Below are 115,343 nucleotides of genomic sequence, written 5' to 3'. Positions count from 1 at the left end.
GCCGGGGAAGATCGCGGGCTGGACATCACCTATTGCGTGATCGACCGGGTCGGCAACAACTCCCGCTGGGCACCGACGCGAAGGTTGCGGGTCGGGACCTCGCGGCACTTTATCCGCACCGGCAAACCGCCATTCAAACTTGCCGCCCAACGCCGCCGGGAGTGAGGGGCGGACCTTCTATGCATATTCCTATAAGTTAGTTTATTTAATATTTATACGCGCTTAGGGTATATGAACCGGACCACCGGACCCGTTTGATTTCGCCTGCATCGCCGTTGCGATGCGTCCAGAGAGAGATGAGGTAGGTATGGTCAGGAACACAATCACCCTCGTGCAGATCGCCAGGGCATTGCGCGCGCCACGGAGTGGCGTTGATGTCTAACTTGAACGAGGCACAGGTCCAGAGCGACCAGGATATTGCCCCTTTGTTGTTGCCGGCCCGGGTGCTGCGCAATGATGCCGAAGCCCTGCAGGCGGCCCGCGAGCTGGCCGAGGTCGCCCGCCTGCAAGCGGCGCGGCGCGACCGCCAGCGCAAGTTGCCCTGGGCCGAGATCGAGCAGTTCACCCGCAGCGGCCTGGGCAGCATCGCCATTCCCCGCGAATACGGCGGCCCCCAGGTGTCCTTCGTGACCGTGGCCGAAGTCTTCGCGATCATTTCCGCCGCCGACCCGGCCCTGGGGCAGATCCCGCAGAACCAGTTCGGCATTCTCCAACTGCTGCTCGGCACGGCCACCGAACGGCAGAAAAAACACCTGTTCCAGAGCGTGCTCGATGGCTGGCGGATCGGCAATGCCGGGCCCGAGCGCGGCACCCGCAATACCCTGGAACTCAAGACCCGGATCAGCGCCGACGGTGACGGTTATGTCATCAGCGGCCAGAAGTTCTATTCCACCGGTGCGCTGTTCGCCCACTGGGTAGCGGTCAAGGCGATCAACGACGAAGGTCGCCAGGTCATGGCCTTTGTCCGCCGTGGCACGCCGGGGCTGCGAGTGGTGGATGACTGGTCCGGTTTCGGCCAGCGCACCACCGCCAGCGGTACGGTGCTGCTGAACAACGTGCGGGTCGAGGCGGAAAACGTCGTCGAGAACTGGCGCCAGGGCGATACCCCGAATATCCAGGGCGCCGTGTCGCAACTGATCCAGGCCGCCATCGACGCCGGGATCGCCCGCGCGGCCATCGACGACAGCATTGCCTTTGTCCGTGAGCGTTCGCGGCCCTGGATCGATGCCAAGGTCGAACGCGCCAGCGACGATCTCTATGTGATCGCCGATATCGGCAAGCTGAAAATCGAACTGCACGCCGCCGAGGCGCTGTTGCGCAAGGCCGCGCAGGTGCTGGACCAGGTCAACGCCGGGCCGGTGGATGTGGCCGCCGCCGCCCGGGCCTCGATTGCCGTGGCCGAGGCCAAGGTGCTCACCACCGAAATCTCCCTGCTGGCCAGCGAAAAGCTGTTCGAGCTGGCCGGCAGCCGCGCGACCCTGGCCGAGTTCAATCTCGACCGGCACTGGCGCAACGCCCGGGTGCATACCCTGCACGACCCGGTGCGCTGGAAGTACCACGCCGTTGGCGCCTATCACCTGAACGGCACCTTGCCGGCTCGCCATTCCTGGATCTGACCAGACCTCTGGAGACACCCATGTCACAGCTTTCCCAACACGTCGCGGTCATTTCCAGCGACGAGCAAGCCCTGATCGTGGCCAGCGACCTGGCCGAGGATTTCAAGCGCGACAGCCTGCTGCGCGACCGTGAACGGCGCCTGCCGCTGCCCGAGCTGGAAGTGTTTTCCCGCTCCGGCCTGTGGGGCATCAGCGTGCCGAAGGAGTACGGGGGGGCCGGTGTATCGAACGTCACCCTGGCCAGGGTCACGCAACTGATTTCCGAGGCCGATGCGTCCCTCGGGCAGATTCCGCAGAACCATTTCTATGCGCTGGAAGTCCTGCGGGTCAATGGCAGCGAGGCGCAGAAAAAACGCCTGTACGCCGAGGTCCTGGCCGGCCGCCGCTTCGGTAACGCGCTGGCCGAACTGGGTACGAAGACCGCCCACGACCGGGTCACCCACCTGCGTCGCGATGGCGAGGGCTATCGCATCAACGGCCGCAAGTTCTACTCGACGGGCTCGCTCTACGCCCAGCGGATTCCCACTTCGGTGGTGGACGAGCAGGGTGTCCAGCAACTGGCCTTCGTCCCCCGCGAGAGCGCCGGCCTGACGGTGATCGATGACTGGACCGGCTTCGGCCAGCGCACCACCGGCAGCGGCTCGGTGGTGTTCGAGGATGTGTTTGTCGCGGCCGAGGACGTGATCCCCTTTCAAAGCGCCTTCGAACGGCCGACCCCGGTCGGTCCGCTGGCGCAGATTCTCCATGCGGCCATCGACACCGGCATTGCCCGCGCCGCCTATGAAGACACCCTGCATTTCGTCCGTACCCGCACCCGGCCGTGGATCGATTCGGGCAATGACAAGGCCAGCGAAGATCCGCTGACCCTGAAAAGCGTCGGGCACCTGAGCATTCGCCTGCACGCCGCCGAAGCCCTGCTGGAGCGCGCCGGCGAATTCCTCGACCGGGCCCAGGCCGACACCACTGCCGACACAGTGGCGGCGGCCTCCATCGCCGTGGCCGAAGCCCGGGCGATCAGCACGGAAATCTCCCTGGCCGCCGGCAGCACGCTGTTCGAACTGGCCGGCAGCCAGGCAACCCTGGCCGAACACGGCCTGGATCGCCACTGGCGCAATGCGCGGGTGCACACCCTGCACGACCCGGTGCGCTGGAAGTATCACGCCGTGGGCAACTACTACCTCAATGCGGAAAATCCGCCGCTGCGGGGCACGATCTAATGGCCGGTTCTCCAGGAGCAAAGAAGAAGATCCTGCTCAATGCCTTCAATATGAACTGCATCGGGCATATCAACCACGGCCTGTGGACCCATCCGCGGGACAACTCGACCCAGTACAAGACCCTCGAATACTGGACCGAACTGGCACAGTTGCTGGAGCGCGGGCTGTTCGACGGTCTGTTTATCGCCGACATCGTCGGCGTCTACGACGTCTACCAGCAGTCGGTGGCGGTGCCTCTGCGGGAGTCGATCCAGTTGCCGGTCAACGACCCGCTGCTGCTGGTGTCGGCCATGGCCGCGGTGACGAAAAACCTCGGCTTCGGCCTGACCGCCAACCTGACCTACGAGGCGCCGTACCTGTTCGCCCGGCGCCTGTCGACCCTCGATCACCTGACTCGTGGTCGGGTCGGCTGGAACATCGTCACCGGCTACCTCGACAGCGCCGCCAAGGCCATGGGCCTCGATGCCCAGGCCGAGCATGACCGCCGCTACGACCAGGCCGATGAGTACCTGGAGGTGCTCTACAAACTCTGGGAAGGCAGCTGGGAAAACGACGCGGTGCTCAACGATCCGGCGCGGCGGATCTACGCCCAGCCGGACAAGGTCCACAAGGTGCGGCACAAGGGCGAGTTCTACCAGGTCGAGGGTTATCACCTCTGCGAGCCGTCGCCGCAACGCACCCCGGTGCTGTTCCAGGCCGGCAGTTCCGAGCGCGGCCTGGTGTTCGCCGGGCGGCATGCCGAGTGCGTGTTCATCAGCGGGCAGAACAAGGCCGCGACCAGGGCCCAGGTGGACAAGGTGCGTGCCAGCGCGGTGGCGGCAGGAAGGGATCCTGAAGGCATCAAGGTGTTCATGGGCCTGAACGTGATCGTCGGCGCGACCGAGGAGGAGGCCTGGGCCAAGCATGCCGAGTACCTCGGTTATGCCAGCGCCGAGGCCGGCGTGGCGCATTTCTCGGCCTCCACGGCCATCGATTTTTCCGAGTACGAACTGGACGAACCGATCCAGTACGTGAAGAGCAACGCGATCCAGTCGGCGACAAAGAATCTGCAGAACAACGATTGGACCCGGCGCAAGTTGCTCGACCAGCACGCGTTGGGCGGACGCTATTTCACCGTGGTCGGCTCGCCGGCGCAGGTGGCCGACGAGCTGGAGTCGTGGATCGCCGAGACCGGCCTGGACGGCTTCAACCTGACCCGTATTGTCACCCCGGAAAGCTATGTGGACTTTATCGAACTGGTGATCCCCGAGTTGCAGCGACGCGGTTCGTACAAGACCGCCTATGACCACGGGACCTTGCGCGAAAAGCTGTTCCACGATGCCGCGCATCTGCCCGGACAGCATGCCGGAGCGGCCTATCGCTCGCTCTGAAAGCTTCGCGGGCAAGCCCCTCTCACAGTCAAAAAGCGAATCCCACTGTGGGAGCGGGCTTGCCCGCGAAGAGACCAGACACCCCAACCCTCACGACTGGAAACCCATCATGAAAACAACACGCCTCACCCAACCAGTCAAAGCACTGGCCCTTGCCCTCGGACTCTTCGGCGCCGTGGCCCATGCCGCCGATGCCCCGCTCAAGGTCGGCACCACCGCCGCCTTCGCCATCCCGCTGGAGGCCGCCGTCGAAGAGGCCGGCAAACAGGGGCTCAAGGTCGAGCTGGTGGAGTTCACCGACTGGATCGCGCCCAATGTCAGCCTCGCCGCCGGCGATATCGACGTGAACTACTTCCAGCACATCCCCTTCCTGGAAAACGCCAAGGCCGCCGCCGGTTTCGACCTGGTGCCCTTCGCCCCGGGGATCATCAACAACGTCGGTCTCTACTCGAAGAAATACAAGAGCTTCGACGAGCTGCCGCAAGGCGCCACCGTGGCGATCGCCAACGACCCGATCAACAGCGGACGCGGCCTGCAACTGCTGGCCAAGGCCGGGCTGATCACCCTCAAGCCCGGCGTCGGCTACAAGGCCACCGAAGACGATATCGTCAGCAACCCGAAGAAGATCAAGATCCTCCAGGTCGAGGCCGTGCAACTGGTGCGTGCCTACGATGATGCCGACCTGGTCCAGGGCTACCCGGCCTATATCCGCCTGGCGAAGACTTTCGACGCCGGTTCCGCGTTGCTGTTCGACGGCCTCGATCACAAGGAATACGTGATCCAGTTCGTGATCCAGCCGAAGGAGAAAAACGATCCGCGGCTGATCAAGTTCGTCGATATCTACCAGCATTCGCCAGCCGTGCGCGCTGCCCTGGATAAAGCCCATGGCAAGCTGTACCAGGCCGGCTGGGAAGGCTGATATGAGTGTCGCCAATCTTCAGCGTCCGCCGCACGCGGCGCAACGCGAGGCCGAGCAGACCGAGCTGCACCCCGGACTCAATCGCGCCCATGTGCGTTTTATCGGCGTGGGCAAGACCTACGAAGGCAGCCAGGGGCCGGTGCACGCCTTGCAGGGCATCGACCTGGCGATCCAGCGTGGCGAAGTGTTCGGCATCATCGGTCGCAGCGGTGCCGGCAAGTCCTCGTTGATCCGTACCATCAACCGCCTGGAGCAACCGAGTTCCGGGCGGGTGCTGATCGACCAGGTGGATATCGGTGAGTTCGATGAAGACCGCCTGGTGGAGCTGCGCCGGCGCATCGGCATGATCTTCCAGCACTTCAACCTGATGTCGGCCAAGACCGTCTGGCAGAACGTCGAGCTGCCATTGAAAGTGGCCGGCGTGCCGAAGCTGCAACGCGAGCAGAAGGTCCGCGAACTGCTGGAACTGGTGGGCCTGCGGGACAAGCACAAGGCCTATCCGGCGCAGTTGTCCGGTGGCCAGAAACAGCGGGTCGGGATTGCCCGGGCGCTGGTTCACGATCCGGCGATCCTGCTGTGTGACGAAGCGACCTCGGCGCTGGACCCGGAGACCACGCAGTCGATCCTCGGCCTGCTGCGCGAGATCAACCGGCGGCTGGGCCTGACCATCGTCCTGATCACTCACGAGATGGCGGTGATCCGCGATATCTGCGACCGCGTGGTGGTGCTGGAGCATGGTCGGGTCGTCGAGCAGGGGCCGGTCTGGCAGGTGTTCGGCAATCCGCAGCATGAGGTCAGCCAGACCTTGCTCGCGCCCTTGCAACATGGGTTGCCCGAAGAGCTGCAAGGGCGCCTGCAGGCCGATCCGCCATCGCCCTCGGCGGCAGTGGTGCTGCGCCTGCGGTTCACCGGCAGCGCCACCGACGAACCGGACCTGGCGGCCCTGTTCAACGCCCTGGGCGGAAGGGTGCGCCTGCTGCAGGGCGGTGTCGAACGCATCCAGGGGCATGCCCTGGGTCAATTGCTGCTGGCGGTGACCGCATCCTCGCTGGGCGCCGAGGAACTGCGGCAACGCGCGGCCCGGTGGGCACAACAGGTGGAGGTACTGGGTTATGTGGCTTGATCGGTTGTGGCAGGGGGTGATCGACACGTTCCTGATGGTCGGCGTGTCCTCGCTGATCGCCTTGCTGCTGGGCATTCCGCTGGCGGTGATCCTGGTTACCAGCCACAAGGGCGGGATCTATGAAGCGCCGGCGCTGAACCGGACACTGGGGGCGTTCGTGAACCTGTTCCGTTCGATTCCGTTCCTGATCCTGATGGTGGCCCTGATTCCCTTTACCCGGTTGATCGTCGGTACCACCTACGGCGTCTGGGCCGCCGTGGTGCCGCTGACCATCGCCGCCACGCCGTTCTTCGCGCGGATCGCCGAGGTGAGCCTGCGCGAGGTCGATCACGGCCTGATCGAAGCGGCCCAGGCCATGGGTTGCCGGCGCTGGCATATCGTCTGGCATGTGCTGTTGCCCGAAGCGTTGCCGGGGATTGTCGGCGGCTTCACCATCACCCTGGTGACCATGATCAACTCCTCGGCCATGGCCGGTGCCATCGGCGCGGGCGGGTTGGGAGACATCGCCTATCGCTATGGCTACCAGCGCTTCGACAGCCAGGTGATGCTGACGGTGATCGTATTGCTGGTGATTCTGGTGGCGGTGATCCAGCTCGGTGGCGATCGCCTGGCGCGGGTGTTGAACAAGCGCTGAGAGTGGCGACCCCTTCGCGGGCAAGCCCGCTCCCACAGGTTTTGCGCTCACCCGGTGCCTTGTGGGAGTGGGCCGGCCCACGAAGAGGCGTTCCCACAGATTTTGGGTTCACCTCGGTCCCTTGTGGGAGCGGGCCTGCCTGCGAAGGGGCCGCTCCCACAGGTTTTGGGTTCACCCCGGTCTCTTGTGGGAGCGGGCTTGCCCGCGAAGGGGCCTTTGCAGCCACAGCAAAACCCGCCTGGTGATATATTCGCGTCATCCCCCCCCCAAACGCAGACCGGCGATGAAAACCCTCGGCCCCAACGACCTCGAACAGATCGCTTCCACCACCCTCGGTCACTACAACCGCAGTGCCGAGGGTTTCCGCGAAGGCACCCGCGACCACGATGTGAGCCAGAACATCGACGCGCTGCTGCGGCATATCCAGGGCACGGCGCCGTTTACCGTGCTGGACTTCGGCTGCGGTCCCGGGCGGGACCTGCAGGCATTTACCCGCATGGGCCATGTCGCCGTTGGTCTCGACGGCTCCGAGCGCTTTGCGCAGATGGCCCGCGACGACAGCGGGTGCGAAGTGCTGCAACAGAATTTCCTCGAACTCGAACTGCCGTCGGAACGCTTCGACGGGATCTTCGCCAACGCCGTGCTGTTCCATATCCCGCGCCAGGAACTACCGCGGGTGCTCGGGCAGCTGCATGCCACGCTGAAGCCGGGCGGCGTGCTGTTCAGCTCCAATCCGCGCGGGGACAACCAGGAGGGCTGGAACGGCGAGCGCTATGGTTCTTACCACGACCTGGAGGCCTGGCGCGAACTGCTGACGGCGGCGGGTTTTGTCGAACTGGAACACTACTATCGCCCCACCGGCCTGCCGCGCGAGCAGCAGCCGTGGTTGGCGAGCGTGTGGCGCAAGGCCTGACACCTTCCCTTGTAGGAGCCGGCTTGCCGGCGATGACGTTCGGCAGATCGATGCAAGACTCACTGGCCCCATCGCTGGCAAGCCAGCTCCCACAGGGGTTTGCGTCGCGCGCAGATCCTGTGTCCGACACCTTTCCTTGTAGGAGCCGGCTTGCCGGCGATGGCGTCCGTATGAGCAGCGCAAGACTGACGGGCCTCCCCGCCAGCAAGCCGGGCTGTTACAGGGTTTGTGCCGCCTCGTTTCCAGGCGCCGCCTCTGTGGGGCGGCCGCGAGTTGAGCGTACCGCCGTCACGATCGCCAGCAGCGGCGCCAGGGTGAACACGGCGAACAACCAGCGCGCCGCACTGGCGGTGCCTTCGGTGCCCGTCACCTCGTTGATACCGGCCATATTGGCGATCACCCCCGCCAGCGCCGCGCCGAGCGCCATGGCGAACAGTTGCACGGTGGTGATCGACGAGGCCGCGGCGTCCTGGTCCTGCGCCGAGGCCATCTGCAGCAGGCGGGTCAGCAGGTGTGGCCAACCCACGCCGATGCCGAAACCGACCAGGGTCAGTCCAAGGCAGATCGCCGCCAACAATGTCCAGCTGCCCAGGTCGCTCAGGGGGGTGGTCAATGCCAGGATCACCAGGCCGGAGAGGACAATCACCGGTCCGCTGATGATCGCCCGCTGCACATTGCGCCCGGTCCAGCCGGAACTGCCGATTTCCGCCACGGTCCAGCCCGCCGCCATCAGCGCGGTCATGTAGCCGGCAATCAAGGGCGACTGGCCGTGCAGGTGCTGCAGGAAGTAGGGCATGAAAATATCGCTGCTCATGCCGATCACCAGCAGGCTGGTGGTGGCGTAGAGCGCGCAGAGCGGTGTCCCGAGATGAAACGCCCCTTCGGGCAGCAGGCGGATCTCGGCGGTGGATTCAACGCGGATCAGCACGGCCACCAGGATCATGCAGGCGACGATACCCAGCAGGTTCCAACCCGGCAGCGTCGAGACGCTGCCGGCACAGACCGCCAGCACGGCGGCGGCCAGCAGGGTCAACTGCGGCATGGGCAGGCGCACGGGAGCCGGGCGGCTGGCCTCGCGCCGGGGCAGCACGTTGCTGGTGAGCACGATGTACGCCAGGCACACGGGCACCATCGAACCGAAGGCGAAACGCCAGGCGTCCATTTGCGCGAACACTCCGCCCACGGCCGGCCCGACCAGCGTCGCCACGCCCCACATCCCGGAGATCAGCGCCATTGCCCGGGGCCAGAGGCGTTCTTCGAAAATCAGCTGGATCATCGAGTAGCACAGGGCGAGCAGCAGGCCGCCGCCCAGGCCCTGTATCGCCCGGCCCGCGAGCATCACCGGCATGCTCGGCGCCAGGGCACAGATCAGCCCGCCGAGCATGAACACCAGCGCCGCCGTGGCGTAGGCCAGGCGCGGCCCGGTGCTGCGCAGGAGCTTGGCGGTCAGGGCCGAGCCGAGGATCGAGGCGACCACGTACAGCGTGGTGTTCCAGGCGTAGAGCCCCAGGCCACCGATTTCCGTGACCACCGACGGCAGGATGGTGGTGGCGATGTAAGTGTTGGTCGCATACAGCGCGATACCGCCGGAAAGGGCGATGGAGCGGGCGGCGTTCTTGCCGGAGAGGAGTTCTCCCCAACTGCTTTCCTGGGTGTGCATGGACGGTTCCCTGTGAATGCCGTCGCCGCACGGAAGTCGGCGAATTGCGTCGGCGTCACGCTTGAGTTAATTTGCCAAGTAGATGCTTTGAATATTGTGGCGAGGCGACTTGGTTTGTCAAGAAATGACTTGGAATACTCGGCGGCGTCTCCGGCGGACCGCCTGTTGCACCTGCTCAAGACCCGTGGGCCGCAGTTGGCCGGCGAGGCGGGGGCGATCCTCGGCACCACGGGCGAGGCGGTGCGGCAACAGTGTGTGAAGCTGGCGGCGAGCGGGTTGGTGGAAGCGCGTTCCGAAGCCCGTGGCGTGGGGCGGCCGACCCAGGTCTGGCAACTGACGGCGGCCGGCCATGCACGGTTTCCCGATACTCATTCGGAACTGACGGTGCAGTTGCTGCAGACCGTGCGCGAAACGTTCGGCGAGGAAGCCATCGAGCGCCTGATCGGAGTTCGCGAGCAGCAGACCCTGGCGCTGTACCAGCGCGAGATGGATGGCGCCCCGGACCTCAAGGCACGCGTCGAACGCCTGGTGGCGTTGCGGGTGCGCGAGGGCTACATGGCCGAGTACAGCGAGCAGCCCGACGGTGCCCTGGTGCTGGTGGAAAACCATTGCCCGATCTGCGCGGCAGCCACGGCCTGCCAGGGCTTCTGCCGGGCCGAATTGCAAGTGTTCGAGCAGGTGCTGCGGGCCAGGGTCGAGCGGGTCGAGCACATCCTGCTGGGGGCACGGCGCTGCGCTTATCGCGTTACTGCCGTTTGAGGCAGGGATTGATGAGGTGTTGGCCGGGACTCGATTGCTGCATGTTTTTGCGTGTCATCGTTCACGTCACGGTGAACACCGCACACTGTAGGAGCCGGCTTGCCGGCGATGGCGTCCGACAGGTCGATACAAGACTCACTGGCCCCATCGCTGGCAAGCCAGCTCCTACAGGGGGTTGCGTCGTGCGCAGATGTTGTGTCCGACGCCGTCCCTTGTGGGAGCCGGCTTGCCGGCGATGGCGTCCGGCAGATCGATGCAAGACTCACTGGCCCCATCGCTGGCAAGCCAGCTCCTACGGGGTTTTCGCCCTGCGCAGATAAGAAAACCCCGAAGGGCCAGGCCCTCCGGGGTCGTGTGTCGCCATCGCCTTACAGCTTGGCGATGGACACCTCGGTGGATTTCACGAAGGCGATCACTTCGCTGCCGATCTGCAGTTCCAGTTCCTTTACCGAACGGGTGGTGATCACCGAGGTGACGATCCCCGAAGCGGTCTGGACGTCGATTTCCGACAGCACGTCGCCGGTGACGATTTCCTTGATGGTGCCCTTGAACTGGTTGCGAACGTTGATGGCTTTGATGGTCATGGCGTTGATTCCTGTCATTGATTGAGTAGGCAAGGCATGGATTACAGCGCCCAACGCAACTGCGTGGGCAAGGGTGAAACAGGTTCCGGTTCGGGCGGCACGCCAGGCAGCGACAGCACCCGGTTCAACACTTCGGTCTCCAGCGCCGCCAGGCGATGGGAGCCCCGCACCCGAGGGCGCGGCAGTTCGACGTGGAGGTCGAGGCCGATCTCGCCGTCTTCGATCAGGATCACCCGATCGGCGATGGCCACGGCTTCGCTGACGTCGTGGGTCACCAGCAACACGGTGAAACCATGCTGCTGCCAGAGACGCTCGATCAGTTGCTGCATTTCGATCCGGGTCAGGGCATCCAGCGCCCCCAGCGGTTCGTCGAGCAGCAGCAGGCGAGGTTGGTGAATCAGGGCGCGGGCCAGGGCCACGCGCTGCTTCTGACCACCGGACAAGGCCGCCGGCCATTCATGGGCGCGGTCCGCCAGGCCGACCGCTTCGAGGGCTTGCAGGGCCTGTGGCCGCCAGTCGCCCTTGAGGCCGAGGCCGACGTTGTCGATGACTTTTTTCCAGGGCAGCAGGCGCGCCTCCTGGAACATCAGCCGGGTGTCCTCGCGGGCTTCGCTCAGCGCCGCGGAACCGGCGAGCAACTCGCCGCCGGTGGGTTGGTCGAGACCGGCCAGCAAGCGCAGCAGGGTGCTCTTGCCGCAGCCGCTGCGACCGACCACGGCGACAAACTGCCCGGCCGGAATATGCAGGTCGATCTCGCGCAGTACCTGGCGCTCACCGAAGGTCTTTTGCAGCTTGCGCACCGCCAGCGGAATACCGCGCAGCAGGCGTGGCGGTTGTTGAGCAGTCATGCCGCACCTCCCTTGGCCACCTGGTACGCCGGGTGCCAGCGCAACCAGACGCGTTCCAGGCCGCGCGCCGCCAGGTCGGCCAGCTTGCCGAGCACGGCGTAGAGCACGATGGCCAGGACCACCACGTCGGTTTGCAGGAACTCCCGGGCGTTCATCGCCAGGTAGCCGATACCGGAGCTGGCCGAGATGGTTTCGGCGACGATCAGCGTCAGCCACATGAAGCCCAGGGCGAAGCGCACGCCCACCAGGATCGACGGCAGCGCGCCCGGCAGGATCACCTGGCGGAACAGGCCGAAGCCGGACAGGCCGTAGCTGCGGGCCATTTCCACCAGGGCCGGATCGACGTTGCGGATGCCGTGGTAGGTGTTGAGGTAGATCGGGAACAGGGTGCCCAGGGCCACCAGGAAAATCTTCGCCGACTCGTCGATGCCGAACCACAGGATCACCAGCGGGATCAACGCCAGATGCGGCACGTTGCGGATCATCTGTACCGAGCTGTCGAGCAGGCGCTCACCCCATTTCGACAGGCCGGTGATAAAGCCCAGGGCCAGGCCGATGCCGCCACCGATGGCAAAGCCGATGCCGGCGCGCCAGCCACTGATGGCCAGGTGTTTCCAGATATCGCCGCTCTGCACCAGGGCAACGCCGGCTTCGATCACGGCGCTTGGCGCGGGCAGGATCCGGGTCGACAGCCAGCCGGCCGAGACCGACAGTTGCCACACTGCCAGCAACAGTACCGGCAGGGCCCAGGGCGCAAGTCTGTGGGTGATTTTGGTCAGGGTCGTCATGGCGCGGCCTCAGCTCTGGGACGCTGCTTTGGGCAGGATGTCGTTGGCGACCATCTCACCGAAAGGGCTGACGTAGCCGGCGCTTTTCGGCAGTTCCGGGCGTTCGATATCCAGGTGCGGGAACAGCAGCTCGGCAACCCGGTACGACTCTTCCAGGTGGGGATAACCGGAGAAGATGAAGGTGTCGATGCCCAGGTCCGCGTATTCCCTGACCCGTGCCGCCACGGTCGGACCGTCGCCGACCAGCGCGGTACCGGCACCGCCACGCACCAGGCCGACACCGGCCCAGAGGTTCGGGCTGACTTCCAGGTTGTCGCGGCTGCCACCGTGCAGCGCGGCCATGCGTTGCTGGCCGACGGAGTCGAAGCGCGCCAGGGATTTCTGCGCACGGGCGATGGTTTCGTCGTCCAGGTGCGAAATGAGTTTGTCGGCGGCCTGCCAGGCTTCGGCATTGGTTTCGCGAACGATCACATGCAGGCGGATGCCGAAGCGTACGGTGCGCCCGAGCTTGGCGGCCTTGGCCCGGACCTGTTCGATCTTCTCGGCGACGGCGGCCGGCGGTTCGCCCCAGGTCAGGACCATTTCCACCTGTTCGGCGGCGAGGTCCTGGGCGGCTTCCGAGGAGCCGCCGAAGTACAGCGGCGGGCGCGGTTGCTGGATCGGCGGATAGAGCAGCTTGGCGCCTTTGACGCTGATGTGCTGGCCATCGTAGTCGACGGTCTCGCCTTCCAGCACGCGACGCCAGATACGGGTGAACTCCACCGAGGCCTGATAACGCTCCTCGTGACTGAGGAACAGACCGTCACCGGCCAGTTCGTCCGGGTCGCCGCCGGTCACCAGGTTGAACAGTGCGCGGCCGCCGGACAGTCGATCCAGGGTCGCGGCCTGACGTGCCGCCACCGTCGGGGAAATGATCCCGGGGCGCAGGGCAACGAGGAATTTCAGGCGTTGGGTCACCGGGATCAGCGAAGCGGCCACCAGCCAGGAGTCCTCGCAGGAACGTCCGGTGGGGATCAGCACACCGCCGAAACCGAGGCGGTCGGCCGCCTGGGCCACTTGCTGCAGATAACCGTGGTCGACGGCGCGAGCGCCTTCGGCGGTGCCAAGGTAATGGCCGTCGCCGTGGGTAGGCAGGAACCAGAAAATGTTGAGGCTCATGGAGTTGTCTCCTAAGGAATACGGTTCAAGGTGCGGTGGCAACGGCGGCCGGTGGTGTCCAGATCACGTCCTTGATGCTCAGCGGCTTGGGAATCAGCTTGAGCTGGTAGAAGCTGTCGGCGATTTTCTGTTGGGCGGCGATCACTTCGGGCGTGAGGAACTGCGCGCCGTAGCCCTGGCGTTTCACCGAGATCAGGGTGATGTCGGCGGGCAGGCCGAGCAGCGGCGCCACCTGGGCGGTGACTTCCTCGGGATTGGCCTTGGACCAGTCGCCGACGGCGCGGACTTCCTCCACCAGGGTCTTGATCACTTGCGGGTGTTTTTCGGCGTAGGGCTTGGTCGCCAGGTAGAACTGGTTGTTGTCCACCAGGCCAGTGCCGTTACGCAGGGTGCGGGCCTTGAGCTGTTGTTCGGCGGCAGCCTGGTACGGGTCCCAGATCACCCAGGCGTCGACGCTGCCACGCTCGAAGGCGGCGCGGGCATCGGCCGGCGGCAGGTAGACGGTCTCGATATCGCTGTACTTGAGGCCGGCGTCTTCCAGGGCGCGGACCAGCAGGTAGTGGACGTTGGAGCCTTTGTTGAGGGCGACTTTCTTGCCCTTGAGCTCCTGCACCGATTTGATCGACGAGTCCTTGGGTACCAGGATCGCTTCGCTGGTCGGCGCCGGTGGCTCCGAGGCGACATAGAGCAGGTCGGCACCGGCGGCCTGGGCGAAGACCGGCGGGGTTTCGCCGGTGACGCCGAAGTCGATGGAACCGACGTTCAGCCCTTCGAGCAGTTGCGGGCCCCCGGGGAACTCGGTCCATTGCACCTGGACGCCCTGGGCGGCGAGGCGTTTTTCCAGGGTGCCCTTGGCCTTGAGCAGCACCAGGGTGCCGTATTTCTGATAACCGATCCGGATCGACTCGGCCTGAGCTTGAGTAATGGCGCCGAAGGTGACAGCCGCAGCAAACAGAGCGACCAGACCGCGACGCAAAATGACAGTGCGCATGGCGCTCTCCTTTTTGCAGTGAGGGTTTTGGCTGCACCTGCTTGCCCGTTGGCGGGCGAGTAAGGCCAGTAAATCAATGTCGGTGAAACGGCCTAGATGCTCCAGCGAGCACTCAGCAGGCGATCATTCAGCAGTGTCGGGTCCAGGGGCTTGGGACGGCGCGCCAGGGCGCTGTGGAACTGCTCCAGGGCCTCGCTCAGGCGTTGTTCCAGGACCGGCACCAGTTGCGCTTGGGCGCTGCCTTCGCCATAGGCGATCTGGCTGTCCTCGGCAAAAATGCCGTGGAGCATTTCCTGCGCCTTCAACGCCGCCAGGACCGGCTTGAGCGCATAGTCCACGGCGAGCATGTGGGCGATGCTGCCGCCGGTGGCCATGGGCAGCACCACCTTGTGGCTCAGGGCGCGCTCGGGCAGCAGGTCGAGCAGGGTCTTCAAGGCGCCGGAGAACGAGGCCTTGTACACCGGCGTGGCGATCACCAGGCCATCGGCGTTTTCAATCTGTTGCAGCAGGTCGACGATCTGCGGGCTGCCAAAGCGTGCATGGAGCAGGTCTTCGGCGTTGAAGTCGCGGATCTGGTAACTCACGACTTCGATGCCCTGCTGGTTGAGCCAGCGTTTGGCGTAGTCCAGCAATACCCCGGAGCGCGATCGCTGGCTGGGGCTTCCTCCGAGTGTCACGACCAGCATGAAGGTCTTTCCTCAAACGTATGGCGGCGATTCGCGGCGTGCGATCTCGCTGAAGTTGGACAGACCTTACCAGTCAATTTATATATCCATAAATCTTATTTATTCATTTGTTTATTCTTTAAAAGCATATGAGGGCAAGATTATCCCGGGCAAAAAAATAGGCCGTCGAAACGGCCTTAAAACCCCTGCTTTGTGATTCGGTGAGAGCTGCCAGAGCGGGACGCGGAGCGTCCAGGGAGGCATTCCCACGCGGAGCGTGGGAACGATCAAGCCCCTCGGCGGGCGTTTCAGCGGTTGGGCTGCGGCGTCAGGCGCAGGTAGGGTTTTACCGCGCGATAGCCTTTCGGGAAGCGTTTCTTGATTTCGTCTTCGTCCTTGAGGGACGGCACGATCACCACTTCGTCGCCGTCCTGCCAGTTGGCGGGCGTGGCGACCTTGTAGTTGTCGGTCAGCTGCAACGAGTCGATCACCCGCAGGATCTCGTGGAAATTGCGCCCGGTGCTCGCCGGGTAGGTGATGGTCAGCCGGATCTTCTTGTTCGGATCGATCACGAACAGCGAGCGGACGGTGAGGGTGTCGTTGGCATTCGGGTGGATCAGGTCATACAGGTCCGAAACCTTGCGGTCGGCATCGGCCAGGATCGGGAAGTTGACGATAGTGTTCTGGGTCTCGTTGATGTCTTCGATCCACTTGTGGTGCGAGTCCACCGGGTCCACGGACAGGGCGATGGCCTTGACCCCACGCTGGGCGAATTCGTCCTTGAGCTTGGCGGTGAAGCCCAGCTCGGTGGTGCACACCGGAGTGAAGTCCGCCGGGTGGGAAAACAGCACGCCCCAGCTGTCGCCGAGCCACTCGTGGAAACGAATCCTGCCGGCGCTGGAATCCTGTTCGAAGTCGGGGGCGATGTCGCCGAGTCTGAGGCTCATGTGCTGCTCCTTGGGTGAAGGTCTGATGGCCTTACTGTGCCTGCTGGTGAATTTATTTAAAAAGAATAAATATCGATTTGTTTAGAAGATTAGGAAATATTAAAAAGATCTTCATTGGACGCCGGGCACGCGCAGGAGCACTCTTGTCCACAGCTTGTGAGAGGGCTAAGGGGATGTAAATCAGTGGAGTGCCGAACGCCGGGATGTTGCTGGATGGCGTGAAGGCCGAAGCTGAAAAGGTAGTTGTATGCAAGACGTGAAGCACTCAGCCCGGCATTGCGCCGGGCTGAGTGTGGATCTTGGATCTAGACGATCACGCGCTTACAGCAGCGGGATCGAGTAGCTGACGATAAGGCGGTTTTCGTCCTGGTCGCGCTGACCTGGAATGTCGTTACGCCACATGGCGTTTTTCCAGGCGAAACCCAGGTTCTTGAAGGTGCCTTGCGGTACCACGTAAGCCAGGGTCAGGTCGCGTTCCCACTCGGTGCCACCGGTGCCCAGGGTACGGGTTTGAGCGGCGCCGACGTTACCAGCGGTGTCGATGTTGTTGCCGCGCAGGTAGATGATACCGGCGGTCAGGCCAGGTACACCGACCTTGGCGAAGTCATAAGCGTAGCGAGCTTGCCAGGTACGCTCGCCGGCACGGGCGAACTTCTGGATCTGCATGTCGGTGATGGTGCTGTTCGACGAACCGTCACCCTGGTTCAGCCAAGGGAAATCGCTGTCGCCCTTGCTGTACTGGTAACCGGCACCGAAGGTGTGGCCTTCAACCGAGTACAGGGCCAGGTAGCTGTACAGATCGTTGTCGACTTTGCCCTTGGTGTTAGTGGCAAAGCTCTTGTCGTCGTAGTAGCCGCTGGTGAAGTACGCCGAGGTGTCGCCGTTCGCGCCGTTGTCGCGGCTGCGGTAGTAGCGCAGGTCGCTTTTCAGCACGCCAGGACCGATGGACCAGTTGTGTACCAGGCCCAGGAAGTTCTGCGAGTAGAAATCTTTCAGCTCGCCGTAGTAGTACGAAGCGACCAGATCCTTGGTGATCTTGTAGTCGGCACCGCCGTAGTAGAACTTGTTGCTGCGGCGACCAGTTGCAGTCGGGCTGTTCGCACCGGCAATGGACAGGCCTTCGGTGTTGCTGGAGTTACGACCCTTGGCGTGCTCGATCTGACCGGCAGTCAGGGTCAGGTCCTTGATTTCGTTCGAGGTGATCTGGCCGCCCTGGAAGGTTTGTGGCAGCAGACGACCATCGTTGTACTTGATGACCGGGTTGTTGGGTTGCAGGGTACCGATCTTCAGTTCGGTCTGCGAAACCTTGACCTTGCCGGTCAGGCCCAGGCTGGAGAAGTCGTTGACGGCTTTGCCGTTCGACTCGCTCGGGAACACGGTGCCGCCGTAGGAAGTCGAGGTCGCGCCGTTGGTGCCGCGACCGGAGTCCAGGCGTACGCCCAACAGGCCGATGGCATCGATACCGAAGCCGACGGTACCTTGGGTGTAGCCGGAGATGAAGCGCAGGTCGAAGCCTTGGCCCCACTCTTCGTTCTTGCTCTGAACGCCGGTGGCCTTGACCTTGGCGGTGCCAGCGTCGGAGTCACGGTTGTCAGTGTTGATGTAGTAGTTACGCAGACCCAGAGTGGCCTTGCTGTCTTCGATAAAACCTGCGGCGCTTGCCTGCTGCGCCAGAACCCCTACGGCCACAGCCAGGGCCAAAGTGGACTTCTTCATTGGTCTTGCTCCTCTCATTTCTAATTTTTGTAGGTCTAGGCTCGGGATCTACGCCCCTTTTGCGCCACAGATTGCGCGATTAGCGCCAGATCGTGACTGGCAAGTCAATCGTAACAAGCCATGTCTACGACTTTGGTCTAACCGCTGTTGTTTGGTCCTTGCAGGGTAATGGCTTTGCCATAAACCCAAAAAGAATTGTTTCGTCCTTTTTCAGACGATTCAGGAATATCGTGTTTCATCGAACACTGTTGCCTGGGGTTCTTATCGACCACTGGGCTCATTCCTGAAAAGTATTTTCTGCCTCTTTTTTAGAACCCTTGACGTGAGGAAAGGCCTCCGTACGTCACTGGCGATCAAAAAGGCGACGCAATCATGGCTAAACGCTGCCACTCCCGTCAATTTATTACAGTGTTTGTCAGATGAAGATTGCCATGCGGCTGTCATATTCCGACGTTCGGTTCAACTCATGACCGATAAGACGAACCGATAACCCTAGACCATGAAATACACCATCGCCGATTCGATTGTGTCGGGGATCAGGCGCGGGCCCTCGTTTCGCGTGGATTTGCCCCTGTATTTCCCCTCATAAGCTAATGCAAATAAGTTATTTATTTTAAGATTCTTAGATCATTTAGTCTTCTCGACACGCCGACTCCCGGCCACTCGTTGAGGAGCTTCTCCCATGAAACTGCATTCCCCACTCCGCCTGCTGGCGGCGTTGTCCCTGGCCGGGGCGAGCTTGTTTGCGCAGGCTGCCGACGTCACCGTGGCCTACCAGACCACCGTTGACCCGGCGAAAGTCGCCCAGGCCGACGGCTCTTATGAAAAAGCCACCCACGCCAAGATCGACTGGCGCAAATTCGATAATGGTGCCGACATCATTGCCGCCATCGCCTCGGGCGACGTGCAGATCGGCTACCTCGGTTCCAGCCCGCTGACGGCGGCCATCACCCGCAAGGTGCCGGTCGAGACCTTCCTGATCGCCACCCAGATCGGCGCCGCCGAGGCCCTGGTGGCCCGTGACGGTTCCGGGATCAATTCGCCCCAGGACCTGATCGGCAAGAAAGTCGCCGTGCCTTTTGTCTCCACCGGACACTACAGCCTGCTGGCCGCGCTGAAGCACTGGAATATCGATCCGTCGAAAGTACAGATTCTCAACCTCGCGCCGCCGGCCATCATCGCGGCCTGGAAGCGCGGTGATATCGACGCCACCTACGTCTGGGACCCGGCCCTGGGTGTCGCCAAGGAAAACGGCAAGGTGCTGATCACTTCCGGTGAACTGGCCAAGTTCGGCGCGCCGACCTTCGACGCCTGGATCGTGCGCAAGGACTTCGCCGAGAAGCACCCGGAAATCGTCAAGGCGTTCGCCAAGGTGACGCTGGATGCCTATGCGCAATACCGCAAGGACCCGCAGGCCTGGCTGGCTGACAAGGGCAACGTCGACAAGCTGGTGAAACTCTCGGGCGCCAAGGCTTCGGATATTCCGCTGCTGTTGCAAGGCAACGTCTACCCGCTGGCGGCCGACCAGGTCACCGTGCTGGGCAAGCCGACCGCCCAGGCGATTACCGATACGGCGGCCTTCCTGAAAGAGCAGGGCAAGGTCGAGGCCGTGCTGCCGGACTACGCCCCGTATGTCAGCGCCAAGTTCATTACCAACTGATCGACCTGATTCTGAAGCAGCCCACGACCGAGGAGCCCATCGCCATGGCCTTGTTACAGCTGGAGCGCATCAGCGCACAGTATCCCGGTGCGGCCGAGCCGGTGCTGTCGGATATTTCCCTCAGCCTGGGACCGCAGCAACTGCTGGTGGCCCTCGGTCCGTCGGGTAGCGGCAAGACGTCTCTGCTGAACCTGATCGCCGGGTTCGTCGAACCCAGCGCGGGCCGCATCACCCTCGACGGTGTTGCCGTCAAGGGCCCGAGCGCCGAGCGCGGCGTGGTGTTCCAGGACGATGCGTTGCTGCCCTGGCAGGACGTGCTGGCCAACGTCGGTTTTGGCCTGGAACTGGCGGGTGTACCGCGGGCGCAGCGGGAAGTCCGGGCCCGGGAAATGCTCGCCCTGGTTGATCTGGCAGGCTTCGACAGCCGGCGGATCTGGCAGCTTTCCGGCGGCCAGAAACAGCGCGTCGGCCTTGCCCGAGCGCTGGCGGCGGACCCTCGGGTGTTGCTGATGGACGAGCCGTTCGGCGCCCTCGATGCCTTTACCCGCGAACAGATGCAGGAGCTGTTGCTGCAAGTCTGGCAGCGCACCGCCAAGCCGGTGTTCCTGATTACCCACGATATTGAAGAAGCGGTTTTTCTCGCCACCGACCTGATTCTGCTGGCGCCCAATCCGGGACAGATCGTCGAACGCCTGAGCCTGGATTTCGGCCGGCGCTACAGCGCCGGCGAGTCCGCCCGGGCGATCAAGTCCGATCCGCGTTTTATCGAAACCCGCGAGCATGTGCTGGCCCGTGTGTTCTCCCAACGCAGCGCCGCGTCGCGGCAGGAGTTCGTATGAGCAGCTATGAATTGCCGGTGGCCGTGACCGCCAAGCCGAACGCACCCGTGGTGCGGCGCAGCCTGAGCACCCGCTGGATCAGCGTGCTGACCCTGGTGACCCTGGTTGTGCTGTGGTGGGCCGTGACGGCGGCCGGTGTGATCGAGCCGCTGTTCCTGCCGCCGCCTTCGGCGGTGCTGGAAAAAGGCTGGTTGCTGGCGACCAAGGGCTATATGGATTCGACCCTGTGGCAGCACCTCGGTGCCAGCCTCGGGCGGATCGGCGTGGCCCTGGGGGTTGCCGTGCTGACGGCGATCCCGGTGGGTATCGCCATCGGCCACAACCGGATTGCCCGGGGCATTCTCGATCCGCTGATCGAGTTCTACCGACCGATCCCGCCACTGGCCTACCTGCCGTTGATCGTGATCTGGTGCGGCATCGGCGAGCTGTCGAAAGTGCTGCTGATCTACCTGGCGATCTTTGCCCCGATCGCCATCGCGACGGCCACCGGTGTGCGCACCGTGGATCCGGCCAAGCTCCGTGCAGCGCTGTCCCTGGGGGCGACCAGGGCCCAGCTGATCCGCCATGTGATCCTGCCCAGCGCCTTGCCGGACATTCTCACCGGTGTGCGCATCGGCCTGGGTGTCGGCTGGTCGACGCTGGTCGCCGCCGAGCTGATCGCCGCCACCAGCGGCCTGGGTTTCATGGTCCAGTCGGCGGCACAGTTCCTGGTGACCGATGTGGTGGTGCTGGGGATCCTGGTGATCGCCTTTATCGCCTTCGCCATGGAGATGGGCCTGCGCGCCCTGCAGCGCAAGCTGGTGCCGTGGCACGGCCAGGCGCACTGACAGACCGCGACGTATTGAGCGGCTTCCCGAGCTGCGTACTGAAACACGCCGACTGCCCGGCACGTATTTGAAGAGATCGACCATGAGCCTGACCATTACTCCCCTGAGTGCCGCCCTCGCTGCGCAGATCGACGGTGTCGAACTGAACCGGCCGTTGAGCATCGAGCAGCGCGACGCCATCGAACAGGCGTTGCTCAAGTACCAGGTGCTGTTCTTTCGCAACCAGCCGTTGAACCCACAATTGCAGGCGGCGTTCGCGGCGAACTTCGGTGACCTGCATGTGCATCCGATCTACCCGAATGTGCCGGAGCAGCCCGAGGTGATGGTCCTCGATACCGCGTTGACCGATGTGCGCGACAACGCGATCTGGCATACCGACGTGACTTTCCTGCCGACCCCGGCGCTGGGCGCGGTACTCAGTGCCAAGCAGTTGCCGGCTTATGGTGGCGATACGTTGTGGGCCAGCGGGATTGCCGCCTTCGAGGCCTTGTCGGCGCCTTTGCAGAAACTGTTGGACGGATTGACGGCGACCCACGATTTCACCAAGTCGTTCCCCCTGGAGCGCTTCGGCAGCACCGCTGAAGACCTGGCGCGCTGGGAGGAAACCCGCAGGAAGAACCCGCCGCTGTCCCACCCGGTGATTCGTACGCACCCGGTGAGCGGGCGCAAGGCGCTGTTCGTCAACGAAGGATTCACCACCCGGATCAACGAGCTGGAAGAAGCGGAAAGCGCGGCGATTCTCAAGCTGCTGTTCGCCCACGCTACTCGCCCGGAATTCACTATCCGTTGGCGCTGGCAGGAAAATGACGTGGCATTCTGGGATAACCGGGTGACCCAGCATTATGCCGTTGACGATTACCGGCCCAACCGGCGGGTGATGCACCGGGCGACGATTCTCGGTGATGCGCCGTTCTGAGTGCCGTGACCCGAGCCCTGTAGGAGCCGGCTTGCTGGCGATGAACGATGATGCGGTGTGCCTGAAACACCGCGTCGCCTGAATCGCCAGCAAGCCGGCTCCCACAAGGGGGGGGATTCGCAGGGCCGGATCCCGATCGTTCCTACGCTCCGCGTGGGCATGCAGCCGGTGACGCTCCGCGTCACAAGAGCGGACGCGGAGCGTCCAGTGAGGCATTCCCACGCAGGAGCGTGGGAACGATCAATGTCCGTCAGAGCGGGATTTCGCGCTTGGGCAGGTACGGCGGCAGGTAAAGTCCCAGATACGCATCGAACACCCGCATGCCTTCCTCGGCCATGCGCGGGGTGATCTGGTCGTGCAACTGCACCGACCGTGCATAGACCCGATCGCCCAACTCCATCGCCAGCGCAAACACATCGACATCGCCCGGCAAGGTCGGCAGCTCGAAGTGACGGATAAACAGCTTGTGCATCAGGTCCCCCAGCTCGATATCGTGCTGGCGGTCGGCCTGGGTGACTTCGGTCAGGCCGTGCTGGGCGAGGATCAACTGGCGTGCCGCGGCGTCCTCGCTGTAGATGCTCAACATCCGTTGTTCCACCAACCGTGACAGATCGCGCCAGCCGCCCAGGCCGGCGTGGTCGATCGGTGCTTCCAGGCAGGCGCGGAACGCCGCGTGGACATCGGCGGTGAGGGCTTCGAGCAGCGCCGGGACGCTGGCGAAGAAGTGATAGACCGAAGACGGTGGAATCTCCGCGCGCTCGGCCACGCTATAGATCGACAGGCTGGCCACGCCTTCGGCGGCAAGCAGGGTGCGGGCGGCGTCGAGGATCGAATCGATCCGCGCCTGGCTGCGAGCACGGGGTTTGCGAGCGGTGGCGGGGCGGGTCATGGAGTTCTCCGGCAGGGGCAGCGCGCATTGTACGCGAGGTTCTGCGGTGTCTGTGAGGACGCCATCGCCAGCAAGCCGGCTCCCACAGGGTTTGTGTCGTGCCGAATGTGGCGTGCACCGCTGTGTAGGCGCCGGCTTGCTGCTGATCCGCGCGCCGCCTCGCCACGGACCCTCGTCTGGCCTGGGATCTTGTGGGAGCCGGCTTGCTGGCGATTCGCCGACAGGCGCGCAAAAAAAACGCCGCGGGCCCAAAGGCCGGCGGCGTTCTTCTTTATTACCGCAACCGCTTACACGGTATGCAGGTACCAGTTGTACTCGAGGTCGGAGATGGAGTGTTCGAACTCCTCCAGCTCGCTCTCTTTACAGGCCACGAAGATATCGATGTATTTCGGATCGATGTACTTGGCCATGATCTCGCTGTCGTCCAGCTCGCGCAGGGCATCACGCAGGTTGTTCGGCAGGCTCTGCTCGTTCTGCTCGTAGCTGTTGCCTTCGACCGGGGCGCCTGGCTCGACCTTGTTGGTCAGGCCGTGGTGCACGCCTGCCAGGACCGAAGCCATCAGCAGGTACGGGTTGGCATCGGCACCGGCGACGCGGTGTTCGATACGCACGGCATCGGCCGAACCGGTCGGCACGCGAATCGCCACGGTACGGTTGTCCAGGCCCCAGCACGGCGAGTTCGGCACGTAGAACTGTGCGCCGAAACGGCGGTAGGAGTTGACGTTCGGGCAGAGGAAGGCCATCTGCGCCGGTAGGGTCTCGAGCACACCGCCGATCGCGTGACGCAGCGCGGCGTTCTGCTCGGGATCCTCACTGGCGAAGATGTTCTTGCCTTCCTTGTCGAGTACCGAGATATGGACGTGCAGCCCGTTGCCCGCCTGGCCCGGGTAAGGCTTGGCCATGAAGGTGGTGTCCATCTCATGGTCGTAGGCGATGTTCTTGATCAGGCGCTTGAGCAGGACCGCGTAGTCGCAGGCCTTGATCGGGTCGGCCACGTGGTGCAGGTTCACTTCGAACTGCGCCGGGGCACTTTCCTTGACGATGGCGTCGGCCGGGATGCCTTGCTCTTTCGCACCTTCCAGGATGTCCTGGAGGCAGTCGACGTATTCGTCGAGGTCGTCGATCAGGTAGACCTGTGTCGAATGCGGGCGTTTGCCGGAGATCGGCGAGCGGGGTGGTTGTGGGCGGCCGTTCACGTTCTCCTGGTCGATCAGGTAGAACTCGAGTTCGAAGGCGGCGCAGATGGTCAGACCGAGGTCGTCAAATTTGCTTACAACTTGGCGGAGCACTTCGCGAGGGTCGGCGAAGAATGGTTCACCTTCGAGTTCGTGCATGGTCATCAGCAGTTGCGCGGTAGGGCGCTTTTGCCAGGGCTCATTGCACAGGGTGTCAGGGATCGGATAACAGATTCGGTCAGCATCACCGATGTCCAGGCCCAGGCCGGTGCTTTCCACCGTAGAGCCATTGATATCCAAGGCAAATAATGAGGCCGGCAGGTTGATGCCTTTCTCGTAAACCTTGTGGAGGCTGGTGCGTTCGATGCGCTTGCCGCGCACCACACCATTCATATCCGCAATTAGAAGGTCTACGTACAGAACCTCAGGATGATCCTTAAGGAACGCGTTCGCTTCGTTAAGCTGAACGGCACGCGGGGGTACCGACATGATGCAACACCTTTGTTGTTAAAAATATCAATCATTGATCTTTTCTGGTTTCAGTCAACCCGAACGGCATGCCGAAGTCAAGCGAGGCATTTTTTGCCCTGAAAAAGCGCTCGAAGGCCTTTTTTGGGGCATTTTGGGGCGTTTTTTGCCCCTCTGTCCCCTTGGGCACCGCAGGCTTGAGCGGGCCGTGTTGTATTTTTTACGGGGGTGTTGTGTAAAAAAATGAACAAGGCTAAGCTCGATTAAAACCCATAACAGCAATAATACCGGGGTGCTTCATGTCTCGCCTGCCGTTAATCGGCGTCACCGCCTGCTCCAAACAGGTCGGTTTGCATGCTTATCACATCAGTGGCGATAAGTACGTCCGCGCAGTCGCTGTCGCTGCCAGGGGCTTGCCGCTGATCCTTCCGTCATTGGCGGATCTGTTCGAACCGTCCGATATTCTGGACGGTATCGACGGCCTTCTTTTTACCGGCTCTCCTTCCAACGTGGAACCCCATTTGTATGGCGGTCCGGCCAGCGCGCCAGGCACTGCTCATGATTCTGCACGGGACCGCGTCACCCTCCCGCTGATTCGCGCCGCCGTGGCGGCGGGCATCCCGGTGCTCGGCATCTGCCGCGGTTTCCAGGAAATGAATGTGGCGTTCGGTGGCAGCCTGCATCAGAAGGTTCATGAAGTGGGAACCTTCATGGATCATCGTGAGGACGAGAGTCAGCCGCTGGAGGTCCAGTACGGCCCCGCGCATTCGATGCAGGTCGAGCCCGGTGGTGTCCTGGCGGGCCTGGGTCTGCCGCCGGAGTTCCAGGTCAATTCGATCCACAGCCAGGGCGTCGACCGCCTGGCGCCGGGCCTGCGGGTCGAGGCACGGGCCCCGGACGGCCTGATCGAGGCGGTCTCGGTGACAGGAGGCAAGGCTTTTGCTTTAGGTGTGCAATGGCACCCGGAATGGCAGGTCCTGTCCAACCCGGTCTACCTGGCGATTTTCCAGGCATTTGGCGATGCCTGTCGAAAGCGGGCAATACAACGCGACGCGGATGCGTCAACGAACGCCTGACCTCTATTATGCAGGTCAGGAAACCCAGCCCAGAGGCATTTATGAGTAACAACCTCGACCAGCTCACCGATTGGTTGAAAGACCACAAGATCACAGAAGTCGAATGCATGATTGGCGATCTGACCGGGATCACCCGGGGCAAGATCTCGCCGACCAACAAGTTCATTGCCGAAAAAGGCATGCGCCTGCCCGAGAGCGTTCTGTTGCAGACCGTGACCGGCGACTATGTCGAAGACGACATCTATTACGAACTGCTCGACCCGGCGGACATCGACATGATCTGCCGCCCCGACAGCAACGCGGTGTACCTGGTGCCCTGGGCCATCGAACCCACCGCCCAGGTGATCCACGACACCTACGACAAGCAGGGCAACCCCATCGAGCTGTCGCCGCGCAACGTGCTCAAGAAGGTCCTGAAACTCTATGCCGACAAGGGCTGGCAGCCGATCGTGGCGCCGGAAATGGAGTTTTACCTGACCAAGCGCTGCGAAGACCCGGACTTCCCGCTGCAGCCGCCGATCGGCCGCTCCGGTCGCCCGGAAACCGGTCGCCAGTCCTTTTCCATCGAGGCGGCCAACGAATTCGACCCGCTGTTCGAAGACGTCTACGACTGGTGCGAACTGCAGGAACTGGATCTCGACACACTGATCCATGAAGACGGCACGGCGCAGATGGAAATCAACTTCCGTCACGGCGATGCCCTGTCCCTGGCCGACCAGATCCTGGTGTTCAAGCGGACCATGCGCGAGGCGGCGCTCAAGCACGACGTGGCCGCGACCTTCATGGCCAAGCCGATGACCGGTGAGCCGGGCAGTGCCATGCACCTGCACCAGAGCATCATCGACATCGAGACCGGCAAGAACATCTTCTCCAATGAAGACGGGACCAAGAGCGACCTGTTCCTCAATCATATCGGCGGCCTGCAGAAGCTGATCCCCGAGCTGTTGCCGCTGTTCGCGCCGAACGTCAACTCGTTCCGCCGCTTCCTGCCGGATACCTCGGCACCGGTGAACGTGGAGTGGGGCGAAGAGAACCGTACCGTGGGCCTGCGGGTCCCGGATGCCGGCCCGCAGAACCGTCGGGTGGAAAACCGCCTGCCGGGGGCCGACGCCAACCCGTACCTGGCCATCGCCGCCAGCCTGCTGTGTGGCTACATCGGCATGGTCGAAGGCATGACACCGAGCGCGCCGGTGGTCGGTCGCGGCTACGAGCGTCGCAACCTGCGCCTGCCGCTGACCATCGAAGACGCCCTGGAGCGGATGGAAAACAGCAAGACCATCGAGAAATATCTGGGCAAGAAATTCATCACGGGCTACGTCGCGGTCAAGCGGGCCGAGCATGAAAACTTCAAGCGCGTCATCAGTTCGTGGGAGCGGGAATTCCTGCTCTTTGCCGTCTGATGCGCCGGGCGCGGCGGTTCATAGCCGCGCCCTCACTGTTATCCAGGAGAACCGTATGACCAGCAACAACCCGCAAACCCGCGAGTGGCAAGCCCTCAGCAGCGATCACCACCTGGCCCCCTTCAGCGACTTCAAGCAGTTGAAAGAGAAAGGCCCGCGCATCATCACCAACGCCAAGGGCGTTTACCTCTGGGACAGCGAAGGCAACAAGATCCTCGACGGCATGGCCGGCCTCTGGTGCGTGGCCATCGGTTACGGGCGCGACGAGCTGGCCGACGCCGCCAGCAAGCAGATGCGCGAGCTGCCTTATTACAACCTGTTCTTCCAGACCGCCCACCCGCCGGTACTGGAACTGGCCAAGGCCATCGCCGATATCGCCCCCGAAGGCATGAACCACGTGTTCTTCACCGGTTCCGGCTCGGAAGGCAACGACACCATGCTGCGCATGGTCCGCCACTACTGGGCGATCAAGGGCCAGCCGAAAAAGAAAACCATCATCAGCCGCAAGAACGGTTATCACGGTTCCACCGTGGCCGGCGCGAGCCTGGGTGGCATGACCTACATGCACGAACAGGGCGATCTGCCGATTCCGGGCATCGTCCATATCCCGCAGCCCTACTGGTTCGGTGAGGGCGGCGACATGAGCCCGGAAGAGTTCGGCATCTGGGCGGCCAACCAGCTGGAAGAAAAGATTCTCGAACTCGGCGTGGACACCGTCGGGGCCTTTATCGCCGAGCCGATCCAGGGTGCCGGCGGTGTGATCGTGCCGCCGGACAGCTACTGGCCGCGGGTCAAGGAAATCCTTGCCAAGTACGACATCCTGTTTGTCGCCGACGAGGTGATTTGTGGCTTCGGGCGCACCGGTGAGTGGTTCGGTACCGATTTCTACGGCCTCAAGCCGCACATGATGACCATCGCCAAGGGCCTGACCTCCGGCTACATCCCCATGGGTGGCCTGATCGTGCGTGACGACGTGGTCGCGGTCCTCAACGAAGGCGGCGACTTCAACCACGGTTTCACCTACTCCGGTCACCCGGTGGCGGCGGCGGTGGCGCTGGAAAACATCCGCATCATGCGCGATGAAAAAATTATCGAGAACGTCCATGCCGAAACGGCACCCTATTTGCAGAAACGTCTGCGGGAACTGAACGATCACCCGCTGGTGGGTGAAGTTCGCGGTGTGGGTCTGCTGGGGGCCATCGAACTGGTCAAGGACAAGGCCACCCGTGCGCGGTACGAAGGGAAGGGCGTCGGCATGATCTGCCGGCAGTTCTGCTTCAACAATGGCCTGATCATGCGTGCCGTCGGCGACACCATGATCATTGCCCCGCCACTGGTGATCAGCAAGGCCGAGATCGACGAGCTGGTGGCCAAGGCGCGTCAGTGCCTGGATCTGACCCTGAGTGCGTTGCAGGGCTAAGTGCTAGGCTTTGAGCGCAAGTGCGTTGTGGGCACTTGCGCTCGGAGCGATCAGAAAGGCGGGTCTTTCCTTGAAAGCCCACCTGGGATCTTGCCAGACTACCCCACTGTTCCGAGTTGCCCGGGAATCGGCCGCCGAACAGCTGGTTAAAAAGAAAAATTGGAGCATGACGCATGAAGGCATTAGGTTTGAAGAACGCTGGCAAGACTCTCCTTGCCCTGTCTTTGCTGGGCGCGATGGGTGCCGCCCAGGCCGATGACAAGGTGCTGCACGTCTATAACTGGTCCGACTACATCGCCCCGGACACCATCGCGAACTTTGAAAAAGAGTCCGGGATCAAGGTGGTCTACGACGTATTCGACAGCAACGAAACCCTGGAAGCCAAGTTGCTGGCCGGCAAGTCCGGTTACGACATCGTGGTGCCGTCCAACAACTTCCTGGCCAAGCAGATCAAGGCGGGCGTCTATCAGGAGCTGGACCGGTCCAAGCTGTCCAACTACGACAACCTCAACAAGGATCTGCTGAAGGCGGTTTCGGTCAGCGACCCGGGCAACAAGCACGCATTCCCGTACATGTGGGGCTCGATCGGCATCGGCTACAACCCGGAGAAGGTCAAGGCCGCGCTGGGCGTGGACAAGATCGATTCGTGGGATGTCCTGCTCAAGCCGGAAAACATTGCCAAGCTCAAGAGCTGTGGCGTGAGCTTCCTCGATTCGCCGACCGAGATGTTGCCGGTAGCCCTGCACTACCTGGGCCTGCCGACCGACAGCCAGAAGAAGGAAGATATCAAGAAGGCCGAGGATCTGTTCCTGAAGATTCGTCCATCGATCACCTACTTCCACTCGTCCAAGTACATTTCCGACCTGGCCAACGGCAACATCTGCGTCGCCGTGGGTTACTCGGGTGATATCCAGCAGGCCAAGTCCCGTGCCGCCGAAGCCGGCGACAAGGTCAAGGTCGCCTACGACATTCCGAAGGAAGGCGCAGGCAGCTTCTACGACATGGTCGCGATTCCCAAGGACGCGGAAAACATCGACGGTGCCTACAAGTTCATGAACTACCTGCTCAAGCCGGAAGTCATGGCCGCGATCACCGACAGCGTGCGTTTCCCGAACGGTAACGCCAAGGCCACCGCCCTGGTCGACAAGAGCATCACCAGCGACCCGGGCATCTATCCGCCTGCGGACGTACAGGCCAAGCTCTACGCTATCGCCGACCTGCCGGCCGCGACCCAGCGTGAGCTGACCCGCAGCTGGACCAAGATCAAGTCGGGTAAATAATCCGCTTGATGTAACACCGCTCCAACCGTAGGAGCCGGGCTTGCCCGCGAATCGCAAGAGCGCTGTGGTGCCTCAGGCACAGCGCGTCACTGTTCTTCGCGGGCAGCCCGGCCCCGACAAGCTCCACGCCCATCGACAGAAAACTTTGCTGGATCGGTTTATCGAGGGTAAGTTGCGCGCCGGTTTTGTCACCGGGCGGTTTGACGCCATGTGACCCGGGCAACTCAGGCCCAACTATTGAGAGGACCTCCGAGTGTCTATTTCTTTGTTTCGCAAAGCCATGCTGGTCGGTGCCGGCCTGACGTTGACCGTCAGTATCCAGGCCGCCCCCACCGTGCATATTTATAACTGGTCCGATTATATCGGCGAGAGCACCCTGGCCGACTTCGAGAAGGCCACCGGTATCAAGCCGGTCTATGACGTCTTCGATTCCAATGAAACCCTGGAAGGCAAGTTGCTGGCCGGGCATACCGGCTATGACGTGGTCGTGCCGTCCAACCACTTCCTCGGCAAGCAGATCAAGGCCGGCGCCTTCCAGAAGCTCGACAAGTCGCAGTTGCCCAACTTCGCCAACCTCGACCCGCTGCTGATGAAGCGCCTGGAGAAGAACGATCCGGGCAACCAGTACGCCGTGCCGTACCTGTGGGGCACCAATGGCATCGGCTACAACGTCGAGAAGGTCAAGGCGGTGCTGGGCGTCGACAAGATCGACTCCTGGGCGGTGTTGTTCGAGCCGGAGAACATCAAGAAGCTTTCCAGCTGTGGCGTGGCGTTCCTCGATTCGGCCGATGAAATGCTGCCGGCGGTGCTGAACTACATGGGCCTGAGCCCCAACAGCACCAATGAAAAGGATTACAAGCTGGCTGAAGAGAAGTTGCTGAAGGTGCGTCCGTACATCACCTACTTCAACTCGTCCAAGTACATCTCGGATCTGGCCAACGGCGAGATCTGCGTGGCCGCCGGGTTCTCCGGCGACATCTTCCAGGCCCGCAAGCGCGCCGAAGAGGCGAAGAAAGGCGTGGACATCGCCTACGTGATTCCCAAGGAAGGCGGCAACCTCTGGTTCGACATGCTGGCGATTCCCAAGGACGCCGGCAACGTCAAGGAGGCCCACGCCTTCATCAATTATCTGCTGCAACCTGAAGCGATCGCCCAGGTCAGCGATTATGTCGGCTATGCCAACCCGAACCCAAAGGCTGGCGAACTGATGGATCAGTCTGTGCGCACCGACGAAGCGGTTTACCCACCGCAAGCTGTAGTGGACAAGCTTTATGTCAACTCTGAACTACCCCCGAAAATCCAACGTTTGATGACCCGCAGCTGGACCAAGGTGAAGTCGGGCAAGTAGCCCGAAGGGACCCTCGGGTCAAACTATCCAACGCCGGGCCGTCTTGGCCCCGCGGTTAAATTTTGTTGGGAGTTTTGCAAATGGCTGTTGCCTCCGGCGCCTATAAGAAAGCCCTCGAGGGCGACCAATCACCCAAGCAGGTGTTGGTCAAGATCGACCGGGTCACGAAGAAGTTCGACGAGACGATTGCCGTGGACGATGTGTCCCTGGAAATCAAGAAGGGCGAGATCTTCGCCCTGCTCGGCGGCTCGGGTTCGGGTAAATCCACCTTGCTGCGCATGCTCGCGGGTTTTGAACGGCCGACCGAAGGCCGGATCTACCTCGATGGCGTGGACATCACCGAGATGCCGCCCTATGAGCGGCCGATCAACATGATGTTCCAGTCCTATGCGTTGTTCCCGCACATGACCGTGGCCCAGAACATCGCCTTCGGCCTGCAGCAGGACAAGATCCCGAAAGCCGAGATCGATGCCCGCGTGGCCGAAATGCTCAAGCTGGTGCAGATGAGCCAGTACGCCAAGCGCAAGCCGCACCAGCTCTCCGGTGGCCAGCGCCAGCGCGTGGCCCTGGCCCGTTCCCTGGCCAAGCGGCCGAAGCTGTTGCTGCTCGACGAGCCCATGGGTGCTCTGGACAAGAAGCTGCGTTCGCAGATGCAGCTTGAGCTTGTCGAGATCATCGAGCGCGTCGGCGTGACCTGCGTCATGGTGACCCACGACCAGGAAGAGGCCATGACCATGGCCGAGCGGATCGCGATCATGCACCTGGGCTGGATCGCCCAGATCGGCAGCCCGATCGACATCTACGAAACCCCGACCAGCCGCCTGGTCTGTGAGTTCATCGGCAACGTCAATATCTTCGAAGGTTCGGTGGTCGAGGATGCCGAAGGTTATGCGCGGATCACCAGCCCCGAGCTGGAACGCAGCATCTACGTCGGCCACGGCGTGACCACGTCGGTCCAGGACAAGAGCGTGACCTACGCGATCCGTCCGGAGAAGCTGCTGGTCACCACGACCCAGCCGCAGTGCGAGTACAACTGGTCGCGCGGCAAGGTGCACGATATCGCCTACCTCGGTGGTCACTCGGTGTTCTACGTCGAGCTGCCGAGCGGCAAGCTGGTGCAGTCCTTCGTCGCCAACGCCGAGCGCCAGGGCGCGCGGCCGACCTGGGGTGACGAAGTGTACGTCTGGTGGGAAGACGACAGCGGCGTGGTACTGCGCTCATGAACATGCGAAAGCTCAAGCGCCAACTGCAGCGAATAACCCCCTCCGGCCGCCATGCGGTCATCGGGATCCCTTTCCTCTGGCTGTTCCTGTTCTTCATGCTGCCGTTCTTCATCGTCCTGAAGATCAGCTTTGCTGAAGCGGATGTGGCGATTCCGCCGTATACCGAGATCTACACCTTCGTCGAACAGAAGCTGCAACTGGTCCTCAACCTCGGCAACTATTCGATGCTGGGCGACGATGACCTGTACCTGGCGGCCTACCTCGGCTCGCTGAAGATGGCCTTCTTCAGCACGCTGCTGTGCCTGCTGATCGGCTACCCGATGGCCTATGCCATCGCCAGCGCGCGCAAGGAATTGCAGACCGTGCTGGTGCTGCTGATCATGATGCCGACCTGGACCGCGATCCTGATCCGCGTCTATGCCTGGATGGGCATCCTCAGCAACAACGGGCTGCTCAACGCGTTCCTGATGTGGACCGGGCTGATCAGCGAACCGCTGCAGATCCTCAATACCAACCTGGCGGTGTATATCGGCGTTGTGTATTCCTATCTGCCGTTCATGATCCTGCCGCTCTACGCCAACCTCGTGAAGCACGACAACAGCCTGCTGGAGGCCGCGTCCGACCTGGGTTCGAGCCGCTTCAACAGCTTCTGGAAGATCACCGTGCCGCTGTCGAAGAACGGCATCATCGCCGGCTGCATGCTGGTGTTCATCCCGGTGGTGGGCGAGTTCGTGATCCCCGAGCTGCTCGGCGGTCCGGAAACCCTGATGATCGGTAAAGTGCTGTGGCAAGAGTTCTTCAACAACCGTGACTGGCCGGTGGCGTCCGCGCTCGCCGTGGTGATGCTGGCGATCCTGATCGTGCCGATCATTCTGTTCAACCGCAGTCAGGCTAAAGAAATGGAGGGCAAGGAATGAAGCGCTTCAGTTTTTCAAACCTGATGCTGGTGCTGGGCCTGTTGTTCATCTACCTGCCGATGCTGATCCTGGTGATCTACTCGTTCAACGCCTCCAAGCTGGTGACGGTCTGGGGCGGCTGGTCGGTGAAGTGGTACGTCGGCCTGCTGGACAACACCCAACTGATGGGCTCGGTCGCCCGCTCGCTGGAAATCGCCTGCTACACCGCCGTCGCGGCGGTGGCGCTGGGCACCCTGGCGGCGTTCGTGCTGACCCGTATCACCCGCTTCAAGGGGCGTACCCTGTTCGGTGGCCTGGTCACGGCGCCACTGGTGATGCCGGAAGTGATCACCGGTCTGTCGCTGTTGCTGCTGTTCGTGGCCATGGCGCAGATGATCGGCTGGCCCCAGGAGCGTGGCATCGTCACCATCTGGATCGCCCACACGACGTTCTGTGCGGCCTATGTGGCAGTGGTGGTCTCGGCACGCCTGCGCGAGCTGGACCTGTCCATCGAAGAGGCGGCCATGGACCTCGGTGCGCGGCCGTGGAAGGTGTTCTTCCTGATCACCATCCCGATGATCGCGCCGTCGCTGGCGGCGGGCGGCATGATGTCGTTCGCCTTGTCCCTGGATGACCTGGTACTGGCCAGCTTCGTTTCGGGTCCGGGTTCCACCACCTTGCCGATGGAAGTGTTCTCGGCGGTGCGCCTGGGCGTGAAGCCGGAAATCAACGCGGTGGCGAGCCTGATCCTGCTGGCGGTGTCGCTGGTGACCTTCCTGGTCTGGTACTTCAGCCGCCAGGCCGAAGAGCGCCGCAAGAAAGCCATCCAGCAAGCCATCGAGGAAGGCGCGGCGGATTCGTGGAAGCAACCGGACGTGCGTCGCGCGCCGGCGGCCGAGACCGCGTAGCGTTCAAAAAGCTTCGCGGGCAAGCCCGCTCCCACAGGTTCTGGGCGTACATGGATTTTATGTACGACTGGAGCCCCTTGTGGGAGCTGGCTTGCCAGCGAAGAGGCCCTCGGAATGCCGCAATGCGGACAAGCCCGCTCCCACAGGTTCTGGTCGTACATGGATTTTGTGTGCGACTGGAGACCCCTGTGGGAGCTGGCTTGCCAGCGAAGAGGCCCTCGGAATGCCGCAATGCGGGCAAGCCCGCTCCCACAGGTCCTGGGCGTACATGGATTTTGTGTACGACTGGAGACCCCTGTGGGAGCTGGCTTGCCAGCGAAGAGGCCCTCAAGACCACCGACACATCCGCAGGTGAGTCACTCGGCCCACGGCGAACGCCGGATCACCTCGACGAAGTTCATCGGCTTGAAGCTCGGGTCCTTGTCCTTCAGCACGTCGGTCTTGACGTTGCCGAAGGTGGTCAGCGGACGATGGCGCAGCCCATCGGCAAACGCGCAGATGATGCACTCCTTGAACCCTTCCCCACGTGGATGCGCATGCACCACGGCTTCGCGCTGCGCGGCAGGGAACGCGGCGTAGTCCATCCCCAGCACATCCATCTCCACGCCCGCGGTCACCAGCGCCACCGTCGGGCGCAGGTACTGGGGCACGCCCGGCGTGGTGTGCAGGGCAATCGACAGCCAGACCTGCTCGATATCGTCATCCGACAGCCCGTAGGGCTTCATGAACGCCTTGGCGGCGTTGGCGCCGTCCACTTCGAAGCGATCGTCGTCGCTGCGATGGCCTTCCACCAGGCCGAGGTCGTGGAACATCGCGCCGACATAGAGCAGTTCGGGGTTGTAGGGCAGTTGCTTGCGTTCGCCGCTGAGGGCGCCGAACAGGAACACCCGGCGCGAGTGGTTGTACAGCAGGTCGCTTTCCACATCGCGGATGTATTCGGTGGTGGCCCTGGCCAGCGCGCTGTCGGGGATCCTGATACCGGCAATGGTGTTGCTCATGGTCATGACTCCTGGGGGGCGAGCGCCGGGTTGGCGCCGATGGAGTCAGTCTGGCGGGGTACAAGGTTGGCCGCTATCGACACAAGGTGGCGATTGCGGCCATTCGGGGCGGGTTTCGCGCCAGCGCCGATTCGCTGCAGAAGCCGAGTCGGCTCGCGATCAGCCGGCAGGCCGAACGTGCAGGCGCGGCCAGGGGCGGGCGGGTTCAAACGTAGTAGGCGTCATCCAGCAGCATGTCTTCGAAGAAGGCCCCGAAGCGTTTCTGCGGGTCACGGATATGGATCTCGAGGATCCAGCGCATGGCCGAAGGGCTCAGCTCGAACTCGGCCAGGGAGCCGGTGTGGATGGTCGCATGGGGGAAGTCCGAGACCCGGTGGCCCGGCAGGTCGAAGTTCAGTTCCCAGCCCATGGAGCGGGCGATACGGTCGGCATGATCGTACAGGGCCCGCCCGCTGAGCTTGTCGCGGGTCCAGATTTCCCGCACTTCATGGAACAGGTTCTCGGCGTCACGGGCGCAACGCTCGTATTCCTTGTGCTGGCCGACCACGAATGTCGCGCCGCCATCGCCTTCCCAGGCTTCGACGCGCGGTGCCAGGTCGATAAAGAAAATATCGTTGTCGCGCAGCACGATGCCGGGCTCCGACGACTGCTTCATCGCCTTGGTGGTGTTGCTGCCAAAGCGCACCCGGGTCGGGTGCCAGCTCAGTTGCAGGCCGCTGCCGACCAGGACCTGCTTGGCCATCTCGACCGCGTCTTCCTCGACCATGCCCGGCTCCACGCGCTCGGCGATACGGGCAATCACTTCACGGGTTTTCTGGCGGGCCAGCAGCATGCCGTCGACCGAGAAGGCCGGGCCGACTCGTTCGGCGTTTACAACAACGGGGGTACTCATGGTGCGTATCGCTCCGGTCAGCGACGTGGCGCAAGTGCCGCGTCAAGGCCGGCTATTATCAGGATCGGCCGGGAGGCTCCGTAGCCGCGCGAGGGGCGCAATCCGGACAGCCTGGCGGGTTTTCCGGCCGGGTTCGCGGCAGGCGTCGCAATCGTGCCAAGCAGCGGGCTTTTCCGGCCAGCGGCGAGGTCCGCCTCGCATCGCGACGGGGGTTTGGTTACCGTAGGGCTGATCTGAATGAGGCTTGTTCCATGACCCGCACCGTCGCCGTTGTCGTGTTCTCCGGCGTCCAGTCCCTGGATGTCACGGGGCCGATGGATGTCTTTGCCGAAGCCAACCGCTTCCTGCTGCCCGACGCCCAGTACCACCTTGAAGTGATCGGTGTCGAACGCGGCTGGGTGCCCTGTTCCAATGGCCTGGCGATCCAGGCGCATCGGCATTTCAGCGAAGCCCTGGCGAGCTACGACCTGTTGTTGTGTGCCGGCGGACCGAGCCTGCCGGGGCAGGATTTCGGCGAAGAATTCCATGCCTGGCTGCGGGCTGCCAGCGGCCGTGCCGGCTTCTTCGGTTCGATCTGCAACGGCGCGTTCATGCTTGCCCGGGCCGGCTTGCTGGAGGGGCGCACGGTGACCACCCACTGGAACGACTCGCAAGCCCTGGCGGCGCTGTGCCCGACCACCCGGGTCGAGGCCGATCGCCTGTATGTCCAGGACGAGAAGCTGTTCACTTCGGCGGGGGTGACGGCGGGCATCGATCTGTCGTTGTACCTGCTGTCCCGCGACCAGGGCGCGGAAGTGGCCCTCAACGTGGCCAAGCGGCTGGTGGTGTTCACCCAGCGTTCGGGCGGCCAGTCGCAGTTCAGTCCCTACCTGACACCCTATGCCGAGGCGTCCTCGCCGGTGGCCCAGGTCCAGCAGTATGTGCTGGCCCACCTGACCGGCGACCTGAGCATCGCCGAGCTGGCCAAGGCGACCAACATGAGCGCGCGTAATTTCTCCCGGGTGTTTGTCCGCGAGACCTGCGTGACCCCGGCGGAGTTTGTCGAGAGTGCACGGGTGGACGCGGCACGGGTGATGCTCGAAAGCGGCAACTCGCCATTGAAGACCGTTGCCTACGAATGCGGGTTTCGCGACGCGCACCATATGCGCAGTGTGTTCCAGCGACGCCTGGGAGTGACGCCACAGCAGTTTCGCCAGCATTTTGCCGGATTGGCTTGAGGCTTGGGGTGGCTGCGGTGACCCTTTCGTGGGCAAGCCCATCCCCACAAGGTTTCAGAACTGTGGGAGTGGGCTTGCCCACGAAGAGGCCATGGGCAACCGCGCAAGGCTCCGCTCGTGCTCAATTGCCAGAGCAGTTGCAGCCAGGGCGTGAAGGAAAACGGCAGGGTGTTTCTTTGAACTTCAGTGGTTAACAAGTCGGGTTTGTCCTGAAGTTTCGCAAGTTGCTGTTCCTGTTCGCTGTGCTCAACTTTTTACTCGTTCGTTTCAGCTGTTCCTGGCGAAATAATCGAATAAATAAAAAAGGGCCCGGGACAACAAAGTGTCCGGGCCCGAAAGGGGAGAGAGAAGCATAACCGCGTTGACGATCACTCAGGATTTCAGGCTGTCGTAAGCCTCCAGGGCATGCAGCGAGTAGATATAGGCGGCCCCGGCATTCAGCGAAATGGCGGTGGCCAGGGCGGCGGCGACTTCCTCGCGGGTCGCACCGGCCTTGATCGCGGCGTCGGTATGAGCACCGATACAGCCGTCGCAACGGGTGGAAATCGCCACGGCGATGGAAATCAGTTCACGGGTCTTGGCGTCCAGCACATTGTTTTCCGCCGCCGCCTCGCCCAACTTCATATAGGCCTGGACCATCTTCGGATTGGACTTGCTCAATGCACCGAATGCATTCTTGATGGTAGGCAGTAGTTCGGACCAGTTGAGAAACATGATGGTAACTCCTGAATAAGTAAGGGTAGACTGCTCAAGCAACGAGCCTAGTGTTCCCTATCTGGTGTAGACACTTTTGTCCGATTCACTCAACCCTTTGTCCGATATGCGCAAATGAACTCGATCGACAAGCTCATCGTGCTGGCCGGGGTCCGTGGCCGCCTGGACCTGCGCTGCCAGTTGCAGGGCGACTGGGCGCTGGATCATGAGCAGGAAAGCGTCGGTATCGCGCCGTATCACATCGTCCTGGACGGTGATTGCCAGGTCGAATTGCCGGGCGGTCGGACGGTGCGGTTGCAGACCGGGGATATCCTTGTGCTGCCGGGCGGCGGTACGCATCTGTTGCGCAGCCCCGGGCAGCGGGTGGCGCCGGCCACGCCACGGATCAGCCAGGACGGCCTGTTGCCGGTGCATCGGTTCGGCGGCGGGCGCGTCGAACTGGACCTGTTGTGCGGGCGTTTCCATTACCAGCGCGAGTCGATGCTGTTCGCGGCCCTGCCGGAATACCTGGTGGTGTCCAGCCGCGACCTGCCGGCCAGCGGGCAGCTGGCAGCGCTGGTGGGGTTGTTGCGGGTGGAGGCCGACGGTGACCAGGCCGGGGCGCGGTTCCTGGTGGATGCCTTGTCGTCGGCGTTGTTCACGCTGATCCTGCGGGTCTACCTGCAACAGCAGGCGCAGGCCAGCGGCACCCTCGCACTGCTGGCGGACAAGCGCCTGAGCCGGGCCTGGCAGGGCATGCTCGAAGACCCGGCCCACGAGTGGACCATCGACGGCCTGGCCGCGTTGGCGAACATGTCGCGGGCGAGCTTCATGCGCACGTTCGTGAAGGTCGCGGGGGAGTCGCCGTGGGTGTTGCTGACGCGGGTGCGGATGGAACTGGCTTATGGCCTGTTGAGCAATTCACACCTGGGCCTGAGCGATATCGCCGCCCAGGTCGGCTATCAGTCGCAGGCGGCCTTCAGCAAGAAATTCAAGGAGATCTATGGCGAGGCGCCAGGGCGTCTTCGCCGGGCGGGTGGCTAGAGCTGTGGGAGCCGGCTTGCTGGCGATTCAGGCGACGCGGTGTTTCAGACACGCCGCGTTATCGTTCATCGCCAGCAAGCCGGCTCCCACAGAGAAACCTGTGTTGATCGTTCCCACGCTCTGCGTGGGAATGCCTCTATGGACGCTCGGCGTCCGCTTTGTGACGCGCAGCGTCACGGGCTGCATTCCCACGCGGAGCGTGGGAACGATCGGGGGGGATGGGTCACTTGGCCGGCATCAGCTTGAGCACGCTGCGGGTGTTGGCCGAGACTTCGACCTCGTTCATATGCACCTGCTCGTACCCGCCTTCGATATAGGTTTCGGCCTGGTCGCTGTAGTGCTTGTCGAACAGCACGCCGCTCTGTCCCACCGGGTTGATGGTCAGGCCGTGGTCCGGGTCGGCGAAGTCGATCAGCCGCCGGGTCGACGGGCCATAGGTCACCGGCCAGGGCGCCGGGCCGATCTTCGCCGAGAGGTTGTTCGGCACTTCGTGGGTGCCCGGCGCATCGAAGGGCCCGACATTGAACAGCCGGTCCAGCGGCTTCTGCCGTCCCAGCGGATGGCCGTGGGTCAGGGTATGGGCCTTGCCCCACACCCAGGCACCCGGATCGTCGCCGTAGGTGGCCTTGAGATGGGCCAGCGTTGCCTGCCAGGCGCGTTTCACCGTGTCGGCGCGGTTGCCGTTCCACCAGGGTGAATGTTCATCGGCGGCCAGGCGCGGCAACGCGGCGTCCACCACCCGGGTGCTGAGCAGGGTGTTGAAGTAGTCGTCGCCGAGCTTGTCATGCATCGCCGCGCGGGCCAGTTCGTAGAGGAACTGGTTGAACAGCGTGGCGCTGGTGGAACTCATCGGATAATCGCCCTTCCACATCGCCAACTGCTCCACCAGCTTCAGCTCGGCCGGGTCCTTCGCCGCTTCGCGCAGGGCCGGCAGCAGCGGCCGGAGCAGTCGCGGCCCGTAGTCGGTGGTGGTGCCCAGTTGCAGTTTCTGGCTGTTCTCCAGGCTCCAGCGCACGCTGGTATCGGCCAGTTGCCGGTTCAGTTGCTGGCCGCGATCGGCGAGGTTGTAGTAGCCGGGAATGACCATGCCGGTGGGCGAGGCCGGCTGGGCGTTGGCCGAGACGATATAGCCCCGTGCCGGGTTCTCTTCCTGGGGATTGGCGCTGAAGGGGTAGAAGCCGTCCTTGTCCGCGTCGCCGGTGCTGCCGTCGAGAATGAACGCCGGGTTGACCCCCTCCGGACGCTTGGGCAGCAACGCCGCGGCCCACCAGCCGATATCCCCCTTGGCATTGGCCCACATCAGGTTGAGGCCGGGCGCCTGGATCTTTCCGGCGGCCTCGCGCACCTTGTCCAGGGTGTCGGCGCGGTTGAGTTCGTAGAAGCCCTGGAGAATCGGGTTCGGGGTTTCGAGAAAGGCCCACCACATGGCAATCGGCCTGGCCCCGGCATTGGCGCCGATCACATCGTTGACGATCGGCCCGTGGGGCGACTGGAGCAGGGTGAAGGTCACCGGCGGCTGGCCCTTGACCGCGATCTGCTGTTCGCTGCGGGTCATCTCGACCCACTGGCCGTGGTACCAGACCTGGTTGGGGTTCTCGGGGTTGGTCTTCTCGGCGATCAGGTCCAGGTCGTCGTTCTGGAACATGGTCAGGCTCCAGCCGAATGCCGTGTTGTTGCCGAGAAAGGCGAACGGCACCAGGGCCTGGTGATAACCGTACAACTCGAAATCCGGTGCCGACAACTGCGCCTCGTACCACACCGCCGGGGTCGAGAAGGCGATATGCGGGTCGCCCGCCAGCAGCGGCTTGCCGCTTTTGGTCCGGCTGCCGGACACCGCCCAGGCGTTGCTGCCCTCGAACTGCGGCACGCCGGCATCGCGCAGGGCTTCGTCGCTGAGCCGGGCCAGGGCGCCGAGGCCTTTCCAGTCGCTGTCGGCCAGTGGTATCGGCGAGCCGAGCATGCCCTGGGGGCGCCACTCCAGGTCGAACACCTTCAGGTAGTCGGCGCCGAGCTTGTCCCGCACATAGGTCAGCAGCGGCTCGGTGCGGAAGGCGGCGGCGAAGCTGTAGGCCATGTAGCCGGCGATGCTGATGGTGTCTTCGGCGGTAAAGGGCCTGCGCTCGATGCCCAGCACGTCGAACTCCACCGGCCTGGCGTGAGTGGCCTGGTACTGGTTGATGCCGTCCAGATAGGCTTGCAGGGCCTTCCAGGCGGGGGATTGCTTGTCCAGCTCGGCGACGTAACGGTCGGCGCGGTCACGAATGCGCAGGCTGCGGAACAGCTTGTCGGTTTCCAGGGTCTTGGGCCCGAGGATCTCGGACAGTTCGCCACGGGCCAGGCGCCGGACGATTTCCATCTGGAACAGGCGGTCCTGGGCATGCACGTAACCCAGGGCGCGATACAGGTCGGTGTCGTTCTCGGCACGGATATGCGGCACGCCACGCTCGTCGTAGCGCACGGTGACCGGTCCTTGCAGGTTGTCCAGCGTGACCTGGCCCTGGCGCGTCGGCAGTTTGCCCTGGACGTACCAGGTCCCCGCGCCGGCCAGGGCGACGATCAGGACGGCGAGAACGGTCATGCTGCGTTTCATGCGGGGTTCCTTGTTCGTGTCAGGGCTACCGGTGCCGAGCCGCTAAGGTTTAGCACAGGCGGGCAGGCGGATACATCGCACAAATAGTCTTTACCTCAAAAAGTCCGGTTCGCCTTGTTCATTTGCCAACCCCGTCCCACGGGCAGTAACAGCCCACCGCCATGTTGTGGGTGGCATTGACCGCGCGCCCTTCGCTCAGGGCCTGCAGGATCGGCTCGATAAAGCTGTTGCTGGAGTTGCAGGTGGCGCCCTGGCTGTAGGGACCGAAGTAGGCGAGCCGGCCGTCGCGGTCCCAGATCGCCACCGCCGGGCTGACCGTCAGGTGCTCGGCGCCGGGGAGGCTCTCCAACGGGCGGATGGCGCCCAGGGTGGCGGGGAGTTGGCCGTGGGTGCCGGGTTTCTGCACCGAGTAGAAGTCCACGCCCAGCGGCGCGAAATGCGCGATCAGTTCGCCCAGGTGCTGCTGGTTGCCGACATTGCACGGACAGGCTGGGTCCCAGAAATGCACCAGGCGGATCCGGCCGGGGCCGGCCAGGTCTGCCGGCAGGCTGAGGCGATCACCGGCGAACAACGCGGTCTGGTCGCTGAAGGCACGGATATAACGGCCCTGGAACCAATCGTAGGCCAGCCACAGGCCCGCCGCGCAAACCACGGCGAGCAGGCCGGCGAGTAATGTCTTGTGACGAGTCTGGGGCATGGCGATTCGGTCCTCGAAGGTCGGGTAGCTTGCCATGCCCGCCCTGACAGAAGAATATCGCAGATCAGTAAAACGCCTCGACGTTGCCGCACCCTTGCCTGGAAGCCCCTTATGCCTGCCACCTTCGACCCCGATTCCCTGCGCGCCAGCCTGCGACCCCTGGCCGCCGCGCAGCCCTTGTCGGCATCGGCGCAGGCCTATCAGCGCTTCTATGGCCTGGATCTGGCCCACCGCACCTCGCCCTTCAGCAGCCGCCTCGGTGGTTTCCGCAGCGGCGGCTTCGACCTGGTCAGCCAGCTCTGGCTGCCGCGGGACCCCGTGGCGACGCTGTTCCTGTTCCACGGTTTCTACGATCACATGGGGCTGTACCGCAATGTGATCGACTGGGCGCTGGACCGCGGCTTCGCGGTGATCGCCTGTGACCTGCCGGGCCATGGCCTGTCCAGTGGCGAGCGGGCCAGTATCGATGACTTCGCCGAGTATCAACGGGCGCTGGAGGGGTTGTTCGACGAGGCCCGGTCCCTTGACCTGCCACAGCCCTGGCACCTGTTCGGCCAGAGCACGGGGGGCGCCATCGTCGTCGACCACCTGCTCCGGCATGGTCTCGACAGCCCGGCCCAGGGCAAGGTGGTGCTGCTTTCGCCGCTGGTGCGGCCACGGGCCTGGGGCTGGTCGAAGCTCAGTTACTACCTGCTCAAGCCGTTCGTCAAAGGCATTGCCCGGCGTTTCAGCGAGAACACCCATGACCCGGCGTTCATGCCGTTCCTGCAGGCCGATCCGCTGCAACCGCAGCGCCTGCCGACCGCCTGGGTCGGCGCCCTGGCGCGCTGGATCCCGGGTATCGAAGGCGCGGCGAAAAGTCCGCGGCGGCCGTTGATCGTCCAGGGTGATGGCGACATGACCGTCGACTGGCAGCACAACCTGACGGTGCTGCGCAGCAAGTTCGACCAGCCCGAAGTGTTGATGCTGGCCGAGGCCCGGCATCACCTGGCGAACGAACTCCCGGAGTACCGCGAGCGCTATTTCAGCTTTCTCGGCGCCCATTTCTGACTGCTCGTTTCCGAGCCGAGGCCCCCATGACCGACCGCCTGCCACACCGTGCCGACTACCGGCATTTCCAGCCGATCATCACCCGCTGGCACGACAACGATGTCTACGGCCATGTGAACAACGTCACCTACTACAGCTTTTTCGACACGGCGGTGAACACCTACCTGATCGAGCAGGGCGGGCTGGATATCCACGACGGCGAAGTCGTCGGCTTCGTGGTCAGTTCCGCCTGCGATTACTTCGCTTCGGTGGCCTTCCCCGAACGCATCGAGATCGGCCTGCGGGTCGGCAAGCTCGGCAACAGCTCGGTGCAATACGAACTGGCGGTGTTCAAGGCCGGCGAAGACGAGGCCTGCGCCGCGGGGCGCTTCGTCCATGTGTTCGTCGATCGCGCGAGCAACCAGCCGGTGTCGATCCCCGGCGGCCTGCGCGACGCCCTTCAGTCGTTGATCTGAATGATCCCTTCGCGCACGGCGAACAGCACCAGGCCGGCGATGTCGTGAATCCGCAGGCGGTGCATGATCTGCGAGCGATGGGCTTCCACGGTCTTGACGCTGAGGCCGAGGCCGACGGCAATGGAGCGGGTCGACTCGCCGCGGGCGATCAGCCGGAGGATTTCCAGCTGGCGGGCGGTCAGCGCGACCTGGCTGGCCTTGATCGGCTGCTCATGGCTCTGGCGCACCGCCTGGTTGACCACCAGTGGCACCACCGCCGAGGACAGGTACTGGCCACCGTGGCGCAGGGCCTTGAGGGCCAGTTCCAGTTCCAGCACCGTCGCGGTCTTCAGCAGGTAGCCATGGGCGCCCAGTTGCAGGCACTTCATCACGAAGTGCGTGTCGGTGTGCATCGACAGCATCAGCACCTTGCTGCGCGGCGCCCGCAGTGACAGTTCCTTGAGCGCCGCGACGCTGTTCATGCGCTCCATCGACATATCCAGCAGGACGATGTCCGGCTTGAGACTGGAGGCCAGTTCGATCGCTGCCTGGCCATCGCCCGCTTCACCGACGATTTCGTATTCTTGTTGTTTTTCCAGCAATGCCCGCATACCCGCGCGAAACAGCGGGTAATCGTCGGCAAGCAGTATTCGACAAAGCATAAGCTCTAGCCCATGGCGCAAAGGGAAGGGCGCAGCCGCCGCGTGGACGTGCTGCGGTTTTTTGTGTCTGGATTCCAACCCAGGGTCTACACAGATTCAGGCACGGGCCCGCCCGCATGCCGGGCAGGAGCGGGCTCGCCACACGCTTATCGGGTTCAGGTCAACCGTGGCGGCCACTGTCGCCAAAGTGCTGGATCAGTTTAGGCAGCTTCGCCAGGGGCTCGACCGACTGCGCGGCGCCCAGGCGGATAGCCTCCTTGGGCATGCCGAACACCACGCAACTGGCCTCGTCCTGGGCAACGGTACTGGCGCCGTTTTCACGCATGGCGAGCAGCCCGCGGGCACCGTCGTCACCCATTCCGGTCATGATAATCCCCAATGTATTGGCTCCGGCCTGTCGAGCCACTGAACGGAACAACACGTCCACCGACGGCTTGTGCCGGTTGACCGGAGGGCCGTCGAGTACCTCTACCTGATAGTGCGCACCACTGCGTTTGAGCTGCATGTGCAAGCCTCCGGGAGCCAGCAACGCCAGGCCGCTGTGGACGCGATCCAGGTGTCTGGCCTCGCGAACTTCGATCTGGCAGAGCTTGTCCAGGCGCCGGGCAAAATCGGCGGTGAACTTCTCCGGCATGTGTTGAACGATGACAATCCCCGGGCAGTCACGCGGCAACTGCCGAAGGATGAATTCCAGCGCCTGGGTGCCGCCCGTGGAACAGCCCAGGGCAACCACCCGGTCCGTGGTCCTGAGCACACCGGCAACGGCTGGCGTCGTGGGACCGGATTCTGCGGCAGGGGGACTGTGGCGAAGGGCCATCGGCCGCGCCCGGGCGCTTTCCTCGACCTTGCGGATCAGTTCGGCGGAGAGCTGTTCCAGGCTCTGCCTGAGGCCCAGGCGGGCCTTGGTGAACACCCCGACCGCCCCGGCGGCGAGCGCCTCGACGCTGACCGCCGAGCCCTGTTCGGTAAGGGTCGAGCAGATCAGCGTGGGCGTCGGGCGCTCGGCCATGATCTGGCGCAGGAAGGTCAGGCCATCCATGCGCGGCATCTCGATATCGAGGATCAGCACGTCCGGCCAGTCCCGCCGCAGCTTGTCGATGGCATACAGCGGGTCGGCCGCCTGGCCGATCACCTTGATGTTCGGATGGCTTTCCAGGCATTGGGTCAGCACCTGGCGGACCAGGGCCGAGTCGTCGACGATAAACACCCGGATCATCGCGCCCGTTTCCCCAGCCGCAGCGGTTGCACGCTGTTGCGCTGGCAGTCGATCACGCCGCTGCTGCCGTCGATATGCAGCCGGCGGTAGTGCTGGCCGTTGAGGTCGCAGTGGTCCACCGCCCAGTTGCGCAGGCTGAACTGTTCGCGGGCAAAGGCGCTGTTGTTGTGGCCGATCTTGCGGGTCGGCGTGCCTTCGAAACGCACCAGGCTGCCACCGCCGAAAATGCCTTTGCGGTACTCGTTGGGATGGGTGCCGTGGCGGCGCATATCGGCCTGGATCCGCTGGAACACGCCTTCGCCGTAGCGGGTGTCGAGGCCGTTGCGTGCGCTCGGGTCGTTCGGCAGCAGGTAGTGCGAGACCGCCAGCAGGCGCCAGCGCGGGTGCCAGAGAATGATCGACACGCAACTGCCGAGCAGGGTGGTGACCGTGCCTTCGTGCTGGCCGAAGAAGTAGTCGCCGGGGCGCAGGAATAACGGCGGATTCATAGGCGTTCGTAGACCGACGGATTGAGCAGTCGCACCGGCAGGTCGAAGCCGTGGATGCTTTCCGCGTGACCGATGAAGAGCAGGCCGCCGGGGCGCAACTGGCTGACCAGGCGTTGGACGATGCGTTGCTTTTCTTCGTTGTTGAAATAGATCAGCACATTGCGCAGGAAGATCACGTCGAACAGGCCGAGCCCGTCGGGCAGCGGCTGGACGATATTGATCTCGCGCAGGCTGACCCGCTCGCGCAGGGCCGCCTGGACGCGGAAGCGCCCGCTCATGTCGCCGACGCCGCTCAGGCAATGGCGCTGCAGCCAGCCCTGGGGGAAATACTTGGCCTGGGCCATGTCGTAGATCCCTTCGGCGGCCTTTTCCAGCATGCTCAGGCTGAGGTCGCTGGCGAGGATCGACCAGTCGCCGCCGCGCAGGTGTTCCTGGATCACCATGGCCATGCTGTAGGGCTCTTCGCCGGAAGAGCAGGCGGCACTCCAGAATTTCAGCGGGCCTTTCTGGCGAGCCAGCCAGGTGCCGAGAAAGTCGAAGTGCGGGTGTTCGCGAAAGAAGTAGGTTTCGTTGGTGGTCAACAGGTCCACCACCAGCCGTCGCTCCTTGAGGTACGCCGGCTGGTCGAGCATCTGCAGGTATTCGGCGTAGTTGTCGAGCTGGTAATGACGCAGGCGTTTCATCAGCCGTCCGGCCACCAGCGGGCGCTTGTTCGGCGCCAGGACGATGCCCGAGGCTTCGGCCATCAGCGCCTGCAGGCGGCGGAATTCACTGTCGCCCAGGGTCGGCAGCTTGAGGTAGCTCGACATCTCAGCTTCCCTGGGTCGCGGCGAGGCTGAGCTGGCGGATGTCGTCGAGGGACAACACCTGCGGGATGTTCAGGATGATGGTGAAACCCTCTTCGCCGCGGGCCATGCCGGCGATGAAATCGGTGCGGATCCCGGCGCCGAACGTCGGCGCGGCGACCACCTGCTGCGGGTCGATATCGAGCACCGCATCCACCGCATCGACCACCAGGCCGATGCGCTGGCTGAAGTCATCCAGTTCCAGTTCGATGATCACGATGCAGGTGCGCTTGCCGGCGGCGGTCAGTTCGAAACCGAAGCGCGCGGCCAGGTCCAGCACCGGCACCACGTTGCCGCGCAGATTGATTACGCCATGGATGAACGCCGGCATCATCGGCACGGCGGTCACGTCGCCGTACTCGATGATCTCGCGCACCAGGTCGATGGGCACCGCATAGGCCGCCTGCCGCACGCGGAACGACAGGTGCTGGATGCTCAGCGCCACGGGCGCGTCGGGCAGGGCCTGGAGCTGGCGGCTGAGGTTCGCAGTCATGATCCGGCCCTCAATTGAAGCTCACGAATTGGCCTTCATCGACCGTCGCGCGGCTCTTGAAACCGTCACGCGGGCCGTTGAAGGCATAACTGTCCTGGCTGCGCGGTTGCGGCCGGTGGGTCGCTCCCGACTCTTCTTCGAAGCGGAAGAAACCGATCAGCTCCTGCAACTGCCCGGCCTGGGCGTTCATCTCCTCGGCGGTGGCGGCCAGTTCCTCGGAGGCCGAGGCGTTCTGCTGGGTGATCTGGTTCATCTGGCCCATGGCGATATTGATCTGCCCGGCGGCGCCGCTCTGCTCCTGGGACGCGGCGGTGATTTCCTGGACCAGGTCGGAGGTCTTCTGGATGTTCGGTACGATTTCGTTGAGCAGGCGTCCGGCCTGTTCGGCCAGTTGCACGCTGCTGGAGGCGACCTGGCCGATTTCCTGGGCGGCGACCTGGCTGCGTTCGGCGAGCTTGCGCACTTCGGCGGCGACCACCGCGAAGCCCTTGCCGTGGTCGCCGGCACGGGCGGCCTCGATGGCGGCGTTGAGGGCCAGCAGGTTGGTCTGGTAGGCGATGTCGTCGATGATGCTGATCTTGTCGGCGATCTGTTTCATCGCCAGTACCGTGTCGCCCACCGCGCCGCCGCCCTGCACGGCGTCATTGGCGGCCTTGCCGGCGATGCCGTCGGTGATCTTCGCGCTTTCGGTGTTCTGGGCGATGGAGGCTGACATCTGCTCCACCGAGGCGCTGGTCTGCTCGACGCTGGCGGCCTGTTCGTTGGCGGCCTGGCTCAGGGACTGGGAGGTCGAGCTGACCTGTTCCGAGGCCGAGGACAACGAGTCGGCGGCGCTGCGCACATCGCCGAGAATGCTGCGCAGGCGCACGGTCATGTTCTGCATGGCGGCCAGCAACTGGCCGGTTTCATCCTTGCTGATCACCGGCAGGTCCTGGCTCAGGTCGCCGGCGGCCATGCGGTTGGCGGCTTCCACGGCGCCGTTGAGCGGACGGGTGATGCTGCGCGTGACCAGCACGCCGATCAGCATGCCCATCAGGGTCGCGGCGATCACCAGGGCGATCATCTGGGTCTGCGAACTGGTGGCGATATCATTGATCTGCTGGTTGGCTTCGGCGGCCCGATCCTGCTTGCCACGGGTGACCTGGCCGATCAGTTTGTCGACCACGTCGCCGCTGGTCACGGCCTTGGGCAGCAGGTCGGTGACGTCGCTGGTTTCCTGCAACTGGTTGGATTGCTGGTGGGTGCTCAGCACCTGGTGGATCAGATTCTCGTAGTCCTTGAGCGGCGCGTCGATCTGGTCGATCTGGGCCTGGCCTTCCTTGGTGATAAAGGCCTTGCGCGCGTCGGCGATCAACTTGCGGGTCTGTTCCAGGGCCGCCCGCGCCTGGTTGGCGGCCTGTTCGCGACCGGCCTGGCTGGTGGCGAGCAGGCTGTGGCGCATCGAGCGCCCGGCGACGATCAGCTGGATATTGGCCTCCTGCATCAGGCTCATGCCGGTGACATCGAGGTCGTACATGCGGTCCGACAGGTCGTTGACCTGGGACAGGTTGCGGATGCCGATCACGCCGATGATGGCGGTCAGCACCACCACCAGCAGGAAGCCCGCGGTCAGCCGGATGCCTATCTTCATGTTCCTGATGAATTGCATGATTATTCTCCTGAAAGGCTGGGCAAGGGGGTATGGATCGGGTGTGCCACGGGTTCGGTGGTGGCCTGCAACTGGCGGAACAGACTGGCGATATCGAGGATCAGCGCCACCTGGCCGGAGCCGAGGATGGTCGAGCCGCTGATGCCGCGCAGGTGCTGGAACATCTGGCCGAGGGGCTTGATCACGGTCTGCAGTTCGCCAAGCAACTGGTCGACGATCAGCCCGGCCTGCTGCCGGCCCTGGCTGACCACGACTATGTTGCGCCGCCGGGCGCTGCTCGGTGTCAGGCCGAAATGCCGGTCGAGGGCGATGCACGGCAGGGGCTTGCCGCGCAGGTTGAGGTAGCCCTGGCCCTGGCTCAGCCACTCGGGTCCGGCCTCCATGCATTCGGTGACCATGTCCAGCGGGATGACGAAATTGTCCTGGCCGACGCCGACCTGGAAGCCGTCGATGATCGCCAGGGTCAACGGCAGGCGGATACGGAAGGTACAGCCCTGGCCGGCCACCGAGTCGATCTCGATCACCCCGCGCAACTGGTCGATGGCACTGCGCACCACATCCATGCCGACACCGCGGCCGGAGAGGTTGGAGACCTGTTCGGCGGTGGAGAACCCGGCTTCGAAAATCAGCAGGTGGATATCCGGATCGCTGAGCTGTGCGTCCGGGTCCACCAGGCCCTTGTCGATGGCCTTGGCCAGGATCCGCGCGGTGTTCAGGCCACGGCCGTCGTCGCTGACTTCGAGGACGATCATGCCGGAGTCGTGATAGGCATTGAGGCGCAGGTTGCCTTCGGCGGGCTTGCCGACGGCCATGCGCTCGGCGGCCGACTCGATGCCGTGGTCGATGGCGTTGCGCACCAGGTGGGTCAGCGGATCGGCGATCTTGTCGATCACCGACTTGTCCAGCTCGGTCTCGCCGCCGACCAGGCTCAGCTGGATATTCTTGTCCAGTTCCTGGCTGACATCACGGACCACCCGATGGAAGCGATTGAAAGTCTCGCCGACTTCCACCATGCGCAGTTTCAACGCCGCTTCGCGGATCTGCTCGACGTGCTGGTGCACGGCCTGGGTGGTTTCCATGCAACCGCTGTCGGCACTGCGCCGCGCCTGCATCTGCGCCCCGGCGGTACTGATCACCAGTTCGCCGACGAGGTTGATCAGTTCGTCGAGCTTGTGCGCGGCGACCTTGACCATCGTCGTGTCGAGGCTGCGGCGGTCACGGCTGGTCGTGGTCTTTGCCGGGGGCGTATCGAGGGCCGGCGACGGCTCGATGACGGGCGCCATCACGGCCATGGCGGGCGGTTTGACAGGGCTGAGGCGGAGCTCGCAGAAGTCCTGGATAAACTCGAAGACTTCCTCGATTTCCGTCTGGCTGGCGGCGGTCAGCAACTGGAATTCAAAGCCCAGGTGGCAGGTTTCCGGGTCCAGTTGATCGAGGGTCGGCAGGGCGTCGCTGCGGGTTCGCAGGGCGATGATTGCACCCAGGCGCTTGAGATAGCGCAGGAACGCCGCGGGGTCGAAGCCGTTGCGAAACAGCTCCTCGGAAAAGCTGATGGAAACCTGCCAGGTGATCGAGTCCGCCGCCCCTGGAGGGGCGTCTTGCGGCTCAACCGGAGCCGACTCCGCGGGCGCTTGCCCCTGGGCCTCGAACAGCGCCGCGAGCAGGGGCGCCTGGCGGGCCTCGTCGGCGTCCAGCAGGCCGCTGTCGGGGTCGACGCGCTCGATCATCGCGCTCAGCTCGTCCATGCAGTTGAGCATCAGCGAGGTCAGGGCCGGGGTCAGTGCGCGCTGGCCGTCGCGCACCGACATCAGCAGGCTTTCCAGGTGGTGGGTGAGGTTGACCAGTGGCGTCAGCGAGAAGATCCCGGCAGAGCCCTTGAGGGTATGCACGGCGCGGAACAGGCTGTTGACCGCGTCCTGGTCGGCGGGGCTGGTCTCAAGGCGTAGCAGGCTGTCCTCGGCGTCCTTGAGCAGGTCGCGACCTTCGCTGAGAAAGCCCAGCAACAGCTGGTTCCATTGTTCGCCACTGAGCATGGGTCAGTCCTCGGTCTGGACGGCGGGGTACAGGGATTCCAGGTTCAGGAGTGTCAGCAGTTCCCGGGCGGTGTCAGAGACCTGGCTCACGGTGGCGGGATGATCGATGGAGGACAGCGCCCGCTGGATCGCCAGGAGCAACTGGGCACCGGCGCTGTCGAGTTCGCTCAGGCCGCTCAGGTCCAGCTGCCAGGGGCCCGGTGGCAGCGGCAGCAGGCCGAGCAACTGTTCGCGGGCCATACTGACTTCGTAGAGGGTCAGGTCGCCCTTGAGGCGCAATTGCGCGGGCGTGCCATCGACAGCGGGTGTCAGCGAGAACATGGTGTGTTCACCCCAGGAGCTTTTCGACAGCTGCCAGCAGTTGCTGGGGCTGGAACGGCTTGACGATCCAGGCCTTGGCCCCGGCGGCCTGGCCCTCGGCTTTCTTCGACTGCTCGCTTTCGGTGGTGAGCATGATGATCGGTGTGAAGCGGTATTCGTTGCGGGCCTTGACCGCCTTCACCAGCCCGATGCCGTCGAGGTTGGGCATGTTCACGTCGCTGATGATCAGGTTGATCTTCTGCCCGGTCAGCTTGGTCAGTGCGTCGCGGCCGTCGCAGGCTTCGATGACCTGGTGACCGGCGGCGGTCAGGCTCATTTTCACCAGTTGGCGCATCGACAGGGAGTCGTCGACGATCAGGATGGTCTTGGCCATGTTCATCACTCTTGCAAAGGGAAAAGCGGGAGAAACTAGAAGAAGGTCACGTCGCTGCTGGCCGCCGCCTGGGGCCGACCCTGTCGCTCTTCGTCGGTGGTGAAGCGCTGGCGCAGGCGTTCGAGCCAGGCGGGCGGGTCATTGAGACTGCTGTCCTGGCTGGCAATGGCTTCGAGCAAGTGGGTGAGGTCGGCCTGGACATGGTCGAGCATCTGGTCGGTGCGGTCCTGGAACTGCAGGTTGACCATGATGGCCTGGATGTCGGCCTGGGTGTCCCGGGCGTCCTGTTGCAGGGCGCGGGAGGCATCGGTCAGCTCGTCGAGGTTGTCCCCCAGGCGTGCCATGACCTGGGTCACCGAGCGGTTGAGGAAATCCAGGTTGGCCTGTTCGCTGGTGCCCAGTTCGGCGGCGGCGCTGATGGTGGTCTGGATCGCATGGTTGATTTCGCCGACCTTGGCATCCATGCCCTGGCCGGTTTCGGCGGACAGGGTGGAGAGCTTGCGCACTTCGTCGGCGACCACCGAGAAGCCCCGGCCGTATTCGCCGGCGCGAGCCGCCTCGATGGCGGCGTTGAGCGCCAGCAGGTTGGTCTGGCTGGCGATTTCCTGCACCCGCTTGGCCATCTGCTGCAACTGGCTGGCGTAGTCGCCCAGGTGGCTGATGGTGCCGAGCAGTTCGTGCTGGCGCTGGCTGCTGGTTTCGAAGGACTGGGTCACTTCATGCAGGCGGTCGTTGGCATCGCGCAGGCTTTCGCCGACACCGCCGCTGCCGAGGATGCTTTCGGAGTTGTGCAGGCCGCCTTCCAGGCGTGTGGCGATATTGGCGAAACGCTGGAACAGCTCGCTGATATTGGACTGCAGCAGTTCGCGGCTCTGGCCGATGCTGTCGCTCCAGCTCGGCGCGACGGCCGGTAGCAGGACATGCAGTTCGGTGGCAGGAGGGGCGGTATCGGGGTGCGGCGTAAGGGTGGTGGCGAGCGCGGCGTTCGGCGCCTTGGTGACACGCAGGCCTATGACGGCGGCGGCGATAAGCACGAGGCCGGCACCATTGAGGAGGGGGTGGGCGAGAAACAGCCCGACAGCACTAAGCGCGATCCCTAACCAGACTCCAAGATAGATCCGCATCTCCTGCTTCCATTGCATAGCTCAAGGTCGGCGGATCATATCGGTAGCATATTGATATCAGTATCGGGATAACCCTTAATCCGACTGGCCGGACAGCTTGTGTTTTCGCGTGTGCAATTGGTTTTTAAATTGACCGGTCGGACAGATATTTCGACCATCATCCAGTAACGGCAAAGGCTCCTGGGAAGATGGTGCAAAGGCTCTAACGTGCGGCTTCTAGGAATTCGGCTTAAGGCATCGGCAAGCGAGAGATGTAATGGAATGTAACGCATCTCCCCTGACCATGGACTACGGGGCGGGGCGGATTAAGCGTAACGCTTACAAGCGCGGCGACCCTCGGGAGAGGGCCGCCGCCGGTACATCAGTGCACGAACAGCGCGATCAGGATAATGATCGGGATGGGTACACCCAGGAAGAACAGTAGAAGTGAGCGCATGTTGATTCTCCTATTAACGCAGGGTCACGGCTTCGGTGGTGTGGTATTCGCCGGCTTCCAGGTAGGTCACGCCATCGCGCTGGCGACCGCCGAACGTGGCGGCGAGGCTGGCGAAGAAGGCACCGATGAGCAGCGCGATAAACATCCACAGGGTTGACCAGGCGGCGGCCTTGGCAGCGCGATCGGCAGCCTGGCGAGCGTCGTCGACGGCCTGGCGGGCCTGGCCGTAGACCTGGTCCACGCGTGCTTCGGCCTGGGCCTGGCTGAGATTGGTACGCTGGCTGACCAACTGCGCCAGATAGGCGCGGTCGTCACTGCTCAACTGACCGTTGCCCAGGCTGCGGGCGAAGATCCGCGTGACCACGGCGTGGGCGGCGTCTTCGCTGACGGCCACCGGGCGGTTATCGCGAAACAGCAGGTCGATGAAGTAGTCGGAGTTGCCCGCGGTGTTCTGCGTGGCGGTGCTGGCGAGGCTGCTCGTGGCCCCGGAGGCGACCGTCGCTCCCGCCTTGACGCCGCCGCCGACCAGACCGCTGACGGAGCCGGCTACCACGGTGACGGTCAGCAGGGTTGCCACGGCCCAGGCCAGAAAACCATGGGCGGTATCGCGGAAGTAGACCTCATCGCTGTGCATGCGAGTCCACTTCACCCGCAGGCGTCCGGCGAGATAACCGCCCATGCCCGAGGCGAGGATCTGTGTCACGGCCAGCCAGACGATCGCCGAGATGCCAAGTCCCTTGGCACTGACGCCTTCGCCCGCCCAGGGCGATACGGCGGAAAAGCCCAGCCCGGCACCGAGCATGAGCAGCAGGAGAGAAAGTGCGGCCGCGGCGGCGGCTCCGGCAAAGATCGCCGCCCAGGAAACTCCTGAGTGATTCGACGAGTCGTGCACTGCGCCAGGGTAGGTTTCGGCGTTCCCGATCATTGTTGTTGTGCTCCATAAGTGAGAGACATGCAGCCTTCACTCAGGAGATAGCAGCGGACGTGCCAAACCCTCGATTGAAAAAATCACCATTTATTTCAGTGGGTTACAGGCAAGGCTGGGTCTGAGGCCCATGCAATCTGCATGGTCGATGGATTTGCCGACGGGCTTTATGCATGGGGAGCGAGGGATCGTGCCCAAGCCAAGGGAATGCCTGGGCGGCATTCCCTTGCGCTGACTCAGTCGCGCCAGTGACGACCGTGCTTGCGATGGCCATAGGCGTGACCACGGCCACGGTGGTCACCGCGATAGTCGCGACGGTCATCCCGGTAACGGCGATCTTCGCGATCGCTGGAGTTGCCCATGTAGTTACCCAATGCACCGCCGGCGCCACCGCCTGCCGCGGCGCCGATCAGGCTACCGGTGCTGCCGCCCATGCTGCGGCCGACCACGTTGCCACCGGCCGCGCCGAGGGCCCCGCCGATGGCGGCTTCGCCACGGCTGCGCCGGTCGGCACCCACCGCACTACCGCCCGCGCCGCCAAGGGCCGCGCCGATGGTCGAACCGGTGTTACCGCCCAGCGACTGGCCGACGGCGGAGCCGAGCACGCCGCCCAATGCGCCACCAATACCGGCTTCGGTGGTACCGCCAGCCGACGCGAGGCCACTGGCCAGGCTCAGGGACAACAAGAGAATCGACGAGAACTTCATGTGAGAGGAGCCTCAAAGGGATGACGGCGCGATCCTGAGGCTTGTGACGGAGTCGTTACAATGGAAATCCGACGAATAGCACGGGTTGTATACAAAATCATAACTTACTGTTTTTACTGGGGAACTTAGTCGAAAAAAGACAGTCCTAGATCACTTCAACCCTGCCGTTTCGCGCGTCCTGAGCATCGTCAACGCGCTTTTTCGACGCTAACGTCGACTCCAGAAAAGCGACTCGCTCCAGCGTTTTTCCATCCCGTAGAACTGCTTCCGGTTAACCAGGTAGGCGGCGTAGATCCGTGCCAGCAGATCGGCATAGGCCGGTAGCGCCTTGTCGTCGCCCTGCAGCGCGGCGTGCACGGCCTGGGCACAGTGAATGCCGCAGTAAAGCGCGGTGGCGATGCCTTGCGAGGACAGCGGGTCGAAGGATAGCGCCGCATCGCCGACGGCCGCCCAATGCTCGCCATGGAACACGGAAAGCCGCCCGCTGCCGGCATCCATGCCGTGGACCGAGGTGCCGGGCAGGTAGCCATGTTGCTGGCACAGGTCGCGGAGCAAGTGCGTCTGTTGCAGCAGTCGCCAGAGGCCCTGGCTGTTCAGCAACTGCTGGCGGTCGAGCAGGTCGAGATCGCTGAGGTAGGTCACCAGCCGCTCTCCCGAGGGCAGCAGTACGCTGTACCACCAGCCGTTCTCGACCGCCTCGACCAGGGTCCGGCCGTCCCGGTCGGTGCCCCGGGGGCTGTGCAGCAACAGGTAGAACGCCACCAGCCGATCATTTTCCAGGCGCTGTGCCCCTTGCTGGCGGGCGAACACGGCCGGGCGGCCACCGGCGTCGATCAGCCAGCGGCTGCGGACCCGGTGTTCATGACCGTCGCGGGCGAGGCGCAGGCAGAAACCGCCCTCGTCGGGTGTCTGGCTCAAGCGCGTGGATTCGTGAAGCGCCACCCCGGCCTGGCGGGCGGCGGCACGCAGGTGACGATCGAAAGCGGCACGGTCCAGTTGGAAGCCCTGGCCGTGGGTACGGAAGATGAAGTCATCGGTGTGTGGCTCATCCGAGCCCCACACCGAGACATTGCCGTAGCTGGGGCGATGCCCGGCGGCGAGAAAGCCGTCGAGCACCCCCAGGTCGGCGAGCAGCGAACGGGCCGAAGGCGGAAAACCCTCGCCCACCCGAAAACGTCCGGCAGGCGCCGAATCGGCCAGCAGCACCCGCCAGCCCTGGCGAGCCAGGGTGATGGCGGTCGCCGAACCGGCCGGACCGCCACCGACGATGGCGACGTCGTAGTCTTCCATCTAGGTCGGACGGTTTCCGGGGTTGACGGCGCGTGGTGCCTCCCGGGCCTCTTCCTGACTGCTGAAGTTGGCTCCCTTGGGCGGCCGTGGTCCCGCTGCGCCGGGACTGCCCGCCGCCGCAAAATCGGCCGCCAACTGCGCACTGGCAAAGGTCTGCGCCTGGGTAATGGCCGGGCCGTAGCTGGCGACCATCATCGTGTCCGGGTAGACGGCGCTGCCGGAGATGCCCTTGCGTACTTCCAGCAGGCCCATGGAGCCGAAGATATCGACCATGGTCTTCATCTGTACCGCGGTCGGGGTCTTTTCCGGATAGTTGATATCCAGCGGCGCGTTCCAGTTGCTGCGCTCGGCAAAGGCGACGAGCCGCTGCTCCGGCGGCACCGAAGGGTCGGTGACCAGGGCGTAATCGGCATCGCTGAGCACCTGGTTGGGGACGCGGGCGGGCCAGAATGTCGAGGTGAACGGGTTGTAGGCCGGGTCGTAGCCGCCACGGCAATAGGCCGTGTCCGCCTGCCAGGGCAGGCCCATCCAGCGGTTCAGGTCACCGGGCCCCTGGCCGTACAGCGGGCCGCCGACGGCCAGTGCCTGGGCCTGGTTCAGGGTTTTGCCGTAGTCGGGTTGCGAGCTGCCGGCCGGACGCTGGCGAATGCGCCAGGGCTTGGCATACAGCGGCAGGTGACGCATCGGCCAGGTCAGTTCGCAGCCGGGATGGAAGGCATCGGCCAGGCAGAAGTCCAGGGCTGCACGGTCGAGCATCGCCGGTTGCTCGGCCAGGGGGACCGAGTCGAGGTGCTCGGGCAGCGGATCGCCGGCCCAGTCGGATTCGAAGGTGCCAGCGGCCCAGAGGCTGAGCGCCTGGTACTGGGTCTGGGTAATCGCGGCGTTCTGCCGTGGGCTCGGGTTGGGTATCGAGGTCATGGCATCGCCATAGATCCATGGCCAGGGCAGGACGTTGCCATCGACCGGGTCGGGCTGGCGGAAACTGTTGAAGATCTGCCGGCGGGTTTCACCGAACACATCATAGTTGTCCGACGTCGGCTTGCTCGCCAGTTGGGCGATGAAGGCCGGGTCTTCGAAGTTGTAGCGGCCGTTATGGCCGAACTGGGTGGCGAAGCCCTGGTTGACCCATTGCAGGCCCGACAGGCGTTGCAGGATCGGATAGACATCATGCCGGAACGATACCGAGGTGCTCGGCTTCAGCCAGCCGGCCCCGATGAACAGGTCATAGGTCAGGTCGTACAGGGTGCGTATGGCTTTTACCTGCGGTGCGTAGTTCGGTGGCGCGGTGACGACCCAGGCCGGCTCCACCGGGATCGAGCGACCGCCGATACTGACCTGGGCGCTGACCGGGCCATCGCTGGTATCGTCGTACCAGCCGTCGGCGTTGATAAAGCTGTTGTCGTCTGCCGGATTGAAGATCGGTGTGCCCTTGGGCGAGGCAGAGACGCCGCGACCGCCGAGGAACAGCAACCGACCCTGGGCGTCCGTGCGCAATTCGCCGAGGTAGACCGGCGTGCCCTGGAACGTCCCGTTGAACTCGACTCCCGATGCCAGGGTGCCGCTGATATGTTGCAGGCCGCCGTCAATGGTCAGTTCGCCGCGGGCCTTGGCGTCGGTGACTGTCGCATTGCGCAGGGGCAGTACCACCTTGGCGGCTTCGGGGATGTCCATCGCCAGTTGCCACTGGTACCACTGTGCCTTGCTGTTGGCGACATGGGCCGACCAGGTGATATCGGCGTTTTCCGTGGTCAGCTCGGCGACCACTTCGCCGGCCAGGTTATAGCCGTAGATCCGGAATTCGGCGGCCTGGCGCTTCAGGGCGCCCTGGGCATCGCGATAAAACCCGAGGGGCTCGGGCCGGGGTTCCGTGACCTGGGGGCCGACAAAATATTCCGCCTCGCTGTTACCGACCCGCGCGACGCCGATGGCCGGGTGGATCGCGGCGCTGACGATGCGGTTGTCCTTGCTGGGGGAGGTTGGGGTGTCGCCTTGGTGGTGCGTGGTGTGACCGGGCGTGATCGACATGAGTACTCTCCGCAATCCGTGCTAAAGAGGAAGTTGCCCGACCTGCGGGCAGGATCCCTGGGCGGGTGCCGGCCATCACATTCGAATGGATGAAGAGCACCGCCCGGAGACTCTAGTAAAGGGCCATCAGTTTGTCGAATGGCCTTTTGCTATTACCTCGGCGGTGATCCTCGGCTGCGGTTATCAAGGCACCCGAAACGAGCGTCGATCAGCTTGCACGGATCATGCTGCCTGTTTAATTGCCTGGCCAGTTGATCTGCACTGTGTGGGCGGAGCGAGCAGAGCCAAAGGATTAGTGGCCATAGCTTTTCCTTGCGCGCCTTGGGTGAGAGCGTCTCGATGGCGGCAAGAAGTGTGGAGGGTAACTCCCTCGTATTCGAGATGAGGTCATCCGTATTTGGGACGAGGTCATCCGTATTTGGGATGAGGTCACCCGTATTCGGGACTTCAGTTACGCCGGATGCGATGATCGAGGGGGGCGCTGGCTGTCACCTCCGCCCTTTTGTACCTGCGCAGGTTGGCGGCGCTGAGGCATGGGCGTCAGAGGCTGATCATTGATCACCGGGGTCAAGAGGTGGGTGCTAAAAGATCTCTTTTACTTGACTGAATTTTCCTAAAGAGACCAAGACATTACGCCTTCTTGATGTTTGGCAGAGCGCCATTGCAGCGCCCTGCCATTTGTCGATCAGCTCGCCTTGGCCATGATCAGGCCGGTTTCGCTGGCCATTTCCAGGCGGATCGCGACGAACTTGGAGGTCGGTGTGTGGCTGCCGTCGCCGACGCTTTCCAGGGGCACCAGCGGGTTCACTTCCGGGTAGTAGGCGGCGGCCTGCCCGGCGGGAATGTCGAAGGCCAGCAGGGTGAAGCCCTTGACCCGGCGCTCGCGGCCGTCTTCCCAGAGCGACACGATATCGGCCTTCTGCCCCGGCTTGAAGCCCAGGCGGATGATGTCCGCTTCGTTGACGAACAACACGTCGCGCTGGCCCTTGACCCCACGGTAGCGGTCATCGAGGCCGTAGATGGTGGTGTTGTACTGGTCGTGGGAACGCATCGACTGCATGATCAGGTCCGGCACCTTGCCGGTGGCGTGGGTGCGTTCGTGGATCAGGTCGGCCGGCAGGATGTTCGAGCGGAAGTTCGCCCGGCCCGACGGGGTGTTCCAGCGCCGGGCGCCGGCGGCGTTGCCCAGGTAGAAACCGCCCGGGAGTTCGAGGCGCTGGTTGAAGTCCTTGAAGCCGGGAATGGTGTCGGCGATCAGGTCGCGGATGCGTCCGTAGTCGGCCACCAGCCAGTTCCAGTCCACCGGGTGGGTGCCGAGGGTCGCGGCGGCGATGCCGGCGATGATCGACGGTTCCGAGCGCATCTGCCTGGACAGCGGCTGCAACTGGCCGTTGGAGGCGTGGACCATGCTGAACGAGTCTTCCACGGTGACGGCCTGTGCGCCTTCGGTCTGCAGGTCGATATCGGTGCGGCCCAGGCACGGCAGGATCAGCGCTTCCTTGCCGTGGGTCAGGTGGCTGCGGTTGAGCTTGGTGCTGATCTGCACGGTCAGGTCGCAGTTGCGCAGCGCTTCGAAGGTGCGCGGGCTGTCCGGGGTGGCCTGAGCGAAGTTGCCGCCAAGGCCGATGAAGACCTTGGAGCGGCCGTCGAGCATCGCGTGGATGGCTTCGACCACGTTATGGCCGTTGCTGCGCGGTACCTTGAACTGGAAGCGGCGCTCCAGGGCATCGAGGAAGGCCACCGGTGGGCGTTCGTTGATGCCCATGGTGCGGTCGCCCTGCACGTTGCTGTGGCCGCGTACCGGGCACAGGCCCGCGCCCGGGCGGCCGATATTGCCGCGCAGCAGCATCAGGTTGGCGATTTCCTGGATGGTCGGCACCGAGTGCTTGTGCTGGGTGATACCCATGGCCCAGCACATGATGACGTTCTTGCCCTTGAGGTACATCCGCGCCGACTGCTCGATCTCCACCAGGGTCAGGCCCGACTGCGAGACGATCTGCTCCCAGGGGGTATCGTCGATGGCGGCCAGGTAGTCGAGGACATTGGCGGTGTGCTCGTTGAGGAAGTCGTGGTCGAACACCGACGGTTCGTTCGCCGCCTGGGCATCGCGTTCCCATTGCAGCAGGAACTTGGCCATGCCGCGCAGCAGGGCCATGTCGCCACCCAGCGCGGGGCGGAAATAGGCGGTGTTGGTCGGCTTGTCGCCGTTGGTGAGCATCTCGATCGGGTGCTGCGGATGCTGGAAGCGTTCCAGGCCGCGCTCCTTGAGCGGGTTGATGCAGACGACCTGGGCGCCGCGTTTCACCGCTTCACGCAGGGGTTCGAGCATCCGCGGGTGGTTGGTGCCGGGGTTCTGGCCCCAGACGAAAATCGCGTCGGCGTGTTCGAAGTCGTCGAAGGTCACGGTGCCCTTGCCGACCCCGACACTTTGCGCCAGGGCCACGCCGCTGGCTTCGTGGCACATGTTCGAGCAATCGGGAAAGTTGTTGGTGCCGAAGGCCCGGACAAACAGCTGGTACAGGTACGCCGCCTCGTTGCTGGCCCGGCCCGAGGTGTAGAACTCGGCCTGGTCGGGGCTGGACAGGTTCAGCAGGTGCTTGGCGATCAGCGCGTAGGCGGCTTCCCAGCTGATGGGCTTGTAGCGGTCGGTCGTCGGGTCGTAGCTCATCGGTTCGGTCAGGCGACCCTGGTATTCGAGCCAGTAGTCGGACTGTTCGAACAGGGCGCTGACGCTGTGCTTGGCAAAGAACGCGGCATCCACCCGGCGCTTGGTGGCTTCCCAGTTGACCGCCTTGGCGCCGTTTTCACAGAACTTGACCATGCCGCTTTCCGGCGAGTCGCCCCAGGCGCAACCCGGGCAGTCGAAGCCGCCGTTCTGGTTGGTCTTGAGCATCATGCGCAGGTTCTTCAAGGCGTTGTCGCTGGTCAGCCAGGCCTGTGCCACGCTGATCAGGGCACCCCAGCCGCCGGCCGCGCCCTTGTAGGGCTTGTAGCGTGGAGTCGGGATCTGGTCGGCTTGTTGATGATTGCTCACGCTTGTTTCTCCATCGCAGGGCTGTAGACCCGCGGCGCACTTTTCTGCGGCAGGTGGATGAGATTGAGGTTGTGCCGGCGGGCCCATTGCAGGGCCAGGCCGGTAGGGGACGACAGGCTGACCAGGGTCTGGATGCCGGCCCGCAGGACTTTCTGGATCAGTTCGAGGCTGCAACGGCTGGTGACGATGGCCAGGCCGCCGGCGGTCGGGATCTGCTGGCGGACCAGCGCGCCGATCAATTTGTCGAGGGCGTTGTGCCGGCCGATATCTTCGCGGCCCAGCAGCAGTTCGCCCTGGTCGTTCATGAACAGCGCCGCGTGCACCGCGCCGGAGTACTGGCCCAGGGGCTGGAAGGCGCTGATACGCTGGCGCAGGTTGTCCAACCAGGCGGCCGGCGGCAGGGGCGCGCCGGGCAGCACAGCCAGTTCGGGCAATGCCTGTTCCACCGCTTCCACGCCACACAGGCCGCAGCCGCTGGTTCCGGCCAGTTGGCGGCGTTGTTCCTTGAGGTTCCAGAACGCGCGGCTGGAGATCTCCACCTCGGCGTGTTGCGCCGAGCCGCTGCCGCTGAGCTTCAGGTCATAGAGTTCGGAGGCGTCATGGATAATCCCGCTGCCGATGCTGAAGCCGACGATAAAGTCTTCCAGGTCGGTGGGCGTGACCAGCATCACCGCCTGGCTGATGCCGTTGTAGGCAATGGCCAGCGCCACCTCTTCGGCCAGCGCGGTTTCGGCGGCCGCGCTGTGATCGAGGTTGCAGTACTGGTAACTCTGGCTGGCGGCGGGCGCGGGTGCTGCCGGGGCAGGGATCGCGCAGGCCTCTGGCTTGGCGTTCATGAGGGCATTACCGGTGGAATATCCAGTATCAAGACTAAGCGCGGCAAAAGGTCGCGTCTAATTGCTAGTACTGATCCTCCGATAGATGCCGTCGATCAAGATTCGCTCTGCAATTTCTGATAGAGCGCGAAACAGGCTTCCGCCAGGGCCGAGCGCGGGGCCCCGCGGCGCATGATCAGGCCCAGCCGGGCCAGGGTCTGGGCGTTTTCGATCGGTTGCAGGCGCAGGTGGTCGGTCAGGGCCTCGAAACCGCCATACAGCGGCATGATCGCGCAGCACAGGCCGCCGTGTACGGCTTGCAGCAACTGATGAACGGCATCGGTCTGCAGCAGCGGTTGCGGGCTCAGGCCGCGGCTGTGGAAGTTGTGGTCGATGGACTGGCGAAAGTGCATGCCGCTGGTGAGCATGCCCAGGGGCAGCTCGATCAGCGCCTCCCAGCTCAGGGGCTGCTCGCCGAAGTCGAAGAAACGCTGGTCGTAGAGCAGGCCCATGGCGGTTTCACTCAGCGCCAGGGCTTCGAAGCGGTCGGTGTCGAGGCGTTCGAGATAGGACACACCGAGGTCGAGGCGATTGCTCGCCAGCTGTTCGAGGATCTGCTCGGAACTGAGGGACGACAGCTCGAAGCGCAGGCTCGGGTGTTCGCCGTGCAGGCGCTGCATCAGGTGCAAGGGGTCGAAGCTCGACAACGGCACCACGCCCAGGCGCAGGGTCCCGACCAGGTTGCCGCGACAGGCGGCGGCTTCCGCCTGCAACCCGTCGTAGGCCGCCAGCACGGTACGGGCCCAGGCCAGCACCCGTTCGCCGGGGGCGGTGAAACCTTCGAAGCGCTGGCCGCGATTGACCAGTTGCAGCTCGAGTTCTTCTTCCAGGCTGCGCAGGCGCATGGACAGGGTCGGCTGGGTGATATGGCAGCGCGCCGCCGCCTGGCCGAAGTGGCGGGTCTCGTCCAGGGCAATCAGGAATTTCAGCTGTTTGATGTCCATCGTCGCTCCAGGCGCGGTCCAGGCCGGGATTCTAGCGCGGTTGGACTACGCTGAGTCATTGGTCGGTCCGGAACCTGTCGCAGACGTCGCCGGTCTAGTCTTTCGCGTCTGGACATCACTCTTGAGGAGAAAGAACCATGAGTATCTTGAGCTTTGTGAAAGAGGCGGGCGAGAAACTGATCGACCTGCTGACGCCGGGCAACGCCCATGCCGGCGAGCAACTCAAAGACCATATCGCCAAGGTCGGCCTCGGCAATCCCAATGTCCAGGCCACGGTGGACGGCGACAAGGTCACGGTGACGGGGCAAGTGGCGAGCCAGGAGGAGAAGGAAAAGGTCCTGCTGGCGCTGGGCAATATCGCCGGGGTCGGCAGCGTCGACGACCAGATCACCGTCAGCGGGCCGGTACTGAAGGCCGCGCGGTTTGTCGTGGTGAAGAAGGGCGACACGCTCAGCGCGATTTCCCTGGCGGTCTATGGCAGCGCCAATCAGTACAACAAGATATTCGAGGCGAACAAGCCGCTTTTGTCACATCCTGACAAGATTTATCCGGGGCAAACCCTGCGGATTCCTGACTGATTCATACGTAAACGGATCGTTCCCACGCCTGGCGTGGGAACGCCTCTCTGCACGCTGCGCGTTTGCCCTCCAGGTGACGCGGAGCGTGGGAACGATCAGGCACTCCGGATCAAAGGCCTTTGATCAACTCACGGTAGTCGCCGACCGCGGCAAACTCCTCGGTATCCTTGGGTCCCTTGCGGCTGTCCGGTTCGCTTACCGCCAGCAGGTGCGCGACGCCGAAACGCCCGGCACTGCGCAGGATCGGCAGGGTGTCGTCGATAAACAGGCTGCGCGCCGGATCAAAGCCGATATCGGCCTGCAGCGCATCCCAGAACTGCGGGTCTTCCTTGGCGAAGCCGTAGTCATGGGAACTGATCAGCCGTTCGAAATACGCCGCCAGTTCGATTCGCTCCAGCTTCAGCGACAACGAGTCGCGATGGGCATTGGTGATCAGGATTACCCGTTTGCCCGCCTGCCTGATCGCCGCCAGAAAGGTATCGGCATCCGGGCGCAGGGCGATCAGGTCGGCGGTCTCGCGCTTCAACTCACGCACCGGCAGCTTCAGTTCGGCGCTCCAGAAGTCCAGGCAGTACCATTTCAGCTGGCCGGCATGGTCCTTGAACAACGGCCCCAGTTCCGCTTCGGCCAGGGCCAGGCTGACGCCGTGCAGTTCGGCATAACGCCGGGGCAGGTGCTCCATCCAGAAGTGGTTGTCGTAATGCAGGTCGAGCAGGGTGCCGTCCATATCCAGCAGAACGGTATCGATGTCTCGCCAGGGTAATGAGGGCATGGAAAACTTCTCGAACGGTAAAGAGATATCCGACACAGACAATCGGAAAAGCCACGGTATACAGCCTCTTTGAAAGCGTCGCGAGCGAAGATGAGACAAGACGAAAACAGGCGAGGACGATGAGTTTACCGCTGTAAATGATCCGTCCAAGCCTGTTTTCAACGCAGTATCATCGAGCGCAGCAGCTTGCAAAGAGGCTGTATAGTAACGCGTTAATGTAAAGGAGCCCTCATGCGCCAGAAACCCACCGTACTCGCCCGCGAAATCGTCGCCAGCAGCCGCCTGTTCCGTGTCGAACAGGTGCAGTTGCGTTTTTCCAACGGTGTCGAGCGCACCTACGAACGGTTGGTGGGCAAGGGCGCGGGTTATGGGGCCGTGATGATCGTGGCGATGATCGATGCCGAACATGCGCTGCTGGTCGAGGAGTATTGCGGCGGCACCGACGAATACGAGCTGTCGTTGCCCAAGGGCTTGATCGAACCGGGCGAGGATGTACTGGCGGCGGCCGAGCGTGAGCTGAAGGAAGAGGCCGGTTATGGCGCCCGGCAACTGGAGCACTTGACCGAACTGTCCCTGTCGCCGGGTTACATGAGCCAGAAGATCCAGGTGGTCCTGGCCAGCGACCTTTATGAAGAACGCCTGGAGGGTGACGAGCCGGAGCCGATGCGGGTCGACCGGGTGAACCTGCGCGAGCTGTCCAGCCTGGTGCTGAACCCGCAGTTCAGCGAGGGGCGTGCCCTGGCGGCGTTGTACCTGGCCCGGGACCTGCTGACCCAGCGTGGAGTGTTTCAACCATGAGTGATCTGTTCGTGAATCTGCCACACCCGTACCTGGCCCCGGTGATCGAACTGGCGCGCCAGGCCGGTGAGGCGATCCTGCCGTTCTGGCGCGCCGATGTCGAAGTGATGGACAAGGCCGATGCCTCGCCGGTGACGGCGGCGGACCTGGCGGCCCATCACCTGATCCTGGCCGGCCTGACCGCGCTGGATCCGGGCATTCCGGTGTTGTCCGAAGAGGACGCCGATATCCCGCAGGCGGTGCGCGCCGGTTGGCAGCGCTGGTGGCTGGTGGACCCGTTGGACGGCACCAAGGAATTCATTTCCGGCAGTGAAGAGTTCACCGTGAATATCGCCCTGATCGAGCAGGGCCGGGTGGTGTTCGGCGTGGTGTCGATGCCGACCAATGGCCGCGTCTACTTCGGTGGCTCGGGCCTGGGCGCCTGGCGCGCGGATGCCGGGCTGGCGCCGGAGCTGATCCGGGTGCGCGAGCTGCCGCCGGCCGGTGCCGCGTTTACCGTGGTTGCCAGTCGTCGGCATTCGAGCCCCGAGCAGGAGCAGTTGCTGGCCGGATTGAGCGCCAGCCTGGGTGAACTGGAACTGGCGAATATCGGCAGCTCGCTGAAGTTCTGTCTGTTGGCCGAAGGGGCGGCGGACTTCTATCCGCGCCTGGCGCCGACGTCCCAGTGGGACACGGCGGCGGCACAAGGGGTGCTGGAGGGCGCCGGTGGCGAGGTGCTGGAGTTGAGCGGCGAGCGCTTCAGCTACCCGGCGCGGCCATCGTTGCTCAACGGGTTTTTCCTGGCCTTGCCGGCCAAGGCGCAGTGGCGCGGGCAGTTGCCGGACCTGCTGCGCGACTGAAAACGCCGTGCCCCTGCAGGCGCCAGCTCCCACAAAGATCAGCGGTGCAGCACGTACTGCCCGCTGAAACTCACCGCTTCGTCCTCGCTGCCGGCATTCATCACCTGGGTCTCCAGGGTCAGCCGCGCCCGCCCGTAGCGCTGGTAGGTCGCGAGGAATTTCTTCCAGGTCTTTTCATCCGGTGCCGCGCAGCGTGCCTCGGCATCGCCGGTGACCGGCAGCGGATAGCTGATCCGGCCTTCCTGGATGACGATATGCCCGTCGTCGATCCCCGCCTCGCGCAGGCTCAGGTGCAACCAGCCCCAGCCGGCCAGCACCGCGCCGCAGTACAGGCTGCCGCCGAACATGGTGCTCTTGTGGTTGACGTTCGGTTCCAGCGGCAATTGCAGGCGCAGCTGCCCGGCGTCCCAGCCACCGACCTTGAGACCCATCTCGCGGGTCAGGGGAATGTCGTGATGGAGGATGGACTCCAGGTAGCGACTGTCGCGGTTCATGCAGTGACCTCTGTGGCGTGATTCATTCGAGTTCGTCGCTGGCACTGTTGCTGCCGCTGTCGAAGCTCAGCCCGTGCTTGCGCAGCTTGTCGTGGAGGGTCTTGCGCGGGATGCCCAGGGCCTCGGCCAGGCTGCGCAAGGAGCTGTGGGAGCGTGCCAGCTCGGCGGCGATCAGGGATTTCTCGAAGTGCTCGACCTGCTCGCTGAGACCGCCCTCGATCACGCCGGCGATGCTGGCGTCGAGACTCGCCGACGCGCTGTTGTCCAGCGCCAGTTCCAGGCCGAGGGCAAAGCGTTCGGCGGCGTTCTGCAGTTCGCGCACATTGCCCGGCCAGGTGTGGCGCAGCAACAGCGCCCGCTGCGCCGGTTGCAGGCTGTGGGGCGGCAGGCCATGGCGAGCGCTGGCTTCGTCGGCGAAATGCTGAAACAGGATCAGCGCATCTTCGCCGCGTTCGCGCAGGGGCGGAATCCGCAGTGGCGCGACATTCAGCCGGTAGTACAGGTCGGCGCGGAAACGGCCCTGATCGGCGGATTGACGCAGGTCTTCCTTGGTCGCGGCGATGATGCGGATATCCAGCGGGATCAACTGGTTGCCGCCCAGGCGCTCGACCACCCGTTCCTGCAACAGGCGCAGCAGCTTGACCTGGACGTCCAGGCTCATGCTTTCGATTTCATCGAGGAACAGGGTGCCGCCATTGGCGAACTCGAACTTGCCGATACGGCGTTTCTGCGCGCCGGTGAAGGCGCCCGGCTCGTGGCCGAACAGTTCGCTTTCCACCACCGACTCGGCCAGCGCCCCGGCGTTGATCGCCACGAACGGGCCGTTGCGCCGGCTCGACAGGTCGTGCAGGGCGCGGGCGACCACTTCCTTGCCGGCCCCGGTTTCACCGAGGATCAGCACGTCGGCCTTGGTCGCCGCCAGGGCGCCGATCTGTTCACGCAGGCGCAGCATCTGCGGCGAGTGGCCGACCAGGCGCGCGCTGAGTTGCTGGCGATCGCTCAGGGCCAGGCGCAGGCTGCGGTTGTCCAGCACCAGGCGGCGCAGGGCCAGGGCCCGACGCACGCTGTCGAGCAGGGCGTCGCTGGCGAAGGGTTTCTCCAGGAAGTCATAGGCCCCGGCGCGCATCGCCTGGACGGCGAGGGGCACGTCGCCGTGACCGGTGATCAGCAACACCGGCAGTTCCGGGTCCTGGGCATGCAGTTCGTTCAGCAGGTCGAGGCCGTCCATGCCCGGCATGCGGATATCGCTGACGATCACCCCCGGCCAGTCGCGTTCGATGCGCCCGGCCAGGCCCTGGGCCTCGGCCAGCGGGAGGATCTTCAGGCCGGCGAGATCGAGTGTCTGGCTCAGGGCCTGGCGCAGGTGGGGATCGTCGTCGATCAGTACCACCTGGATGTGGTGGTCGATATTCATACAATCGAGTCCTCGGCAGGTTGCAGGCTGACCCCCGGCGCGCCGGCGCGCAGCCGCAGGGTAATCAGGGCGCCGCCTTCACGGTGGTTGGCGAACAGCAGTTCACCGCCGAAGGCGCGCATCAGGGAGTCACAGATCGCCAGGCCGAGGCCGAGGCCCTGGGTGCGCGTCTTGGTGGTGTAGAACGGCTCGCCGGCGCGGCCCAGGGCTTCGAGACAGAATCCCGGACCGTTGTCGCGAATGGTCAGGGTGACGCCTTCCGGCGACGACTGGGCGCTCAGCCAGAGTTTGCGCGGTGGGCCCTTTTCGGTCAGGGCATCGAGGGCGTTCGCCAGCAGGTTGCCGAGGACCTGGCGCAGGCGGGTTTCCCCGGCCTCGACCCACAAGGCGGCGGCCGGCAGGTCGCGGATCAACTCGACCTCCATGGCCCGGCGGCGCTTGGCCAGCAGCGCCAGGGCATCGTCGAGCGCCGGTTGCAGGGCGACGCTTTCCGGGGCATGCCGGTCGCGGCGGGCAAAGGCGCGCAAGTGGGCGATGATCGAGGCCATGCGCCCGGTCAGTTCGCTGATCAGCTTGAGGTTGCCGCGGGCATCGTCGGTGCGTTCGTGGTCGAGCAGGACCTCGGCGTTTTCCGCATAGCTGCGGATCGCCGCCAGCGGCTGGTTGAGTTCGTGGCTGATGCTCGCCGACATGGTGCCGAGGGCCGAAAGCTTGCCGGCCTGGACCAGGTCGTCCTGGGCGCGGACCAGTTCCTGCTGGGCGTGTTCGCGCTCCAGTACTTCCTGCTTGAGCCGGCGGTTGAGGCCTTCCAGGTCGCTGGTCCGTTCGGCCACGCGCATTTCCAGTTCGCGGCGGGCCTTGGCCTCGAAGGCGATCCGCTCCAGGTAGTGGCGCCGGCGCTGCATCATCAGGCCGAGCAGCAGCATCAGCACCAGCAGGGTGGCGCCACCGACCGCGACCACGGTGCGTACCGGGCGGTCGATCAGGGTGCGGGGGGCGAGGATGCTGACGCTCCAGCCGGTTTCTTCGATCTGCTGGGTCTGGGTCAGCCAGGCCTTGGGATTGATGTTCAGCGGCTGCGGATTGCGGGTCGGATAGGGCTGGATGGCGGTGATGGCATCGCGTTCCGTATCGCTCAGGGTGCGGGTGGCACGAAAGCGCCATTCCGGCCGCGAGGTGAGGATCACTACGCCGTTGTGGTCGGTCATCAGCAGCTGTTCGGGCGTTTTGCCCCAGAGGCTTTCGGTGTGGTCCAGGTCGACCTTGACCACCAGCACGCCGATGACTTTCTCGCCATCGCGAACGGCGGCGGCGAAGAAGTAGCCGCGTTTGCCCGAGGTGGTGCCGAGGCCGAAGAAGCGTCCCAGGCGCCCGGCCATGGCTTCGCTGAAGTAGGGGCGGAAGGCGAAATTACGCCCGACGAAGCTGTCGTGCTTGTCCCAGTTGGAGGCGGCCAGGGTCTTGCCGCTGGTGTCCATCAGGTACATGACTTCGGCACCGGTCTGGCTGCAGATGTCGCGCAGCAGGCTGTTGGCGCTTTCTATGCGCGGGTTCTGCTCCGGTTCGGCGAGGGCGGCGCGCAGGGCCGGCAGGTCGCCGAGGATCTGCGGCAGGACTTCGTAGCGATGCAGGGTGCCCAGCAGGTTGGCGACGTACAGGTCGAGGGTCTGGCGATTCTGGCCCACCAGCTCGCTGCGGTAGTAACGTTCGGCGAGGTGTTCCAGCGGCCACAGCAAGGGCGCCAGGCACAGGAACAGCAGGGCCAGGCTGCGCCAGCGGGGTCTGCGGGGAATGGGTGGGGTCGTGATCATCGAGAGCATGCGCCGGTGGAGTCCGACGCATTATGTCTCAGCCCTGCTCCGCAAGACACTCGCGTAATGCGGTATGCCAGTCTGGCTGGCTCACGTGCCATTCGCGCAACAGGCGGCTGCAGTCCAGGCGCGAGTTCAGCGGGCGGGTGGCGGGGGTCGGGTAGGCGCTCGACGGGATGGCTTCGAGGATCGCACAAGGCTTGTCCAGGGCCAGCAATTGCTCGCCGATGGCCTGGGCAAAGCCGAACCATGAGGTTTCGCCGCTGGCGGTCAGGTGGTAGGTGCCCCAGGCGCCGGCCTGGCCCGCCTGCCAGCGTTCGATCAGGGCGCGGGTGCTGTTGGCGATGGTCCCGGCCCAGGTCGGCGCGCCCACCTGGTCGGCGACGATGCGCAGTTCCGGTTTCTCCTGTAGCAGCCGCTGCATGGTCAGCAGGAAGTTGCGCCCGTGGCTGGAGTAGACCCAGCTGGTGCGCAGGATCAGGTGCTGGCCGTGGGCCGCGGCGATGGCCCGTTCGCCGGTCAGCTTGCTTTCGCCGTAGACGCTCAGCGGGTTGGTCGCGTCGTCTTCGTTGTAGGGTTCGGCCTTGCTGCCGTCGAACACGTAGTCGGTGGAGTAGTGAATCAACGGGACGCCCAGGTCGGCGGCTTCCTGGGCCAGGATGCCGGGCGCGGTGGCGTTGATCGCGAAGGCCAGTTCCGGCTCGGATTCGGCCTGGTCGACGGCGGTATGGGCGGCGGCGTTGATGATCAGGTCGGGGCGGTGGGCGCGGACCTGCTGGCGGATCTGCTCCGGGTGCGCCAGGTCGAGCTGGTCACGCCCCAGCACCAGCAGTTGGCCGAGGTCGCCCAGGCGCCTCTGCAACTCGCGGGAAACCTGGCCATGCTGGCCGCTGATCAGGATTTTCAGGGGAGATGGGCTCATTCGAACAGATCGGCCTCGTGCAGGGATTTACCGTTCTGATCCTTGGCCGAGAGTTGTGGAACCCCTTCGAATTCCCAATCGATGGCCAGGGTCGGGTCGTCCCAGCGGATGCTGCGCTCGGCGCTGGGGGTGTAGTAGTCGGTGGTCTTGTAGAGGAACTCGGCGTAGTCGCTGAGCACCACGAAGCCGTGGGCGAAGCCTTCGGGGATCCACAGCTGGCGATTGTTCTGGGCCGACAGGCGTACGCTGGCCCATTTGCCGAAGGTCGCAGAACTGCGCCGAATATCCACCGCGACGTCGAGCACCTCACCGGCGGTCACGCGAACCAGTTTGCCCTGCGTGTGCTCGAGTTGGTAATGCAAGCCACGCAGCACGCCATTCTGCGAGCGGGAGTGGTTGTCTTGCACGAAATTGACCGCAAGGCCTGTTGCCTCCGCGAAGACCCGGGCGTTGAAGCTTTCATAGAAAAACCCCCGGCTATCACCAAAGACCTTGGGCTCCAGTATCAGTACCCCTGGCAGATCGGTGGTGATCACATTCATGGGTGTTCTCCTGCAAGCGTAAACAGGTACTGGCCGTAACCGGTCTTGCCAAAGTACTTGGCGCGCTCCAGCAAATGCTCGCGGTCGATCCAGCCATTTTCGTAGGCAACTTCTTCCAGGCAGGCAACCTTCAGGCCCTGGCGGTGCTCGATGGTCTGTACGTACTGCGAAGCCTCCAGCAGGCTGTCATGTGTGCCGGTATCGAGCCAGGCAAAGCCGCGGCCGAAACGTTCGACCTGCAGGTCGCCGCGTTTGAGATAGGCATTGTTGACGTCGGTGATTTCCAGCTCGCCCCGAGGCGAGGGCTTGACCGCCTTGGCGATCTCGATCACATCGTTGTCATAGAAATACAGGCCGGTCACCGCATAGCTGGATTTCGGCTTGGCGGGTTTCTCTTCGATGGACAACGCACGACCTTCTTTGTCGAAGTCGATCACGCCGAAGCGCTCCGGGTCCTTGACCCAGTAACCGAAAACCGTTGCGCCCTTGGGCTGGCGGGCAGCGCGCTTCAGCTGCTCACCAAAATGCTGCCCGTGGAAGATATTGTCGCCGAGGATCAGGCACACCGGATCGTCGCCGATAAACGCTTCGCCGATCAGGAATGCCTGGGCCAGGCCATCGGGGGACGGCTGTTCTGCATAGCTGAAGTGCACGCCGAACTGGCTGCCGTCGCCCAGCAGGTTGCGGTACTGCGGCAGGTCCTGCGGCGTGGAGATCACCAGGATCTCGCGGATGCCGGCCAGCATCAGCACCGAGATCGGGTAGTAGATCATCGGCTTGTCGTAGATCGGCAACAGTTGCTTGGATACCCCGAGGGTGATCGGGTGAAGACGGGTGCCGGAACCACCGGCCAGGACGATACCTTTCATCATGCCAACAACTCCTTGTGATCGAGGGAGCCCAGGCGTTCGCCCTGATAGCTGCCGTCCTGGACCCGGCGGCACCATTCCAGGTTGGCCAGATACCACTGTACGGTCTTGCGCAGACCGCTTTCGAAGGTTTCTTCAGGTGTCCAGCCCAGCTCGCGCTCGATCTTGCCGGCGTCGATGGCGTAGCGCAGGTCGTGGCCCGGGCGATCCTTGACGAAGGTGATCAGGTCGCTGAACCGCTCGACGCCGGCCGGGCGTGCCGGAGCCAGCTCTTCCAGCAGGGCACAGATGCCACGGACCACATCGATGTTCTTCTGCTCGTTATGACCGCCGATATTGTAGGTCTCGCCCACCGCGCCGTCGGTCACCACCTTGAGCAGCGCGCGGGCATGGTCTTCGACAAACAGCCAGTCGCGCACCTGCAGGCCGTCGCCGTATACCGGCAGCGGCTTGCCGGCCAGGGCATTGAGGATCACCAGCGGGATCAGTTTTTCCGGGAAGTGGAACGGGCCGTAGTTGTTCGAGCAGTTGGTCAGCAGGACCGGCAGGCCGTAGGTACGGTGCCAGGCGCGGACGAGGTGGTCGGACGCGGCCTTGCTCGCGGAATATGGCGAACTGGGGGCATACGGTGTGGTTTCGGTGAACAGGTCGTCGACGCCATGCAGGTCGCCATACACTTCGTCGGTGGAGATATGGTGGAAGCGGAAGGCGCTTCTTGCCGGCTCGGCAAGCTTCGACCAGTAGCCGCGAGCGGCTTCCAGAAGGCTGTAGGTACCGACGATATTGGTCTGGATAAAATCCGACGGACCGTCGATGGAGCGGTCCACATGGGACTCGGCGGCCAGGTGCATGATCGCATCGGGCTCGAAGCGCGCCAGGACTGCGCTGACGGTCGCCTGGTCGACGATATCGGCCTGGACGAACTCATAGCGGGTATCGGTCGCGATGCTGGTCAGCGACTCGAGGTTACCGGCATAGGTCAGCTTGTCGAGGTTGAGGACTTCATGTTCAGTGTTGCGGATCAGGTGCCGAATCAGGGCGGAGCCGATAAAACCGGCGCCGCCGGTGACTAAAATACGCATGTCGGTGTGCCTTTTCCTTAGACAGACATTCAATTAATGCAGCATAGCTTGTGGGTAGGCGCAGAGCGGCGCAAGTACGATTGCTCCTGTATCGGTGCCGATTCTGCCTACTTTACTTCCTGCTTGCGTATTGACGGCACCAATGGCGATATAGACAGCCAATAAAAACTTCAGGGAGTCGTTACATGTTGCTCGCCACGTTGATCCGCCGCGCCAGTCTGCCAGGCCCGAATGTCTCGCCAGCGCAGGCGCTGCAACTGCTCGAGGAGCATTACGGACTCACTGGCACCTTGCAGGCGCTGGGCAGCCAGCAGGACCTCAACTATCGGGTCGATAGCGCCGCAGGCCGGTTCGTTCTGAAAATCTGCCACGGCGATTACGCCACCGTCGAATTGCAGGCCCAGCACGCGGGGCTGGCGCACCTGGCGGGTCGCGAGGGCCTGCGGGTGCCGCGGGTGATTGCCGCGAACAACGGCCAGGACCTGCTGTCCCTCGAACTCGGCGGGCAGCCGGTGCACGTGCGCCTGCTCGAATACATCGAAGGCCAGTCGCTGACCCACCTCAAGCACCTGGGCCGCGACCTGGTGGTCGGCCTGGGCCGGCTGTGCGGCGAAATGGACCTGGCCCTGGCGGACTTCCAGCACCCGGGCCTGGAGCGCACCCTGCAATGGGATGCCCGGCACGCCAGCGCGCTGATCAATCACCTGCTGCCGGTGATCAGGGACCCGCAGCAGCAGTCGGTCATTCGCGAAGCCGCCGCCCAGGCCGGGCGTCGCCTGCAACCGCTGGTGGAAAAACTGCCGGTACAGGCCATTCACCTCGATATCACCGACGACAATGTGGTCTGGCGCCGTGATGCACAGCGACACTGGCAACTGCAGGGCGTGATCGACTTCGGCGACCTGATCCGGACCTGGCGCATTGCCGACCTGTCGGTGACCTGCGCGGCCTTGCTGCACCACGCCGAGGACGACCCCTTTGTGATCCTGCCGGCGATCCAGGCCTATCACGCGGTCAACCCGTTGCAACGCGAAGAACTGCTGGCCCTGTGGCCGCTGATCGTCGCCCGCGCGGCGGTGCTGGTGCTCAGTGGCGAGCAGCAGGTCAGTATCGATCCGGACAACCACTACAGCCGCGACAACCTGGCCCATGAGTGGGAGATCTTCGAAGTGGCGACCTCGGTGCCCTTCGAACTGATGGAGGCGGCGATTCTCACCGCGCTCGACCAGCCCCTGGAGCCGATCGGCAGCGAAGGCTTTGCGCCGCTGCTGCCGGGCCTGGTGGGACGCGAGTTCGCGCTGATCGACCTGGGTGTGCTCAGCCCGCATTTCGAGGCCGGCAATTGGGAACAGCACGGCATCGACCAGCGCCTGTTGGCCGACGCGGCGGCGGTGCATGGCCTGGCGGCCAGCCGCTACGGCCAGTACCGCCTGTCCCGCACCCGGCCGGACAGCGCGGTGGAGCCTGACACTTGTCCCTTGCATGTCGACTTGCAAGTCCCGGCCGGCACCACCGTGGAGTCGCCTTTTGCCGGGACCCTGCACGCCCTGGCCGACGGCGGCGTGCAGTTGGTCGGGCATCCCTTGAGCCTGCGCCTGTGGGGCCTGCAGGCGTCTCTCAGATCCGGCGCCGCGGTGCTCAAGGGGCAAGTCCTGGGTGAGACGGGCGGCGCGCTGCGGGTCCAGCTGTGCCGGCATGCCGAACTCGATCCGCCGTTGTTCTGCACACCGTCGCGTACGGCCGCCTGGCAGGCCCTATGCCCGTCGCCGGCGGCGTTGCTGGGGCTGGCCTGCGACGCCGAGCCGGAGCTGGATGCGGCCGACCTGCTGGCCCGTCGCGCCGCCAGTTTTGCCCGTACGCAGAAGCACTACTACATCGACCCGCCGCGTATCGAGCGGGGCTGGCGCAATCACCTGATCGACATGCAGGGTCGTTCCTACCTGGACATGCTCAACAATGTCGCGGTGCTCGGCCATGGTCATCCGCGGATGGCCGCCGAGGCGGCGCGGCAGTGGTCGCTGCTCAATACCAACTCGCGGTTCCACTACGCCGCCGTCGCCGAGTTCTCCGAGCGTCTGCTGGCCCTGGCGCCGGACTCCATGGACCGGGTGTTCCTGGTCAACAGCGGCACCGAGGCCAACGACCTGGCGATCCGCCTGGCCTGGGCTTATAGCGGCGGGCGCGACATGCTCAGCGTCCTGGAGGCCTACCACGGCTGGTCGGTGGCGGCCGATGCGGTGTCCACCTCGATTGCCGACAACCCCAAGGCCCTCGACAGTCGCCCTGACTGGGTGCACCCGGTCACCGCGCCCAACACCTATCGCGGCGCTTTCCGCGGCAGCGCCAGTGCGCCGGACTACGTGCGCAGCGTCGAGCACAACCTGGCGAAGCTGGCCGAGGCAAACCGCCAGCTGGCCGGCTTTATCTGCGAGCCGGTGTATGGCAACGCCGGCGGGATTTCCTTGCCGCCCGGCTACCTGCAACAGGTGTATGCGCTGGTGCGGGCCCAGGGTGGCGTGTGTATCGCCGACGAGGTGCAGGTCGGCTACGGGCGCATGGGCAAGTTCTTCTGGGGCTTCGAGGAACAGGGCGTGGTGCCGGACATCATCACCATGGCCAAGGGCATGGGCAACGGCCAGCCGCTGGGCGCGGTGATCACCCGCCGGGAAATCGCCGAGGCGCTGGAAGCCGAGGGGTATTTCTTCTCGTCGTCGGGTGGCAGCCCGGTCAGTTGCCGCATCGGTATCGCGGTGCTGGATGTGATGGCCGAGGAAAAACTCTGGGAAAACGCCCAGGTGGTCGGCGGCTACTTCAAGCAGCGCCTGGAAGCCCTGATCGATCGACATCCGCTGATGGGCGCGGTGCACGGCTCCGGTTTCTACCTGGGCGCCGAACTGATCCGCAATCGCGAAACCCTGGAGCCGGCGACCGAGGAAACCGCGCTGCTGTGCGATCGGCTGCGGGAGCTGGGGATCTTCATGCAACCCACCGGCGATTACCTGAACATTCTCAAGATCAAGCCACCGATGTGCACCACGCGCCAGAGCGTGGATTTCTTTGTCGACATGCTGTCGAAGGTGTTGGACGAGGGGCTCTGAGATCGTTGAGTGCCTGGTGCTCTGAATATCGATTCTTATCGATAAAATAAACGCTGAAAATATCAATTTTCAGTTTTTATGCTTTTAAAGCCGATTTTTATCGGTTATAAAGTCGCCACTGCCTTCGCGTGGCGCTGTAGCGCCCGGCTGCTCTCAATCTGTCATCGGTCGACCCATAGAATCGACCCTCTGCAACCGTTCAGGAGATGATTCATGAGCCGTATCGTTACCGTCGCCGCCACCCAGATGGCCTGCTCCTGGGACCTCGAAGCCAATATCGAGACCGCCGAGAAGCTGGTGCGCGAGGCAGCCGCCAAGGGCGCGCAGATCATCCTGATCCAGGAGCTGTTCGAAACCCCGTACTTCTGCCAGAAGCCCAACCCGGACTACCTGCAGTTGGCCACCCCGGTGGAAGACAACGTCGCGATCAGGCATTTCCAGAAGGTTGCCCGCGAGTTGCAGGTGGTGCTGCCGATCAGCTTCTTCGAACTGGCCGGCCGTGCCCGCTTCAACAGCATCGCGATCATCGATGCCGACGGCGCCAACCTCGGGATTTATCGGAAAAGCCATATCCCGGACGGTCCCGGCTACCACGAGAAGTATTACTTCAACCCGGGCGACACCGGCTTCAAGGTCTGGAACACCCGCTACGCGAAGATCGGCGTGGGCATCTGCTGGGACCAGTGGTTCCCCGAGTGTGCCCGCAGCATGGCCCTGCAAGGCGCGGAGATCCTGTTCTACCCGACCGCCATCGGCAGCGAGCCGCATGACAAGACCATCTCCTCCCGCGATCACTGGCAGCGCGTGCAGCAGGGCCATGCCGGTGCCAACCTGATGCCGCTGGTTGCCAGCAACCGCATCGGCAACGAAGAGCAGGACGGTTACGACATCACCTTCTACGGCTCGTCATTCATCGCCAACCCGTTCGGCGAAAAAGTCGAAGAACTCGATGAGACCGGGGAAGGCATCCTGGTCCACAGCTTCGACCTCGATGAACTGGAACATATTCGCAGCGCCTGGGGTTCGTTCCGCGACCGCCGTCCGAACCTGTACAGCGCCCTGAAAACCCTCGACGGTTCCCTGGAGTCCTGATCCCCATGACTATCTTGCATAGCACCCCACGCGCCGACGGCTTCCATATGCCCGCCGAATGGGCGCCCCAGACCCAGGCCTGGATGATCTGGCCCGAGCGTCCGGACAACTGGCGCCTGGGCGGCAAGCCGGCGCAGGCGGCCCATGCCGCGGTGGCCAAGGCCATCGCCCGGTTCGAGCCGGTGACGGTCGCCGTCTCCGCCGGCCAGTATGAAAACGCCCGGGCCCGCCTGGACGTACCGAATATCCGCGTGGTGGAAATGTCCAGCGACGACGCCTGGGTGCGCGACAGCGGGCCGACCTTCGTCATCAACAACCAGGGCGAAGTCCGTGGCGTGCACTGGGGCTTCAATGCCTGGGGCGGCTTCGACGGCGGCCTCTACGCCCCGTGGAACCGCGACGAGCAGGTCGGCGGCAAGATCCTCGACATCGAGCGCTTCCAGGAATACCGCACCGAAGGTTTCGTGCTCGAAGGCGGCTCGATCCATGTCGATGGCGAAGGCACGGTGATCACCACCGAGGAATGCCTGCTCAATCGCAACCGCAACCCGCACCTGACCCGCGAGGAGATTGAAAAGGTGCTGTCCGAGCACCTGGCGGTGGACAAGGTCATCTGGCTGCCGGACGGTCTGTTCAACGACGAGACCGACGGCCATGTGGATAACTTCTGCTGCTACGTGCGTCCGGGCGAGGTGTTGCTGGCCTGGACCGACGATCCGCAGAACCCCAACTACAACCGTTGCCAGGCAGCCATGCAGGTCCTGGAAAACAGCCGGGATGCCAAGGGCCGCGCCTTCGTGGTGCACAAGATGCCGATTCCCGGCCCGCTGTACGCCACTGAAGAAGAGTGCGCTGGTGTCGATGCGGTCGCCGGCAGCCAGGAGCGCAACCCTTCGGTGCGCCTGGCCGGTTCCTATGTGAATTTCCTGATCGTCAACGGCGGGATTATCGCGCCGAGCTTCGATGATCCGATGGACGGCGTCGCCAAGGACATCCTGCAGAAGCTCTTCCCGCAGCATGAGGTGGTGATGGTGCCCGGTCGGGAGTTGTTACTGGGTGGGGGAAATATTCATTGCCTTACACAACAACAACCTGCGCCGCACCATGGTTGAGTGGGGCTGTAACAAATAGTGGCACGGCTCCAAATAGTGGCACTTTTACATCATGGTAAATATTTCTTCATCTAACCCGCGGCCCTGATGGGTCGCGGGTTTTTTTATGTGTCGTGGTCGACAAAACTGGCACTTTGGCATAGCTCTTGTATCAGCTTCCGCTATAGGCGAAGCGTCTTTTAGATTGCGACGTTCTGTCATAAACCTTGAGTAAGTTAGCCGCTCATGAACCAGGAGAGCGTCGAGATGAACGTAGCCAGCGAGCGAGTTTCGCATCCCCTGTCGGTGACGAGCGAGTCGCTTCAAGTTCTGGCCCAGTGGTTGAAAAGCAATGGAACGCGTACCACCCGAGGTCAGGATCCTCGTCGGATTATTATCGACCGCTATCCCGCGGGACTGTTCAGCGAAGCTGAACTGGAAGCCTTGCTAGGGGTTTTGCAGGGTTAAAAAGGACTGAAAAAAAACGCCGCTGCCCGGAGCGATTCGGACAGCGGCGTTTTTTATCGCCCTCAGAAACTGTAGGTGCCGGTGACCACCAGGTTGCGCGGGGCGCCCGGCTGGATCTGGAAGGCACTGGTGGCCGAGGTGTAGTAGGTGCGGTCGCTGATGTTGTTCAGGGCGGCGCGCACGTCCCAATCGCGGGTGCGCCAGCCTACCAGGGCATCCCAGCTACCGTAGCCCGGCAGGACCACGGTATTGGCGTTGTCGGCATAACGGTCGCCGACCAGGGTCAGGCCGGTCTCGGCGTACCAGCCCATTTCCGGCTTCCAGGTCAGGAACAGGCTGGCGTTGCGCTTGGCGACGTTGCTGACGCGCTTGCCCTCGAAGCCGTTGTTGTCCTTGACGATGGTTGCATCCTGAAGGCCGAGGCCACCGCGCAGGTACCAGTTGCCGACGATCTTGCCGGTGCCGGTCAACTCGACGCCCCGTGAGCGTTGCAGGCCGCTGAGCAGGGTGATTCCCGGGTTCAGCGGATCGCTGGTGCGGCGGTTGTAGAGTTCCAGCTCATACACCGCCAGGGTGGTGCTCAGGTGCTCGCCGAGCCAGTCGCTTTTCACCCCGACTTCTTTCTGGCGGGTCATCTCCGGGCTCAGGTCGTTGCCGTTGCCGGCGGCATTCGGGGTGATGCCGATCAGGCCGCCACCCACGGGCGAGAAGCTCTTGCTCCAGGAGGCATAGAAGGAGTGATCCTGCAGGGGCGTCCAGACCACCCCGACCCGCGGGCTGGTGCTGTGGCTGTCGCGGCTGTCCCTGACGCGGGTCAGGTTGTTGGTGGTCTCGACATCGAAGCTGTCGTAGCGCAGGCCGCCGAGCAACTGCCATTGATCATTGAGACGCAATTGATCCTGGACGTAGATCGCCCGGCTCTCGACTTCGGTGTGGTTGTCGCTGGACGGCACCATGGGGCCGGTGTGGCTCAGGTTGCGGTTGGGGTTGAACAGGTCCAGGGAGGGCACCGCCTGGCCGCCGCGGTTGGCGGCGAGGGACGTGTAGAGCCTCGGATCGCGGCGCTGGCTGCCCAGCTCCACGCCGGTCAGCAGACGGTGTTCGAGGCCGAAGGTATCGAAGCTGCCTTCGGCTTCCAGGTTGCTTTAGATATTGCGGGTGTTGAGGTCCTGCTGCCAGCGCTGACGCGTGACCTTGCGGGTCGCGGCGGTGTAGCCGGTCAGGTAGGTGTTGTCGAAATCGCTGTCGAGCTTGAACACGCCGAGGGTATGGCGCAGTTGCCAGTTGTCGTTGAGGGCGTAGGTCAGCTTCGAGCGCAGCGATTGCGCCTTGTCGTCGATGTAGTCCCGCGGATCGCCATAGCTGGTGCCGCGCCCGACATCGGCCGGGCGGCCGTTGATCCCCGGTACGCCGCGATCCGGCGTGCGGTTGTAGCGGCTGTATTCGTACTGCACCAGCCAGTTCAGGTCCGGGGTCAGTTGCCAGCTCATCGATGGCGCGAACAACTGGCGGTTGCCGCTGACGCCGTCGCGGAAGCTGTTGGCGTCCTCATTGCCCATGTTCAGGCGCAGGCTGAGGTTTTCCGTGGGATCGGCGCTGAGGTCGGTGTACAGGCTGCGCAGGTCTTCGCTGCCGCCCTGCACCTCGACCGTGGAGCGCCGGCCGAATTGCGGCAGCTTGCTCACCCGGTTGACGATCCCGCCCTGGCTGCCACGGCCGTAGAGCACCGCCGCCGGCCCCTTGAGCACATCGATGCGCTCGATATTGTGCAGGTCGCGCACGTACTGGCTGTCGTCGCGGATACCGTCTAGGTAGAAGTCGTTGCTGGCGTCGAAACCCCGGATCCGCAGGCTGTCGAAACGGGTGTCCGCGCCGCTGCTGACGTTGGGAATGCCACTCAGCGCCTTGCCCAGGTCATTGGTGCCGTAATCGAGCACATTCGCGGTTTTCAGCGAGTCGATCGCCTGGGGCACATAACGCACCGGCGTGGCGGTACGGGTCGCGGTGCTGACCTCCTTGATCCGCGGATCGTCCGGATCGGCATCGGCACTGATCGACAGTTCCGGCAGGGTGGTGGTCGCGGCGCAGGCAGATCCGGCGGACAGCAGAACGCAAAGCCCGAGGGTAACGGGCGTCAGGCGATAAGGGGCAGGCATGGAGAGGGTGTATCCGTCAGGGTGTGAGAGGGAGGGATATGGCGGCGTTAATAATAACGATTGTTATTAACTACTGATAATGATTGTCAGTAACGAGCATGCGGAGTTTGTGTCTAAATATGTCAACGTCGTTACAGAGGCGGCGCTCGTCACAAAAGTCGGGATGACGGGCATGCCTGCGAATCTGCCGCGTCGTTGGCTGATATGCCATTTTTGGAGGTTGACCGAGAAATCTTGTCTAATTGCCGAGGATTCACGAAATTGACACTTTAGTCGTGTCGCAGATACGATTCGCGTCACGCCTGTGGCTATAAGCCATATAACAAAATAAATAAAAGGCCCGCCGCAGACACCCGCGGCGGGCCTTTTTGTTTCTGCGTGAAACCGCCAACACACAGGTTCAGCTCGGAGCCGCAGGGCGTTTTATCCAGCAATAAGGAAAATAATATTATGTTGAACAAACGGATCGGTCTGCTCGCACTGGGCATCCTCAGCGCTACTCAGGCCATGGCAAGCGAACAATCGGACGCCAAGGGTTTTGTCGAAGACAGCCACCTGAACATTCTGCTGCGTAACGCCTACATCAACCGTGACTACAAAAGCGGCAACCCGGACAAGATCGAGTGGGGCCAGGCCGCTATCGGCACCTTCAAGTCCGGCTTCACCCAGGGCACCGTGGGCGTCGGCGTCGATGCCTTCGGCCTGTACGCCCTGCGCCTGGACGGCGGCCGTGGCGAAACCGGTGCACAAGGCATCGACTTCTTCGCCAAGGACAACAAGGGTGACCCAGCCCGTGATATCGCCAAGGCCGGCGCCGCGGTGAAATTCCGCCTGTCCAACACCGTGCTGACCTACGGCGACCAGATGCCGTCCCTGCCGGTACTGAACTACGACAACTCGCGCCTGCTGCCGGAAAGCTACACCGGTACCCTGATCACCTCCAAGGAGATCAAGGGCCTGCAACTGGACGCCGGTCACTTCACCGAAGAGTCGCGCAAGAGCGACGAAGGTCGTGACAGCGGTGGCCTGAAAAGCATCAACGTGCTGGGCGGCAGCTACCAGTTCACCGACAACTTCAAGGCCGCGCTGTACGGTTCCGACGTCGAAGACGTGCTGAAGAAGCAGTACGTGAACCTGAACTACGTGTTCCCGGTGACCAAGGATCAGTCCCTGACCCTGGACTTCAACGGCTACCGTACCAAGCTGGACAGTGACTACGCCGCCAAGGCCGGCGCCGGCGGCGAAGACAACAAGATCTGGAGCCTGGCGGCCACCTACGCCCTGGGTGCCCATTCCTTCACCATCGCCCACCAGCGCAGCACCGGCGACAGCCTGCTGGGCTACCCGTACGGCGGTTACCAGCGTGGTCAGGGTCGTGTCGGTGATGGCGGCAACACCATCTACCTGGCCAACTCCTACTGGTCCGACTTCAATGCCTCGGACGAGCGCTCCTGGCAGCTGGGCTACGGCCTGGACTTCGGCGCCTTCGGCGTACCGGGCCTGACCTACAACGTCGCCTATGTACGGGGTGACAACATCACCACCTCCACCAGCACCGGCGGTACCGAGCGGGAAATCTTCAACCAGGTCAAATACGTGGTCCAGAGCGGCCCGGCCAAGGACCTGAGCGTCAAGCTGCGTAGCTCGATCCTGCGTGTGTCGGAGAAATCCAGCGAGTACAACGTCAGCGGTAACGAAGTGCGCGTGTACGTCGACTACCCGATCAACGTGTTCTGATCGGCGCGACAAGGCAGTAGCAACCTGATGCCAGGTTGAACAAACGCCCCGACTGGTTCGGGGCGTTTTTGTTTGTGCCGGTTGCGAGTAATCTGTGGACCTTGTGAGCCGACGCTATCCCTGAAACCGAGACCCGGGCGCCATGACCGTCAGAACCTTTATCGCCCGTCGCCGCTGGTTGTCCCTGGGCTTGCTCGCGGTGTTCCTTGCCGTCGGCCTGCCCTATGGCTGTTCGCGACTGGCCTACAAGGAGCGCGAGCTGCTGTTCAATATCCAGCCGGGCACCGCGAGCTGGTTCAGCGGCATTCCGGCGGGGGTCAGGGAACTGCAGATCCCGGTCAGCGACGGGCTGGTCGGTTCCGACTACCTGCATGCCTGGTGGTGGCCGTCGAGCCGGGCCAACGCGCCGGCCATCCTCTACCTGCACGGCACCCGCTGGAACCTGACGGCGCAGGTCGGGCGCATCACCCAACTGCGCGACCTCGGCTTCTCGGTGCTGGCCATCGACTATCGCGGCTTCGGCGACAGCCCCGGCGACCTGCCTTCCGAACGCAGCGTGTACCAGGACGCCGGCAATGCCTGGAAACGCCTGGTGCAACTGCAACCCGACGCGCGCAAACGCTATATCTACGGCCACTCCCTGGGCGGCGCGGTGGCGGTGGACCTGGCCGAGCGCCTGGCCAGCGGCAAGGAGGCGCCGAAGGCGGCCGGCCTGATCGTCGAATCGACCTTTACCGACCTGGGTGATGCCGCCCGCGCGGCGATCCCGACGTCGCTGCCGGTCAGCTGGATCCTCTCGGAGAAATTCGACTCCATCGACAAGATCAACCAGATCGACATCCCGGTGCTGATCGTCCACGGCACCGACGACCCCTACGTACCATCGCGCTTCAGCAAGGCCCTGTATGAAGCCGCCGTGCAACCCAAGCAACTGCTGTTGATCAAGGGCGGCAACCATATCAACAGCATGACCCTCGGCAGCCGCGAATATGCCAAGGCCCTGCGCCAGGCCTTCGAAGGATTTGCCGCACCGGTGGCGCGCTGACTTTGCGAGCCAAAACATTGGCAAACCCCAATAAACATTGCACTGCGCCGATAACGAACTAGCTTTATGCCAGCACGGATGGCTGTGGTCGGAAACGGATGCTGCGTGTCTGCCTTTGCCTATCGCTACCGTGCCGACATCTCGATGTTCACGGTTGATTTGCAGGAGCAGTACCATGAAAGGATTGCACAAGGACAAAGCTCGCCATGCCCTGGGCCTGCTCGCCCTGGCAGTGATGGGCCACGGCGGCACGGCACTCGCGGTAGAACCTTCCCGGCTGTTCTACAACCCGCCGGGCCTGCAGCAGGAGGCGCCCAAGCCGAAGACCGGGACCCTGTTGCTCAAGTCCACCCAGGCCCCCGAGGCGGCGCCTGGTCACGCCGGCACCGAGCGGCGCCTGGACCTGACGATCAAATACACCCGAAATCATATCTACGACCCGGCTACCCGGCAGGATGTCCCGGTCTTGCTGCGCAGCTATGTCGGCACCGATGTCGACCCGGCGGCACCGTTCGTGGCGCCGACCATCAATGCCACCCCCGGCGACACGGTGCGCATCAGCCTCAACAACACGCTGCCGGCAGACCCCAGTTGCACCCAGCCGCAGACCAATCCGGATGCGCCGCACTGCTTCAACGGCACCAACCTGCACTCCCATGGCCTGTGGGTCAGCCCGTCGGGCAACAGCGACAACGTGCTGCTGTCGATCAACCCGGGCATCAGCTTCCAGTATGAATACAACATCCCCGCCGACCATCCGGCGGGCACCTTCTGGTATCACCCGCATCGCCATGGCTCGACTGCGATCCAGGTCGCCAGCGGCATGGCCGGCGCGCTGGTCATCCATGGCGATCGCCTGCCCGGCAAGGACGTCAACGGCGATATCGACACCTTGCTCAAGGATGAACAGGGCCAGGCGTTTCCCGAGCGCCTGCTGGTGTTCCAGCAGATCCCCTATGCGTGCAAGGGTGCGGATGGCAACTTCCGCTACAACATCGTCAAGGACAAGGACGGCAAGGACAAGAAAGTTCTCGACTGGACCTGCAAGGACGGCGAAACGGGGGTAGTCGAGTCGTTCGACCAGCTCCAGCCTTCCAGTTGGGGCGACTCGGGGCGCTACACCAGCGTCAACGGCCAGGTACAGCCGATCTTCGATGGCGCCAAGCCGGGGCAGGTCGAGCGCTGGCGGCTGGTGCACGCGGGGATTCGCGACACCATCAAGCTGAAGTTTGTCCGGCTGCAAGACAGCGCCAAGCCTGCCAGCAACCTGGGCATCGCGGCGTCGGAGTCGGCGCAGTTCATCGACAAGCAATGCACCGGCAAACCGGTGGAATATCACGTCATCGCAGCCGATGGCCTGACCATGAAAGAGGCGCAGAAGCGCGACATGGTGACCTTGCAGCCGGGTTATCGGAACGACCTGCTGCTGACCTTCCCCGAGTCCGGGCGCTACTGCGTGATCGACGAACAGGCCAGTGCGGCGGGCAACGTCGACCAGGCGGCCAGCAGCCGGCAATTGCTCGGCTTTGTCGATGTCGGCGCCGGCGAAAAGGTGCCGGACACCACCGCGCACCTGACCAAGGTACTGGTCGCGGCGGCCAGGCACTATATGCCCGATGATGTCCGCGACACCGTGGTCAAGGACCTGGAAAAAGGCCTGCACCTGGACAAGTTCATCCCGCACCCGGACATCGCCGAGAGCGAGCTCAAGGGCAAGGGCCAGACCCTGGTCTTCCTGATCGACACCAGCGATCCGGAGAACACCAAGTTCGCCGTGGGCAATACCTTGGCGGATGCCGTGCCCTACAAGCCGGGGACGATCAATCGCAAGCTGCAACTGGGCACGGCGGAGCAGTGGGTCCTGCAATCGGCGCGGGCGAGTCATCCGTTCCATATCCACGTCAACCCGTTCCAGATCGACAAGATCATCGGCCCGGACGGCACCGACCTGAGCGTGCCCGGATCGGTGGATAAAACCGACAAGGGCGACAACGAATACGCCGGCTTGAAAGGCGTGTGGAAAGACACCCTGTTCGTGAAAAGCCGCTCCAATCCGACAATATTCCCGAAGGGTGACGGGGTCTACACGCTGTACGTGCGCACCCGGTACGAGCGCTATATCGGCGAGTTCGTGCTGCACTGCCACATCCTCGATCACGAGGACCAGGGGATGATGCAGAACGTGAGCATTGGCCTGTCGGATGGCTCCGGGGGGATTTCGGAGGGGGCGCATCATTGAGACAGGTTTGAGGAAACCGGCAGAGGCTCGCCGTTGGGCGGGCCTTTGTTTTTTGGGAAGCTTGCCAGGGAGTGGGTGGAACTATGCGCAATTATGTTGAAAAACATAATTATGGAATTTTGCATAATTGGGCATAAACCAGGATCCCAACCCGTATTGAACAGGCGGGAGTTATTCCGTGAACGTGATGAATTACCAGGGTCAGGCTGCACGCATCTGGCCGTCAAGGCGCAGTTGGCTCACAAAAGTATCGATCAGTGGATTACGCTCCCAGAAGAGTTGGGACACCCGGATAACTGTGCGCTGTGCATTCAATCGGGTGACGTGGAACCGGATTCCCCAATGGGTGCCCAGGTCCATGCGCCACTTCAGAATCTTCCACTGATACCCAGCAAGGGCCCTTTCTGGACAATGTCGTAGACGAACCCATCGTGACGATAATTCACCCCCATGGCCCGGTAGCCGGCCACCGCCGAAAAGCCGGGCCAGAACTCCCAGCCCGCCAGCGCTGCCAGGTCCCAGTCTTCCCGGGACTGCCCGGCGCCCGCCATCCCCCAGGATGACAACCAGAACCGGTCATTCACGGCATAGTGCCCGCGCAGTCCCGCCATGGCGTCCGCCCAGGTCGCGTTGTCCGAGCCCGATAGGCCACCCGCGGGCCCACCGTGCAGGCTGATGGTGGTGCCGCTGTACCAGACACGCACGCCGCCCGCGACATCCAACCGATGGTTGTCATCACCCAGCACCGTGTAGCCGCCCCCGAGGAATCCGGAGGCGGTCTTGCTTTCCACCTCGAGCTTGGACGCCGGGGCGCCCGCCGGCAGACGGTTGCGGGTGTCGGTGTCGATATACATCAGGTCGGCGAGTACGCTGTATGGACCCCGCCGCGCCTCGCCCATGAGCATCACCGACATATCGACGGTACGCGCGATGTCGGAGAAGTCGGACTTTATAAACTGGGTGCCGGTGCTGCGGTGGCCCACATGTCCTCGGATACCGGCGCCCCACACGTAAGGGCCGCCGTTGAACTGCCACTCGTCGCTGTCTGCCGCCATGGCCACGGTTGGCAGGCTGGCGGCGGCAAGGGCACCCGCCAGCAGCGCCAGGCAGGTCGGCCTGCGCCGGTTGTCACTGTGCATCATGGTTTTTCTCCGGTCAGTGCTGGGTCAGCGAGAGCGCCACGCCTTCGGCCGCACAGTCCTCTGTGGGTTTCAAGCCTGCTTTTTGCGCCGCCTTGACCTCTTCCTTCGCGGCCGCGAGGTCCGCGAGGAACGCCGGGTTGTCATGCAGGCTCGCCACCGTGGCGGCCCCCATGATGCGACCGGCATCCACGTCGCTCTGCCAGTGTGCATCGCAGATGACCCGGCTCTGGCCGAATGACAAGCCGCGGGTCATCAGTTCAGTGGCGCGCGCCGGCTGAATCTCGGCCAGCACCAGCCCCCAGGCCCAGCCGGCCGCGGAGTGGCCGGACGGCCAGGAACCGTCCGTGCGCAGCAGCGGTTCCATGTCCTTGCGGCATGTCCCTTCGTCATGTGCCACGAAGGGGCGGGTTCGGTTGTAGGCATTCTTCCCGGCGTAGGTGGAGCCACCTGCGTCCGTCAGGGTGCGTTGCATCAACGTATAAAGGTGCGGCGTGTTTTTCTCGGTGATCGGCGTGCCCATCGCGCAGGAGAATGCTTGCGCCGGGCCTGGAAATGACAGCTCCGCATCCTTGGCCGCGAGTTTCTCCCGGGCCGTGCCCCGTAGCGACAGCGCCGCCCAGCGTGCTTCCTCATCCCGCGCAAAGGCAGCAGTGTCCGGCTTGGGTGGAGCGCCAAGCAAGGCCAGGCGCACTGGCAGGTCTGCCGGGTCAAGATAGCCTGGGGCCAGCTTGAAGTGAGGGTCCGTGACCTTGGTGGTCGCATCGTCGGCCAGCACCAGCCCTGACCAGAGCAGGCCAGCCAGCCCCAACTGCTTGTATAGGTTGTTCATCGATTGTTCCTTTATCCAGCCCGGTTGCCGGTCGATCAAAACCGGTACAGGGCATTCAGATAGGCGCCCGCGCCGACCTTCTCATCCGTCAGCGGGCTGTTGCGGGCATCGGAGACCAGGGCATAGGTCTTGATGCCGCCTTCCAGTGCCAGCTGTGGCTGCCATTGCCAGGTGAGGCCCAGTTTCAAGGTCACGTCGCGCATCCCGCCGCCTGGGTGGTATTCGTCGAACCGGGTGCGCGCGGCTTGCTGGGCCGTGACGCCGAAGCGGGCCATCATGTCGTTCTCGTTGCTCCAGGTGCCGTACAGCGTCGAGTCCAGGGTCAATGTCGACGACAGCGGATACGCCGTAGCGACCCCGGCTTCCAGGTACGCCGTACGGCCCAGGCTTTCGCCACCGTAATCGCGGCTCTGGCTCGATTGCAGGCCACGAACAAACAGGCGCCCGGCCGGCAGGATCCAGTACGCTTCCGCCCCGACCAGGGCCGTGCTGTCCAGGTTGCCCATGCCCCTCAGGTAATCGTCACGACCGCCCAGGGTCTGGATTCTTTCCTTGCGCCCCTGGTCGTAGCCGATCAGCAGGGCCACCCCGAAAGGAGCCAGCCCCGGCAAGTCCCAACGCAGCCCCTCCGGGAAGGCCGCGGTAAACGTGCCCCAGCTTTCGGTCGGCAGGACCGCCTTGAGTTTTAGTGACGGGAACGCGGCGTACCGTGAAGAGCCTTCGTACAAAGGACCCACGGCGACGCCGCCGCCTGCCGTCACGGAGGGCGTCCTGCTTGAATCGTCCGCATGGGCGGGCAGTGCCATCGCCAATGCGAGGGTCGCGCCTATAAAGGCCATCCCCTGATATCTGGAAAAGTTTGAATTAACCGGGCGTGTCATTGCTTCTTTCCCCTGATGTAAAACTCTGTAGTTCAGAGAAGTCCCTGACGTGTCAGCTCTTGCGCTTGTTTATAAGCGTCGAAACTTTTTAGTTGATGTACTTGATTAGAGTTTGACGGGCTGCGGCTGTGGAAAACGCCATTGGCCATTGAGTATCTGGTAACTTGGCTGATAGAGCCTGACCGTATAGTTCCAGCCGGGAGGGGTAGGCAGGCAGTTGGCAATCTTGCCGTCACAGCCGCCGAACTGGATGACGATCGAGCCATCGTCACTTTTCCTGGCCGTGAGGTTATTCAACGAGTAGGCGTCATACGGGTTTTTCTGGAAGTAGCCGTCTGCGTTGTAAACACTCACAGACCAGAAACTGTTGACCGGGACATCTCCTACTTTGAGCCGGTAAACGGTTTTCCCATCGTTCTTCGGTATGGCGCTGCCAAGGTAGATCGCGTCCCTGGCCGGGTTTCCGCCCCAACCCGTCGCGGTTCCGATCAGGTGATGGATCGGATTGACCTTGCCCTTGGGACCAAAGGATTGGTTGTAGTCGGGAATCGTCGAGCCCAGAACGGCCAGGGCATCGCGTATCTTTTTCTGGCTCGCCTGATCCCACTTCGGCACCACGAACTCCCCGCTTTGGGCCTGGCTGACCTTGATTGCATCCTGCAGCGCATGCACCTGCTCAAGGTCCTGGCGATCCGTGGGATCGAAGAACAGGCGGACAGCGACAAAGACATAGCGTGTGCCGACAGCCTCTTTCGTCAGCATATGGTCGCCGGCTTCGTAGAGGACGGCGGGTACGTATTGATCTTCGTTGACCACTTGCATCGACATGAAGCGCTTGCCGGCCTCGGGCAACGTGATCGTCACGGGGCCGGCATCGAGATCGAACACCGCCGAGGAGTAAAGCGTGTCCCGGTTCATGCGGATGACATTCTGAGCGTCGATGGGCACCGGTTCGCGGCTATGCACAAACTGACCAAAACCCCCACTCGCCACCATTTTTCCCATGTAGAGATCGGACTCGGCACGGACAAAGTTATCCACACCAACCGGTATCGCCGCATCTGAGGATGACTGGGCGTTCGCACCTGCAAAAGTTGCCAGCGTCAGGGCAAGGATGCAGGCCATGGATGAATGGGACATTGAAACCTCGTGGTCTTATAAGTTGGCGTTACCTTTTTGACTCTATAAGAACGTCCTGGTGGAAACTTGCCATTTGGTGCCAAAAGCGAAGCGGGCGCGTGCCGGTAGGGCAGCGCCTGAAGGAGGGGAATGCTCGGGAGGAGGGTGATGGGTCAGGCGAGGATGTCAGCGATCGTGTTGCAGGACCGCGCGATAGCGCGATGGCGGGCTCCCGGTCCAGCGCTTGAAGGCCCGAGTAAAGTGCGCCGGATCGCTGTAGCCGACCATATAGGCAATTTCCGTGGCGGTGTATTTACCGCTGGCGAGTAACTGAAAGGCCTCGTTGCGACGGGTTTCGTCACGTAAAGCGTCGAAGTCGATACCGCAATATTCGAGGCGACGCTGCAACGTTCGAGGCGACATTCCCATCTTTCTTGAAATGCTGGCGAGCCTGGACTGTTCCTGGTCGGATATCTGCCTGGCGAGCACATCGGCCGCCCGAGCGGTGGAGCTCAAGGCGCGGGTGGTCTTCCAGGCATCATCGCGGGTGTTTTGCAGGGGAATCTCGAGCAACTCACGATCGAATTCGATCATGTTGTACTCGGCGTTCATTTCGAGGTTCGCGCCCAGGTATTCTTCGAGCGCCTCGTCTCCTCGCTCCCTCGGGTTTTTCAGATGTATGCGTATGGCGCCAGGCTCGCCGGACATGAGAGGCACTTTTCTCAGCACCGCGAGGGTGCCGAGAATGACCTGCTTGGGATCGGCCCCGTGCTGCCCGGTAAATTGCTGGATCAGCCTCGTCGTACGGCCCTCGGTGATGATTTTTACTTCCCCGCCCTGATGCAGCAATTTCGTATGCACCGCCGCCGCCGCACAAGCCTGGGCGAGGTTGGTCGAGCCCAATATCAATTCGCCCCAGGCACCGAGGGAGCCCACTTCGATCAGGTGTCCCACGCAGGCCCCGGCGAAGGGATCCTGGGTGATCGCCGCCATTTCATTGGCGATATGAAAGCAGGCCGCTCGCGGTACCCAGGCATCAGGGTTCTGAAACACATGAGGGGAAATATCAAAACGCCGAAAGAACTCCAGCGGTGACACCCCCCGCATGCCCAGATAGGGAGCTATCGGCCGAAGGGTGCTGAGTTTGATGGAGGGCGTTGCATTCGTCATGGGCGTTCACACCGGTATCATCGCTTGTTCGACATTCGCACCGTACCGTCGCCAATGCATTTCAAGGCGCAAGCCGTTTCAAAAAGCATAAGGCAGCATAGGCGAGATTCGCCAGCGCTCACCGCAACCCATACGAGTAAACCCCCACATCATCGCTGTCATACCCGTTCCCCGTGGCGGCTGCAGCCGGTGCTGGCTGGGGGGATGCCGGAGAATGGCAGGTTGACCGGTTGAGCACTATCACTCAAGTAAAATGTTGCAGCGGTATCGCCGTCACTTATTGTTTGTTGAAGTTGTCGGTGTGACAAATTCTGCGTCATTACTCGTTTGGATGGTCGTTGAAGGGGTGAACCATTTTTTGTTTGATTCCAGTTTTGCAAAATCAATCCATCCATTAGATAGCTTTGGCATGTTTTTCTTGTTTTTCACCGCGCTCTCTATTTCTGAAAATTTGAGGTGTAGTATTTCGCTCTTCGCATCGCTGTCGCAGAACATGAAGGAGTGAAAGGATTCGGCGAACCAGATTTCATATTTTCCTGAGCTGGCGACACTGTAGAACTGCACGATGGGGTCTTCCTTGAAGCCAGTCAGGTTACAGATATCAAACATCAGGATCTGTAACACCCCTTGGGGCAGATGCTTCTTTCTATTATCGATTTCTGTTCTTATCGTCCTCTCGACATTTGTTTCCAGCTGATCTTGCATCTGGATCGGCTTGTCAAGTAGGTCAAGGAAATCTATCATTTTACTTTGCGGGGTTTTCAGTTCAATCGCAAAGATTTGTTGGTTTTTGCTTACGTAGTAGTCTGGAAATGTCCCGGCAAAACTACCCTTGTCGCTCCTCACGTCGTTAAGTCCAATCGCATAATGATTAAACAAAAAGCTCTTGGTTTTTGCCAGGCCATTCAAGAATCCGGGCTCTTCGACTACGCTGGTGCTGATGTTTTTACCGCGAAGCGCTTTGTTGTGTTTTACAAAAGTCATGGCTCTGGAGAAGAACAGGTAGCCTTTGGCATCCAGCATTTCATATATTTTTTCTTGTGATACAGACTCGCCAACCATGTATTTCGTTTTTTTATCCGTATGCTCAAGCTCTTCCTCCATTTTGGTTTTTATTTCGAATGGCTCTGCTATCAAGCTATGTTCGCGTTTGTTTTTCGCGATTTTTTCTTTTTTTTCTTCCTCGACTTGTATGAACGTGCTTGTTGCAATGTCAGTATTTGATGAGGGTACGGGTGAGGGAGTTGTGGGTTTCTTGGGGGGCAGGGCAAACGGATTGGGTTGCACCGCTTTTACCAGAAATATTCCCGGGTTCTGTATTGATTTGGATATGGGTTTCCCACATGTCCCACACTTGTATTTGTACCATAAGTCAGGGCTTATCTCTTTTTCCGATCTTGAGGGCTGTTTGCAGTTGATATTCGAGCACTCATAAAAATATGGCATGCATGCCCCCTGGGTTTGATGTCTGTAGCGGGTACGGTTCCACCAGACTGAAATACCCATCTGAAGCAGAAAGGATCATCAGCACATCGTTCAAGTAGAGTCAGGCTAGTGTAGAAGAGGATTTCCATTCGGCAAGGCCGAGACCAGGGCTCTAAATGGGCCCTCTGGACGGCCACCGTTTCCGAGTGCTCCTGGCCGTTTTCGTGACACGCAGGCGCCCCGAGAAAACCGGTCAGTAATCGTCCCAAAACACCGGCCTTGACTCAGCAGGAATTGAGCGCCCGCAGGGGGCGCAGCTCCAGCACCTGCCCGATCAGATTGCGCAGCGGCTGGAAGTACACCTCTCCGAACACCATGAACTCCAGTGCGGCACCATTCAGGGTCTGGCTGGTGTGGAAAGCGGTTCAGGTGGGCGGGCGCGGTAGTTGGGGGACTGCGGGCTGGAACGTCTAAGCAGCAGGCCTCGGCAACCGCCGAACCGGGCGGCTGCCGAAAGGCCGGGTTCAGCTCGACAGCTGCGGCTTGGCCCCTGCAAGCAGAGAGTCCACCACCGTCCGCGACAGCTCCAGCGCATGCATCACGCCCCTGAACAGATCGCGATCAACGCCGTGCAGATGAGGACCGATTTCATCGGCATTCAACTCGGCGACTTTGAGCAAATCCGAGACATGGGTCAACGCGACCGTGGCGGTGATTCCTGGTTGTACGGAAAACAGCGGTGACCTATGGGCGCAGTCGGGAGGGGCAGTGTTGAAAGCAGTGGTGGTGAGAGTATCGAGCAGCAGACACGGCGGTGGATCTGCATTGATCTGTTCTAAAGCGTCGTAGACGACATCGCATAGACAGTCGCTCTTTTCAGAAAGACTGGAAGTGCGGCAAGGAGGCGGATCGGGGGTGATTTTCTTAGCCATTGTGGAACTCCAACTTTTAGTAAGAAGGGTTCTCCACACTCGCTGCGAGACAAGGGTGGCGAACTGTACGCAGGTTCGCAGACCGGAAAGTTGGCAACCGGCAGGCATAAGCCTCCTACGCACAGCCCGCCATAACGCAGACATGAAAAAGCCGCTTACGCGGCGCTGTGCGCCAACCAACCGGGCTGCGAAACCCGCATCGCTGATTTTGCAGCGACCCTCGGAATGTAGACCCGGCAGTAAGCGCACACAACATTCTCCCACGTCCAAAATGCGTAGGAAATATGAGTTTTTTTGGAAAGCCATTTCTGCGCATTACAAGGCACCGGGGTGGAGCTCAACCAATCCCGTACCTGGAGTCGACCGATTTGCTCCCCGGTCTGCGTGCATCAGCGGCTACTGGCAGTGCTTTGACGTTGTGTGAACAGGTCGTTGGTCCGAGCGTGTAGCTCGGTCGTGCTCCACGGAAGCCCTACTCCGGCAATCTGAGCTTGCGACAGGTTCCGGCTCTTCATGCCACAGTGGTAGTCAAGGCGCAGTCGGCTCACAAGAGCATCAATCTGTGGGGGGCCGATGTCCTGGATCGCGAGGTTCACGCCTGATCCTTCTCAAGCCAGGCGGTCTCATCAGAGCGGGCTTTTGATTTTAAATGGAGGCACCAGGAGTCGAAAAAACAAGTATCTATATTATTTATAATGGCTTTTATTTTTCAGATACGAGCCTCTACCTCTAAAAGTATCCTTTAGCATTCGCTCGACCTTTTATAAATGCCGAACGGTTAATACATACTTGGCAAAACCTGCTGCGCAATGGCTGGCCGGCGCCACGCAGAGGTTACTAGAGAGCCTTGCACTTTTCTCTACGTGGTCAGGTACAGCGGGAGTCTGTGGTTGAAAAAAGCGCGGCGGCGGTAAGGTCTTGCGGCGAACCTTCGCCGTGACTACTTGCCCCCGCCAGAGATCTGCGAGCTTTCGTGGCTGCTCTGACCTCTCCTGTTTTTCATCGAAATTTTACAGTAATGTTGTTACCTTCAACTACCCCAAGGCTTAAGTCAACGTTCGTTCGTACATGTTCGCAGCCCGCGGTGGGATCTAACGGCGGAGCATGAACGTCTGTCATGATAGTTTCACCTCGGACTAATTGTCGTCTATCAGTGCGTTAAGCAATTATAAGAAAGATCTTCTCCGGAACTAATATGTTAGTCGCCAGTTTGCTAGTTTCATATTAACAATGGTCAAGGCAAGCGCCATAGGTAATCAAAAATTTGTCGAAAGCTGAAAGGGTTATTGTTCAGGCTAATGAAATTATGTATGATCTTCAGAATTTAGGTTTGGCTTGGTATCGGTTGGCATGAAAGAATCGCACTTAACTCGCTGTCAGGTCGAGACGCCTCATGATGTGGTTCAATTGGTATGGGATTTAATTTCCAATCAGCGTCCAGATCAAGTCTTTGACACGGTATTAGATCTTGGCGCTGGTGATGGTCGATTCAGTAAGGCTGTCGATCGATATAATAAATACGTGGGGATAGAAAGAGATAAAACCAAGGCGACCAAGGCCAGAATTCCCTCAAGTGCAAAGCTAATAGTTGCTGATGCTTTCGCTTGGAAAGGGAAAGACTTCGATTTGTGCATCGGCAACCCCCCATATATTCGTCATCACGGCTTAGAGCCAACATGGCGTGACTCAGCATTGCAAACCATCATCAAAAGCGGCGGGCCAGCGTTAAAAAAAACGGCTAATGCATTTATTATTTTTTTGGCTCAAGCCCTTATTCGTACCAATTCCAATGGATTGGTAGCCCAGGTAGTTCCTTATGAGTGGGTCAGCAGACCCAGTGCTAGTGAATTAAGAAACTTTATTGATGCTAATGGCTGGTCTGTTCACGTTTATCGATTTGATACTAATATTTTCCCTACTGTCCTGACCACTGCATCTATTACAATTATTGACAAAAGTATCCGGGACGGAAAATGGCACTTTGGTACAATTACTCGTGACGGTGTCGTGACGGCGGCAGACCATGCATCTGGAACCCCACTAAAAGTTATTTCCTACAAGCATGGAACCGAAAAATGCAGAGCGTTGCGCGGTCTAAGTCCAGGAGGGCAAGAGATTTTCGTTCTCACTGAAGAGGAACGCCTTTTTTACTCCTTGAAAAAGGGACGAGATGTTCGTCCCTGTGTGACCTCCCTTCGCTCTTTAGAGCAGGAAATGGCTCTGTTGGACAAGGAGTCTTTTGAACGCCGGTTTGTTCGTACTGGAACGCGCTGCTGGCTGATACGAAGCGATCTCGACAAGCACTCACCACAGCTCGTCCGCTACTTGGAGAGCGTACCGCCCGCTGCCTGGGAACGTTATTCCACCTGTAGAAATAGAGAAACATGGTGGCGTTATCGCCCCCACCCGGCTCCGGCGCTACTCGTAGCTTCTGGCTTTACCCAGAAGGCCCCAAAAATCCTCGTAAACGAGGTAGGTGCAGTGGCGGTAGGCTCTGTCTATGGCGTACTACTAGCTGACACGAGTACTACACCCGACATGATGGCAAATCGCCTAAGGACCTTTGATTTCCATGAGCGATTGGTGCACCATTCGAATGGCCTTAAAAAGCTTGAAGTCAAGCAACTCAATGCCGTCTTGAGCGAGCTCCTCCTCGATTGATTTTTTTGGGACAATTTACTAGGCGCAACCACATGGCTACGGATGACCAAACAGGCGTCAAGACTGCTCAATTTAATATCAGCGCAGCTCTGTTCGAGGAGCTTGGCGAGAGGCTGGTTAGCAAGCCTGAGATTGCGCTCGCAGAGCTGATCAAGAACAGCTATGACGCAGATGCTAAAACCTGCACAGTCAAAATAACCCATACTGAAATCGAGGTTTCTGACGACGGTCATGGTCTGACTGAGCATGAATTCTTGAATAACTGGATGGTCGTCAGCAGTTCTAAGAAAGCCATCGACAGACGTTCCCGAAAGTTCAAGCGAAGTATGGCCGGCTCCAAAGGAGTTGGGCGTTTCTCAGCGAGATTTCTGGGAACGATACTCATTGTCAATACTACAGCGAGCGATCCGAAAACCGGACGCTTATCAACACTGCGCGCCGAATTTGATTGGATTGCTATATCTCAGCAAAGCAAAGTTTCAGATATTAGGATTCGTTATAGGGTCACGCCTGCGTTGAGGAATGCCACAACTGGCATGACACTCACAATTAAAGCACTCAGAGAAAACATCGCAGATCTACCGATCGCCAAGGTTCGCAGCGACGTGCTTCGATTGGTTAATGCCGCCGAAGGTTTGGAAGCGCCCGATTTTAATTTGAGCGATTCCGAAACCGGTGATCCAGGGTTTGAAGTGCAATTCCCAGGTGACGAGAAGTATGGGGATGATCCCGAAAATCTTGCTAAGTCAATCCTAGATCGTTACGTTGCACGCGCGCGAGTCAGTGTGGACATCAATGGGACAGTAGATTTCAAAATCTTCTGGAAGGGTAAAGTTAAGGCTGTTGAAAAGAAGACATTTAAACTGAGCACTTTGGCTAGGCCTTATCTCGCGAAGACCTTTGTGGCGTACACAGGTAACAAAAACGCTAAGGGTCTCCCCGAAGAGCTTGAGGGAATCGATTATCTACCTCTGGCGGGTGCCATGAACAGTCCCATGTTCATAGACATACGATTCTTCCCCAATCGCCAAGGTACATTTGCTGGGCTGCCGGTGAATGGCAAGCGAGCTATGTCTTGGATGAGAGAAAACGCTGGTATCTCTGTGGTGGATAACGGCTTCGCGATGCCAGCATACGCTGCGGAGAGCAGTGACTGGCTAGGGATTGAAGCGTCGAAAGCCAAGAACGAGCGAAACTGGCAATCAGTGTTCACCCCCGCGTTCTATCCAATGGATCCGACCGTTAAGCGCAGCACCAGGCTCAACCCCATGCTTGCGCTTCCAAGGATGTCTCAGCTTGTCGGGCGGGTGCATGTAGCAACGCAAAAAGTTCCTCCAGGGATCAAGGATGATGACAACTGGCTTCATCCGAACATGGACCGCGAGCAACTTAGGGATAATGGTGCCTACAGATTGCTGTGGCATCTTGTGCGATTCACCATCGAAGCACTTGCACATTTCGACCGGACCTTCCGCATCGTCGAAGACCAAGCTAAGGAAGAACTTGCCCGAGAGAATGCACGAAAGGGGCTCTCGGCCACAATTGCACAGATTAGCGCATCATCAGAAATCAATGATGATCACAAGCAGGCAATACTACGACAGCTTTATGAAGTCGAGGAGCAGTACTCAGCCGCTGAAGAGCATGAAAAAAATGTTCGGATGTCTCTTGAGCTAATGTCTTTAATGGGCGTCATGGCTGGCTTCATGACACATGAATTCGACAAAACGTTGGAGAGCATCCATAGCGCTGGGCAGATTCTGAAGCTCCTTGCTCGTGATCACGACGAGCTCACGGACCATGCCGAAACTGTACTTCGAAACGAAAAGGCCTTAGCCCAACAGGCGGAGTACATGCGCTTGTATGTAGGTCATTCACGTAAAATTACCGTCACGCCTTTTCGGGCCAAAGCGCAGCTCAAGGCCGCAACCCGGACTTTGGAGTCGCTTGCTGAAGATCACGACATTGAGATCGAAATCGAGGTCGACTCTAAGTTGCCCGGTCCATCGGTGCCACTCGCGGCCTATCATGGTGTCGCCGTTAATCTGGTCTCCAATGCAATGAAAGCTTTGGTAGCGAAAGCCGGAGATGGCGTTCGCAAAATAAAGCTTTTCGCCGTCAACGATGATGACGAACACGTTTTAGTATGTGCTGACAACGGCATTGGTATTCCCCCATTCCTCAGAGACAGGATTTGGGACCCACTCTACACAACGACCGAAAACTCGGATGACAGAAATCCAATGACCTCAGGGCTTGGTTTGGGGCTACCTCTGGTTAAACGCGTTGTCGACAGCGTTGGCGGGAGGATTGAGCTCCTGAAATCAGCACCGCCTGAGTTTTCAACGGCCTTTAGAGTTACATTTCCGATCAGTTAATGGATTAAAAGAGCGGCTAGTATGTGCAAAGTACTTATAATTGAAGATCAAATCGAGACTATTGATAAGTTCAGAGCCCTAGCTGAAGGCAGTGAGCTTTCGTTCGTATCGCCTGCGGATATAGGTTTAGTAGATTTTAAACCGACAGAGAATGAAGCGGTAGAAGAGCAACTCGCAACATACCTGAAAGACCGCATCGGTGAGCATGGGATCGACCTAGTCCTTCTGGACACGGACTTGTCTCGTGGTCGAAAACTGCAAACACACTCTAGCTATAAAGCAGCGCTACGCGAATTGGGTATGCCCGTATGCCGCTATCAAAAAGGCGGTACGCCGTCCCAGTTTGAGCAGCTCCCTCAGCTACAGCGCACCATCAGAGATGGTGCTTCAGCAATTTGGATCCCCAGAGCTATCGTGAGTGGGGATCGGATGGATGAGCTTGTACCGCGCTTGATCGCTATAAGTCGAGGCTTTAAAGCTACTTACGAAGCCCTACAGGCTTCACCCGAGCTCTTGAAAGGCAGGCATAGTCCTACTGATGTCTTGGCAACAGTTTTGGGGAGCCCGGAACTTTCTTACGAATTTCTTGGGTATGCGGCTCAAAACCTGGTCTACTTCGCTAATCCTGAAGCGGACGTTGCGGAGCATCAGATTTCCGAGCAACGGCGCTTCGCTACCCAGCTGGGATATTGGTTGTTTAACTACATCATGATGTTCCCAGGCCCAATTCTGAGCGAGCCGTCAGCGGCTGCTTATCTTAACATTCAACCGGATGAACTGAGTAAACATCCGGAGTTAGGTGAGGCGCTAAAGGCAGCCCAGTATCAGGGACCATTTTCTGAAGTTGCTCCATACTTCTGGCGCTATGGCCTGATCGAGCTTCTAAATCTCTTCGATGGCGACATTGTGAGAAGCGAGGCGTTTCGCTCTCTGGAAATCGCCAGGGTTGACACACAATCACCGGACTCTGTCGCATACATATGCTTGGTATCTGGCAACGTGATAACTGAGGAGCAAGCCGCACCTACGCCGGACTGGGTACCTACCGGTGCCAGCGAAGCAAAAATTGATGATGAAGTGCTGTCTGAATTAGGACCGTTGGCAGGGATTTGAAATGGAAGCATTCACGGTTTTCAAGCGGCATGTGCAGCAAATACACGATGCGGCTGGTGTCATCATTGCGAAAAAACAGATGGGCACACCTAAATGGCCTGAATTAATTGCCAAGGAGGATGGCGAAGGATTCAAAGTGGAATTCTCACAGCCTGCAATACTTTGGAATACCCCTCTGAGAGGTTCGTCGCGCTCATCTGCAAGAAGAGCAATTCTGATGGACGGGAGTTTTAATTTTAAAGGCACAGTCTTTGAAAGCGGCAGCGCCTGCCTTGAGGTCTACGAGATAAAGACAGCTGGCGGAAAGTGCGAACTAAACCTGCTAGAGGCTATGCACTTTGATATTGAGCCCGATGCCGAATTTCAGTCTCCATTCCATCCCATGTTTCATGTGCAGTTCGGCAAGAATAACCGCTGGAAACTCCACGAACTTGTAGGGCGCGTGGCGGCCCTGAATCGAATGGACATAGAAAATGTCAGCATAAATCGCGATATTGCTATGCACATTCGTGATGTCCGTATACCGACGCCACAGATGGACTACCTATCAATGCTTGTTATGGTCGTGGCCGATTATTTCTGTGAGAAGAAAGATAGGCATGATGTTAAAGCTGGATTCAAAAATCTTATTCATAAGGTAATGGATCAAAATAACATTGCTAGAGTCGGTAGGCAATCGATAGAACTTGAGCAACGATGGGCTCGACCAGAAAAACCGTTTGCAGCTGGTCACTGGTATCAGGAAAGTTGTAAGTAAAGATAGGGCTTGTCCAAGCTGCGCCTTCTCTTTAGCCGTAAATGAGAGTGGGGATAGATGGTGTCCAACCATCACATCTCGCGTTGTTGTGCCCCTGTTGGTACGCCTCTGGGGCTCAGCACGCTCAGTACGACACTTGCTCACCCGTTACCTCTGGTGCGCTAAAGGAGAATAAGGTCTGAGCAAAAAACAGCGAACTGGGGAGTGCTGGTTGCCAGAGGCTGGTCCGAGATTTAGCGTACCTCCATTCGCACGGGCTGGGATATGGGTTAACAGCTGAGAGCTCAAGATGAGCTTGTAAGTAAGCCCTTTCAAGTCCGATCCACATCAGACTTACAATTATTTCAACCAGAGTTAAATTAAATACCCGTCTTCAATTAGGGAGCTACATACTCTGCCCCATTATTCCGTGTCTATCGCTGCAGTTTCTCAGTCGCTTGCTATTCAGGGCGAGATAGCTTAGCAGCGCGCACTCATTATCATTTAATGATTTACTGACGAATAAAGTTTCCCCTTTGCTCTAGGCTACCTCGGCTTGGCCGACAGCTGTCAGTCGTGACCTTCAATATCAAAGTCTCACTTAGAGATTGAAAATCCATGTCGCTCCTAGGCGTCGAGTGAGAAGCTTGACTGTCAGGGAAAAAAAGGAAAAAAGGGGACAGGAAAAAAAGGGGACAGATTTATTTTTAGGAAAATAAATCTGTCCCCTTTTTTTTGTCCCCTTTTTTTCCTGTCCCCTTTTTCGTCCTTTTTCACTCGAGCGCCCCATGTGTACCTGGTGTCGATTGAGGGGGACAGCATGCAGGGCGCTGGGATTTTCGATGGCGACTTGGCCGTGGTGGACCGGCCCATGGAGCCGCTGCACGGGCACATCGTCGTTGCACTGCTGAACAACGACCCGGTCTGCAAACGGCTGTGCAAACAGGGGCCCGAAGTCATCCTGAAATCGGAGAACCCCAGGTACCCGGCCCGTTACGTCATGGAAGGCGATGAGCTGTCGATCTGGGGGGGTAATTATCTTCAGTATGCCCATTAACCCCCCCTGAACCGGTCTTTGCGCTGATCGACTGCAACAGCTTCTATGCCAGATGCGAGCGGGTGTTCCGGCCTGACCTCGCGCATACCCCCTTCGTGGTGCTGAGCAACAACGATGGTTGTGTGATTGCCCGCTCCGCGGATGTCAAGCCGCACATCAAGATGGGCGAGCCGTATTTCCAGATCCGGGACAAGCTCCGTCAGCACGGCATCGTGCCGTTCTCCTCGAACTATGCGCTGTATGGGAACATGAGCCAGCGGGTCATGACTGTGATCGAGTCTATGGTGCCGGCGCTGGAGGTCTACAGCATCGATGAGGCCTTTGCCGAGCTCACCGGTATGACTGAGGACCTGGAGCTGCTGGGACGCCGTATACGCGCCCAGGTGCTCAGGAGTACCGGCATTCCGGTCGGGGTGGGCATTGCCGGTACCAAGACCCTCAGCAAACTGGCCAACCACGGTGCAAAGAAGTGGCAGGCGCAGTTGGGCGGTGTCCTGGATGTCCGGGCACCGGACCGCCGGGAGAAGTTGCTCAAGGCCTGAGACGTCTCGGACGTCTGAGGCATTGGCCGAAAGATGACGGCGCACCTGGAAGGGATGGGCATCAGAACCGCCTGGCAGCTCTCACAGGCTGATCCCTGGGTGCTGCGTAAGCACTTCAGCGTGGTGATCGAAAAGACCGCCCGTGAGCTGGCAGGAAGGCCGTGCTTGGAACTGGATGAGCCCGACGCCCCCAAACAGGAGATCTGCTGCAGCCGGATGTTCGGCAGGCGGCTGAAGGAGCTGCCACCGATCAAAGAGGCCGTGGCCACCTACATGATGCGGGCCTCAGAAAAGCTCAGGGCCCAACGGTCGCTGTGCAAGAAAATCCGGGTGAGCATTCGGACGGGAATGTTCAACCCAGAGGAGGCCAAGTACGCCAATGGGGCGGTGATCGATCTGCCGTACCCCACGGACGACGTGCGCCTGCTCACGAAAATGGCAGTGGACGCCCTCGACCAACTCTTTCGGCCCGGCTTCAAGTACAGCAAAGCCGAGGCCCTACTCCTCAACCTCTGCCAACGAGGTGAGTACACCGATGACCTGTTCGCCGCCTCTCAACCCGCCAACACCTCGAAAGTGATGACCGTCCTGGAGCAGATCAACGAACGATGGGGCAGGGGAACGCTACGTGCGGCCAGCGTCCCGCTGAACCCCGAGTGGGGCATACGACGAGAGATGATGAGCCAAAGCTATACGACGAAAATCGAGCAGCCATGGCAGGTCTCAAGCCATTAACGGAGGAGCCAACGGTGACGTCTTCGGCGATGTGTTGGGTGAAATATATTTCGCCTTTGGGGTTGCATATGTTATCAAAATTGATAACAATCTATTCGTCCTTGACAGAGCCGTCAAAGGCTTCGGCGGATCTTCGTTGATCCTATTCGCATCACAAGCAGAGAAAATCTACCTCCAAACCATTTTGGGAGGTTCCTAGCATGAATCAGAATCTATTCGCTCGTTTTACAGATGATCCGGTTGAGTACAACATGAAGCATCTGAAGACTCAGCTCTTCATGGTGCTGATCACCTTGATCCGGCAGGAAGGTTGGAGTCAGGCCGCTGCTGCACAGGCATTGAAGATTAGCGCCCCTCGCATGAGCAATCTGTTCAAGGGCCACTTGGAGAAATTCTCCATCGACACATTGTTGGAGATGTTAGTGCGTATCGGCTACAAGCTAGATGCTGACTTCAACCCAGCAAACCTGGACCAGCCTCTGGTCATGAACCTAAAAAAGGCGATGCTGTAAAAGCCATCGCCCAGTTCACCGCTTAACGTTACTTCTTGCGCTTTTCCTGCTGTAGTAGCCGGGTCAGGCGCGTCGTCACAACGTTGATGATTTGGCTATCACGACCTTCGGCGGTCTTTTCTGTTGCGTGTACTACAACGATTCTGCCATCCAGTTTCGTGTAGTAAACGCAACGGAAGGCAGGACTACCGTTGATGATCAGTTCGCTTACACCTTTTTCCATCCCTTTCAGGTTTTTGACTTTGCACGTGGGGGGAAGCCCTTTGGCAATCATCATCAGGTCCTGTAAGAAGCGGTCTCGCTGTTTCTCTGGCAGCTTTTTGAACTCTTTCTCCACAGCTGAATCAGGGAAGAATTCGATTTTCTTTTCGGGTTTAGCGGTGGTGTCGGTATCGGTGAAGCATTGGGTCATATGGACCTCCAGAATTGGGTGGGTGAAAGTCTTTCCATAGGATGAAATTCGACATTTCATGCATCTCATGAGTTAAAAGAAGGGAGGTCTTACGGCCTCCCGACTGGGGCTAGGCACGAATGTGGCTAGCTGAGAGGATGTTATAAGGATTTATAACTGTTATCCACTGGCCAACAAGCATCCTACGATGCTCACTGAACGCTTGATCGTGTTAAAAGGATTAAATGTGATTGGCATCAAGCAGAAGGGCGCGTCTAGAAATGCCAATGATTAGTGGCACATTGCTGGTTTTTTGCTAGCTTCAGACCATGTAAAAAACTTAGCGGTAGCCCGTTAACGTCGTATAGCTAAAATTGTTTCCAGAGGTTTCGGGGGGAGTGATACCCACCGATTGCGGCCGCTCTAGCCGCTAAAGGTGATAGTGCTTGGGCCCGTTCCCGGCGGATGCCAATCGGATAACCCAAGCGCTGGAGCTGAATGCTTGCGGCGATCCTAGGTGCGCCAATAGCAAGCGCCCGGCAAGGCGCTTTATAAATGCCAACCTTCAACAGTTGGCAGCGCTGCCAGCACGAAACAGGGCTATTGCCATGTTTAGGCTGCGTTTGAAAGCGGTACAGGTGGAAATTAATCTTTGGGTTATTGTGTGGTTTGCATGCTGGCTCATTGATCGATTCTCTTCCTAGGCTGTGAAAAAAGGGGACAGATTTATTTTCCTAAAAATAAATCTGTCCCCTTTTTCCGTCCTTGGTGCAGGCACTGTCGGCGGGAAAAGGCACCGATTCAGTTCAGCATCGGAAATCGACCATTCTCAAGGCGCGCACGATGTTCCTGGAAGCAGGTCGCAGTGGTGAGTCGAGGGCACTGCGTGGCGATCACTTCTTGGTGGCAGAGCCGAACACGAAGCCGAGGGCTGATGTTGTAAGTCCATACAGCCATTTTCTGGCTTCATTGAGCTCGGGAGATTCTTGCATGAAGAAGCTGCCAACGATCAGAAGGGCCGAAATGGCAATCACGAAACCGGCAATGTTGGTGGGGGCTGCGCGGTCAGTCGCTCCCCAGAATTTACCCAGCCAACCGAGGTTCTGTTGATTGTGCTGCAGGCGAAAATGCTGTTGGCCGTTGGCGAAAAATGCATTTTCATCGTTGCCTGAGCCGTTGAGCACCGGTGTAGCGGCTTCAGCGGCAGGATCAATAGGCAGTGAGCCCAGGCTTTTGGTCTGGTTCATCAGGCCTGGACCGCCGCCTGACCATTCTGAGCTTTCTGGGTCGCCTCCTTGAAGTGAGCCGCGATCATCGGGAACGGAATGTCTACACCGCGTACCCCTTTTGCCGCAGACCAGGTCATATCCCAGGGAGTGCCAGAGGCATGGGTCATTTCGGAGAGTCGAATGCCGGAGTAACGACCATAACTGTTATAGACGTTTTGCAGGAAGGTCCGAATCTCAGGGTCGGCCGGAACGGCCGCTTCTCTGACGCCCAGGGCGTCATACTCGAATGCCTTGCCGGCGATCTCGCCTGAGCCGAAGCGCTTGAATTCGTGATACAGCGAGGGAATTACGGGGCCGTACTGCCAGGCTTCGACTGCTTCGTTGATCAGCGGTTGGTCGGTGTAGCCGGCATACCAGCCATGGGCGTAATAAACGAGTTTCTGCAGTTTCATGGGGCTAATGGACTCGCCTCTGGCAGCAGCCAGTTCGAGAAAGTAATTAGCTATCGACTTTGCATCGAACACGTTTTCCCTCCTTCAGCAACCTCGGCAACCAGGCTACCGGAACGCCCAGGCCCCTCGCAGATCCAGCCAATGCAACTCCTTCGGAGGCTAGTATGGCACCGCAATTTCGGGTCCCATCATAAATAGCTATAGGCTAAACGCAAGGATAAAACTGTATCTATATACAGTTGTTTGTGACTGCCTGATAACAAGCCTTGTTACGTGTCTATTGCTCGTGCAGAAACAACAAAGCCCTCACATTTCTGCGAGGGCTTTGTTTTGTATGGTGCCGGCACCAGGAGTCGAACCCGGGACCTACTGATTACAAGTCAGTTGCTCTACCAACTGAGCTATACCGGCGTGTCAGGGCGACGATTATAGCGATTGGCGGGGTTCTGTAAACCCCTGATATCTGACTATTTTTGCCGGGCCGGCATTCTCTCTCACGGCTCCTGTCGGCAACCCCGGGCTTCGTCCCCATGGGACGAGCGTGTCGCATCGATCACCGCCAGCAGGCGGCGCGCCGTTGCCGTCGCCTGTTCGGCCGATATCACGTTGGTAAAACCCATCAACAAACCGCCTTCTTCCCCGGCGATCAATTGCCAGCGCGACAGAGGCTCGATGGCCAATCCCGCCGCCCGTGCCTGGTCGGCGATGCGGGTGTCCGGTACATCGATCAGCAGGCGCACCAGCAGGTTGATGCCGCCGGCCTGGGGGTCGACCTTCAGGATGCCGCCGCACACATTTTCCAGGGCGTCGACCAGCAAGGCCCGGCGCGCGCTGTACAGCTGGCGCATTTTCTTCAGGTGGCGGGTGAAGTGGCCCTGGCTCAGGAAGTCGCTGACGGTCGCCTGCAACAGTTCCGGGCAGCGGTTGCGCAGTAGGCGGGCAACACGTTCAAAGGGCTCGACCTGTCCTCGCGGCACCACCAGGTACGCCAGCCGCAGTCCAGGAAACAGCATCTTGCTGAAGGTCCCGGCATACAGCACGCGGTCATGCAGGTCCTGGCTCTTGAGGGCCGGCAGCGGGCGGCCGCGGTAGCGGAACTCGCTGTCGTAGTCGTCTTCCAGGACCCAGCTTGAGTGCCGCTGTGCCCAGTCGAGCAGCGCCCGCCGTCGCTGCGGGCTCAGGGCCACGCCCAGCGGGCTCTGGTGCGCCGGGGTGACCACCGCGAGCCGGGCCGTGGGGGTCAGGCTGATGGCGTGTTCCACCTGCAGGCCATCGCTGTCCACCGGCACCGGCAGCAGTTGTACCCCGCGATTGAGCAGGATCTGGCGCGCATGCAGGTAGCCGGGCTCTTCGAACCAGCAGGTCTGGCCGGCCATTTCCAGGCTTTCGCAGATCAGTTCGAGCACGGCGTTGTAGCCGGTGCAGATAAATACCTGGTCCGGTGTGCACTGCACGCCCCGGTACAGCCCCAGGTACGTGGCGATGGCCGAGCGCAGGGGCGCATAGCCGCGTGGATCGCTGAAACCCAGGCTGGCGATATCGGTTTGCCGGGCGCGCTGGGTGATGAGCCGCGCCCAGAGTTTGCGCGGAAAGGCATCCAGCGCCGGCATGCCCAGTTGCAGGGGCAACGGTTGATCCTGTGGGGTTGGCGCGTTGTCTTCCAGTGGGCTGGCGGGGGCCGCGGCGACGGGCAGATCGAGGGCGATGATGGTCCCGGCCTGGCCGCGTGCCGTCAGGTAGCCCTCGCTGATCAGCAGTTCATAGGCCGCTTCGACGGTGCCCCGTGCCAGGTTCAGTTCGGTTGCCAGGGCTCGGACCGAGGGCACGCGGTTGCCGGGGCGCAGTTGGCCATCGTCGATGGCGCCGCGAATGCGTCGATAGACCACCAGGTATTTGGGCAGGCCCGGTTCGGCGGCTGGGCTGGCAATGGGCATGGCAGTTTCCGTGGTCATGCGGGACGGTCGAGTTTAAACCCATGGGGCGCCGGATTCAGCAGGGTCATGTCTCAAGCGGCTTGCTCGATCTTGGCCCTGTCGAGCGGTTGGCGTGGGCAGCAGACTGGAGGCCGTTACTTCACCGACCTCATGGGAGAACCGGGCATGACCCAACGTCTCAACTATTTCGATGCCGCGCCCCAGGGCTACAAAGCGCTGGGCGGCGTAAAGAGCTATGTGCAGGGCTGCGGGCTGGCGCCGGAGCTGATCGACCTGGTGTACCTGCGGGTGTCGCAGATCAACGGCTGCGCCTACTGCATCAACCAGCACTCCCGCGACCTGATCAAGCTCGGTGTGAGCCAGGACAAGGTACAGCTGGTGCCCGTCTGGCGCGAAGCCGAAGCGCTGTTCGATGCCCGTGAACGTGCCGCCCTGGCCTGGGCCGAGACGGTCACCCTGGTGCATCAGACGCAGATTCCGGACGAGGACTACAAGGCCGTGGCTGCGGTCTTCGCTGACAAGGAACTGGCCGACCTGACCCTGGCCATCGGCCTGATGAATGCCCTGAACCGGGTCGGTGTCGGTTTTCGCCTGGTGCCGCCGGGTGTGCGCGAGCATGAGGAGGCGTGCCGTGGACAATAACCTCGTCTATACCCTGATCGAAACCGAAGCCGCGTGCCGCGAGTGTTTTGCGGTGATGCGCGAACTGCGTCCGCATCTGACCGACGAGCAGTTCTTTGTCGAGCAGGTCTTCCGTCAGGGTGAGCAGGGCTACCGCTTGCTGGCGTTGCGTGAGCGCGGGCAGGTGATCGGCCTGGCGGGGTTCCGGGTGACGGAGAACACCCTGTATGGACGCTTCATTTATGTCGATGACCTGGTGGTGACGGCCGCGCAGCAGCGTCGCGAGCTGGGGGCCGCGTTGCTGGAGGAGGTGCGTCGTCATACCCGGGCCCTGGGTTATCGCTACCTGGTGCTCGACACCGGTCTGCATATGCCCTTGGCGCAACGCTTCTATTTCCGCCAGGGAATGCTGGCCAAGGGCATGCACTTCGTCCAGGACCTGCGGTTGGGGCCAGCGACATGAGCCGCGCCCTGTTGCTGAATGTCAGCCTCCATGGCAAGGCGGTCCGGGGCCTCCAGGGCCGGGGAAAACACTGCGTTATGTCCATTGGCTAGAGCGCTTATGCACAAGTGGTTGGTCGCTGGCGGGCCGGGAAAGCGAATTTGTGGACTCGTTCTCATCACGGTGCAACTACCTGTTTTTTCGGTGCTTTATTTTATGAACAAAAAATGACCAGGCAGGCTTTGGCTCTACAGGCTTTGTTTTCCGCGGTTGTCTAGCAAAAGCATCAACAGAGTTATCCACAGGCTGGACATGGCAATGTGACAGTTAGCCGCGTTCCGCCAGGAGCATCAGGTTGCGCGGCGTCAGCGGGCTTTCGCAGAACTGGCCGAGGCGAACGCGGTAACCCTGTGCTTCGAGGAACAGCGCACGGTCGAGCACCAGCCAGAGTTCCAGCGGACGGCGGAACAGGCCGCGCAGCAGTTCCAGGTTGCGGACCTCGGCCAGTCGTCGCCAGCCTGCTGCTTCCAGCTGTGTCCAGTCCTGATTCCCCACTGTGGATAACTCCTTGAGCGCGGCCAGGTCGTGGCAATAGTCGGCGAACGGCTTGTCGAGCCAGGCGCTGGGCAGCGAGGGGGTCGGCAGGTAGTCGTCGCTCTGGCGCAGTCGGCGTTGCAACAGGTCGAAGGCCAGGCGGCGGGCCATGGAGGTGTCGCGCTGGCGCCGCACCCGGGCACCGGCGGTCACGGTTTCGCTCAGGGGCAGGGCCAGGTCGTCCAGCGACAGGTGCAGCTCCGAGGCCTGGGCGGCGACGGACAGGGCCTGGTAGTGGTCACTGCCGATGCGGTTGTAGCAGCACGGAGCGATCGCCAGTTGCCGACAGCCGGCGCGGCTGGCGAGCTGCATCAGGCGTACATGCAGGTCGCCGCAGGCGTGCAGGGCCACCGGCGTGTGCCCGGCGTTCAGGCGTGAACCGGCATCCGCCGCCATGACGTCTTGCTGGACGTGCTCGGCGGGCAGGTGATGATGCCGGCTCAGTTGCTCGCCGCTGGCGACCAGGGCCGGATCGTATTCCAGGCAGGTCAGTTGCTGGCCGGGTTGCAGCAGGCGGCGGCCGAGATGGCCCTTGCCGGAGCACCAGTCGAGCCAGTGCTCGGGCGAACGGGCGAAGTCGAGGCGGGCGGCGAAGGCTTCGATCTGCTGCCATTTGCGGCCGGGGACATCGACGTTCAGGCGGTGATTGGCGGGCGGCAGGGCGCTGGCGTGGAGGGTGCCGACAGCGGCCAGTGCGCCGGATTCGGCTGCCAAGGCCGGAAACGGCGCCGGGGCGGCAAGCTGCTCCGGATGGTTGTGGCTGGTTTCGGCGTCGTCGAGGCTGCGCTGGCGTAGCCAGGTGGCGAGTTGCGGGTGCTGGTTTGCCCACGGCAGGTGCAGGTGGGTGAAGGGCCGTGGGCGCCAGAGGTGCTGATGCGCCGAGAGAAATGTATCCAGGGCCTTGAAGCGGGTATGCAGGTCGGGGCCTTGGAGGATCAGGGGCATGTCGCGGGCTCCGGGTTGGCGTCTTCGCGGGTGAAAGCCAATTTAAAGCAACCGTGGGACCTGTAGGCGCCGGCTTGCTGGCGATGGCGGTGGTGAATCTTACATCGCCATCGCCAGCAAGCCGGCTTCTACGGGGGATCGCGTTCAGGCTATGGGGCGGCAGGGGAGGTCAAGTCCCCTGTGCAAACATCCCTAGCGCCCCTGGCAGGCGTCGACCCGCATCCAGCGTTCCAGCTGCTTGAATGCCTGTACCAGCAGGAACGAGATCACCAGGTAGAACACCCCGGCGGTGAAGAACATGTCCACCGTGAGGTAGTTGCGCGCAATGATGGTCCGGGTCATGCCGGTCAGTTCCAGCAGGGTCACGGTACTCGCCAGGGAACTGGCCTTGAGCATCAGGATCACTTCGTTGCTGTAGGCCGGCAGGCCGATCCGCGCCGCGCGCGGCAGCATGATGTAGAACAGTGCCTTGGGCCGCGACATGCCCAGCGCCCTGGCCGCTTCGATCTCGCCCGGCGGGATGGCCTGGATGGCCCCGCGCAGGATCTCGGCGATATAGGCGGTGGTATGCAGGGTCATGGTCGCCGCCGCGCACCAGAACGGATCGCGCAGGTAGGGCCACATGAAGCTGGCGCGGATCGAGTCGAACTGCGCCAGGCCGTAATACACCAGGAACAGCTGGACCAGCAGCGGCGTGCCACGAAAGAAGAAGATGTAGCCGTAGGGCAGCGCCCGCACGAACCACAGTCTGGAGGCCCGGGCGATGCCCAGTGGCACGGCCAGGATCAATCCCAGCACCACGGCGATGCCCACCAGTTCCAGGGTCAGCAGCGCCCCCTGGAAAAACTTCGGCAGCCATTTGATGATGACTTCCCATTCCATTATGTGGTCCTCACAAAACCGCGTGCGGCACGTTTTTCCAGGAAGTGCATGCCGATCATGGCGAGGATGGTCAGGCCCAGGTACATGAAGGCCGCCACCAGGTAGAAGGTGAAGGGCAGTCTGGTGAACTGCACGGCGTTCTGCGCCTGGCGCATGATTTCTTCCAGGCTGATGACCGAGACCAGCGCGGTGTCCTTCATCAGGATCATGAACAGATTGCCCAGCCCCGGCAGGGCGATACGCCACATCTGCGGCAGGATCAGCCGGCTGAAGATCCGCGCCTTGGACATGCCCAGCGCGACTCCCGCCTCACGGTGCCCCTTGGGGATCGCCAGGATCGCGCCCCGAAACACTTCCGTGGCGTAGGCGCCAAAGCACAACCCCAGGGCGATGACCCCGGCGGCGAACGGGTTCAGGGCCAGTTCGGGATTGCCGAAGGCATTGCCCAGGGCGCTCATCAGTCCGACGGTGCCGTAGTACATCAGCAGCACCCAGAGCAGTTCCGGCACGCCACGGACCAGGGTCGAATAAGTGCCCCCCAGCCATTGCAGCGGTTTGTACGGTGAAGTCTTGGCCAATGCGCCGAGCAGCCCGAGCACCAGTCCCAGACACAGGGCACAGAGCGCAAGCTTGACGGTCATCAGCGCGCCGGCGGCAAGCGCCGGGCCGAATCCGAAGAGATCAATATTCATGGGCAAGGCAGGCTTTGCTTGGGGACGACCGGCACCTTGCGTCGAGGTGCCGGCCATCGGGGCAGGTCAGAGGATGCTGAACGGGAAGTACTTGTCGTTGATCTTCTTGTAGGTGCCGTCGGCGATGATTTCCTTCAGCGCGGCGTTCAGCTTCTCGCGCAGCGGGTCTTTCTTGCGTACGGCGATACCGATCTTGTCGCTTTCTTCCACCGGGTCGCCCTTGAATTCATAAGCCTTGCCGGCGTCGCTTTTCAGCCATTCGTAGTTGACGTACTTGTCGGCGAGGATGCCGTCCAGGCGACCGGCCTGCAGGTCGAGATAGGCGTTTTCCTGGGTGTCGTACAGCTTGATGCTGATGTCGTCACCGAAGTGGTCTTCCAGGAAGGTGCCGGCCAGGGTCGCACGCTGGGCGCCGATCACTTTGCCTTTGAGCGAGGCCTTGTCAGTCTTGAAGTCGACGTTTTTCGGGGCGATGAATTGCAGCTTGTTGGAATAGTACGGGTCGGTGAAGTCCACGGCGTTCTTGCGATCGGCGGTGATCGACATCGAGGAGATCAGGAAGTCGAACTTATTGGTGTTCAGGGCCGGAATGATGCCGTCCCAGTCCGAGGTCACGACGGTGCATTCGACTTTCATCTTGGCGCACAGGGCGTCGCCGATGTCCTTGTCGAAGCCCACGACCTGGCCGCTGGCGTCCTTGTTGTTGAACGGCGGGTAAGCGGCCTCGATGCCCATTTTCAGGGTCTCGGCGAAGGCACTGGCGCTGAAGGCCATGGAGACGGCAGCGGCCAGGAGGATTTTCTTGTAGGTCTGCATTCGGGTTGCTCCGTTAGCGGTTGCTGGACATGAATTGTTTGCAGCGTGCCGAAAGCGGGTTCTCGAAAACCTGCTGTGGCGTTCCTTGCTCTTCGACCAGGCCCTGGTGCAGGAATACCACTTCACTGGAGACCTGGCGGGCGAAGCCCATTTCATGGGTGACCAGCAGCATGGTACGGCCTTCTTCGGCCAGGGCGCGGATCACGTTGAGGACTTCCTGGACCATCTCGGGGTCGAGGGCCGAGGTCGGCTCGTCGAACAGGATGACCTTGGGTTGCATGGCCAGCGTGCGGGCGATGGCCGCGCGTTGTTGCTGACCACCGGAAAGCTGGGCGGGGTAGCTGTGGCGCTTGTCGGCGATGCCGACCTTGGCCAGCAGGGCCTCGGCGACTTCGATGGCCTCGCGCTTGCTCTGGCCGAGGACGCGGCGCGGGGCCTCGATGATGTTGTCGAGGATGCTCATGTGCGGCCAGAGGTTGAAGTTCTGGAACACGAAGCCGATTTCGCTGCGCAGGCGGTTGATCTGCCGGCCGTCGGCGGCCACCAGTTCGCCGTTTTTCGCGGCCTTGAGCTTGAGTTCTTCACCGTTGACCAGGATCTGGCCCTGGTGCGGGTTTTCCAGCAGGTTGATGCAACGCAGGAACGTGGACTTGCCGGAACCGGAGGAACCGAGGATCGAGATCACATCACCGTCGCGGGCAGTCAGCGAGATACCCTTGAGTACCTCCAGCTCACCGTAGCGTTTGTGCAAGTTGCGGATTTCAAGCGCGGGCGTGGCCTCAGCCATGTGCGTTCCTCATTGTTCTGTTGCGCTCCTGCTGTTGGCGGCCTTCCTGGCGAGCGCCAAGCTAGCATAGGGTTCGGACGGGAGAGGGCGGTGCCGTGGCAGGTTGTCGCATCGGCACAGCTGACTGTCGCCCCATCAACAACCGAACACCCGTTTGACCCGCCTTCAGCGCGGCAGTCGCGTCAAAAAGGGCGCGATGTTGCCAGCTTTGGCCGAGGGTTGGAAGGGTAAACCGGCTCTACGGGCATTGGCTCGCCCTTAAATGGGGCGTAACGATTGTTTTTGCCTGTTTCCGGTGCGTCTGGGTGGGGATCGATCTGGGTGGCTCGGTAACGTTCTGGCGAATTGCCATTAATCTCAATGACTTGCGATTTCCCTTCGGTCGGATGTGTGGGCCCCGGCAGCCGGGAGCTTGTAACATTTTGGCGCAAATCTTGCGTAAAAAATAAAATACGCCCCCGTTGAGTTCCTTTTACAAGGTTGCCAGTGACGAGGGGCGGAATGAATAGCTCTTCATTGCATAGGTAGTCCTCAATGAGCGGTACGCATAATTCCAACAATCTGGAGCAAGGGCTCAAGCCTCGGCATGTGACAATGTTGTCGATTGCCGGGGTGATCGGTGCCGGGCTGTTCGTCGGCTCCGGGCACGCGATTGCCGAGGCCGGTCCCGCCGTGCTGCTGGCATACGCCGCGGCCGGTACGCTGGTGGTACTGGTGATGCGCATGCTGGCCGAAATGGCCGTGGCGTCGCCGGATACCGGTTCCTTCTCGACTTACGCCGACCGTGCCATCGGGCATTGGGCCGGTTTCACCATCGGCTGGCTGTACTGGTGGTTCTGGGTCCTGGTGATCCCGCTGGAGGCCAACGCCGCGGCGACCATCCTGCATGCCTGGTTCCCCGGCGTGGCGATCTGGGCCTTTACCCTGGTCATCACCCTGCTGCTGACCGCGACCAACCTGTTCAGCGTGAAGAACTACGGCGAGTTCGAGTTCTGGTTCGCGCTGATCAAGGTGATCGCGATCATCGGCTTCGTGGTCCTCGGCCTGCTGGCGATCTTCGGCCTGTTGCCGACCAGCCAGGTCAGCGGCGTGTCGCACCTGGTGGATACCGTGGGCTTCATGCCGAACGGCATGGGCGCGGTGCTGGCGGCGATGCTGACCACCATGTTCTCGTTCATGGGGACCGAGATCGTGACCATCGCCGCGGCCGAGTCGAAAGATCCGGGCAAGCAGATCTCCAAGGCCACCAACTCGGTGATCTGGCGGATCGGCCTGTTCTACCTGGTGTCGATCTTTATCGTGGTGTCGCTGGTGCCGTGGAATGATCCGACCCTGGCGGCTGTCGGTTCCTACCAGACCGTGCTGGACCGCATGGGCATTCCGAACGCCAAGCTGATCGTCGACCTGGTGGTGCTGGTGGCGGTGACCAGCTGCCTGAACTCGGCGCTGTATACCGCTTCGCGGATGCTCTTCTCCCTGGGCAAGCGCGGTGACGCGCCGGCGGTGTCCCGGCGCACCAACGCCAGCGGCACGCCTTACTGGGCGGTGATGCTGTCGACGGCGGCGGCATTCCTGGCGGTCTTCGCCAACTACGTCGCGCCGGCGGCGGTGTTCGAATTCCTGCTGGCCAGCTCTGGCGCCATTGCGTTGCTGGTGTACCTGGTGATCGCGGTATCGCAACTGCGCATGCGCCGTCAGCGCATGGCGAAAGGCGAGAAGATCGACTTCAAGATGTGGCTGTTCCCGGGCCTGACCTGGGCGGTGATCGGGTTTATCGTCGTGGTGCTGACGGTGATGCTGTTCCAGGAAGCCCACCGCGTCGAGATCCTCGCCACGGGCTTGCTCAGCGTGCTGGTGGTCGCGGCCGGCCTGCTGGTGGCGCGTCGTCGGCGGCTTGAGAAAGCCGGGCGGGTGGTGATGAGCTGATAGGGCTGGCGTGGTTTGTCAGTGGGGCTTTCGTGGGTCATGAAGGCCTCATCGCCAGCAAGCCGG

101 protein-coding genes, 1 tRNA gene and 3 pseudogenes (1 of these 105 cut by a window edge) are annotated in these 115,343 nt (G+C 61.9%); 46 read left to right on the top strand and 59 right to left on the bottom strand.

Features of this window, described 5'->3' with window-relative positions; all coding sequences use genetic code 11:
* From HX881_RS07260 to HX881_RS07225, 8 genes are all read left to right on the top strand, one after another.
* Positions 1-165 carry the final stretch of a hypothetical protein gene (locus HX881_RS07260; RefSeq protein ID WP_177083693.1) on the top strand. Its footprint begins 591 nt before the window's first position, so only the last 165 of its 756 coding nucleotides appear in the window; its start codon lies off the left edge, out of view; it ends in the stop codon at positions 163-165.
* Positions 166-374: 209 nt separating this feature from the next.
* Positions 375-1,616 (top strand): SfnB family sulfur acquisition oxidoreductase, encoded by a 1,242-nt coding sequence (locus HX881_RS07255; protein WP_177083691.1) that lies wholly within the window; start codon positions 375-377, stop codon positions 1,614-1,616.
* Positions 1,617-1,636: 20 nt separating this feature from the next.
* Positions 1,637-2,833 (top strand): SfnB family sulfur acquisition oxidoreductase, encoded by a 1,197-nt coding sequence (locus HX881_RS07250; RefSeq protein WP_103032816.1) that lies wholly within the window; start codon positions 1,637-1,639, stop codon positions 2,831-2,833.
* A complete protein-coding gene (locus HX881_RS07245; protein ID WP_017125354.1) occupies positions 2,833-4,203 on the top strand; it encodes an LLM class flavin-dependent oxidoreductase in 1,371 nt (456 codons plus the stop codon). The genes HX881_RS07250 and HX881_RS07245 overlap by 1 nt, the downstream gene beginning before the upstream one ends.
* 109 nt (positions 4,204-4,312) lie before the next feature.
* Positions 4,313-5,122 carry a MetQ/NlpA family ABC transporter substrate-binding protein gene (locus HX881_RS07240; protein ID WP_017125353.1) on the top strand — a complete coding sequence of 270 codons (810 nt, stop codon included), beginning with the start codon at positions 4,313-4,315 and terminating at the stop codon, positions 5,120-5,122.
* A gap of 1 nt (position 5,123) precedes the next feature.
* Complete coding sequence (locus tag HX881_RS07235; protein ID WP_177083689.1) at positions 5,124-6,245, top strand: methionine ABC transporter ATP-binding protein; 1,122 nt, start codon at positions 5,124-5,126, stop codon at positions 6,243-6,245.
* Entirely contained in the window at positions 6,235-6,879 is a 645-nt protein-coding gene (locus tag HX881_RS07230) for a methionine ABC transporter permease (RefSeq protein WP_177083680.1), read from the top strand. The genes HX881_RS07235 and HX881_RS07230 overlap by 11 nt, the downstream gene beginning before the upstream one ends.
* A gap of 283 nt (positions 6,880-7,162) precedes the next feature.
* Positions 7,163-7,792, top strand: coding sequence for a class I SAM-dependent methyltransferase (locus HX881_RS07225; RefSeq protein ID WP_177083678.1), 630 nt, complete (start codon positions 7,163-7,165; stop codon positions 7,790-7,792).
* Positions 7,793-8,009: 217 nt separating this feature from the next.
* Here the strand turns inward: HX881_RS07225 and HX881_RS07220 are convergent, their stop codons facing one another.
* Positions 8,010-9,452 (bottom strand): MFS transporter, encoded by a 1,443-nt coding sequence (locus HX881_RS07220; protein WP_177083676.1) that lies wholly within the window; start codon positions 9,450-9,452, stop codon positions 8,010-8,012.
* A 129-nt stretch (positions 9,453-9,581) separates the two neighbouring features.
* Between HX881_RS07220 and HX881_RS07215 the strand changes: the two genes are divergently transcribed.
* Positions 9,582-10,211, top strand: coding sequence for a helix-turn-helix transcriptional regulator (locus HX881_RS07215; RefSeq protein ID WP_017125348.1), 630 nt, complete (start codon positions 9,582-9,584; stop codon positions 10,209-10,211).
* A gap of 368 nt (positions 10,212-10,579) precedes the next feature.
* Here HX881_RS07215 and HX881_RS07210 read toward each other — a convergent pair whose 3' ends face one another.
* The 8 genes from HX881_RS07210 to HX881_RS07175 form a co-directional block, all read right to left on the bottom strand.
* Positions 10,580-10,795, bottom strand: a complete 216-nt coding sequence (locus tag HX881_RS07210; protein WP_017125347.1) for a TOBE domain-containing protein — start codon at positions 10,793-10,795, stop codon at positions 10,580-10,582.
* Positions 10,796-10,836: 41 nt separating this feature from the next.
* Positions 10,837-11,643, bottom strand: coding sequence for an aliphatic sulfonates ABC transporter ATP-binding protein (gene ssuB, locus HX881_RS07205; protein ID WP_177083674.1), 807 nt, complete (start codon positions 11,641-11,643; stop codon positions 10,837-10,839).
* Positions 11,640-12,431: an aliphatic sulfonate ABC transporter permease SsuC gene (ssuC, locus tag HX881_RS07200; protein ID WP_017125345.1), complete on the bottom strand. Its 792-nt coding sequence runs from the start codon at positions 12,429-12,431 to the stop codon at positions 11,640-11,642. The genes ssuB and ssuC overlap by 4 nt, the downstream gene beginning before the upstream one ends.
* A 9-nt stretch (positions 12,432-12,440) precedes the next feature.
* On the bottom strand, positions 12,441-13,589 hold the full coding sequence (ssuD, locus tag HX881_RS07195; protein ID WP_017125344.1) for an FMNH2-dependent alkanesulfonate monooxygenase: 1,149 nt from the start codon (positions 13,587-13,589) through the stop codon (positions 12,441-12,443).
* A gap of 25 nt (positions 13,590-13,614) precedes the next feature.
* Positions 13,615-14,580: a sulfonate ABC transporter substrate-binding protein gene (locus HX881_RS07190; protein ID WP_017125343.1), complete on the bottom strand. Its 966-nt coding sequence runs from the start codon at positions 14,578-14,580 to the stop codon at positions 13,615-13,617.
* A gap of 92 nt (positions 14,581-14,672) precedes the next feature.
* Positions 14,673-15,266, bottom strand: a complete 594-nt coding sequence (ssuE, locus tag HX881_RS07185) for an NADPH-dependent FMN reductase (RefSeq protein ID WP_042935066.1) — start codon at positions 15,264-15,266, stop codon at positions 14,673-14,675.
* 287 nt (positions 15,267-15,553) lie between these two features.
* Positions 15,554-16,192 carry a peroxiredoxin gene (locus HX881_RS07180; protein ID WP_177083672.1) on the bottom strand — a complete coding sequence of 213 codons (639 nt, stop codon included), beginning with the start codon at positions 16,190-16,192 and terminating at the stop codon, positions 15,554-15,556.
* A 321-nt stretch (positions 16,193-16,513) separates the two neighbouring features.
* Positions 16,514-17,908: an OprD family porin gene (locus HX881_RS07175; RefSeq protein ID WP_177083670.1), complete on the bottom strand. Its 1,395-nt coding sequence runs from the start codon at positions 17,906-17,908 to the stop codon at positions 16,514-16,516.
* Between the two features lie 682 nt (positions 17,909-18,590).
* Here HX881_RS07175 and tauA point away from each other — a divergent pair.
* The 4 genes from tauA to tauD all read left to right on the top strand — a co-directional run bounded on the left by tauA (position 18,591) and on the right by tauD (position 22,150).
* Positions 18,591-19,568, top strand: coding sequence for a taurine ABC transporter substrate-binding protein (tauA, locus tag HX881_RS07170; protein ID WP_017125340.1), 978 nt, complete (start codon positions 18,591-18,593; stop codon positions 19,566-19,568).
* A gap of 44 nt (positions 19,569-19,612) precedes the next feature.
* On the top strand, positions 19,613-20,407 hold the full coding sequence (gene tauB / locus HX881_RS07165) for a taurine ABC transporter ATP-binding subunit (protein WP_103032818.1): 795 nt from the start codon (positions 19,613-19,615) through the stop codon (positions 20,405-20,407).
* A complete protein-coding gene (gene tauC / locus HX881_RS07160; protein ID WP_177083668.1) occupies positions 20,404-21,234 on the top strand; it encodes a taurine ABC transporter permease TauC in 831 nt (276 codons plus the stop codon). Before tauB ends, tauC begins: the two co-directional genes overlap by 4 nt.
* Before the next feature lie 82 nt (positions 21,235-21,316).
* The gene (gene tauD, locus HX881_RS07155; protein ID WP_177083666.1) at positions 21,317-22,150 is read left to right on the top strand and encodes a taurine dioxygenase; all 834 of its coding nucleotides are present in this window, start codon (positions 21,317-21,319) and stop codon (positions 22,148-22,150) included.
* A gap of 250 nt (positions 22,151-22,400) precedes the next feature.
* Here the strand turns inward: tauD and HX881_RS07150 are convergent, their stop codons facing one another.
* The gene (locus HX881_RS07150; RefSeq protein ID WP_017125337.1) at positions 22,401-23,039 is read right to left on the bottom strand and encodes a TetR/AcrR family transcriptional regulator; all 639 of its coding nucleotides are present in this window, start codon (positions 23,037-23,039) and stop codon (positions 22,401-22,403) included.
* A 287-nt stretch (positions 23,040-23,326) separates the two neighbouring features.
* On the bottom strand, positions 23,327-24,703 hold the full coding sequence (locus HX881_RS07145; RefSeq protein ID WP_042935063.1) for a glutamine synthetase family protein: 1,377 nt from the start codon (positions 24,701-24,703) through the stop codon (positions 23,327-23,329).
* Positions 24,704-24,981: 278 nt separating this feature from the next.
* On the opposite strand from HX881_RS07145, the gene HX881_RS07140 reads away from it, so the two are divergent.
* From HX881_RS07140 to HX881_RS07105, 8 genes are all read left to right on the top strand, one after another.
* The gene (locus tag HX881_RS07140) at positions 24,982-25,758 is read left to right on the top strand and encodes a gamma-glutamyl-gamma-aminobutyrate hydrolase family protein (RefSeq protein ID WP_017125335.1); all 777 of its coding nucleotides are present in this window, start codon (positions 24,982-24,984) and stop codon (positions 25,756-25,758) included.
* Positions 25,759-25,799: 41 nt separating this feature from the next.
* A complete protein-coding gene (locus tag HX881_RS07135) occupies positions 25,800-27,158 on the top strand; it encodes a glutamine synthetase family protein (protein WP_103032819.1) in 1,359 nt (452 codons plus the stop codon).
* A 55-nt stretch (positions 27,159-27,213) separates the two neighbouring features.
* Complete coding sequence (locus HX881_RS07130; protein WP_017125334.1) at positions 27,214-28,578, top strand: aspartate aminotransferase family protein; 1,365 nt, start codon at positions 27,214-27,216, stop codon at positions 28,576-28,578.
* A 188-nt stretch (positions 28,579-28,766) separates the two neighbouring features.
* Positions 28,767-29,858: a polyamine ABC transporter substrate-binding protein gene (locus HX881_RS07125; protein WP_017125333.1), complete on the top strand. Its 1,092-nt coding sequence runs from the start codon at positions 28,767-28,769 to the stop codon at positions 29,856-29,858.
* Positions 29,859-30,111: 253 nt separating this feature from the next.
* Positions 30,112-31,206, top strand: a complete 1,095-nt coding sequence (locus tag HX881_RS07120; RefSeq protein ID WP_042935057.1) for a polyamine ABC transporter substrate-binding protein — start codon at positions 30,112-30,114, stop codon at positions 31,204-31,206.
* Between the two features lie 80 nt (positions 31,207-31,286).
* A complete protein-coding gene (locus HX881_RS07115; RefSeq protein ID WP_017125330.1) occupies positions 31,287-32,429 on the top strand; it encodes an ABC transporter ATP-binding protein in 1,143 nt (380 codons plus the stop codon).
* Positions 32,426-33,346 (top strand): ABC transporter permease subunit, encoded by a 921-nt coding sequence (locus HX881_RS07110; protein ID WP_017125329.1) that lies wholly within the window; start codon positions 32,426-32,428, stop codon positions 33,344-33,346. Before HX881_RS07115 ends, HX881_RS07110 begins: the two co-directional genes overlap by 4 nt.
* Positions 33,343-34,233: an ABC transporter permease subunit gene (locus tag HX881_RS07105; protein ID WP_017125328.1), complete on the top strand. Its 891-nt coding sequence runs from the start codon at positions 33,343-33,345 to the stop codon at positions 34,231-34,233. Before HX881_RS07110 ends, HX881_RS07105 begins: the two co-directional genes overlap by 4 nt.
* 356 nt (positions 34,234-34,589) lie before the next feature.
* Here the strand turns inward: HX881_RS07105 and HX881_RS07100 are convergent, their stop codons facing one another.
* Entirely contained in the window at positions 34,590-35,231 is a 642-nt protein-coding gene (locus tag HX881_RS07100) for an HD domain-containing protein (protein WP_177083664.1), read from the bottom strand.
* A gap of 205 nt (positions 35,232-35,436) precedes the next feature.
* A complete protein-coding gene (locus HX881_RS07095; RefSeq protein WP_177083662.1) occupies positions 35,437-36,123 on the bottom strand; it encodes a M24 family metallopeptidase in 687 nt (228 codons plus the stop codon).
* A gap of 251 nt (positions 36,124-36,374) precedes the next feature.
* Here HX881_RS07095 and HX881_RS07090 point away from each other — a divergent pair, with 251 nt between their 5' ends.
* Positions 36,375-37,340: a GlxA family transcriptional regulator gene (locus HX881_RS07090; RefSeq protein WP_177083660.1), complete on the top strand. Its 966-nt coding sequence runs from the start codon at positions 36,375-36,377 to the stop codon at positions 37,338-37,340.
* A gap of 372 nt (positions 37,341-37,712) precedes the next feature.
* On the opposite strand, the gene HX881_RS07085 is transcribed toward HX881_RS07090, so the two are convergent.
* On the bottom strand, positions 37,713-38,054 hold the full coding sequence (locus tag HX881_RS07085; protein WP_017127068.1) for a carboxymuconolactone decarboxylase family protein: 342 nt from the start codon (positions 38,052-38,054) through the stop codon (positions 37,713-37,715).
* A gap of 114 nt (positions 38,055-38,168) precedes the next feature.
* Between HX881_RS07085 and HX881_RS07080 the strand changes: the two genes are divergently transcribed.
* A complete protein-coding gene (locus HX881_RS07080; RefSeq protein ID WP_177083658.1) occupies positions 38,169-39,077 on the top strand; it encodes an AraC family transcriptional regulator in 909 nt (302 codons plus the stop codon).
* Between the two features lie 223 nt (positions 39,078-39,300).
* On the opposite strand, the gene HX881_RS07075 is transcribed toward HX881_RS07080, so the two are convergent.
* Both HX881_RS07075 and HX881_RS07070 read right to left on the bottom strand, forming a co-directional pair.
* Positions 39,301-41,667 carry a penicillin acylase family protein gene (locus HX881_RS07075; protein WP_177083656.1) on the bottom strand — a complete coding sequence of 789 codons (2,367 nt, stop codon included), beginning with the start codon at positions 41,665-41,667 and terminating at the stop codon, positions 39,301-39,303.
* A gap of 118 nt (positions 41,668-41,785) precedes the next feature.
* The gene (locus tag HX881_RS07070) at positions 41,786-42,364 is read right to left on the bottom strand and encodes a DUF6436 domain-containing protein (RefSeq protein ID WP_425503454.1); all 579 of its coding nucleotides are present in this window, start codon (positions 42,362-42,364) and stop codon (positions 41,786-41,788) included.
* A 111-nt stretch (positions 42,365-42,475) separates the two neighbouring features.
* Between HX881_RS07070 and bipL the strand changes: the two genes are divergently transcribed.
* Together bipL and HX881_RS07060 are read left to right on the top strand one after the other, a co-directional pair.
* Positions 42,476-43,414 (top strand): phospholipase BipL, encoded by a 939-nt coding sequence (bipL, locus tag HX881_RS07065; RefSeq protein WP_177083652.1) that lies wholly within the window; start codon positions 42,476-42,478, stop codon positions 43,412-43,414.
* 26 nt (positions 43,415-43,440) lie between these two features.
* Positions 43,441-43,869 (top strand): acyl-CoA thioesterase, encoded by a 429-nt coding sequence (locus HX881_RS07060; protein WP_017127063.1) that lies wholly within the window; start codon positions 43,441-43,443, stop codon positions 43,867-43,869.
* Here HX881_RS07060 and HX881_RS07055 read toward each other — a convergent pair.
* The 17 genes from HX881_RS07055 to HX881_RS06975 all read right to left on the bottom strand — a co-directional run bounded on the left by HX881_RS07055 (position 43,854) and on the right by HX881_RS06975 (position 63,287).
* Entirely contained in the window at positions 43,854-44,510 is a 657-nt protein-coding gene (locus HX881_RS07055; RefSeq protein WP_042935672.1) for a response regulator transcription factor, read from the bottom strand. The genes HX881_RS07060 and HX881_RS07055 overlap by 16 nt on opposite strands.
* Positions 44,511-44,670: 160 nt before the next feature.
* A complete protein-coding gene (locus tag HX881_RS07050; RefSeq protein WP_017127061.1) occupies positions 44,671-45,726 on the bottom strand; it encodes a protein-glutamate methylesterase/protein-glutamine glutaminase in 1,056 nt (351 codons plus the stop codon).
* On the bottom strand, positions 45,723-46,214 hold the full coding sequence (locus tag HX881_RS07045; RefSeq protein WP_177083650.1) for a chemotaxis protein CheD: 492 nt from the start codon (positions 46,212-46,214) through the stop codon (positions 45,723-45,725). The genes HX881_RS07050 and HX881_RS07045 overlap by 4 nt, the downstream gene beginning before the upstream one ends.
* The gene (locus HX881_RS07040; RefSeq protein WP_017127059.1) at positions 46,211-47,023 is read right to left on the bottom strand and encodes a CheR family methyltransferase; all 813 of its coding nucleotides are present in this window, start codon (positions 47,021-47,023) and stop codon (positions 46,211-46,213) included. Before HX881_RS07040 ends, HX881_RS07045 begins: the two co-directional genes overlap by 4 nt.
* Position 47,024: 1 nt before the next feature.
* Complete coding sequence (locus tag HX881_RS07035) at positions 47,025-47,552, bottom strand: chemotaxis protein CheW (protein WP_177083648.1); 528 nt, start codon at positions 47,550-47,552, stop codon at positions 47,025-47,027.
* Positions 47,553-47,562: 10 nt separating this feature from the next.
* Positions 47,563-49,200, bottom strand: coding sequence for a methyl-accepting chemotaxis protein (locus HX881_RS07030; protein WP_177083646.1), 1,638 nt, complete (start codon positions 49,198-49,200; stop codon positions 47,563-47,565).
* Positions 49,201-49,202: 2 nt separating this feature from the next.
* Complete coding sequence (locus HX881_RS07025; protein WP_177083644.1) at positions 49,203-51,233, bottom strand: chemotaxis protein CheA; 2,031 nt, start codon at positions 51,231-51,233, stop codon at positions 49,203-49,205.
* A 3-nt stretch (positions 51,234-51,236) separates the two neighbouring features.
* Positions 51,237-51,554: an STAS domain-containing protein gene (locus HX881_RS07020; RefSeq protein WP_017127055.1), complete on the bottom strand. Its 318-nt coding sequence runs from the start codon at positions 51,552-51,554 to the stop codon at positions 51,237-51,239.
* Positions 51,555-51,561: 7 nt separating this feature from the next.
* Positions 51,562-51,927, bottom strand: coding sequence for a response regulator (locus HX881_RS07015; RefSeq protein WP_017127054.1), 366 nt, complete (start codon positions 51,925-51,927; stop codon positions 51,562-51,564).
* Positions 51,928-51,962: 35 nt separating this feature from the next.
* The gene (locus tag HX881_RS07010) at positions 51,963-53,051 is read right to left on the bottom strand and encodes a methyl-accepting chemotaxis protein (protein WP_177083642.1); all 1,089 of its coding nucleotides are present in this window, start codon (positions 53,049-53,051) and stop codon (positions 51,963-51,965) included.
* A 449-nt stretch (positions 53,052-53,500) separates the two neighbouring features.
* A complete protein-coding gene (locus tag HX881_RS07005) occupies positions 53,501-54,412 on the bottom strand; it encodes a hypothetical protein (protein ID WP_177083640.1) in 912 nt (303 codons plus the stop codon).
* 236 nt (positions 54,413-54,648) lie between these two features.
* Positions 54,649-55,119 (bottom strand): glycine zipper domain-containing protein, encoded by a 471-nt coding sequence (locus tag HX881_RS07000; RefSeq protein ID WP_103032674.1) that lies wholly within the window; start codon positions 55,117-55,119, stop codon positions 54,649-54,651.
* Positions 55,120-55,326: 207 nt separating this feature from the next.
* Positions 55,327-56,409, bottom strand: coding sequence for an NAD(P)/FAD-dependent oxidoreductase (locus HX881_RS06995; RefSeq protein WP_177083638.1), 1,083 nt, complete (start codon positions 56,407-56,409; stop codon positions 55,327-55,329).
* Positions 56,410-58,434, bottom strand: coding sequence for a LodA/GoxA family CTQ-dependent oxidase (locus tag HX881_RS06990; RefSeq protein ID WP_177083635.1), 2,025 nt, complete (start codon positions 58,432-58,434; stop codon positions 56,410-56,412). It lies immediately after the preceding gene.
* A gap of 685 nt (positions 58,435-59,119) precedes the next feature.
* The gene (locus HX881_RS06985; RefSeq protein ID WP_017127046.1) at positions 59,120-61,468 is read right to left on the bottom strand and encodes an FdhF/YdeP family oxidoreductase; all 2,349 of its coding nucleotides are present in this window, start codon (positions 61,466-61,468) and stop codon (positions 59,120-59,122) included.
* Positions 61,465-62,304 (bottom strand): formate dehydrogenase accessory sulfurtransferase FdhD, encoded by an 840-nt coding sequence (fdhD, locus tag HX881_RS06980; RefSeq protein ID WP_177083633.1) that lies wholly within the window; start codon positions 62,302-62,304, stop codon positions 61,465-61,467. The genes HX881_RS06985 and fdhD overlap by 4 nt, the downstream gene beginning before the upstream one ends.
* Before the next feature lie 95 nt (positions 62,305-62,399).
* Positions 62,400-63,287, bottom strand: a complete 888-nt coding sequence (locus HX881_RS06975; RefSeq protein WP_177083632.1) for a LysR family transcriptional regulator — start codon at positions 63,285-63,287, stop codon at positions 62,400-62,402.
* A 137-nt stretch (positions 63,288-63,424) separates the two neighbouring features.
* On the opposite strand from HX881_RS06975, the gene lysM reads away from it, so the two are divergent.
* Positions 63,425-63,865, top strand: coding sequence for a peptidoglycan-binding protein LysM (gene lysM / locus HX881_RS06970; protein WP_177083631.1), 441 nt, complete (start codon positions 63,425-63,427; stop codon positions 63,863-63,865).
* 109 nt (positions 63,866-63,974) lie between these two features.
* Here the strand turns inward: lysM and yrfG are convergent, their stop codons facing one another.
* Complete coding sequence (gene yrfG / locus HX881_RS06965) at positions 63,975-64,637, bottom strand: GMP/IMP nucleotidase (protein ID WP_103032670.1); 663 nt, start codon at positions 64,635-64,637, stop codon at positions 63,975-63,977.
* A gap of 231 nt (positions 64,638-64,868) precedes the next feature.
* On the opposite strand from yrfG, the gene nudE reads away from it, so the two are divergent.
* A complete protein-coding gene (gene nudE / locus HX881_RS06960; RefSeq protein WP_017127042.1) occupies positions 64,869-65,435 on the top strand; it encodes an ADP compounds hydrolase NudE in 567 nt (188 codons plus the stop codon).
* A gap of 11 nt (positions 65,436-65,446) precedes the next feature.
* Positions 65,447-66,274 carry a 3'(2'),5'-bisphosphate nucleotidase CysQ gene (cysQ, locus tag HX881_RS06955; RefSeq protein ID WP_177083829.1) on the top strand — a complete coding sequence of 276 codons (828 nt, stop codon included), beginning with the start codon at positions 65,447-65,449 and terminating at the stop codon, positions 66,272-66,274.
* Between the two features lie 38 nt (positions 66,275-66,312).
* Here the strand turns inward: cysQ and HX881_RS06950 are convergent, their stop codons facing one another.
* The 7 genes from HX881_RS06950 to rfbB are packed head-to-tail and all read right to left on the bottom strand — an operon-like array spanning position 66,313 to position 73,408.
* On the bottom strand, positions 66,313-66,768 hold the full coding sequence (locus tag HX881_RS06950; protein ID WP_017127040.1) for a YiiD C-terminal domain-containing protein: 456 nt from the start codon (positions 66,766-66,768) through the stop codon (positions 66,313-66,315).
* A 22-nt stretch (positions 66,769-66,790) separates the two neighbouring features.
* Positions 66,791-68,182, bottom strand: coding sequence for a sigma-54-dependent transcriptional regulator (locus tag HX881_RS06945; RefSeq protein WP_017127039.1), 1,392 nt, complete (start codon positions 68,180-68,182; stop codon positions 66,791-66,793).
* Positions 68,179-69,993 (bottom strand): sensor histidine kinase, encoded by a 1,815-nt coding sequence (locus HX881_RS06940; RefSeq protein ID WP_177083629.1) that lies wholly within the window; start codon positions 69,991-69,993, stop codon positions 68,179-68,181. The genes HX881_RS06945 and HX881_RS06940 overlap by 4 nt, the downstream gene beginning before the upstream one ends.
* Positions 69,994-70,030: 37 nt before the next feature.
* Positions 70,031-70,915: a dTDP-4-dehydrorhamnose reductase gene (gene rfbD, locus HX881_RS06935; protein ID WP_177083627.1), complete on the bottom strand. Its 885-nt coding sequence runs from the start codon at positions 70,913-70,915 to the stop codon at positions 70,031-70,033.
* The gene (rfbC, locus tag HX881_RS06930; RefSeq protein WP_177083625.1) at positions 70,912-71,457 is read right to left on the bottom strand and encodes a dTDP-4-dehydrorhamnose 3,5-epimerase; all 546 of its coding nucleotides are present in this window, start codon (positions 71,455-71,457) and stop codon (positions 70,912-70,914) included. The genes rfbD and rfbC overlap by 4 nt, the downstream gene beginning before the upstream one ends.
* Positions 71,454-72,329, bottom strand: coding sequence for a glucose-1-phosphate thymidylyltransferase RfbA (gene rfbA / locus HX881_RS06925; RefSeq protein WP_177083623.1), 876 nt, complete (start codon positions 72,327-72,329; stop codon positions 71,454-71,456). The genes rfbC and rfbA overlap by 4 nt, the downstream gene beginning before the upstream one ends.
* Complete coding sequence (gene rfbB, locus HX881_RS06920) at positions 72,326-73,408, bottom strand: dTDP-glucose 4,6-dehydratase (RefSeq protein WP_177083621.1); 1,083 nt, start codon at positions 73,406-73,408, stop codon at positions 72,326-72,328. Before rfbB ends, rfbA begins: the two co-directional genes overlap by 4 nt.
* A gap of 185 nt (positions 73,409-73,593) precedes the next feature.
* On the opposite strand from rfbB, the gene HX881_RS06915 reads away from it, so the two are divergent.
* The 4 genes from HX881_RS06915 (at position 73,594) to HX881_RS06900 (ending at position 79,157) form a co-directional block, all read left to right on the top strand.
* Positions 73,594-76,506, top strand: a complete 2,913-nt coding sequence (locus HX881_RS06915; protein WP_177083619.1) for an aminotransferase — start codon at positions 73,594-73,596, stop codon at positions 76,504-76,506.
* Between the two features lie 213 nt (positions 76,507-76,719).
* Positions 76,720-77,598, top strand: a complete 879-nt coding sequence (gene aguB / locus HX881_RS06910; protein ID WP_017127031.1) for an N-carbamoylputrescine amidase — start codon at positions 76,720-76,722, stop codon at positions 77,596-77,598.
* A gap of 5 nt (positions 77,599-77,603) precedes the next feature.
* Entirely contained in the window at positions 77,604-78,710 is a 1,107-nt protein-coding gene (gene aguA / locus HX881_RS06905) for an agmatine deiminase (protein WP_177083617.1), read from the top strand.
* A gap of 246 nt (positions 78,711-78,956) precedes the next feature.
* Positions 78,957-79,157 (top strand): hypothetical protein, encoded by a 201-nt coding sequence (locus HX881_RS06900; protein ID WP_042935701.1) that lies wholly within the window; start codon positions 78,957-78,959, stop codon positions 79,155-79,157.
* 62 nt (positions 79,158-79,219) lie between these two features.
* Here HX881_RS06900 and HX881_RS06895 read toward each other — a convergent pair.
* Positions 79,220-81,313 (bottom strand): annotated as a pseudogene (locus tag HX881_RS06895) (TonB-dependent receptor).
* A 450-nt stretch (positions 81,314-81,763) separates the two neighbouring features.
* Here HX881_RS06895 and HX881_RS06890 point away from each other — a divergent pair.
* The 3 genes from HX881_RS06890 to HX881_RS06880 all read left to right on the top strand — a co-directional run bounded on the left by HX881_RS06890 (position 81,764) and on the right by HX881_RS06880 (position 86,334).
* A complete protein-coding gene (locus tag HX881_RS06890; protein ID WP_177083615.1) occupies positions 81,764-83,050 on the top strand; it encodes an OprD family porin in 1,287 nt (428 codons plus the stop codon).
* 142 nt (positions 83,051-83,192) lie between these two features.
* Positions 83,193-84,095, top strand: a complete 903-nt coding sequence (locus tag HX881_RS06885; protein WP_017127026.1) for an alpha/beta hydrolase — start codon at positions 83,193-83,195, stop codon at positions 84,093-84,095.
* 175 nt (positions 84,096-84,270) lie between these two features.
* The gene (locus HX881_RS06880) at positions 84,271-86,334 is read left to right on the top strand and encodes a multicopper oxidase family protein (RefSeq protein WP_177083613.1); all 2,064 of its coding nucleotides are present in this window, start codon (positions 84,271-84,273) and stop codon (positions 86,332-86,334) included.
* A gap of 368 nt (positions 86,335-86,702) precedes the next feature.
* Here HX881_RS06880 and HX881_RS06875 read toward each other — a convergent pair whose 3' ends face one another.
* From HX881_RS06875 to HX881_RS06845, 7 genes are all read right to left on the bottom strand, one after another.
* Complete coding sequence (locus HX881_RS06875) at positions 86,703-87,476, bottom strand: hypothetical protein (protein ID WP_177083603.1); 774 nt, start codon at positions 87,474-87,476, stop codon at positions 86,703-86,705.
* Between the two features lie 13 nt (positions 87,477-87,489).
* A complete protein-coding gene (locus tag HX881_RS06870) occupies positions 87,490-88,305 on the bottom strand; it encodes an acid phosphatase (protein WP_177065134.1) in 816 nt (271 codons plus the stop codon).
* Between the two features lie 35 nt (positions 88,306-88,340).
* On the bottom strand, positions 88,341-89,186 hold the full coding sequence (locus tag HX881_RS06865; RefSeq protein WP_177083601.1) for a MipA/OmpV family protein: 846 nt from the start codon (positions 89,184-89,186) through the stop codon (positions 88,341-88,343).
* 105 nt (positions 89,187-89,291) lie between these two features.
* Positions 89,292-90,326, bottom strand: a complete 1,035-nt coding sequence (locus HX881_RS06860) for a DUF1254 domain-containing protein (RefSeq protein WP_177083598.1) — start codon at positions 90,324-90,326, stop codon at positions 89,292-89,294.
* A 165-nt stretch (positions 90,327-90,491) separates the two neighbouring features.
* Positions 90,492-91,475, bottom strand: a complete 984-nt coding sequence (locus HX881_RS06855) for an AraC family transcriptional regulator (protein WP_177065140.1) — start codon at positions 91,473-91,475, stop codon at positions 90,492-90,494.
* 273 nt (positions 91,476-91,748) lie between these two features.
* Entirely contained in the window at positions 91,749-92,762 is a 1,014-nt protein-coding gene (locus tag HX881_RS06850; protein ID WP_177083596.1) for a hypothetical protein, read from the bottom strand.
* Between the two features lie 662 nt (positions 92,763-93,424).
* The gene (locus tag HX881_RS06845; RefSeq protein ID WP_177083594.1) at positions 93,425-93,832 is read right to left on the bottom strand and encodes a hypothetical protein; all 408 of its coding nucleotides are present in this window, start codon (positions 93,830-93,832) and stop codon (positions 93,425-93,427) included.
* Between the two features lie 464 nt (positions 93,833-94,296).
* Here HX881_RS06845 and HX881_RS06840 point away from each other — a divergent pair.
* The 8 genes and pseudogenes from HX881_RS06840 to HX881_RS06805 all read left to right on the top strand — a co-directional run.
* Positions 94,297-94,434: pseudogene (locus HX881_RS06840) on the top strand (toxin-antitoxin system HicB family antitoxin); the annotation flags it as partial.
* Positions 94,435-95,182: 748 nt separating this feature from the next.
* The gene (locus HX881_RS06835) at positions 95,183-96,493 is read left to right on the top strand and encodes an Eco57I restriction-modification methylase domain-containing protein (RefSeq protein WP_177083592.1); all 1,311 of its coding nucleotides are present in this window, start codon (positions 95,183-95,185) and stop codon (positions 96,491-96,493) included.
* Positions 96,494-96,525: 32 nt separating this feature from the next.
* A complete protein-coding gene (locus tag HX881_RS06830) occupies positions 96,526-98,871 on the top strand; it encodes a sensor histidine kinase (protein ID WP_177083590.1) in 2,346 nt (781 codons plus the stop codon).
* A 21-nt stretch (positions 98,872-98,892) separates the two neighbouring features.
* Positions 98,893-99,984: a hypothetical protein gene (locus HX881_RS06825; RefSeq protein WP_177083588.1), complete on the top strand. Its 1,092-nt coding sequence runs from the start codon at positions 98,893-98,895 to the stop codon at positions 99,982-99,984.
* 1 nt (position 99,985) lies between these two features.
* Positions 99,986-100,741 (top strand): hypothetical protein, encoded by a 756-nt coding sequence (locus tag HX881_RS06820; RefSeq protein ID WP_177083586.1) that lies wholly within the window; start codon positions 99,986-99,988, stop codon positions 100,739-100,741.
* Positions 100,742-101,441: 700 nt separating this feature from the next.
* Positions 101,442-101,777 carry a LexA family protein gene (locus HX881_RS06815; protein WP_425503462.1) on the top strand — a complete coding sequence of 112 codons (336 nt, stop codon included), beginning with the start codon at positions 101,442-101,444 and terminating at the stop codon, positions 101,775-101,777.
* A gap of 23 nt (positions 101,778-101,800) precedes the next feature.
* Positions 101,801-103,054, top strand: a pseudogene (gene umuC / locus HX881_RS06810) (translesion error-prone DNA polymerase V subunit UmuC).
* A 200-nt stretch (positions 103,055-103,254) separates the two neighbouring features.
* Positions 103,255-103,566 (top strand): helix-turn-helix domain-containing protein, encoded by a 312-nt coding sequence (locus tag HX881_RS06805; RefSeq protein ID WP_177083584.1) that lies wholly within the window; start codon positions 103,255-103,257, stop codon positions 103,564-103,566.
* 28 nt (positions 103,567-103,594) lie between these two features.
* On the opposite strand, the gene HX881_RS06800 is transcribed toward HX881_RS06805, so the two are convergent.
* From HX881_RS06800 to pdxR, 5 genes are all read right to left on the bottom strand, one after another.
* Entirely contained in the window at positions 103,595-103,978 is a 384-nt protein-coding gene (locus HX881_RS06800) for a type II toxin-antitoxin system RelE/ParE family toxin (RefSeq protein WP_177083582.1), read from the bottom strand.
* A gap of 872 nt (positions 103,979-104,850) precedes the next feature.
* Positions 104,851-105,204 (bottom strand): hypothetical protein, encoded by a 354-nt coding sequence (locus HX881_RS06795; RefSeq protein WP_177083580.1) that lies wholly within the window; start codon positions 105,202-105,204, stop codon positions 104,851-104,853.
* Positions 105,204-105,710 (bottom strand): type II toxin-antitoxin system antitoxin SocA domain-containing protein, encoded by a 507-nt coding sequence (locus HX881_RS06790; RefSeq protein WP_177083578.1) that lies wholly within the window; start codon positions 105,708-105,710, stop codon positions 105,204-105,206. Before HX881_RS06790 ends, HX881_RS06795 begins: the two co-directional genes overlap by 1 nt.
* A gap of 263 nt (positions 105,711-105,973) precedes the next feature.
* Positions 105,974-106,049 (bottom strand) — tRNA-Thr (locus HX881_RS06785).
* 83 nt (positions 106,050-106,132) lie between these two features.
* Entirely contained in the window at positions 106,133-107,572 is a 1,440-nt protein-coding gene (gene pdxR, locus HX881_RS06780) for a MocR-like pyridoxine biosynthesis transcription factor PdxR (RefSeq protein WP_177083576.1), read from the bottom strand.
* 165 nt (positions 107,573-107,737) lie between these two features.
* Between pdxR and HX881_RS06775 the strand changes: the two genes are divergently transcribed.
* Together HX881_RS06775 and HX881_RS06770 are read left to right on the top strand one after the other, a co-directional pair.
* Complete coding sequence (locus HX881_RS06775; RefSeq protein WP_177083574.1) at positions 107,738-108,214, top strand: carboxymuconolactone decarboxylase family protein; 477 nt, start codon at positions 107,738-107,740, stop codon at positions 108,212-108,214.
* On the top strand, positions 108,204-108,656 hold the full coding sequence (locus tag HX881_RS06770; protein ID WP_177083572.1) for a GNAT family N-acetyltransferase: 453 nt from the start codon (positions 108,204-108,206) through the stop codon (positions 108,654-108,656). The genes HX881_RS06775 and HX881_RS06770 overlap by 11 nt, the downstream gene beginning before the upstream one ends.
* A 306-nt stretch (positions 108,657-108,962) precedes the next feature.
* Here the strand turns inward: HX881_RS06770 and HX881_RS06765 are convergent, their stop codons facing one another.
* From HX881_RS06765 to HX881_RS06745, 5 genes are all read right to left on the bottom strand, one after another.
* Positions 108,963-110,174 (bottom strand): methyltransferase, encoded by a 1,212-nt coding sequence (locus HX881_RS06765; RefSeq protein ID WP_177083570.1) that lies wholly within the window; start codon positions 110,172-110,174, stop codon positions 108,963-108,965.
* 192 nt (positions 110,175-110,366) lie between these two features.
* Complete coding sequence (locus tag HX881_RS06760; protein WP_177083568.1) at positions 110,367-111,056, bottom strand: ABC transporter permease; 690 nt, start codon at positions 111,054-111,056, stop codon at positions 110,367-110,369.
* Positions 111,056-111,748, bottom strand: a complete 693-nt coding sequence (locus HX881_RS06755; protein WP_177083566.1) for an ABC transporter permease — start codon at positions 111,746-111,748, stop codon at positions 111,056-111,058. Before HX881_RS06755 ends, HX881_RS06760 begins: the two co-directional genes overlap by 1 nt.
* Before the next feature lie 66 nt (positions 111,749-111,814).
* Positions 111,815-112,564: an ABC transporter substrate-binding protein gene (locus HX881_RS06750; protein WP_017126999.1), complete on the bottom strand. Its 750-nt coding sequence runs from the start codon at positions 112,562-112,564 to the stop codon at positions 111,815-111,817.
* A gap of 13 nt (positions 112,565-112,577) precedes the next feature.
* A complete protein-coding gene (locus HX881_RS06745) occupies positions 112,578-113,351 on the bottom strand; it encodes an ABC transporter ATP-binding protein (protein ID WP_177083564.1) in 774 nt (257 codons plus the stop codon).
* Between the two features lie 534 nt (positions 113,352-113,885).
* Between HX881_RS06745 and gabP the strand changes: the two genes are divergently transcribed.
* Complete coding sequence (gene gabP / locus HX881_RS06740; RefSeq protein WP_177083562.1) at positions 113,886-115,277, top strand: GABA permease; 1,392 nt, start codon at positions 113,886-113,888, stop codon at positions 115,275-115,277.
* The last annotated feature ends 66 nt before the right edge of the window (positions 115,278-115,343 follow it).

It is taken from the genome of Pseudomonas gingeri, assembly GCF_013386115.1.
Classification (GTDB): Bacteria; Pseudomonadota; Gammaproteobacteria; order Pseudomonadales; family Pseudomonadaceae; genus Aquipseudomonas; species Aquipseudomonas gingeri.
This window is presented reverse-complemented; position numbering and strand designations above follow the sequence as displayed.

Bases quoted from the DNA above. Each gene is read 5' to 3' on its own strand.
- HX881_RS06975 (WP_177083632.1), bottom strand. From the start codon at position 63,287: ATGGACATCAAACAGCTGAAATTCCTGATTGCCCTGGACGAGACCCGC.
- HX881_RS07020 (WP_017127055.1), bottom strand. From the start codon at position 51,554: ATGTTCTCGCTGACACCCGCTGTCGATGGCACGCCCGCGCAATTGCGC.
- HX881_RS07220 (WP_177083676.1), bottom strand. From the start codon at position 9,452: ATGCACACCCAGGAAAGCAGTTGGGGAGAACTCCTCTCCGGCAAGAAC.
- HX881_RS06940 (WP_177083629.1), bottom strand. From the start codon at position 69,993: ATGATCACGACCCCACCCATTCCCCGCAGACCCCGCTGGCGCAGCCTG.
- ssuD (WP_017125344.1), bottom strand. From the start codon at position 13,589: ATGAGCCTCAACATTTTCTGGTTCCTGCCTACCCACGGCGACGGCCAT.
- rfbD (WP_177083627.1), bottom strand. From the start codon at position 70,915: ATGAGCCCATCTCCCCTGAAAATCCTGATCAGCGGCCAGCATGGCCAG.
- HX881_RS06835 (WP_177083592.1), top strand. From the start codon at position 95,183: ATGAAAGAATCGCACTTAACTCGCTGTCAGGTCGAGACGCCTCATGAT.
- ssuE (WP_042935066.1), bottom strand. From the start codon at position 15,266: ATGCTGGTCGTGACACTCGGAGGAAGCCCCAGCCAGCGATCGCGCTCC.
- HX881_RS06875 (WP_177083603.1), bottom strand. From the start codon at position 87,476: ATGATGCACAGTGACAACCGGCGCAGGCCGACCTGCCTGGCGCTGCTG.
- rfbC (WP_177083625.1), bottom strand. From the start codon at position 71,457: ATGAATGTGATCACCACCGATCTGCCAGGGGTACTGATACTGGAGCCC.
- HX881_RS06805 (WP_177083584.1), top strand. From the start codon at position 103,255: ATGAATCAGAATCTATTCGCTCGTTTTACAGATGATCCGGTTGAGTAC.
- HX881_RS07105 (WP_017125328.1), top strand. From the start codon at position 33,343: ATGAAGCGCTTCAGTTTTTCAAACCTGATGCTGGTGCTGGGCCTGTTG.
- HX881_RS07050 (WP_017127061.1), bottom strand. From the start codon at position 45,726: ATGATCCGGGTGTTTATCGTCGACGACTCGGCCCTGGTCCGCCAGGTG.
- HX881_RS07000 (WP_103032674.1), bottom strand. From the start codon at position 55,119: ATGAAGTTCTCGTCGATTCTCTTGTTGTCCCTGAGCCTGGCCAGTGGC.
- HX881_RS06945 (WP_017127039.1), bottom strand. From the start codon at position 68,182: ATGAATATCGACCACCACATCCAGGTGGTACTGATCGACGACGATCCC.
- HX881_RS06775 (WP_177083574.1), top strand. From the start codon at position 107,738: ATGACCCAACGTCTCAACTATTTCGATGCCGCGCCCCAGGGCTACAAA.
- HX881_RS07230 (WP_177083680.1), top strand. From the start codon at position 6,235: ATGTGGCTTGATCGGTTGTGGCAGGGGGTGATCGACACGTTCCTGATG.
- HX881_RS06765 (WP_177083570.1), bottom strand. From the start codon at position 110,174: ATGCCCCTGATCCTCCAAGGCCCCGACCTGCATACCCGCTTCAAGGCC.
- HX881_RS07055 (WP_042935672.1), bottom strand. From the start codon at position 44,510: ATGCTTTGTCGAATACTGCTTGCCGACGATTACCCGCTGTTTCGCGCG.
- HX881_RS06750 (WP_017126999.1), bottom strand. From the start codon at position 112,564: ATGCAGACCTACAAGAAAATCCTCCTGGCCGCTGCCGTCTCCATGGCC.
- HX881_RS06900 (WP_042935701.1), top strand. From the start codon at position 78,957: ATGAACGTAGCCAGCGAGCGAGTTTCGCATCCCCTGTCGGTGACGAGC.
- HX881_RS07030 (WP_177083646.1), bottom strand. From the start codon at position 49,200: ATGCAATTCATCAGGAACATGAAGATAGGCATCCGGCTGACCGCGGGC.
- HX881_RS07060 (WP_017127063.1), top strand. From the start codon at position 43,441: ATGACCGACCGCCTGCCACACCGTGCCGACTACCGGCATTTCCAGCCG.
- tauA (WP_017125340.1), top strand. From the start codon at position 18,591: ATGAAACTGCATTCCCCACTCCGCCTGCTGGCGGCGTTGTCCCTGGCC.
- HX881_RS06855 (WP_177065140.1), bottom strand. From the start codon at position 91,475: ATGACGAATGCAACGCCCTCCATCAAACTCAGCACCCTTCGGCCGATA.
- HX881_RS06820 (WP_177083586.1), top strand. From the start codon at position 99,986: ATGGAAGCATTCACGGTTTTCAAGCGGCATGTGCAGCAAATACACGAT.
- aguA (WP_177083617.1), top strand. From the start codon at position 77,604: ATGACTATCTTGCATAGCACCCCACGCGCCGACGGCTTCCATATGCCC.
- HX881_RS06760 (WP_177083568.1), bottom strand. From the start codon at position 111,056: ATGGAATGGGAAGTCATCATCAAATGGCTGCCGAAGTTTTTCCAGGGG.
- HX881_RS07070 (WP_425503454.1), bottom strand. From the start codon at position 42,364: ATGCCCCAGACTCGTCACAAGACATTACTCGCCGGCCTGCTCGCCGTG.
- HX881_RS06825 (WP_177083588.1), top strand. From the start codon at position 98,893: ATGTGCAAAGTACTTATAATTGAAGATCAAATCGAGACTATTGATAAG.
- HX881_RS07235 (WP_177083689.1), top strand. From the start codon at position 5,124: ATGAGTGTCGCCAATCTTCAGCGTCCGCCGCACGCGGCGCAACGCGAG.
- HX881_RS07190 (WP_017125343.1), bottom strand. From the start codon at position 14,580: ATGCGCACTGTCATTTTGCGTCGCGGTCTGGTCGCTCTGTTTGCTGCG.
- HX881_RS07110 (WP_017125329.1), top strand. From the start codon at position 32,426: ATGAACATGCGAAAGCTCAAGCGCCAACTGCAGCGAATAACCCCCTCC.
- HX881_RS06870 (WP_177065134.1), bottom strand. From the start codon at position 88,305: ATGAACAACCTATACAAGCAGTTGGGGCTGGCTGGCCTGCTCTGGTCA.
- HX881_RS06885 (WP_017127026.1), top strand. From the start codon at position 83,193: ATGACCGTCAGAACCTTTATCGCCCGTCGCCGCTGGTTGTCCCTGGGC.
- tauB (WP_103032818.1), top strand. From the start codon at position 19,613: ATGGCCTTGTTACAGCTGGAGCGCATCAGCGCACAGTATCCCGGTGCG.
- HX881_RS07180 (WP_177083672.1), bottom strand. From the start codon at position 16,192: ATGAGCCTCAGACTCGGCGACATCGCCCCCGACTTCGAACAGGATTCC.
- HX881_RS07040 (WP_017127059.1), bottom strand. From the start codon at position 47,023: ATGTCGAGCTACCTCAAGCTGCCGACCCTGGGCGACAGTGAATTCCGC.
- rfbA (WP_177083623.1), bottom strand. From the start codon at position 72,329: ATGATGAAAGGTATCGTCCTGGCCGGTGGTTCCGGCACCCGTCTTCAC.
- HX881_RS07005 (WP_177083640.1), bottom strand. From the start codon at position 54,412: ATGATCGGGAACGCCGAAACCTACCCTGGCGCAGTGCACGACTCGTCG.
- HX881_RS07035 (WP_177083648.1), bottom strand. From the start codon at position 47,552: ATGACTGCGAACCTCAGCCGCCAGCTCCAGGCCCTGCCCGACGCGCCC.
- HX881_RS06915 (WP_177083619.1), top strand. From the start codon at position 73,594: ATGTTGCTCGCCACGTTGATCCGCCGCGCCAGTCTGCCAGGCCCGAAT.
- HX881_RS07250 (WP_103032816.1), top strand. From the start codon at position 1,637: ATGTCACAGCTTTCCCAACACGTCGCGGTCATTTCCAGCGACGAGCAA.
- HX881_RS07010 (WP_177083642.1), bottom strand. From the start codon at position 53,051: ATGCGGATCTATCTTGGAGTCTGGTTAGGGATCGCGCTTAGTGCTGTC.
- HX881_RS07080 (WP_177083658.1), top strand. From the start codon at position 38,169: ATGAACTCGATCGACAAGCTCATCGTGCTGGCCGGGGTCCGTGGCCGC.
- HX881_RS07140 (WP_017125335.1), top strand. From the start codon at position 24,982: ATGTCTCGCCTGCCGTTAATCGGCGTCACCGCCTGCTCCAAACAGGTC.
- pdxR (WP_177083576.1), bottom strand. From the start codon at position 107,572: ATGCCCATTGCCAGCCCAGCCGCCGAACCGGGCCTGCCCAAATACCTG.
- HX881_RS07210 (WP_017125347.1), bottom strand. From the start codon at position 10,795: ATGACCATCAAAGCCATCAACGTTCGCAACCAGTTCAAGGGCACCATC.
- HX881_RS07225 (WP_177083678.1), top strand. From the start codon at position 7,163: ATGAAAACCCTCGGCCCCAACGACCTCGAACAGATCGCTTCCACCACC.
- HX881_RS07075 (WP_177083656.1), bottom strand. From the start codon at position 41,667: ATGAAACGCAGCATGACCGTTCTCGCCGTCCTGATCGTCGCCCTGGCC.
- HX881_RS06995 (WP_177083638.1), bottom strand. From the start codon at position 56,409: ATGGAAGACTACGACGTCGCCATCGTCGGTGGCGGTCCGGCCGGTTCG.
- HX881_RS06795 (WP_177083580.1), bottom strand. From the start codon at position 105,204: ATGAACCAGACCAAAAGCCTGGGCTCACTGCCTATTGATCCTGCCGCT.
- HX881_RS07130 (WP_017125334.1), top strand. From the start codon at position 27,214: ATGACCAGCAACAACCCGCAAACCCGCGAGTGGCAAGCCCTCAGCAGC.
- HX881_RS07145 (WP_042935063.1), bottom strand. From the start codon at position 24,703: ATGTCGGTACCCCCGCGTGCCGTTCAGCTTAACGAAGCGAACGCGTTC.
- HX881_RS07135 (WP_103032819.1), top strand. From the start codon at position 25,800: ATGAGTAACAACCTCGACCAGCTCACCGATTGGTTGAAAGACCACAAG.
- HX881_RS06990 (WP_177083635.1), bottom strand. From the start codon at position 58,434: ATGTCGATCACGCCCGGTCACACCACGCACCACCAAGGCGACACCCCA.
- HX881_RS07045 (WP_177083650.1), bottom strand. From the start codon at position 46,214: ATGAATCCGCCGTTATTCCTGCGCCCCGGCGACTACTTCTTCGGCCAG.
- HX881_RS06800 (WP_177083582.1), bottom strand. From the start codon at position 103,978: ATGACCCAATGCTTCACCGATACCGACACCACCGCTAAACCCGAAAAG.
- nudE (WP_017127042.1), top strand. From the start codon at position 64,869: ATGCGCCAGAAACCCACCGTACTCGCCCGCGAAATCGTCGCCAGCAGC.
- HX881_RS06860 (WP_177083598.1), bottom strand. From the start codon at position 90,326: ATGTCCCATTCATCCATGGCCTGCATCCTTGCCCTGACGCTGGCAACT.
- ssuB (WP_177083674.1), bottom strand. From the start codon at position 11,643: ATGACTGCTCAACAACCGCCACGCCTGCTGCGCGGTATTCCGCTGGCG.
- yrfG (WP_103032670.1), bottom strand. From the start codon at position 64,637: ATGCCCTCATTACCCTGGCGAGACATCGATACCGTTCTGCTGGATATG.
- fdhD (WP_177083633.1), bottom strand. From the start codon at position 62,304: ATGAACGCCAAGCCAGAGGCCTGCGCGATCCCTGCCCCGGCAGCACCC.
- gabP (WP_177083562.1), top strand. From the start codon at position 113,886: ATGAGCGGTACGCATAATTCCAACAATCTGGAGCAAGGGCTCAAGCCT.
- aguB (WP_017127031.1), top strand. From the start codon at position 76,720: ATGAGCCGTATCGTTACCGTCGCCGCCACCCAGATGGCCTGCTCCTGG.
- HX881_RS06845 (WP_177083594.1), bottom strand. From the start codon at position 93,832: ATGGCTAAGAAAATCACCCCCGATCCGCCTCCTTGCCGCACTTCCAGT.
- ssuC (WP_017125345.1), bottom strand. From the start codon at position 12,431: ATGACGACCCTGACCAAAATCACCCACAGACTTGCGCCCTGGGCCCTG.
- HX881_RS06880 (WP_177083613.1), top strand. From the start codon at position 84,271: ATGAAAGGATTGCACAAGGACAAAGCTCGCCATGCCCTGGGCCTGCTC.
- HX881_RS07255 (WP_177083691.1), top strand. From the start codon at position 375: ATGTCTAACTTGAACGAGGCACAGGTCCAGAGCGACCAGGATATTGCC.
- HX881_RS07090 (WP_177083660.1), top strand. From the start codon at position 36,375: ATGACCCGCACCGTCGCCGTTGTCGTGTTCTCCGGCGTCCAGTCCCTG.
- HX881_RS07240 (WP_017125353.1), top strand. From the start codon at position 4,313: ATGAAAACAACACGCCTCACCCAACCAGTCAAAGCACTGGCCCTTGCC.
- tauD (WP_177083666.1), top strand. From the start codon at position 21,317: ATGAGCCTGACCATTACTCCCCTGAGTGCCGCCCTCGCTGCGCAGATC.
- HX881_RS07015 (WP_017127054.1), bottom strand. From the start codon at position 51,927: ATGGCCAAGACCATCCTGATCGTCGACGACTCCCTGTCGATGCGCCAA.
- HX881_RS06950 (WP_017127040.1), bottom strand. From the start codon at position 66,768: ATGAACCGCGACAGTCGCTACCTGGAGTCCATCCTCCATCACGACATT.
- HX881_RS06890 (WP_177083615.1), top strand. From the start codon at position 81,764: ATGTTGAACAAACGGATCGGTCTGCTCGCACTGGGCATCCTCAGCGCT.
- HX881_RS06755 (WP_177083566.1), bottom strand. From the start codon at position 111,748: ATGAATATTGATCTCTTCGGATTCGGCCCGGCGCTTGCCGCCGGCGCG.
- HX881_RS07095 (WP_177083662.1), bottom strand. From the start codon at position 36,123: ATGAGTACCCCCGTTGTTGTAAACGCCGAACGAGTCGGCCCGGCCTTC.
- HX881_RS07245 (WP_017125354.1), top strand. From the start codon at position 2,833: ATGGCCGGTTCTCCAGGAGCAAAGAAGAAGATCCTGCTCAATGCCTTC.
- HX881_RS07175 (WP_177083670.1), bottom strand. From the start codon at position 17,908: ATGAAGAAGTCCACTTTGGCCCTGGCTGTGGCCGTAGGGGTTCTGGCG.
- HX881_RS07085 (WP_017127068.1), bottom strand. From the start codon at position 38,054: ATGTTTCTCAACTGGTCCGAACTACTGCCTACCATCAAGAATGCATTC.
- HX881_RS06830 (WP_177083590.1), top strand. From the start codon at position 96,526: ATGGCTACGGATGACCAAACAGGCGTCAAGACTGCTCAATTTAATATC.
- HX881_RS07025 (WP_177083644.1), bottom strand. From the start codon at position 51,233: ATGCTCAGTGGCGAACAATGGAACCAGCTGTTGCTGGGCTTTCTCAGC.
- HX881_RS06745 (WP_177083564.1), bottom strand. From the start codon at position 113,351: ATGGCTGAGGCCACGCCCGCGCTTGAAATCCGCAACTTGCACAAACGC.
- rfbB (WP_177083621.1), bottom strand. From the start codon at position 73,408: ATGCGTATTTTAGTCACCGGCGGCGCCGGTTTTATCGGCTCCGCCCTG.
- bipL (WP_177083652.1), top strand. From the start codon at position 42,476: ATGCCTGCCACCTTCGACCCCGATTCCCTGCGCGCCAGCCTGCGACCC.
- HX881_RS07100 (WP_177083664.1), bottom strand. From the start codon at position 35,231: ATGAGCAACACCATTGCCGGTATCAGGATCCCCGACAGCGCGCTGGCC.
- HX881_RS07115 (WP_017125330.1), top strand. From the start codon at position 31,287: ATGGCTGTTGCCTCCGGCGCCTATAAGAAAGCCCTCGAGGGCGACCAA.
- HX881_RS07150 (WP_017125337.1), bottom strand. From the start codon at position 23,039: ATGACCCGCCCCGCCACCGCTCGCAAACCCCGTGCTCGCAGCCAGGCG.
- lysM (WP_177083631.1), top strand. From the start codon at position 63,425: ATGAGTATCTTGAGCTTTGTGAAAGAGGCGGGCGAGAAACTGATCGAC.
- HX881_RS06865 (WP_177083601.1), bottom strand. From the start codon at position 89,186: ATGACACGCCCGGTTAATTCAAACTTTTCCAGATATCAGGGGATGGCC.
- tauC (WP_177083668.1), top strand. From the start codon at position 20,404: ATGAGCAGCTATGAATTGCCGGTGGCCGTGACCGCCAAGCCGAACGCA.